Origin of the sequence: Aeromonas sp. TW 6 (genome assembly GCF_013168745.1) — a bacterium.
GTDB lineage: Bacteria > Pseudomonadota > Gammaproteobacteria > Enterobacterales > Aeromonadaceae > Aeromonas > Aeromonas caviae.
In genome coordinates this window covers 1-90,123 of record NZ_JABERS010000017.1, presented here as the reverse complement: position 1 = coordinate 90,123, position 90,123 = coordinate 1, and the positions used below count along the sequence as shown (strand labels likewise).

Genomic DNA, 90,123 nt, shown 5'->3' with positions numbered 1-90,123 from the left:
TGTGGAGGCGCGGTGCAATCAGGCCGCCCGATGAAGCAGGAACCCGGTACTGCGCGAGCAGCTATCACCCAGTAATGGGAATCCCCCTCCTGTGACGCGAAGCGCTAAGGTGGGGGAGGATGTCAATGATTGAGATGACGGGTACGAGTGGCTGGGTTCATCGACGCTTCCTCTGGATTGACGGCCGCGAAGTCTACCTAAAAGTGGGGTTATTTGCAGCAAAGGGGGAACTGAATGCTGCTAATATCGTCAATCTGGCCACCCGGGAGCGGGAAAAGAGGTCAGACACAGGGGGGAGGGGCTAGGTCCTGCTGCCGCTCTGGGGTAACATGCGCGCCTGCATGACATAAATCGGCCCCGTCCTCTCTCATCCGACGGCGGCGATGCACCTCTATATGACGGGTCTTCCATGAGATGGGCCCATCCGGATATTGAAAGAAGAGATCACCATGTTACAGATTGGCAAGATGAACACCCTGACCGTCGTCGAGATCGAGGAGCGCGGCGCCTGGCTGGCGGCGGGGGAATACGGCGAGCTGCTGCTGCCCAGGCGCCAGTTGCCGGAAGGCGTCGCCGAGGAGAGCGAGGTGTCCGTCTTCCTCTATCTGGATGCGGATTGCGAGCCGGTGATCACCACCGACAAGCCCTTCGCCATGGTGGGGGACATCGTCGGTCTCAAGGTGGTCAACGCCAACAAGATTGGTGCCTTCCTCGACTGGGGCATGAAAAAGGATCTCTTCGTACCAAGCCGCGAGCAGAACAAGCCGATGCAGGTGGGCCATGTCTATCTGGTGCACCTGATGCTGGACAACGAAGGGCGCATGGTCGGCACCAGCCGTCTGGAGCGCTTCCTGCGCATCGACCCCCCTTTCAAGAGCGGTGACGAGGTGACGGTGCTGCCGGGGGAGCACACCCCCCTTGGCATCAAGGCCGTGGTCAATGGCCAGTACGCCGGCATGCTGTTCAAGAACGAGGTGTTCGGCCGCGTGATGACGGGCCGACCGCTGACCGCCTGGGTCAAGCAGGTGCGCGAAGATGGCAAGCTGGACCTGACCCTGCAAAAGCCGGGGCTGGCCCGGATGGATGACGCCGGTGCGCGCATCCTGCTGCGCCTGCAAAAGCAGGGGGGCAGCCTTGCGGTGGGAGACAAAAGCGATCCTGACGTCATCTACAAGATGTTCAGCATGAGCAAGGGCACCTTCAAGAAAGCGATCGGCGGCCTCTACAAGCAGGGCAAGATCGTCATCGAGGAGCACAGCATCCGCCTCGTGGGCTCCGACACGCCAGCAGGGGACGAATAAGGTGCCGAGTCCCTGCATCGGTGACTGCCGGGCCAAAGAGGGGCTCTGCCTCGGTTGTGGCCGCACCCTGACCGAGATAGGCCAGTGGTCCACCATGGACAGCGAGGCCCAGCTGGCCCGCATGGCCGAGCTCGATGGCTCGAAGAGCACCCATGCCTGCCCGGGCTGCGGCGAGCCGGCGTTCTGCGCCGTGTCGGCGGGGGAACCCATCGAGCGCTGTTGGTGCAACCAGCTTCCCGCGTTGCCCATGAGCGATGCCAGCGCCTGCTGGTGTCGCCGCTGTCTGGCCAAGGCCATCGCGGCACGCCCCTGACTCGGGCAGCGCAAAAAACGAAAAAGGCGCCTGGGGCGCCTTTTCTTATGCCTGTTGCTGGCGGTGCCAGCGGATATGCACGTCGTGCTCGCTCTGATCCCGGGGGAGCAGGAAGGTGGCGTAGATCACCTCGAACTCGTCCTGATGATCCAGCAAGCCGACCCAGACCTCGGCCCAACGTGCCATGTCCACCGGCTCGCCGAGTTCGGTTGACCAGTCGGCATTGGGCAGGGTTGCCTCCACCGCGCCACGTTGCTCGAACTCGAGGGTGATGTCGACGATTTGTTCGGGGGCCAGCATGTCGGCGGCCTGCTCCAGAAACTGATCATAGGCCCACTCGACCAGCTGATCCGGGCTACGTTGTTCCATGAAATCACTCCAGATACGTCCAGGTTCGCCACTTTAACAAGTATTGGGATGGGCAGCCAGCCCGGGGGCGGTGACGCCGTGCTGTCAAATGGCGGGATCAGGGGATAAGGTTAACAGAGCCGCCAGCAGGGGCGGCGTGACGGGGCGGCCTGGCAAGATGAAGCGACGACAGTACCGAAGGCAGATCAAGCGGCGGCGCGAAACCTGGTGGTGGCACTATCTGCCCCTTCATCGGGAAACCGTCGGCGGCCATCTGGGGCCCGCCTCTGATCCGCAGGATGGCGCTACTCTGTGCCGTGAACCCGGTTCAGGGTGACTTGCCCGAGTTGACCCATCTGACGACGGATCCAGGCCGAGCGCTGCTGCACATAGGGTGAGGGGGGCTTGACCCGATAACGCCAGGGATTGGGCAGGGCGGCGGCGAGCAGGGAGGCCTCGTAGCGGGTGAGGCGTATCGCCGGTTTGCCGAAGTAGTGCCTGGCGGCCGCCTCGGCGCCATAGATGCCGGGTCCGAACTCCACGATGTTGAGATAGACCTCGAGAATGCGGGACTTGTCCCAGCCCAGCTCCATCAACAGGGTGAACCAGGCCTCTATCCCCTTGCGCAGGAAGCTGCGATCGCTCCACATGAAGAGGTTCTTGGCGGTCTGCTGGCTGAGGGTGCTGGCACCGCGCACCCGCCCGCTTTGCTGGTTGTGCCTGAGGGCCGAGCTGATGGCGTCCATGTCAAAGCCGTGATGTTCGGCAAAGCGCTGATCCTCGGCGGCGATCACCGCCAGTTGCAGCTCCCGGGAAATCTGCTCAAGCGGCACCCAGTCGTGCTTCACCTCGGCCACCTTGGCAGGGGGAAACAGGGCGCGTTCGAGGCGCCAGGTCCACATGGGAGGGTCGATGAAGCGCAGCAGCGCGACCGAGACGATGGTGCTCGCAAAGGCGGCCAGCAGCAGCTTGCCGAGCCAGCCCAGCAGTCGCCGTTTGCGCGAAGGCCTCACGGGCGCGGGCCCGCCGTCCCAGTCATAGTGGCCAGGATCATCGGGATCCGGAATTATTGGGGCAGCCATTCGATGTGGCAGAACTTCTCGTCGACGCGGCGGGAGAGCAGCATGCGGGCAAACAGGTGCTCGTACTCTTCTTGTTCGTTGCCAAGGCCGACCCAGATCTCGGCATAGTCGGCGTCGCTCACCTCGAATCCCACGTCGGCCGCCCAGTCGTCGGCGGGATCGGTCTCCGCCAGCAGGCCGCGGTCGTTGAACTCCTGATTGAAGCGGACGATCTCCTGCTCGGGCAGGTTGTCGGAGGCCAGCTCCATGAAGAGTTCGAGGGCGGTGTCGAGCAGTTCCTCGACGCTGTGCATTTCGTCATTCAAAGACATAAGAGCCGTGTTCCAGATAAGGGGGGAGGGAAAGCCCGTCGGCAGCGCCTCGGGGTGCGCGGTATTCTAGCTGGCCCTGATGCCCTTGGCGAGATGCCGGGACGCCAGGCATTAAAAAACCGGATCCTGGGAAAGGATCCGGTCTTCATTGGGGGAAGGGGTCGCGCATGGTGCGTCAGCTCATCCCTTCTTCTGGTCGTCGGCAAAGGTGATGTTGAGCTCCAGCACCGACAACTCGTCACTCTTCTGATCAAGCTGGACGGTGATCTTGTCCGGGTCGATCTGCACGTATTTGCGGATCACGTCGAGGATGTCCTGCTTGAGCTGGGGCAGGTAATCCGGCCCCCCTCTGGATGAACGCTCGTGAGCCACGATGATCTGCAACCGCTCTTTGGCCAGTTGTGCGGTGTTCTGTTTCTTGTTGGAACGAAAATAATCCAATAATGACATGCTTAACTCCCGAACAGTCGGCTAAAGAAGCCCTTCTTCTCTTCTTCCAGAAAACGGAAATCCTTGGTGTCACCCAGCAGACGGGCGACGGCGTCCTCGTAGGCCTGACCGGCATCGGATTCCTTGTCCAGAATGACCGGCTCGCCGGAGTTGGAGGCGCGCAGCACCGCCTGGGACTCCGGGATCACCCCGAGCAGTTTGATGGCCAGGATCTCCTGTACGTCCTGCACGCTCAGCATGTCGCCGCGGTTGACGCGGGTCGGGCAGTAGCGGGTCAGCAGCAGGTGCTCCTTGATGGGATCCTCACCGCGCTCGGCACGGCGGGACTTGGAGGCCAGGATACCGAGGATGCGATCCGAGTCACGCACGGAAGAGACTTCCGGGTTGGTGGTGACGATGGCCTCGTCGGCGAAATAGAGCGCCATCAGGGCGCCGGATTCGATACCGGCGGGGGAGTCGCAGACGATGTAGTCAAACTGCATCTCCGCCAGCTGATCCAGGATCTTCTCCACCCCTTCACGGGTCAGGGCATCCTTGTCCCGGGTCTGGGAGGCGGGCAGGATGAACAGGTTTTCGCAACGCTTGTCCTTGATGAGGGCCTGGTTGAGGTTGGCTTCCCCGTTGATGACGTTGACGAAGTCATAGACCACGCGCCGCTCGCAACCCATGATGAGGTCCAGGTTTCTCAGACCAATGTCAAAATCGATGACCACGGTCTTGTGGCCACGCTGGGCCAGACCGGTGCTCAGTGCCGCGCTGGTTGTCGTCTTGCCAACGCCACCCTTGCCCGATGTAACGACTATGATTCGCGCCATTCTCGCTTCCTTGTAACTCTATTTGATTCGGTCTATACGAAGTTGTTCATTGTCGAGCCGGATATGGACCGGCTCTTGTATCACGCCTGCAGGCAATGCATCGCTGAGCTGGAAGGTGCCCGCGATGGAGAGCAGCTCGGCCTGCAATTGCTGGCAATAAATGCGGGCCTTGGGATTGCCCTTGGCCCCTGCGATGGCTCGGCCACGCAGGGCACCATAAACATGGATGCTGTCATCGGCGATGACTTCGGCGCCAGGGCTCACCGAACCCAGCACCACCAACGAGGTGCCGGCTGCATAGATCTGCTGACCGGAGCGCACCGGGCCCACGTGGACCTTGCTTGCCTCCACGGGCGCTGGCACCGGGGGAACCGGTGCGGCCTCCACTGGCTTGGGCTCAGGCACTGGCGGCGTCGGCTCAGGTTCTGCCTTGCGGCTCTTGCCTGACACCATGACGGCGAGGCCTGCCGCCTTGGCGGCCGTCTTCATCGCCTCGTCCCGCGCCCCCGTGATCCCGACCAGCACGAAGTCTTCCGACTCGACCAGCTCCCTGAGCTGTTCGAAATCGGGGATCGCTTCGAGGCGTTCCACATTGAGGACGAGGGGGGCACAATTAAAAAACTGGGGGGCCTGCGCGACCTTGGCCTCCAGCAGTTGTCGGATCCGGGCCGGATTGCCATCGCTGAGATGCAACACAGAAATAGTGAAGGTGGTCCCTTTCAATTCGTTATCGCGTTCAACCATGAATCTTCCCCGAACCGAGACGGTAATACGTTATTGTTATTCAATTCCTGATGTTATAGTTTGCCACCACCAGAGGCAATAAACCCGTCGGATTATATCAATTTCCATGTTGTGTGCAGTCTATAAAAGTCGCAAAAAAGCCGAGACCTATCTCTTTATTGAACGAAGAGAGGACTTTTCCCGCGTTCCCGAGGTGCTGATGAGTACCTTCGGGCGTCCCGAACTGGTCCTGATGACCAAACTGGACCCGGCCAAGCCCCTGGGGCTGGCCTCCACGGAGCGGGTGATGGCCGCCCTGAAGAGCCAGGGCTTTTATCTGCAGGTGCCACCGCCACCGGAAAACCTGCTGGAGCAGCACAAGGCGCAATTAAAGGGCGCACGATGAGGGCGGGGCGGCTGGCACTGCTGTTGTCAGGCGCCCTGTCGGGATCGCCGGTGCAGGCTGGCCCCGATTTTGACCAGTACGTGGCGAGCCTCAAAGAGCAGGCGCTGGCGGCGGGCATGTTGCCCGAGACGGTGAGTGCGGCCTTTGCGGATGTACATCTTGTCGATGCCGCCATCAGGCACGACAAAAATCAGCCGGAATTCAAACTGACCCTGGACACATATATTCCCCGGGCGGTGCCGGAATGGAAAGTCAAGCAAGCTCAAACCTTATATCGCCAGCATTTGCCGCTGCTCACAAAAATAGGCCGGGAATATGGGGTACAGCCCCGCTTTATTGTTGCCTTGTGGGGAATTGAAACCAATTTCGGCAAAATAACCGGCCATTATCCCCTTATCTCTTCTCTCTCGACCCTGGCCTGGGACGGTCGCCGTGAAGCCTTCTTCAAAGGCGAGTTGTTCGATGCCCTGCGCATTCTGGAGCAGGGACATGTGAACCCCGCCAACTTCAAGGGATCCTGGGCGGGGGCCATGGGACAGGTGCAGTTCATGCCCTCGTCATTCCTGCGATACGCGGTGGATCAGGACGGGGACGGCAAGAAGGATCTCTGGGGCAATCTGGCGGATGTATTTGGATCGGCTGCCAATTATCTGAGCCAGAACGGCTGGCGCGAAGACCAGACCTGGGGACGGCGGGTGAGGGTGCCAGAACGCCTGGACCCCGCCTTGCTGGGGCTTGATACCCGCAAGTCCCTGGCGACCTGGCAGGCCCTCGGGGTTCGCCAGCAGGACGGCTCACCTCTGCCTGTGGTCGACATGCAGGCCTCCCTCATCCGCCCCGACGATATTCACGGGCGAAGCTACCTTGCCTATGACAATTACCGGGTACTGCGTCACTGGAATCGCTCCCCCTATTTCGTGGTGGCCGTCGGCACCCTGGCCGATCGCATCGTGAAATAGCTCTCCCCCATTCTCCTGTCACGGCGAACGGGTGGAGGTGATATGCCCGTCTCTTTTTATCCCTTGTCGGCCTCCCTTTATTCAGGAACGTCGCCCTTTAAATCGCGACCAAAAAAAAGCGGGAATATATCCCGCTTTTTTCATGTCATCGCGACTCGGCGTTAGTCGCAGGCAACCTGCATCACCTTGATGGCCAGGCCACCGCGGGAGGTCTCGCGGTACTTGGAGTCCATGTCCTTGCCGGTGATGTACATGGTCTCGATCACCTTGTCCAGCGACACGCGCGGCTTGGAGGTGCGACGCAGGGCCATGCGGGAGGCGTTGACCGCCTTCATGGCGGCGATGGCGTTGCGCTCGATGCAGGGTACCTGTACCTGGCCGGCCACCGGGTCGCAGGTCAGACCCAGGTTGTGTTCCATGCCGATCTCTGCGGCTTCACAGACGTGCTCGGGGCTGCCGCCCATCAGTTCGGTCAGGCCGGCGGCGGCCATGGAGCAGGAGACGCCCACTTCACCCTGGCAGCCCACTTCGGCGCCGGAGATGGATGCGTTCATCTTGTAGAGCATGCCGACGGCGGCAGCGGCCAGATAGAAGCGGGTGTACTCGTCGCGGCCCACCGGCTGGATGAACTTGTCGTAGTAGGCCAGCACGGCCGGGATGATGCCGGCGGCGCCGTTGGTCGGTGCGGTGACGACGCGGCCACCGGCGGCGTTCTCTTCACTCACCGCCAGGGCGAACATGTTGACCCAGTCCACGATGTTCATGGGATCGTTGGAGAGGTTCTCGTTGGTGGTCAGCTGGCGGTAGAGCGGCGCGGCGCGGCGCGGTACGCGCAGCGGGCCGGAGAGGACGCCCTCGGTGCGGCAGCCGCGCTCGATCCCTTCCCGCATGGTGGTCCAGATCTTGCCGAGCTTCTTGTAGATCTCTTCCGGGGTGTTGAAGCACTTCTCGTTTTCCATCATCAGGGCGGAGATGGAGAGACCGCTCTGGCTGCAGTGGGCGATGAGCTCGGCGGCACTCTTGAAGGGATAGCTGACGGACATGTCGCCGCTGTCACCCTTGCCAAAGTTCTCTTCGTCGACGATGAAGCCACCGCCAATGGAGTAGTAGGTCTTGCTGTAGACGGCGTCATCTTCGATGAAGGCGGTCAACCTCATGCCGTTTTCGTGCAGGGGCAAGGCCTCGTCATGGAAGATCATGGCGCCCTTGGGGAAGCTGACGGTGTGGCAGTGCAGGCCGATGGGCAGACGACCGGTCTGCTCCACGCGGGAAATGAATTCGGGGATGGCGTCGATGTCGACGTTCTCCGGCAGGTTGCCCGCCAGACCCATGATGATGGCGGTATCCGTGTGGTGGCCTTTGCCGGTCCAGGAGAGGGAGCCATAGACATCGACCTGGATCCGGGTGATGTCACGGATCTTGCCGCCAGCACGCAGTTCATCCACGAACTGTTTGGCTGCCTTCATGGGGCCGACAGTGTGGGAAGAGGAGGGGCCAACACCGATTTTGAAGATATCAAAAACGCTGATCATGTAACAATTACCTCAGGGTAGAAGGGGGCGCCATGCCCACTCGCAGAAAAGGGATCCATGGGACGGGTCTGTCGTCACAAAGGCCAGGGAACCGGATAACCACAGTGTAACGGTTCAATGCCTAAAAAAAGTTGAAACAGATCTATTTTTGTTGAATTCGTGGCGCGAGTATAAAATTTATTTTGATGGTTATCCATTTTGTTAAGCGCCAGACAAACGTTTTGCAAAAAAATACCCGGCGATGCCGGGTATTCGAGTGCCATATGCGGCTTTATCACAGCGGCTTAACACTCGGTGATGTTGACGGCAAGGCCGCCCCGGGCGGTCTCCTTGTACTTGGTCTTCATGTCGTTGCCGGTTTCCCACATGGTTCTGATCACCTTGTCCAGCGACACCTTGTGCTCGCCGGTGCCACGCAGGGCGAGGCGGGCAGCATTGATCGCCTTGACCGCGCCCATGGCGTTGCGCTCGATGCAGGGCACCTGCACCAGACCACCGACGGGATCACAGGTCAGCCCGAGATTGTGCTCCATGCCGATTTCGGCGGCGTTCTCGACGATGGCGGGGCTGGCGCCCAGCAGCTCGGCCAGGGCACCAGCGGCCATGGAGCAGGCCACGCCGACCTCGCCCTGACAGCCGACCTCGGCCCCCGAGAGGGAGGCATTCTTCTTGTAGAGGATGCCGATGGCGGCGGCGGTGAGGAAGTACTGCATCAGCAGCTCGTCATCCACCTTGCGCACGAAGCGATCGTAATAGTGCAACACCGCGGGGATGATGCCGGCGGCGCCGTTGGTCGGCGCCGTCACCACGCGGCCCCCGGCGGCGTTCTCCTCGTTGACGGCCAGCGCAAAGAGATCCACCCACTCCATCACCATCAGCGGATCCTTGTTGAAATTGGTCTCGCCACAGAGCTGGCGATAGAGGGCGGGAGCCCGGCGCTTGACCTTGAGACCGCCTGGCAGCACCCCCTCGCTCTTGCAGCCACGCTCCACACACCCCTGCATCGCCTGCCAGATCTTGCGAAGCCCGGCCTTGATCTCCGCTTCCGAGCGAAACACCTTCTCGTTGGCCAGCATCAGCCCCGAGATGGAGAGGCCGCTCTCCTGGCACTGGGCCAGCAGTTCGGCGCCGCTCTCGAAGGGATAGGGGATGGGGTGGGCGGCATCGAAGCGGGCCGCCTCTTCCCGGGCGTTGGCGAAGTGACTCTCCTCGATGATGAAACCGCCCCCGATGGAGTAGTAGGTCTGCTCGAACACAAGGGTGTCACCCTCATAGGCGCGCAGTGTCATGCCGTTGGAGTGGGCGGGAAGGGTCTTGCGTCGATTGAAGAGGATGGCGCCGATGCGGGGAAATTCGCTGGGTTGCTCGCCGCCAAGGCAGAGGGTCTGGGTCTGCTCTACCTGGGCGAGGAAGGAGGGAATGGCCTCGATGTCCACGGATTCGGGTTCAAATCCGGCCAGTCCCAGGATGATGGCCTTGCCGGTGCCGTGCCCCTTGCCGGTCTGGCCCAGTGAGCCGTAGCACTCGACAACGACGCGTCCGGTACGGGAGAGGAGTGCGTTCGCTTTGAGGGTCTGGATGAAGGCGCAGGCGGCCCGCATCGGTCCCACGGTATGGGAGGAGGAGGGGCCTATCCCGATGGAAAACATGTCGAAGACACTGATCATGACGTACTCCAATTATGGATTTCGTCTAAACATTGTAAATTTTTTGTAGTCGTTGAAAAGGGGGGAGATAGCGGGGTGTGATGGCGGTAGGGAAATGGGCGCGGGAGAGGCGCGCCATGGGGGAGCCGCTCGGCATCCCATGGCGCCCGTGATACATCAGTCGAGGAACTCGCACAGATAGGCGGAGGCGATCTTCACTTCCAGCTTGAAGGAGGAGTGACCGGCCACGTCGAAGGATTCCCCCTGCTGGTAGGTGTGCCACTCATCTTCGTCGGCCAGCTGGATGGTGAGGGCGCCCTTGATCACCGTCATGCGCTCCGGGGCGGCGGTATTGAACAGGTACTCGCCCGCTTCCATCACACCAACGGTAGCTTTCTCACCTTTTTGCTCGAAACCGATGGATTTAACATTTCCGTCAAAATACTCGTTAACTTTCAGCATCTTTTCTTCCCTGTATGCACGTTTGCAGAGCCAACGTAGCACACTGTTTTGGATGTTGTCATGGTAAAAGGAGCAAAAACAGCCGTGTCTCTTTTGAGGCTTTACTTTCTCATAAAGTTATCAATGCATTTCGTTAACGGATTCTGATGTAAAACGGGGCGCAAATATGAGATAAAGCGCACCGCCAGAGCAATGGAGAGGATTTGACGCTCTGGGTGGTCATTTACGCTGTAAAAGTGTGAGTAATTGCTAAATAAAGGAACATTCTGTGTTAACAACAGGATTAATCAAAAACATCGGCTTCCAGGTAGTGGTGGCCATGGTGCTGGGCGCGCTGGTCGGGGCGCTCATGGGAGAGCAAGCCACGGTGTTTGCGCCGCTCGGCACCCTGTTTATCCAGCTGATCAAGATGCTGGTGATCCCGCTGGTGGCGGTGGCCATCCTGTCCGGGGCCGCCAACCTGGGGGCCAGCCCCGCTGCTGGCAAGATTGGCGTCACCACGCTCGCCTTCTTCCTCGGCACCTCCGCACTGGCGGTGTTCCTGGCGCTGGTGATGGGTCAGGTGTTCAAACCTGGTGTGGGCGTTGACTTTGGCGCCACTGCGGCCATGTTCTCCGGCGACTACGCCGACAAGGGTGCACTGCCCGATGCGGTGGCCACCCTGCTTGGCATGATCCCGACCAACGTGTTCAGCGCCTTGAACGAGGCCAACATCCTGCAGATCCTGGTGTTCTGCATGTTCCTCGGCATCGCCCTGGCCAAGCAGCCCCGTGAGCGCGCCAAGCCGCTGGTAGACGGGCTCAACACCCTGGTGGACGCCTTCGTCTGGATGATCAACAAGGTGATGCTGATCGCCCCCATCGGCGTCTTCGGCCTGATGGCCGACGCCATCGGCACCTACGGCTTCGACGTGCTGACCCTGGTGCTCAAGCTGTTCGTCGTCTATGTCGCCGCCATCCTCATCTTCGGCTTCGTGGTCTATCCGCTGCTGATCGCGTTCTTCTCCAACACGCCGGTACGCAAGTACTTCTCCGCGATGAAGAAGCCGCAGATCGTGGCCTTCTCCACCGCCTCTTCCATGGCGACCCTGCCGGTCAACATGGAGACCTGCGAGCGCGATCTGAAGGTGACCAACGCCACCGCTTCCTTCGTGCTGCCGCTGGGCGCCACCATCAACATGAGCGGCAATGCCATCTATTACGGCCTGGTCGCCATCTTCTTCGCCCAGGTCTATAACATCGATCTTTCCATGGGTGCCTGGGCGGCGATCATCGTCACCTCCACCCTGGGTGCCATCGGTCAGGCCGGTGTACCGGGCCCGAGCTTCCTGGTGGTTGCCGTGCTGCTGGCGGCCGGGATTCCCATCGAGGGTCTGCCGCTGCTGTTCGCGCTGGATCGTCTGTTCGACATGATCCGCACCGCGCTGAACATCACCGGTGATGCGGCCTGTGCCATCATTGTCGATCGCTACAGCCCGGATTACGATCCGAACCGCTGGAGCAAGGAGGCCTGATATCGGTCGTCCACCATGCATGACAAGAGGGAGGCTTCAAGCCTCCCTCTTTCATTTGTGTCTATTTGCTGGCGGTGTTCCCCGCTCGCCTCGCCCGTCTGCGTGCCTCAGGGAGAGAGGTGTGCCAGGGCCTGGTGGCAGCGCTGTTCGGCCGCCTCCAGCTCCAGCAGGACCATCTGGATATCTTCCAGCTGTTGCTGCAGGGTTTCCCGCTTGTCGGCCACCAGCCCCAGCATGGTCTGCAACTGGGAGCGGCTGCTCTTGTCCGCATCGTAGAGATCGAACAGCTCCCGGATCTCTGCGAGGCTGAAGCCCAGACGCTTGCCACGCAGGGTCAGCTTGAGCCGCACCCTGTCCTGACGGCTGTAGATCCTGTGCTGTCCCTGGCGGGTCGGGTTGAGCAGGCCCTGATCCTCGTAGAAGCGGATGCTGCGGGTGGTCACATCGAACTCGCGAGCCAGTTCGCTGATACTGAAGGTGCGGGTGTCGTCCCTGGATTTGGTCATGGGGCTGTCTTGGCTGCCATCTGGTTGTCAATGCAGGCTGGCACCTTACCCAAACGTCAACTTCCCCGCAAGTCTTGTTCCTGTCGCGGTCGCGGCATATGTTATCCCGATGTAACAAGGAGAGTGCTATCGATGGATATCGTGATTGTGGCGGCCAAACGTACCCCCATGGGGGCCTTCCAGGGGGCCCTGAGCGCGCTCGGTGCCCCCGAGCTTGGCGCCTGCGCCATCCGCGCCGCGCTGGCGCAGGCCGGGATGACGGGGGAGCAGGTCAATGAGGTCTATATGGGCAACGTGCTGAGCGCAGGGGTCGGCCAGGCGCCAGCCCGCCAGGCGGCGCTCAAGGGGGGGCTGCCGGACAGCGTGCCCTGTACCACCATCAACAAGGTGTGCGGCTCCGGCATGAAGGCGGTGATGCTGGCGGCGGACAGCCTGCGCCTGGGGGAGGCCGAGGTCGTGGTGGCGGGGGGCATGGAGAGCATGAGCCGCGCCCCCTATCTGCTGGACAAGGCGCGCAGCGGTTTTCGCATGGGGCACCAGAGCGTGCTCGATCACATGTTCCTGGACGGTTTGCAGGATGCCTACGAAGGCCATCTCATGGGGCATTACGCCCAGTTGAGTGCCGATCGCAGCGGACTGACCCGGGCCGACATGGATGCCTTTGCCATCGCCTCCCTGGAGCGGGCGCTGACGGCGCAGCGCAGCGGTGCCTTTGCCGCGGAACTGGCTCCCGTCATGACCGCTGACCACACCCTGCTGCTGGCCGAGGATGAGCAACCGGGCAAGGCCAGGCCCGACAAGATCCCCGGCCTCAAGCCGGCCTTCAGCAAGCACGGTACCATCACGGCGGCCAATGCCAGCTCCATCTCGGACGGGGCGGCAGCCCTGGTGCTGATGCGGGGCGAGACCGCTGCCCGGCTCGGATTGCCGGTGCTGGCCAGGGTAGTGGGTTACCAGAGTCACGCCGCACTGCCGGCGGAGTTTACCAGTGCCCCCGTCGGCGCCATTGACAAGTTGCTGGCCCGGGTGGGCTGGTCGGTGGAGGAGGTGGACCTGTTCGAGGTGAACGAGGCATTCGCCATGGTGAGCATGCTGGCCATGGCAGGGTGCGGCATTCTCCATCACAAGTTGAACGTGAACGGCGGGGCCTGTGCGCTGGGGCACCCTCTTGGCGCCAGTGGCGCCCGCATCCTGGTGACCCTGATCCATGCCCTGCGTGCCCGCGGGCTCAGACGAGGGGTGGCGAGCCTGTGCATCGGGGGAGGGGAGGCAACGGCCATCGCCATCGAGGCAGGCTGAATGCGTGGGTGAGATTGCTGCGGCTTGATGAAATGACAACGTCCCTTCAAGAGGGACGTTGTCATGTCTGGCGGGAGTGGACCGGTTGCTCTTCCATGGCCTGAAGCTGCTGGTTGACCCAGGCGGTGGCGCTCAGATAGAGGTGGCTGACCTTCTCTTCGTTGAGGCCGAGCCGGACTGTGTTGGCGGCGACCCGCTGCCAGTCGGCTTTCTCGAAATCTTCACAGAACGCCAGGTAGAACCCGAGCTTGCCCTTGCGGGTGAGCAGGGCGGCACGAATGTCGTCGGTCAGGGGAATGGAGCCGAGCAGCTGATCCAGCGGTTCGCCCATGAGCACGTCCAGCAGGGAGAAGAGGCCGGTGACAAAGGCTTGCTGTGCCTGCTCTGCGGGCGCATGGGTCTGGGCCAGCAGTTCGCAGAACCGGGCTCTGATGAGTGACATCTGGTGGAGTTCGGCGCTCTTTTCACTTCCCGCACTGGTGGCGGCGATCAGGGCGACGAAGCGCTTGAGCTGGGCGTGCCCCAGGGAACTTGCGGCCTGGCGAAACGAGGCGATGGGCTGGGGGAAACGCTTGAGGTGGTTGATGTAGCGCAGCAGCTTGAGGGAGAGGGTGAGATCCTGGTTGAGCAGTTGCTCAATCTTGTCCAGATCCGGTTCGGTCTGATTGACCACCTCGAGCAGCTGCATCACCACCAGCTGGGCCGGTGGTATGGTGGGCTGTTGCACCATCTGGGGGCGGCTGAAGAAAAATCCCTGGAACAGGGTGACGCCGAGCTGCTTCATCCGCTCGAACTCGGCCTGATCCTCGACTTTCTCGGCCAGATAGGTGAGGGGCAGGTGGCGATGATTCGCCATGAAGTGCTCGATGCAGGGTTGCGGCGTGCTGCGCAGGTCGAACTTGATGATATGGATGTAGGGGAGGAACCTGTCCCAGTCTGAGACCATGGTGAAGTCATCCAGCGCCAACCGATAGCCCAGCCCATAGAGCTGGATCACTTTTTCCAGCAGCGCATCGTCGGGCTCGGCATCCTCCAGGATCTCGATCACCACCTTGTCACGGGGGAGGCATTCGGCCAATCCGTCCAGCAACAGGGAGTGGGGGAAATTGATGTAGCAGGGGTGATCTCCGATGAGATGATCGATGTTCTGCTGCAAGAACTGCTCGGCAACCAGCCTGGAAGTGGCCTGCTGTGCGGAGACGGAGGGAAATACATTGTCCAGGCTGTCGCGAAACAGCAGCTCATAGGCTTGGGTGTTCAACTCCCGATCCAGAATGGGCTGCCTTGCTACATAGGAATACATGCATCTCTCCACCATGGTTACAGGCTTGATTCTATGGTGAAGCGGATCACTATGCCAGTGCCGACCGGTCGGGAAGGTCAACAACTGGCATACTATTTGTCAGGAAACCCGGGGTGTCAGAACAGGTAGTTGAGCTGCAGGCCGGCGAGCCAGGCATCCCCTTCCGAGGTGCCATTGAAAGTGGAGGTGGTCTGCGGGATGCCGGGCCTGAGCTGCATGGTTTCGCTCACGTCCACCTTCTTGCCGTCGATCAGGGTCAGCCCCAGATCCAGCGAGAGGTGACGGTCAATCTGGTAGCCCACGCCAGCGCTGTACCAGACCCGATCCGAGTCGGGGATGGAGATGGTGCGGCGATCCGCCGGGACCGGGCTGCGGTCGTAGGCGATACCGGAGCGCAGTTGCCACTGGGGGGCCAGCTGGTAGGTCATCCCCAGGGCATAGCGCCAACTGTCTTCCCAGTGCTCCTCCTTGATGTGCATGGTGCCGTGGTGGTCGAGCTCGGATTCGAGCTGCACGAACTTGCTCCAGTTGGTCCAGTTGATGCTCGAATGCAGCGCCAGGGCCGGGGTGAGTTGATGGAACAGGGCCAGCTCGGCGGTGGCGGGCAGGGGCAGATCCAGGCTGCCGGTATCGGTGAAGGGCTGGCCCCTTTGATCGATGCCGATGGCGTCACCGGAGAGGGTCAGGGTCACGTCGTGGCGATAGGAGAGACCGACGCGGGTTGCCTGCGACAACTCAAGCAGGGTGCCCAGGTTCCAGCCCATGGCCCAGCCATCCCCTTTCAGGTGCTTGGCTATCTGGTTGTTGGAGGGGAAAGTGCCGCCCACTTCCCCTTCCCCCTGAATGGCGGAGAGACCGGCCCCGACGGACCAGATGCGGTTGATGCGATAGGCCAGGGAGGCCCCCAGATCCATGGTCTTGATGTCGGAGACGTTGCCGAAGTGACCGGCGTTGTAGTTGTCCGGCATCTTGACCCCGAGTCCGTAATAGGAGGTGGCGGCAAGCCCGAGGCGCCATTGCTCGTTGAGGGGCACGATGAGATAGGCGTTGGGTACCCAGGCGTCACCCGCAATGTCGTGGGCTCCGGCATACAGACTGACCGGCCCCTGAGTGGTAGGCACCCGGGTGGTGCCCTCTATGTTGACGTCGGGGTGCACATGGATAACGCCGCCGGAGAAGGCCAGGGTATCGAACCGGGTCATGGCGGCGGCATTGCGGGAGAGCACGCTGGCATTGTCGGCGATGGCGGCCTCACCCGCGAAGGCACGCCCCATGCCGGTGGCGGATTGCTCCGCGAGCTGGAAGCCGGCAGCCTGCACCTGGCTCGACAGCAGCAAGAGGGCTATGAGGGAGGGTTTGAACGTCGGATGCATGGTCTTTCCTCGGGATGAACTGGGTGTTCATTCTGTTATTCGGTTGGGGCCGGGATTTTATATGGTATGACCAGCAAGGCAACGGGGAGAGGGGAACGTGGGGCAAAACGGGATTAAATGCTGAAAGAAATACCCATAACAGCTTGATAAAAAAAGAAAAGAGTACAGTTGTTTACTACAGCTGTGCGCTCAATTGGCGAAATTGGATAAAAAAAGAGCGCCCTGGGGCGCTCTCGATGATGACGTGAAAATCAGAATTTCATGTTGAACTGGGCGGAAGCCAGCAGGGCGTTGCCGTGAGAGGTGCCCTTCCAGCGCAGCGCATCGCTGTGGTTGCGCAGGCCTTCGTTCACGTCTACTTCCTTGCCGTCCAGATAGGCCATGCCGAAGTCGAGGCTCATGTCCGGATTGATGTGGTAGGTGGCACCGGCGCTGTACCAGATACGGTCGGAGTCAGGAATGCTCAGGCTGCGGTATTCCGGCTCGATGGGGCTGTTGTCGTAGGCGAAGCCGATACGGGCTTCCCAGGACGGGTTGACGTACCAGGTACCGCCCAGGGCGTAACGGGCAGAGTCCTTGAACTTCTCGTCTTTTTGCAGGCACACACCGCCGGCGCAGTTGCTGCTGGTGGCCTTGAGCTCCTGGAAGGCGCTCCAGTCGGTCCAGTTCACGGAGTAGTGGACAGCGAATTGCTGGTTCAGGCGGTGGTAGCCTGCGAACTCGGCCTGGGCCGGCAGATCCAGCTTCAGGTTGCCATCGACGACGCGATTGCCGGAGGTGGCGCCCTGGAAGTCGCCGTCAAAGCTCAAGTCGACCTGGGAGCGGTAGGTCAGGGCGAGGCGGTTGTTTTCGTTTATCTCGTACAGGGTGCCGACGTTCCAGCCAAAGCCCCAGGTGTCGCCCTTCAGGTGAGCCAGACGGGTATCGGAGTTGGCACCCGGAATGGCAGCGGAGAGCGCACCGGCATAACGGTTCAGCTCGGCGGCGGCGTAGACGGCATTGATGCCGGCACCGACGCTGAAGCTGGAGTTGATGCGATAGGCGATGTTGGGGTTGATGTTGAAGGTCAGCAGCTCGGTGTCACCGGCGCCGGCACCGGCCGCGAAGGTCTTGGAATATTCGGTGGAGAGGCCGTAGTTGGAGAAGAGGCCGATCCCCCAGGCCCACTGATCGTTCAGGGGCTGGATGAAGTAGGTGGCCGGCACGAAGGCATCGGGGGCGATGTCGCTCTCGCTGGACGGAGCCAGCTTGGTTGGGCCGGCATAGATGTCGCCAGCCACGTCCACGTCGGGCTTGATATAGGTGCCGGATACAGACAGTGCCATCTTGTCGAAGGTGATCATGGCCGCCGGGTTGCGGGACAGCACGGCCGCGTTGTCGGCGATGGCTGCTTCACCTGCGTAGGCGCGCCCCAGACCGGAGGCCGAGTGCTCGTTCAGCTGGAACGCGGCGGCGAAGGTCTGGGTGCTGGCCAGGGTCACGGCCGCAGCGATCAGGCTTTTCTTGAAAAAGGCAGTTGTCATAGTGTTCTCTCTTTGTAAGCAGATTTTCTGTCGACATCGCGGCTCTTTGGCGGCTATTGACGACATGATCTGTTGTTATGTCAGCTTCTTCCCATTCATTGCTGGCGTGATTCTATGGATCTGGTAGGAGGTAAGAAATCAGACCAGTGACAGCAGAATACATAAAAGTTTCCATTGTGTTAATCATTTGTTTTAACTTGCCGTTTTATTAGGCTGATTTATCTATTATTGGATAAATAAAGCACAAATGGTGCCATTTGCGTCATTTAAAATAAATGGTAGAAATGTGACTTCGCGCAGGCAATAGGCGGGAACATGCGGGGATGTGGGGATGAACAGGCAGACAATGAGGATGTCTGCCTGTGATGTGGCTGAGGCGGAGGACGAGTCAGCCTGGATCAAGGTCTGTTAAATGGACCAGTGCAGACGTGACTCAAGCTGGCGGGCAACCGGGGCGAGGGGTTCCTGCATGTCTCCGATGAGCACCATGTTGGCCCCCTTGAGCGGCAGTATCTCCCCCTTGAGGGTCCCGTCTGCAAAATCGGACTGGATCGTCAATGGCAGGTGCTTGGGGACGAGGAACAGGGTGACCGGTCCCATTTTGCCCTGGAGCACCATGTGCAGGGCCGGTCCCTGGTAGAAGGCGCAGTGGTTGACATAGGTTACCTTCATGCCCGGCATCTCGCTCAGGGTGGCACCATATTTCTCCATTTTCGCGTTGATGGTGTGCAGGCTGACCCGCTCATCCACCGCATGAATGAAGGGCTCTTCCCCATAAACGTGGGACATGGCGACTTGAGCCAGCGACAGGGTGTCCGGTGCCACAGGCCAGCTGATCCAGCGGGTGCTCATGCCGAGCAGGAAGGCGACCGAGGCCGCGATGGCCAGAGCGCGCCATTGCGTGCGTGCAGGAGTGACGGGTAGCGAGACCACCTGCTCCTCTTCGGCTGCCATCGCCTGCCTGAGCAGGATCCGCTCCGCAAGACCGGCCGGTACGTCCACTTCCAGGGTGCTGCGCACCTGGCGCTCGAGCTGCTGCATCTCGTCCAGATGCTTGCGATTGGCCGGTGACGCCTCGGCGGCTTTCAGGAAGGCGGGATCCCTGTCCGAGGGGTGAGTGATGGCCCGGCGGCGAAATTCAAGCTCATCCATTGGTGTGTCCTCTCTGTTGTTTCGCAGACTCCATGGCCTCTTTTATCTGGTTGCGGGCGCGAAACAGCCTTGTCATGACGGTGTTCTTGTTCAGGCCGAGTTGCTCGGCGATCTCCTCCCCGCTGAATCCCCCCAGTACCTGCAGCAGCAGCGGCTCCTGATACTCGGCAGGCAGGCGGGCGATGTGGCGCCTGAGCCATTCGTGCTCCATCTCCTGCTCGCTTGGCAGGACACCCTGATCCCGCAGGGGGTGCTCGTCGAGGTCGACGAGATCGAACTGCTTTCGCTCAAAGCGGCGGGCATTCTCCCGCCGCAATATGGTGATGAGCCACGCCTTGGCAGCCTTGTCGTCCAGCAGGGTATCTATCGCCTTCCAGGCGCGCAGGAAAGTCTCCTGCACCAGATCCTCGGCGATTTGCGGATCCCGGCACAGCCAGTAGGCGTAGCGGTAGATGTCCCCGTGCAGGGCGTGCACCAGGGCTTCGTACTTGGTTTGTTTATCTGCCATCTCCCCATAGACCGGAGAAGCGGAGGGATCCTTTCCCGTGTCGGCCCTTTTTCTTCTGAAAAAACCTAACGCCATAAAGGGGTGTCCTGTTTCATGAGGGGCGCATCATGCACGCATCCACGCCAGTATTCGAAGACCATAGGCTATCGCAAAGCTCTCCCAGGTGCACAACTCCCTGGCGAGCGCCTGTCTGGGCAGGTGTTCGCCAGGGACTCGCTTGGGGGAAAAACAGGCCCGATCCAGGTCGTCCAGCAGCGCCCCCATGGCGGGGTCGCGGTGACAGGGCAGCCTGGCCAGATGAAGACAGGGGGTGTCCCAGCGCAGGACGGCCCAGGTCAGCAGGGTTTCCCTGGCCTCGTCAGGAGAGCCCGTGGCGAGGGCCCGTTGCAGGCGATAGAAGGCGCGCCAGCGCGGCCAGCGGCGCATGAATGCCCGCAGCAGGATGGCCAGGAGCACCCAATAGAGATACTGGGTCCCCGGTGTGGGGGAGGCGGGAGTGGCGCTCTCCCTTGCCGTGAACACCAGAGGATGTGCGGGCAGGCGCGCCTCCTCGATGCGACCGCTCTGGGTGTTGAACCAGCGCAGAGTCTGGGGGGGCAGCACATAGCGCCCCGCCTCGTCGGCGGTCAGGGCCTGGCGCCACTGGCGCTCGAAGCGTAGCGCCCCCTCGGCCACGAATCGCTCCTGTTGCTGCTCGCCGTCCGGCTTCATGGAGAGGCCGGCGGGCAGGGGCGGGGCCGGCAAGGGGGGCAGGCGGTTGCCATCCCCCCCTTCCAACACCAGGGTGAGGGTGCGGATCACCGGCTCACCCACCCTGGCCTGGGCCGGGCTGAACTGCTGGCGCAACACCAGGCTGCTCGCCACCGGCTCCAAGGGGGCCTTGTCCACCTTGATGAAGAGGGTCGCCGCCCTGGCGGACAGCAGATCCCCCGCGTTGCCCGGCGCGGTCGCACCGGCCGCATCCTGGGGCGGCAACCGCCCCTGAAAGCGGGGGGATTCGACGGGATGGAGCCCGGGTCCTTTGGCCTGCAGCAGCCATTTTCGCGTGAGACGCCCGGGCAGGCCGGGGCTGGTGGGAGAGTCCCAGCGGTCCTCGCCAAGGCGGCGAATGGTAAAGGCCGGGGTGATGGGCTCGCCGAGGTTGGGGGCCTCCAGGTTGGCAGGCAGCCAGAGGGTCAGCTCATAGATGAAGGGCTGGCCGGGGTAGAGATTCCCCTCATGGAGCACCCGGGCCTGCAGCTCGACCGGAGAGAATACCGGGTCTTGTGTCGGTATCAGGGTGCCGTCCAGAGAACGTGTCGGCACCGCCAGGGAGGGGGTGAGATCGGCGCCAAGGGGCAGGGAGGGCACCTGGCGCGGGCTGGTATCGAGCAGGTGCAGGGGGATCTGCCAGCGGGTCAGGCTGCGGCTCTGGGCACTGACCCGCTGTATGCTGACCCGCCCGACCGCAAACTGGCGCAGCAGCGGTTGCAGGTTGAGATCCTCATCGCGGTGCAGCCCGTCGGCCTCGATGACGAGCAGCCAGTCGCGCTCGCTCGCCCCCGGCAACAGCTCGGCCTCGACAGGAGCGGCCTGCACCCGCATGGCGCACAGGGCGAGCAGCAGCCAGCAGCCGATCCGGGGGGAGAGTAAGCGCAGCACGAGGATCACCAGGGCTCCTCCACCTTGAGCAGGGGGCGGCGCAGGGCCTCCTTGCGAAGGCGCTGCTCCAGCAGCAGCACGGGGGGCGCCGGGGGGCGGGGAGCCTCTGAGGCGCGGGCGGGGTCGGGAGTGTCGGCCTGCGCCGGGGCATTTGCCGAGGGCGCCGACTGTGGCGGGTTGGCCCGCAGCAGGGCCAGGTTGTGCAAGGCATCCCTGTGCCCAGGTTCAAGGCGAAGGGCGCTCAGATAGGCCTGCTCCGCAGCGGCAAGATCCCCGAGCCAGACCAGGGCATTGCCCCTGTTGTAGTGGGCGGTGGCGCTGTTTGCCCTGCCATAGGCGGCGACGGCCCTGGCGTAATCCCCGGCTCTATACCAGGCGTTGCCTTGCCAGACCGGATCCTGGAAGGCGTTGGCCGCTTCCCGATAGTGTCCCTGGCGATAAGCCTGCCAGCCTTCTTCATCTTGTCGGGAGGCCGCCTGCAGGGAAGGGGGCGCGACGCCAATGACGAGGATCACCAGCAGCCAGTGGGCGCCGATCCGCGCCAGCAGCGCCAGGGGGAGCAAGGTGATGAGCAGCCAGGGGCCGAGATCCCGGGATTGCCCCTGCGTCAGGGTCTGGCCCATGGGCAGGGGGGCAAAGCGGGGCAGGCCGGAATCAAGCCAGGCCAGCCTGCCTCCGGTACTGGCGGCAAGGGCGGTCATGGCCTCCTCGTCGGGCGCCGGCAAGGTGTGGCCGATCGGGCTGCCGAGCTGCCAGCGCTCGGCAGCCACGCCGGGCAGCCGGGTCTCCTTGCCCCCGCTGGCCAGCAGGATGTCGAGCCGCGGGGCCGAGCCTGCCTTGCAGAACAGGTCGTTGAGGCAGGGCCAGAGGGCGGCGATGCGATCGCGCGCTGTCCCGGAGAGGCCGTCGGTCACGAGCAGCAGACGGGCGGACTGGCCCGGCGGGATCAGGGTGAGGGCCAGGGCAACGGCGCGCTCGGGGGCGCTGCCTTGGACAGGCATGATGGCCGGGCGCAGGTCCGGCAGCAGCAGGGCGATGGCCTGATGATCCCGGGTGGGAGGCATGGCGAGGTAGGCATCCCCGGCAAACAGGATGAGGGCGATGGGATGGGCCGCGTCCTGCCGCGCTATGTCGGCCAGCATCTCTTGCAATCCCAGTCTCACCCGGGTTGCCCGGTCCGGCGCCAGATCCTGTGCCAGCATGGAGTCGGATAGATCCAGCAGCCAGATATCGAGGGCCGGGCTCGGCATAGGGAGACTCTGCTGGCGCAGGGCGGGGCCCGAGAGCGCCAGGATCACCGGCAGACAGGCAAGCCAGCGCCAGGGGATGGCCCGATGGCGGCTCGGCAGCAGATAGGCTTGCATGGCCGGGGAGAGCAAGCCGGGATCGCGGCGGCGCCACCCCTGCCACAGCCAGGGGAGCAGGGCCAGCAACCAGAGGGGGCGCAGCAAGGTCAGCTCCATGGTGCCACCATCATGGCCTGCCTACTCATGGGATGGCCTGTGTGACAGGGGGATGTGCCAGCGGGCTGGCCAGCAGAGCAGCAGCCAGGCCAGGGCCAGTGGCCAGGGGTAGAGCTCCTGGTGGGGCCGGGAGAGGGTCTGGGGCCGGGCGAGGGGCTCCAGGGTGTCGATGGCCTGGTTGATGGCGGCGAGATCGCCCCGGTTGCGGGCGCGAAAATAGCGGCCTCCTCCCAGCGTCGCCAACTGCTGCAACAGGGCTTCATCCAGTTCGGCACTGGGATCGGCGTCCCCTGCGGGCCCGGCGAAGGTGTCGGGGTCGGCGCCCACCCCCAGGGTATAGAGACGGATGCCGGCTTTGGCGGCGAGCCTGGCCTCGGTCAGGGGATCCGCATTGCCCGAGGTATTGCGCCCGTCCGTCACCAGCAGCAGGGCGGTGGGGCGGGTGGGGTCGGCGTGCTGGCGTGCCAGCAGGATGGCTTCCCCCAGGGCCGTGGTGCGCCCCACCAGATCGAAATCGAGCTCCCTGGCCAGGGTGAGCAGGGCCCCGGTCTCCTGGGTGAGGGGGGAGAGCAGATAGGCGTGATCGGCAAAGACGACCAGGGCGATGCGATCCCCCGGGCGGGAGGCGACAAGGTTGCTTATCTGCTGGCGCACCGCGGCAAGCCTGTCCGTTTGCTCTCCGTCATCCAGCATGTCCTGGGTGCGCATGCTGTCGGAGAGATCCACCGCCAGGATGAGGTCCCGGCTGCTCTGGTAGTGAATGATCGGGGGCTCCTGCCACTGGGGGCGGCACAGGGCCAGTACCAGGGCACACCAGCAGATCATCATGCGCCACAAGGGCTGCCCCGCCTGGGGCTGGAGCAGGGGAAAACCTCCATGAACGAGCCGGTTTCCTCCCTTGCGCCCCTTCATGGGAGGCAGGCCGAAGCGCACCAGCAGCGGCAGGGCGAGGGCGAGGGAAAACCAGGGCCAGGCGAGGATCATCGCGTACCCTCCGGGGAAGGGGCCCCTCGCTTGCTTGCCGGGAATCGCGGCGCGCTGACGCAGCGTCGCCCCCAGGCGAGATAGGCGAGGCGCAATCTTTTGCGCTGCGCCTCATCGGGCACTCTGCCCCCATAGAGCCAGAGCGGCCACTGGGCGGCAAACCGGGAAAAATCGCTCCCCCCCTTGTTGTCCAGCCAGGCGAGCCAGGCCTCCCCTTGCAGGGGGGCCGCCTCGGGCCAGCGGGCCATGGCCGCTTCTCGCAGGGCATCCTGCAGCTTGGGGACGAGATCGTCGGCCTGCCAGTCTATCCGATGCGCCCAGCGGCGCTGGCGCAACAGGGTGAGGGCCGTCGTGGCGATCAGGCAAGCGGCGATCGCCGCGATCAGCAGCCCCCCGAGGGCCATCAGGCGAGGATCCTGTGCAGGCTCGAGAGCGGGGCCTTGGTGGATGTCGCGCAGCTCGGCACGAATGGCTTGCAAGGCCTCGCTGGACGAGGGCTGGCGATATGCATCAGGTGCGGGCACGCCCTGCTCCCCCTTCAAAACAGACGGCATCCGCCCTCCTGCCACTGGCGTTGCAGGGTGGCGCCGTTGTCGAGGCGATAGAGGCGCGTCACCAGGGGCAGCAACTGCTGGCGACAGGCCTCGGCCTGCTCGTCGGCCGCCCTCTGGTAGCGGGCGCGAAAGCGGGGATCTTCTCCCGCGAGCCAACCGCTGTGTCTGCCTGCCTGCACTGCCAGCTGCCCCTGCTCGGGCAGAGCGGCTTCCAGGGGATCGCGGATCTGCCAGTAGTGGATATCGTGGCGCAGGCGAAGGCGTTGCAACTGCTGGCAGAGGGCCTGGTCCGGTGCCTGGTGATGGCTTATCAGGGTCAATCTGGCCCCGTGGGGCAGGGTGAGTCGTGCCAGGGTCTGGGCCAGCGTCCTAGGCGGGGGGGCGCGATCCAGCCCTGCCTCGTAATGGTGGCAGAGCGCTTCCAGCAGAGGCATGAGAGAGCCGCGTTGGTGCTCTGTGTGGGGGGCTGCGCCCTGGCAGATCAAGGTATTGGCCTGTTTCTCCCCCTGCCAGAGCAGGGCGGCGGCCAGCTCGCAGCCAAGGCGGGCCTTGAGCTGGGCGCGGGAGCCAAAGTACATGGCGGGTGAGAGATCCAGCAGCAACCAGTGGGCCTGATCCTGCTCTTCCCCGTAGAGGCGGGTGTGGGGGCGACCGAGGCGGGCGGTGACCCGCCAGTCGATGTGACGCACTTCGTCACCGGCCTGATAGAGGCGAAGCTCCCTGAAATGGAGCCCGGGCTGGCGCCCGATACGCCCCTGGGCCGCCTGATGAATGCGAGCACGCTCGCCCTGGCGCGTCCAGAGGCGCACCGCCAGCAGCCGCTCGAGGGTGAGGGCGATGTCGGGGTGATCCTGGGGCTCGGCGACGGGGGTCATGGCGATAGGGCTGCCTGTGGGGGTCGGCTCAGGGGCATGGAATGGCATCCAGCAGCAGGGCGATGAGCGCCTCGCTATCGAGGTTGTCCGCCAGCGCCTGATAACTCGGGATGAGGCGGTGGCGCAGCACGGCTGGCGCCAGTTGCTGGATGTCTTCGGGCAGCACGAAGTCGCGCCCGGCGAGCCAGGCCCGGGCCCGTGCGGCTCTTGCGAGGCCGATGCTGGCTCTGGGACTGGCCCCCACCGCGACCAGGGGGTCTAGCTCGGGGCACCGGCCGCTGCCGGGGCGGGTGGCGCACACCAGTTGCACCAGATAGTGCTCGAGGCGCCCCTGCATCTGTACCCCTTGAACGGCGGTGCGGGCTTCCAGCAGGTCGGACTGGCTGAGGGTGACCGGCGGCGTCGGCAGGGCGTCGCCGCGGGCGTTGAGCTGGAGGATGGCCAGCTCCATGGCGGGGCTGGGGTAATCCACCAGCAGCTTGAGCAAGAAGCGATCGAGCTGGGCCTCCGGCAGGGGATAGGTCCCTTCCTGCTCGATGGGGTTCTGGGTGGCGGCAACCATGAAGAGGGAGGGCAGGCGCCAGCTCTTCTTGCCCACGGTGATCTGGTGCTCGGCCATGGCCTCCAGCAGGGCGGATTGCACCTTGGCCGGCGCCCGGTTGATCTCGTCCGCCAGCACCAGATGGTTGAACAGAGGACCGGGTTGAAACACGAAGCTCGCATCCTGGGGATGGAAGACCTCGCTGCCGGTGAGATCGGCAGGGAGCAGATCCGGGGTGAACTGGATACGGGCAAAGCGCCCCTCCACGGCACCGGCCAGCGCCTTGACCGCCCGGGTCTTGGCAAGACCGGGGGCACCCTCGATCAGCACATGTCCTTCACATAACAGGGCGATCAGCAGCCCCTCGATGAGGGGACCCTGTCCCAGGATCTGGCTGCCCAGATAGTCTCCAAGTGCTCTGAACTCGGCCGCTGCCATGCGATAAACCCGTTGTTTTTATGGAAGTTGATCTTTTTATACCCCAGTTGGCTCACAAGGGCGAGGGAGGGTGGCAAGATGGGGACAATTTAGTTTCAATCAGCCGTATGAAAGTTGTGATTGGATTGTTAAGATGTGGCGCAATGAGGTCAGACCTCTGCCTTTTTAACCCAAGGAGCCAGGATGAAACAGCCATTGAAACTGACGACTCGCCAGGGCGAACGGATAGCCGTCGTGGCGGGTCTGCGCACCCCCTTTGCCAAGCAGGCCACCGCTTTTCACGGCGTGCCTGCGGTGGATCTGGGCAAACTGGTGGTGAGCGAGATGCTCGCCCGCACCGATCTCGACCCCAAGCTCATCGACCAGCTGGTGTTCGGCCAGGTGGTGCAGATGCCGGAAGCGCCAAACATCGCCCGGGAGATCGTGCTCGGCACCGGCATGAGCGTCAGCACCGATGCCTATAGCGTGTCGCGCGCCTGCGCCACCAGTTTCCAGGCGGTGGCCAACGTCACCGAATCCATCATGGCCGGCACGGTGGACATCGCCATTGCCGGCGGTGCCGACTCCTCTTCCGTGCTGCCCATCGGGGTCAGCAAGTCTCTGGCCCGCGCCCTGGTGGATCTCAACAAGGCGCGCAACCTCCAGCAGCGTTTCAATATTCTGCGCCGTCTGCGCCTGAAGGACCTGCTGCCGGTGCCCCCGGCCGTGGCCGAGTACTCCACCGGTCTCTCCATGGGGCAGACCGCCGAGCAGATGGCCAAGACCCACCAGATCAGCCGCGAGGCGCAAGATGCGCTGGCCCACCGCTCCCACACCCTGGCGGCCGAAGCCTGGGCCCAGGGCAAATTGAGTGGCGAGGTGTTCACCGCCCACGTGCCCCCCTACAAGTCGCCGCTGGAGCGGGACAACAACATCCGTGAAAGCTCGGATCTGGCGAGTTACGCCAAGCTCAAACCGGTCTTTGACCGGGCCCACGGTTCGGTGACGGCCGCCAACGCCACTCCGCTTACCGACGGCGCCGCCGCCGTGCTGATGATGCGCGAAGGGCGTGCCCGCGAGCTGGGTCTGGAGCCGCTGGGTTACATCCGCAGCTTCGCGTTTTCCGCCATCGACGTATGGCAGGACATGCTGATGGGCCCCTCCTATGCCACGCCGCTGGCGCTGGACCGTGCCGGCATCACCCTTGGGGATCTCACCCTCATCGACATGCACGAAGCGTTTGCTGCCCAGACGCTCGCCAACCTCAAGATGTTTGCAAGCGCCGAATTTGCCCGTGACAGGCTGGGCCGGGATCAGGCCATCGGCGAGGTGGACATGGAGAAGTTCAACGTGCTCGGCGGCTCTTTGGCCTTTGGTCACCCCTTTGCCGCCACCGGGGCGCGCATGATCACCCAGACCCTGCATGAACTGCGGCGCCGGGGTGGGGGATTGGGGCTCAACACCGCCTGTGCCGCGGGTGGGCTGGGTGTGGCCATGGTGCTGGAGGTGGAATGATGAGTGCCAAGACTTTTTCTCTGGATATTCGCAAAGACGGCATCGGCATCCTCACCATGGATGTGCCCGGTGAGACCATGAACACCCTGAAGGCCTCCTTTGCGGACGAGATCCGCACTCTGCTGGCCGAGGTAAAGGGGAACGGGGATCTGATCGGTCTGGTGATCGTCTCCGGCAAGAAGGACTCCTTCGTTGCCGGGGCCGACATCGCCATGCTGGCGGCCTGCACCAGCGCCCAGGATGCCGAAGCGCTGTCCCGGGCCGGACAGGACGTGTTCGCCGAGATCGAAGCCCTGGGGATCCCGGTGATCGCCGCCATTCACGGCCCCTGCCTTGGCGGCGGGCTGGAGCTGGCGCTCGCCTGTCATGGCCGGGTGGTGACCGATCACGGTAAAACCGTACTGGGCCTGCCGGAAGTGCAGCTCGGCCTGCTGCCGGGCTCCGGCGGTACCCAGCGCCTGCCGCGCCTCATCGGGGTGGCCAAGGCACTGGATCTGATGCTGACCGGCAAGCAGGTGCGGGCCAAACAGGCCAGGAAGCTCGGGCTGGTGGATGACATGGTGCCCCCGTCCATTTTGCTGGAGGCCGCCATCAAGCTTGCCAAGAAGGGCAAGCCGCGCCACCACCTGAAACGGGATCTGCAGGGCAAGGTGCTGGAGACCAACAAATTTGGTCGCAAGGTGCTGTTCGATCAGGCCCGCAAGGGGGTCAAGGCCAAGACCCGGGGCAACTACCCGGCACCGGAGCGCATCATCGAGGTGGTGCGCATCGGCGTGGAGGAGGGGATGCAGGCCGGCCTGCAGGCCGAGGCCCGCCACTTCGGCGAGCTGGTGATGACGCCGGAATCCGCCGCCCTGCGCTCCCTCTTCTTCGCCACCACGGAGATGAAGAAAGAGGTGAGCTATCAGGGGGCCGAGCCGCGCAAGGTGGGTCATGCCGCCGTGCTGGGGGGCGGCCTGATGGGGGGGGGTATTGCCTTCGTCACCGCCACCAAGGCGGGGGTACCGGTGCGGATCAAGGATGTGGCGAGCGCCGGCATCGGCAATGCCATGCGTTACAGCTACGACCTTCTCGCGAGGAAGCTCAAGCGTCGCCAACTGCTGCGCAGCGAGCTGGAGAAACAGATGAGCCTGCTCACCGGCACCCTGGACTATTCCGGTTTCCACCGGGTGGACATGGTGGTGGAAGCGGTATTCGAGGACATCAACCTCAAGCACCAGATGGTGCAGGACGTGGAGCGCGAGTGCGGGGAGCACACCGTGTTTGCCTCCAACACCTCCTCCCTGCCCATCCACCAGATCGCCTCGGCGGCGACGCATCCGGAGCGGGTGGTGGGGCTGCACTACTTCAGCCCGGTGGACAAGATGCCGCTCGCCGAGATCATTCCCCACGCGGGTACCAGCGCCGAGACGGTGGCCACCACCCTGGCCTTCGCCCGGGCCCAGGGCAAGACCCCGATCGTGGTGAAGGACGAGGCCGGCTTCTACGTCAACCGTATCCTGGCGCCCTACATGAACGAGGCGGCGCGCCTGGTGCTGGAAGGGGAGCCGGTGGAGGTACTGGACGGCGCTCTGCTCGACTTCGGCTTCCCGGTCGGCCCCATCACCCTGCTGGACGAGGTGGGGATCGACGTGGGGGCCAAGATCTCCCCCATCCTCGAAAAAGAGCTGGGTGGCGAGCAGTTCCAGGCGCCCAAGGCCTTTGACAAGCTGCTGGAAGACGATCGCAAGGGGCGCAAGAACGGCAAGGGCTTCTATCTCTATGGCAAGGCGGCCCCGCGCAACAAGCTCACCGGCAAGGAGGGCAAGAAGACGGTGGACGCGAGCGTCTACGACGTGCTGGGCGTCAAGCCCCAGGCCAAGCTTGCCAGGCAGGAGATCGCCGAGCGCTGCGTGCTGTTGATGCTCAACGAAGCGGCCATGGCCCTGGATGGCGGCGTGGTGGCCTCGGCCCGGGACGGCGACATCGGCGCCATTTTCGGCATCGGCTTCCCTCCCTTCCTGGGCGGTCCGTTCCGCTACATGGACAGCCTCGGCATCGACTATCTGGTGGGGCGTCTTGAGCACCATCAGAAGCGCTTTGGCGACCGCTTCGCCCCCTGTGCGCGGCTGAAAGCGATGGCGGCGGAGCAGCAGACTTTCTACTGATGGCTCTCGACGGCATGCATCGAGCGAGGCGACCCCAAGGTCGCCTCGCTTTTTGTTGGGCGTACCTTTCCGGTTTGGGGCGAGGGCGCGAAGAAAAACGGGGCGGAGAGGGGTAAAACCTTGATCTGGCGCAAACAGGTGCCCCATTTATTACTTTGGTGGCATAGGACTCAGGCGCGGGTTGAGGTCAAATAGTCTCATCAGGAACGGGGGCGACCCCGTCACGAAAGGGACACCCATTTCACTGGATGAAGGACACACTATGAGTCTGCTTGAACACACCATCTGGACTGTATTGGGGTATGGGGCCATGCCCTTTATCTTCCTGAGCGGGTTCGTGGCAGTGGCAGTGACCTGCTGCCTGCTGCTCAATGCCTTCGGGGTCAAGTCCGCCGAGAAGTGAGTCACTCTCGTTCATGCCGCCAAATGCCAGTCTCACGACTGGCATTTGTTTTTTGTGTCTTCTGAAGCACTTGTCCCGCCCCTGATGGGGTAAAGGGAGCGCAAGACGGTCGAACCCGGCGGCCATTTTGATTACACTGACGCCCGGCATGTCCGCCCCCTTCTCTTTTATCAGGTATTCACGACTTCTATGGCGCTCAAGGCAACCATCTTCAAGGCCCAGATCAGCTTGTCTGACATGGATCGCAATCTCTATCAGGACTTCTCCCTCACCCTGGCCCGTCACCCCTCCGAGACCGACGAGCGCATGATGATCCGCCTCGCGGCCTTCGCCTGGCATGCCGCCGAGCGGCTGGAGTTCACCAAGGGGCTCTCAGCCGACGACGAGCCCGAGCTCTGGTGCAAGAACTACTCCGACGAGATTGAACTCTGGATTGAGCTGGGTCAGCCGGACGAGCGCCGTCTCAAGAAGGCATGCAACCGCTCTCGCCAGGTGGTGCTCTACCTCTATGGCGGTCGTGGCACCAGCGTCTGGTGGAAGCAGAACCAGGGCAAGCTCGGTCTGCACGACAACCTGAGCGTCATCGAACTCTCCGACAGCCAGACCCTGCCCCTGGCGGCCATGGTGGAGCGCACCATGCAGCTCACCTGCACCATCTCCGACGGCCAGCTCTGGGTCAGCAACGGCAGCCAGGAGGTGACGCTGGACCCCGTGGTGCTGATGGGACGCCCGGCCCGCGAACTGTAAACGGGATACCCATGTTCAGCGCCCTGCTCAATATCGTCATTCCCGTGTTTGCGGTGGTGGGCCTTGGCGCCCTCTATGGACGGCTGCGACCGGGCGGGGCCCTGGGTTATGTCAACCGGGCCAATATCGAACTCTTTACTCCGGCGCTGGTCTTCTCGGCCCTGGTGAAATACCCCCTGGATCTCGCGGCGCACCTGCCCCTTGTGGGGGCCGGTGCCCTGGTCATCCTGCTGCCCGGCTTGCTGCTCTCCCTGCTCAAACTCAAGGAGATAGAGCGGGCCGCACTGATCCTGCCCGCCATGTTTCGCAACACCGGCAACCTCGGCATTCCGCTGATGGTGCTCGCCTTTGGCGAGCAGCAGCTCGGCGCCATCGTCATCCTCTTTGTGCTCTCCAACCTGCTCCACTTCTCGGTGGGCATGTTCATCCTCTCGGCCAGCAGCTCCCGCTGGGGCTGGCTGAGAAGCCCCGTGCTCTGGGCCGCCTTCGCCGGGCTGCTGGTGGCCAACCTGCATATCCCGCTGCCGGAATACCTGGTGACCAGCGCCGCCCTGCTCGGTCAGATAGCGGTGCCCCTGATGCTGTTTGCCTTAGGCATCCGGCTGATGGAAGGGGAGCTGGATCATCTGGGGCTGGCCATCAAGTGCAACCTGCTCTACCTGCTGGCGGGAGCCATCTCCCTGGGGCTCGCCGTCTGGCTGCTGCCCCTCGAACCTGACTGGATACCACTCCTGATGCTGTCGGTGGCGCTGCCCCCGGCGGTGCTCAATTACATCCTCAGTGAGCAGTACCAGTGCCAGCCCGACAAGGTGGCCAGCATCGTGCTCGGCGGCAATGCGCTCTCTGTGGTGGTGATCCCCTTTGCGGTCTGGTTGGCGCTGCATCTGGGGAGTTGACCCGATTTTGTTTTCAAGGACGCCTGATGGCGTCCTTTTTATTGCTATCGCGAATGTCCGATTACGCTTCGCAAATCGAACCTACGGCCTTAAACCCGATTGGTTTTGTTCCCCTTTACCTTGCTGGTGATCCCTTTCGGAAACCAGCCCCCTTTACCCACCCGTGCCCGTACCTTTTTCTGATACTGCTCAGGGGATAGCACCTTGGGGGTTTTGTGGCGGGTGCCGTTGCAGTGCCGACAGGCGGCCACGATATTGGCAGGCTGGTTCGAACCGCCGTTGCTGCGTGGCTGTAGATGTTCCCCCGTGCACTGCAACAGCCGTGCTTCGGCAGGGGTGAGGCGGTATTGATGCATCAGTGCGGCAGGGGAGGCTTCCCACATCGGCAGTCCGCAATAGAAGCAGTGAAAGGATTGACGAACTGCAGCCTGATGGCGTTGTTTGGCGATGTTACCCATGGTCGTGACCTCAATAAGTTTGATATTGAAGTCCGTGACGGTATGGATTGGATGGTGGCCGGACGGACTTCGGTTCAAGTTGAAGTCCCGTCGGTCTGTATAGACTCAGAGCGGGTACTGACCGGCTTAGGCGGATCAGCCTTACACCGCTCCTCTTATGAAACAGCGGCAATCAATTAATAGCGGGTGCGCCATTAATTGTAAAGCCAACAAAACAAGAGGATATACATGGCATCGTGGGTGCAAACAGGTCCATTCCTGGAGGCATTATGGAAGGTACAGTGTATATATCTGATTAGAGTGCGATTGATGCCAAGCATATAGCCCTGTTTCGGGTTAGATGAAAAGGCTGGGGATCGGAGAGGGATGAATGGGATAAAAAAGGGCGGCCTTGGCCGCCCTGTTTATTGATGGGGAGCAGGTTGCACCTGGCCATCCTTGCGCAGTTGGGTATAGAGACCAAACCCCGCCAGCAGGCCGGCGAGTGCCAGCAGCCACCAGATGGCGGTGGCGGGGCGGCTGCCCGCATCCCCCAGCATAAAGCCGATGAGCAGGTTGCCAATGAGCGCCATGCCGCCCCCGGCGCTGGCATAGAAGCCGTAGTAGCTGCCGAGCTGCTCAGGGGGGGCGTAGCGGGGCAGTTGGGCGGCGAAGAGCGGGAAGCAGAGGATGGAGCCCAGGGAAAGCAGGGCCACCTGCGTCAACACGCCTGCCGTCGGCCAGGGTGCCAGCAGGGGCAGGGCGAGATAGCTCAGGCCCATCATGCCTATCCCCAGCCCCATGGCGAGCGGCACCCCCAGGCGGCGTTCCACCAGGCGGGAGGCCGGGAGCTGGAGCACGACACCGATCACCGCCGAGAGGGTGAAGACGCCGCCGAGCAGGTGGGTGGCGTCCGGCAGGCTCTGGATATGGGCGGGGAGGGCGAGATAGAGCTGGTGGAACAGGATCTGGTAGCTGCCTGCCAGCAGGGTGAACCCCATGAAGGGGCGCTGGCGCACTATCTCCCCCCATTGGCGCAAGATGGCGCCACGGGGGCTCTGGTTGCTCACCGGGCGTTTGGGCAGCACCCGGTATTGCAGCACTCCGAGCAGAGCGAAGAGGCTCGCCGCCAGGATCCCCGTCAGGGTATAGCTCTGTTGGGTCAAGGTGAGGCCGACCAAGGGGCCAAGCAGCATGCCCGCCTCGCTGGCCAGATTGTGCAGGGCGAAGGCGCGCTGACGCTGGCTCGGGTTGTGGCATTCGCTGGCAAGGTAGGCCTGGGCGCAGGGGGTGAACAGGGCCCCCGCAAAGCCGGTGAGGGCGGCGGCCAGCAGCAGGATGGGCAGGGACTCGGCCCAGCCCAGCAGCACGAAGCCCAAGGATCGTACCAGGCAGCCCCAGACGATGGCGGGATGGTAGCCGATGCGATCTCCAAGGGTACCGCCCAACAGGAAGAGCCCCTGCTGGCTGAAGACCCGCATCCCCATGACGAGGCCGCAGGCCCAGCCGGCCAGGCCCAGCCCGCTGCCCATGTGCTGGGCGAGGAAGGGCATCATCATGTAAAAGCCGAGGTTGAAGGCGAGCCCGTTGGTGATGAGCAGGCGGGCGGCCGGGCTCATGCCCTGCCAGTCCCGCCAGTAGGAGGCGCCGTTCATGATCGCCTCCCGCCAGCGCGTGGGGCGGTGGTCGCCGGGGTGGCGCAGCACTGTGTCATGATGTCTTTCGCAGGGTTCTGAGGAAGGGGATGCCGTGCTGATCGTGGCTTATCTCCACCGGCACCTGGTAGAGGCGCTCGATGAGGGCCGCGTCGAGCACCCGGGCGGGGGGGCCGAAGGCCTGCAGATTTCCCCCTGCCAGCACGATCAGCTGATCGGCAAACTGGGCGGCCAGGTTGAGGTCGTGCAGCACCACCAGGGTGATCCACTGCTGCTCCCGGGTCTGCTGGCACAGGTGCTCCATCAGTTGCATCTGGTGGTGTAGGTCCAGGGCGCTGACCGGCTCGTCCAGCATCATGATGCGGGGGTCGCGCAGCAGCACCTGGGCAAAGAGCACCATCTGCCGCTGGCCGCCGCTCAGGGAGTAGAGGGGGCGATCCGCCAGATGGGCGATGCCGAGCGCCTGCAGGGCGCGGCCGGCAGCCAGGATGTCCTCGTCCGCGAGGCGCATGGAGAGGCTGTCGAGGCGCCCCAGCACCACCACTTCGATGACGCTCAAGTCCAGCTCCAGCTGGATGTTCTGGGGCATGTAGCCAAACTGCTGGCGCCACCTGGCCTGCGTCATCTGGCGGGCACTCTGGTCCCCGAGGCGAATGTCGCCACTGTCCGGGGTCAGTTCACCAAAGAGGGTGCGCATCAAGGAGGTCTTGCCGGTCCCGTTCGGGCCGATGATCACATGGACCTGACCCGGCTGCAGGGTAAGGTCGAGTTCCCGCAGCAGGGTCTGCTGGCCGAGGGAGAGGGAGAGTCGGGTTATCTCAAGCACGTTTACGCCCCCTGCCGAGGATCAACCAGATGAAGAAGGGCACGCCAATGAGCGCGGTGACGATGCCGATGGGGAACAGGGCCCCCGGAATGATGGACTTGGAGAGCACCGAGGCCGCCGAGAGCATGCAGGCGCCGCACAGGGCGGAGAGGGGGATCAAAAAGCGCTGATCTTCCCCCACCAGCATGCGGGCGATATGGGGGGCCACCAGGCCGACGAAGCCGATCACGCCGACGAAACTGGTGGCGGTAGCGGTGAGCAGGGCGACCAGCACCAGGGTTTTCATGCGCAGTCTGTCGACGTTAACCCCGAGGCTGCGGGCGCGGGCTTCCCCGAGGCGCAGGCTGGTGAGGGCCCAGGCGTCACGGTAGATGAGCAGGGTGCAGATCAGGGTGACGACGGCGGTGATGATCAGGGAGTCCCAGGTGGTGCGCATCAGGCTGCCAAACAGCCAGAACAGGATCTGCTGGTTGAGCTCGGGGGAGGAGAGGAACTGCAGCAGGGAGAGCAGGGACTGGAACAGGAACAGCAGGGCGATGCCCGCCAGGATCAGGGTCTGGCTGCTGACATGGCGCATCATGGCCAGACCAAACAGCAGGCAGGCGGCAAACATGCACACAATGAAGGCACCGGCCGGGATGGCCACCAGGGGAGGAAGCCCGAGGCCGCCGGTGTAGAGGGCCAGCGCCGCGCCAAGGCCCGCCGCCGCCGCGAGCCCGAGGGTGTAGGGGCTGGCGAGGGGGTTGTCCAGCAGGGTCTGCATCTGCACGCCGCCAAGACCGAGGGAGGCACCGACCACCAGGGCCATGAGGGCTATGGGCAGGCGCATGTCGTGGACGATGGTGCGGGTCATGGGATCGGCCTGGGCGGGGGCGATCAAGGCATCGATCACGTCGTGCAGGGCCAGCAGGGAGGGGCCGGTGGCGATGTCGAGCACCAGGGTAATGCACAGGATCAGGGCGAGCAGCAGGAGCCAGTGCCAGCGACGGCGCTCCCGCTGCCGCTGCCGGGCGAGGGTCTGCTGCAGGGCAGCCAAATCATTCATGGTGACAATCCTGAAACGGGCGCCACAAGAGGCGCCCACGAAGGTTGAAGGTTAAAGAGCGATAGCGAAGGTGCCGTCTGCCTTGACCGGCAGATAGCGCCGATAGAAGTCGAGGTAGTTGGCAAGCGGATCCATCTCCTTGAACAGGCTCGGATAGAGCGCCTTGGCCATGAACTGGACCATGGTGTAATCGAGCAGCGTGCGGGAGGCGCCCTGGTAAATCCCATAGATGCGCTTTTCCTTCACCGCTGGCAGGTTCGCCCAACCTTTACGCTCGGTAAAGGCCTGGAGCCGTGCCCGAGCGAGCGCGGGATTGACACCCTGGCCCAGCAGCACGGCGGTGGGGTTCTGGGTGGATTCAGTGCCGGTGAGGAAGATGACCTCGGGTTTGGAGACCAGAACCTGCTCGGGGTTCATGGGGCCGTACCATTCCACAAAGGGGGCGGCGATGTTGTCGCCGCCAGCCAGGTGGCCGAGCGGACCCCACATGCCCTTGCCATAGCTGAAGCCATATTCGTCAGGCCCCTTGTTGCCAAACTCCACGTAGAAACGGGGCTTGGGCAGATTGGCTGCGGCGATCCGGCCATGTACTTCGTCGATGGCATGCTGGTACTCGTCTGCGAGCTGGCGAGCGCGAGGCTCGGTGCCCGCAATCTTGCCGAGCAGCAAGGTACTGGCCTTGTGATTGGCGGGGAGTTCCATGTTGTAGTCCACGACCACCAAGGGCAGACCGGCCTGTTCGAGACGGGCCACGTCCTGGCCAAGACCTTTATATTGCCAGTCGGCCAGGACGACGACGTCGGGTTTGAGGGCGAGCACTTTTTCCACCGAGAAGGTCTGCACTTCTACCTCGCCTACGTCGGCTATCTCCTTGAGAGAGGGGCGATGGGCGGTAAAGAGGGACCAGTTGGCAGGACGCCAGCCTTCCCAGGCCTCGCGAGAGATGCCGACGACCCGATCGAAGGCCTGTTCGCCACCGACGGCCATGTAGTCTTCAAAGTAAAATGCGAGCACTACCCGCTTGGCGGGGAGATCGACCTGGACTTCCCGTCCCAGCACATCTGTCAGGGTTTCAACTTTCGCCTGTGCGGTGCCAAACAAGCAGCAAAGGCTTGCCAGCACCAGGCTGGCATAGCGGGAGAAAAGTGTCATCTGCGTGTGAACTCCATCTTGTCTTGTGGTTTTTTGTCGTTTTTGTCACCGGCAACCTGAGGTCGCCGGTGGGTTCTCCACCGGGTGGAGGAGGGAATGAGCCGGAGAGACCCCGGCTGACACTCAGTGCGCGTTGTGCTGATGAATGCCCAGCATGAAGGTGCCCTGGGGACGGATGGGCAGGTAGTGCTGATAGAACGCCTGATAGGTGGCCAGGGGATCGAGATCCTGGAAGAGGTCCGGATAGAGGGCCTTGGCCATGAACTCGATGAGGGCGGCATCCATGATGCTGCGGGTGGCGCCGTGATAGACCGCGTAGAGGCGACCCTCCTTCACCGCAGGCAGCTCGCTCCAGCCCGGACGGGCGGCAAAGCCTTGCAGACGCTGGCGCACGGTCTCTGCCGACACATCCTGGCCGACCTGCATGGCGACGGCACTGCTCACGCTCTCGTAGCCCGCCATCAGGATCACCTCGGGCTTGCTCGCCAGCAGTTGCTCCGGGTGGATGGGACCCCAGCGATCGACGAAGGGGGCGGCCACGTTGTTGCCACCGGCCAGCAGGGCCATGGCGCCCCACATGTCCTTGCCATAGGTGTAGCTGTACTCGGCCGGGCCCTTGTCACCCAGCTCGATGTAGACCCGGGGCGGCGTGCGCTTCGCGGCGGCGATGCGGGAGGTGATGGTGTCAATCTTGGCCTTGTACTCGTCGGCCATCTTCCGGGCACGGGCCTCCTGGCCGGTCAGCTTGCCAAGCAGCAGGGTGCTCGCCATGTGCTGTGCCAGGGTCTGGGCGTTGTAGTCGATGACCACCACCGGGATCCCCGCCTGCTCAAGACGTGGCAGGTCGGCGCTCAGGGCCTCATATTGCCACTTCGCCAGGATCACCAGGTCGGGCTTGACCGCCAGGGTCTTCTCGATGGAGAAGCTCTGATCCTGCACGTTGCCAAGGTCCGGCACGTTGGCCAGTTGTGGCTGGCTGGCCACGTAGAGAGACCAGATGGCGGGACGGGACTTCATGAACCAGCCCAGGGACATGCCCACCAGGCGTTCGGCGCCGCCTTCACCGGCCACCGCCAGGTAATCTTCGGGATAGAAACCGAGCACGATGCGGCTTGCCGGAAGGCTGAGGGAGACCTTGCGGCCCATCACATCTTCCACTTCAACGGGGGGGGCGGCCTGCGCCATCCAGCTCACCAGGACGAGCTGGCCGAGCAGCAGCAACTTTGCCAGGGGGTGACGAAACATCTTGTAGCACCTCGAGAATAGAGACGGTCAAAAAAGAAAGTGAGAACTATTGCCATTCGCGAGCGCAAAAGCAACAAACGTTTGTGTCATCCCCTCTCTTGTTATTTCTGTCATTACTGGAACCGGTTCCACAAGAGCACCAGGAGAGAGTCTCATCCCGCGGTTTTCTGCCTTCTCGGGCCACGAAGGGGGTGGCGCCCGGTATGGCACCCATGGATTTGCCCATGATTCGGAGTCTGTGAGTGGCGCTGTTCACGAAATGGTACCGGGCAGAGGCCGCCGTAGTGTTCCCCCCGTCTGCCCCGGAGCCGATGTCGCTCCCTGACGGAGGCAGCCAGCAGGGGCTGGGGGGCGACAACTTACTGCGCAGCGATGGCAGACACTGCCCATTCGGGTATTGCCCGTCACCTTGGCGCAACATTTTGTTGTCATTGTTAGCCAGCTCGCAGCAGCCCCGGCGTCGACGGGGCAGAGTGGGCGCGCAGTTTCGGCCGGGGGCTGACATGCCTCCCGCTGATGGCTGCATCCAAGGTGCTGCGGCCCGCCTTGTGCGGGGCGCCAATAACATGATCTGCAAATAAAAAAGGAAACTGACCATGTCAGGAAGACACTCTCTGGTGGCGCTGGCCGTCGGGCTGGCGCTCGCTGGACAGGCACAGGCACAACTGCTCATCACCGAATACCTGGAAGGGTCCGGCAACAACAAGGCGGTGGAGCTGAGCAACCTCGGCAGCGACGCCGTCGATCTCTCACAATACCGGCTGGCCCTCTACGCCAACGGCAAACCCATCAGCGAATCCCCCACCAACAGCCTGGCGCTGCAAGGCACCCTGGCCCCGGGCGCCAGTCTGGTGCTGGCCAACCCCTCCGCAAATGCCGAGATCCTGGCCAAGGCCAATCAGACCAGCGGCAACCTGGTGTTCAACGGCGACGATGCCCTGGTGCTCTATCGCGGCAGCGAGATAGTGGACAGCTTCGGCCAGGTAGGGGTGGATCCGGGCACGTCCTGGGTCTCCGGCAACGTTTCGACCCTGGACATGACCCTGCGCCGCAAGGCCACCGTCACCATGGGCCGCACTGATGCGACGTCCCCTTTTGATCCGGCGCAGGAATACGTGGCCGCCCCGAAAGATGACGCCAGTGGCCTGGGTTGCAGTGGCGATGGTCCCTGCGATGGCACCCAGCCGCCCGCCTTCGTCTGCCCGGTGGATCAGTTGGTGCCGGTGCCCGCCATTCAGGGCCCCGGCACCAGCAGCCCCCTGGTGCCAGCCGGCAAGTTCGAATCGGAACAGGCTTACGCCACCCGCGGCGTGGTGACCCAGGTAGTGAGCGGCCTCTACAAGGGCTTCTTCATTCAGGACGAGCAGGGGGACGGGAATGCGGCTACCTCCGACGGCCTCTTCGTCTACACCACCAAGGCCAACGCTGCCGTCGTGCCGGGGGCCGAGGTGTGTGTGTCTGGCAAGGTGAAGGAGTATTTCAACCAGACCCAGATCAACGCAGACGAGCTGGTGGTGACCCGGCCGCAAGGGGCCATCCCGGCTGCGGTGGATCTGCTGCCGGTGGCGGGCGAGAGCCTGAGCCAGCTGCTGGAGCGTCACGAGGGGATGCAGGTACGGCTGGTGCCCGGTTCCAGCCTGGTGGTGACCCGCAACTTCAGCTTCGATTACGACGGCAAGCGCAACAACCTGGTGCTCTCTTATGGCGCGCCGCTCATCAAGTCGACCCAGAAATTTGCCGCCATGAGCCAGGAGGCGAGCGACTGGGCCCTTCGCAACCAGCAGAACCAGCTGGTGGTGGAGACCGACGCCAAGGCGCCGGACGGTGTGCTGCCCTGGTTCCCCGGCTTCAACGCCGAGGACGGTTACCTGCGCATCGGCGACAAGCTCAACGGGCTGGAGGGGGCGCTTGGTTACTCCTACAACCTGTTCAGGCTGGTGGCCAGCAATCGCATCGACGCGAGCCAGATAGATCACAGTGGCTGGGATCGGGTGGAAACGCCGGAACTTGCCGAGGCGGGGGATCTGCGGGTCGCGAGCTTCAACGTGCTCAACTTCTTCACCACGGTCGTGGGCGGGGATGCCAACCCCACCGGCAGCAACCGGGGCGCCCTGACGGTGGCGGAGTTCGAGTTGCAGCGCACCAAGATAGTCAGCGCCATCACCCGCCTCAATGCCGACGTGGTGGGGCTGATGGAGATCGAGAACAACGGCTATGGCGACAACTCCGCCATCGCCAATCTGGTTACGGCCCTCAACGCCGCCCAGCCGGACGAGGCGGATCACTACCGCTGGATTGCCTCGCCGGATGGCAAGCCCATTGGCACCGACGCCATCACGGTGGGGCTCATCTACCGACCCGCCAAAGTGACCCCGGAGGGGGCCGCCAGCCTTATCGCGCTGCCGGTGCAGCAGGCCGAGGCGGTGGACGCCAGCGGCAAACCGGTGACCATCAATCAGGGGATGCGCGAGTCGCTGGTGCAGCGTTTCAGCTCGCCCAAGGGGGATGCGCCCCTGACCCTGGTGGTCAACCACCTCAAGTCCAAGGGCTCCGCCTGCTTCGAGGATTACCCCGACTACGCCAGCGCCGATCCGCTGGATGGCCAGGGCCACTGCAACGCGCTGCGGGTCTCCGCCGCCAAGGTGCTGGGGGAGCACCTCAAGGATCTGGCCGGGGATCTGCTGCTTATCGGCGACATGAACGCCTATGGCATGGAGGATCCCATCCGGGTGCTGACCGACTATGATCCGGCCGCCCAGGCGCGCCAGATCATGAGCGCCTCCTTCACCACCCTGGCGGGTCAGCCCTTTGAGGAGAGCGGCAGCGCCCTGGGCAAGGGGTATGGGTTTGTGAACCTCAACACCCGCTTCCACGGCACCGACACCTACTCCTACAGCTACGAAGGGGAGCTCGGCAACCTGGATCACGCCCTGGCAAACCCGAGCCTCGCGGCCAAGGTGATCGGCATCGAGGATTGGCACATCAACTCCGCCGAGAGCAACTTCTTCGAGTACGGCAGCAAGTACAGCGGCCAGCTGGCGAAATCCGAAGGGCCCTTCAGCGCCTCGGATCACGATCCCGTGCTGGTGGCCATCCAGTATCCGCTGCCGCCCGCCGGGGTATTGAGCCTCGAGAGCGCCGCTGCAAACGTGGAGGAGGGCAACACTCTGGTCTTGAGCGTGGCGCGCCGCGATGGCAGCCATGGGGAGGCTAGCGTGAGTTATCGCATCGTCCATGGCAGCGCGGACGCAAGCGACGTGGCGCCCCTCACCGGCACCCTGCACTGGGCTGCCGGGCAGAGCGAGCCCCAGACCATCAGCATCCCGGTGAAGAGCGACACCCTGCACGAGGGGGACGAGACCTTTACTCTGGAGCTGTTTGACCCGAGCGGCGCGGCCCTGGGGGATCAGCACCAGACCCTGGTGACCATCAAGGACAAGCTGGCACCGTCCACCATCTCGCTGGCTCAGGCCAGTATCACGGTGAACGAGGGGCAGTGGTTTGCCGAGATCCCCCTGGTGCGCAGCGGCGATCTGAGCAAGCCGGCCCGGGCCCGGGTGGCCCTTGACGGGGTCACGGCGCGCTGGGGGCTGGATTTCCTGCCCTGGTTCGGTCAGTCGGTGAGCTGGGCCGCGGGCGAGGGGGGCAGCAAGTCGGTCAAGGTGCTGATCATCGATGACTGGTTTGTGGAACCCACCGAGCAGTTCAAGGTGAGCCTGGCCGCGCTGCAGGGTGGCCAGCCGGGCAACCTGCAGGAGACCCGGGTCGACATTCTGGACAACGACAAGTCCTGGTGGCCCTTCGGTCGCCACTGAGGATGACGTCTCAATATGAAAAGGGGCCTGCGGGCCCCTTTCTTAGTTGGGAAGACGTTTGTTGGGAAGACCTGTTGCAGACAGGTTGGGTTGCGAAGATGAAAAAGGCCCACCGTCGTGGTGGGCCTTCCTCATGGCAGGGCGCTCCTAACGGAGTATCAACCCTGCGCGTTGCTCAGTACCAGCTTGCCATCCTTGACCGGAATGGTGGGGCCGGGTTGCTTCTCCATGCGTACCACCCCTTCCTGGCCGGCGAGGCGGTAGGTGACGTCATAGCCGATGGTGCGGGTGCTGCTCTCCTGCACCGTTTTGCAGCGCTGCTCCGTGGTGGTGTAGGTATCACCCGCCTGCATGTTGCCCTGCACCTGATTCCCGGCATAACCCCCTGCCACGGCACCGGCGGCGGTGGCCACCTTCTTGCCGCTGCCACCGCCAAACTGGTGGCCGACCACGCCGCCCAAGGCTGCGCCAACCACGGTACCCAGGATCTTGTGCTCGTCCTGCACCGGCTTGCGGTGGGTCAGGGTGACGTTGCGGCACTCCTGACGTGGCGTCTTGATGGTCTCGGTCACCGGCTTGCTGGCCAGCACCTCGGCAAACTGGGGCTCTGATGAAAACAGGGATCCGCTGGCGACCGCCGACAATGCCAGCGCAGAGGCCACACCGATCCCGACACCTGCCAACATGGATTTGTTCATCACTCTTCTCCTCGTACTCATACCCGTTGAGGGCTTGGGATCATTCTTGGCATTTTGCACCGCAGGCTCAAGGCAAGGGCCACGGGATCGCGACAGGGGCTGACTGCGCAAAAAGTGACCGCACAAAAATAGCGTCGGCGATTGGCGACAAAGAAGAGACCTATGTGGAGGGATTGAGGTTGACGGGTTGCGGCAACATGGGTTGATAACTGCCCAGTGCGCCCATGTCCAGGATGGTGTAGTCCGCCAGATCCGGCGTGGCAGGGTCACGCTTGAGGCTCAATTTGAGGGTGTCCAGCATGAGCGTCTCCAGTGCAAGGCGGTACTCCATGAACTCGGCTTCGGTCAGCCGAAGCCGGGCGGTGATGAGATAGGCCTGACGATCGCGGGGCGTCAGGTGCTGGACGCGTGCCTGCAACCCTTCGATGACTTGATTCTTGAAGCGCAGGGGGAAGCGTGCCGAGTCCCGAAATGCCACGTGCCGGGGCACCAGCAGACGAAAGCTGAGTCCGCTCTGCAGCGCCACGAGTCCGAGCTGCTCGAGCTCGCGCAGATACAGATAAAGCGAGGGGGCATTGAGCCCGAAGTGCTGGCACAGCGCATCGGGATCCGTGCCCTGTTGCAGGATCTGCAGCAACAGGCTGTAGAGCTCGGGGCGCTGGCAGAAGGCGGCATCCTGCTGCGGCGTGAAGTGGACGACGCTTGCGGCCAACTGCTCTGCCTCCGTCAGGATCTGGGAGAGGGGAACGCCGAGGAGCGTGGCAATCGCCAGCATGCGGTCCAGAGTGAAGGGTTGAGTCTGATTGAGCAGTCGTTTGACACTGGCTTCCGACATGCTCAACTCTCCCGCCAGCGCCTTGTACGAGATGCCGGCGCGCTTGAGGTGGCGCTTGAACAACTGGCACATGGCGTGATCGATGCTTTCTCTGTCCCGAGGGAGGGTCCTCTCTCTATCCATTTGGTATCTCCTGGTGACCATTCATTTGTATTTATGGCCTTGATGTGGTCTTGGCGTGATGCTTTGCTCTCTTTTAGCACATGGAGAGGTAGTCATGTATCGCGATCAGATGAGGGGCGGTGTTCAGTGGATAGACAGGAGTGAGCACAGCCTGTGGGTGAGTGGGGGGCTCAGGGGACTGGCGCTGCCCCCCGTAGTCAACGTACTGGCGTGCCTTCTGGTTTGTCTGATGTTTGTGCTGGCGGCATTGATTTGAGGCTCGTTCATGCTCCTTGGCAAGGTGGTCGGTGGGGGCATGTGTCATCTCCTCACCACCCTAAGACGTTTCGCTAATACCTGGGCTCGGCCCCCCTTGATACCCTTTCATCCGGTTCCCGCCGGCGTCCTGGCTCCGTATAAGGGCGCAATGCCGGTCGTGGTGAACCGCGAGAGCCACCCCGTTTTGTGCCCCTGTGAGGAAGGATCCGATGACAGAGCAGAACATGTACGACGCCGGCCTTGGCAAGACGCCCGCCAATTTCGAGGCGCTGACCCCCTTGAGCTTTCTGGGGCGGGCCGCCCGTGTCTATCCCGACTATCCGGCGCTGATCCACGGCCCCCTGCGCCAGAGCTGGGCCCAGACCGAGCGGCGCTGCCGCCAGCTCGCCTCGGCCCTGCGCCGTCACGGCATTGGCGAGGGGGACACCGTCTCCATCGTCGCCCCCAATGTGCCGGCCATGTTCGAGGCGCACTTCGGGGTGCCCATGAGCGGCGCCGTGCTCAACACCATCAACACCCGGCTCGATGCGGACGCCATGGCCTTCATCTTCCAGCACGCCCAGAGCAAGGTGGTGCTGGTGGATCGGGAGTTCGGCGCCCTGGTGCGAAAGGCGCTCTCTCTCATTGACAGCCAGCCCCTGGTGATCGCCATCGACGATCCCCTCTACCGGGAAGGGGAGCTGGTCGGCGAGCTCGACTACGAGGGGTTCATCGCCCTGGGGGACGGGGACGAACCCGGCTGGCTGCCGGCGGACGAGTGGCAGGCCATTTCCCTCAACTACACCTCCGGCACCACGGGGAACCCCAAGGGGGTGGTCTATCACCATCGCGGCGCCCACCTCAATGCGGTCAACAATGCCCTCTCCTGGGAGCTGCCCAAGCACCCGGTCTACCTCTGGACCCTGCCGATGTTTCACTGCAATGGCTGGTGCTTCCCCTGGACCCTGGCGGCCACCGCCGGGGTGAGCGTCTGTCTGCGCCACGTGCAGGCGGCGGCCATCTACGGGGCGCTGCGCGAACACAAGGTGAGCCATTTCTGCGCCGCCCCCATCGTGCTCAATATGCTCAACAATGCCGATCCGGCCCTCAAGCAGGGACTCGACCACCCCGTCAAGGCGATGACGGCGGGGGCAGCGCCGCCCGCCACCGTGATCGCCGGCATGGAGGCCATGGGGATCGCCGTGACCCATGTCTATGGCCTCACCGAAACCTATGGCCCCTGCGTGGTGTGCGAGCCGCAAAGACGCTGGCAGGGGCAGGATGCCACCACGCTCTCCCGTCTCAAGGCGCGCCAAGGGGTGGCCTCCCCCCTGCAAGGGGAGATGCGGGTCATCAACCCCGTCAGCGGCGAGCCGGTCCCCATGGATGGCAAAACCCTGGGAGAGATAGTGCTGCGGGGCAACATCGTCATGAAGGGCTACCTCAAGAACTCGGCGGCGAGCGAAGAGGCGATGGCACAGGGATGGTTTCGAAGCGGGGATCTCGCGGTCTGGCACCCGGACGGCTATGTGGAGATCAAGGACAGATCCAAGGACATCATCATTTCCGGCGGGGAGAACATCTCCAGCCTGGAGGTGGAGGACGTGCTCTATCGCCACCCCGATGTGGAAGAAGCCGCGGTGATCGCCATGCCGGACGAGACCTGGGGGGAGGTGCCCTGCGCCTTCGTCAAGCTCAAGGAGGGGCGCGAGCTCACCCAGGCCGAGCTCATTGCGTTCTGCCGCGAGCAGATGGCCCACTTCAAGGCCCCCAAGCGCATCATCTTCACCCCGCTGCCCAAGACCTCCACCGGCAAGGTGCAAAAATTCATGCTGCGCAAGCAGTTGGTGTGACGACAAAGGCGCCGCGCCATCAACGGGCCTGCGGGCCCGTTTTGTGTTGCGTGATGCAAAGAAGCAGGGCCTCGCCGGTAGCGGTCGCCAGCCAACAAGACGTGCCTTTCGAGCCCGTCCCGGCTTACCATGGCCGCCATGTCCCGCCAGCCTGAGGATGCCTGTGAGAAAATCGGACCGACTGTTTCAACTGACCAACCTGCTGCGGGCGCATCAACCCCTGACCGCCCGGGATCTGGCGACGCGCCTGTGCGTGTCGGAGCGCACCATCTACCGCTATATCGACGATCTCTCTTTGGCGGGCATTCCGGTTTACGGGGAAGCCGGGCTGGGCTATCGGCTGAGCGAGGGGTTCGAAATGGCCCCGTTGCAACTGAGTGCGGCCGAGCTGGAGGCCCTCATCACCGGGGTGAACCTGGTGGCGGTGCTGACGGGCAAGGGGATGGCCGATCCGGCCCGCGCCCTGCTCGCCAAGATTGAGGCGGCCCTGCCCGCCAAGGAGGCCCGGGCACCTCGCGTCCCCGTGGTGCGGGTGCCGGACTATTCCACGGCGCAGCCTGCATACGCTCGCTGGGACAGGTTGCACGACGCCATCACGGCCGGTCACTGGCTGCACATTGGCTACCGGGATGCCAGCGCCAGCAGGACGGAACGTCAGCTCTTTCCCCTCGGGCTCTTCTACTGGGGCGGATGCTGGACGCTCGGCGCCTGGTGTGCGCTGCGCCGGGCCTACCGGGATTTCAGGGTGGATCGCATCGACACCCTGGCGTCGTGCCGACCGGGAGAAGGGGCACCACCTGGCGCGACCCTGGCCGATTACCTTGCCCTGCGCCAGTCGGACGCGTTCCCCCCTGGGCGCAGTGGCGCCGAAAAGGTCATTCAGGACTGACACAAGGCTGTCAGTAGCCCTTCGTTATGCTGGGTTCTCCAGACCATCCACAACGGAGAAAAAAGATGATCATCAAGGGTGACATGCAACAGGCAGGGGGCGTCGAATTTGCCACCTTCAGGCTCAGGGAAGGGGTGACGGAGGCTGATTTGCTCGCCCTGTCACGGCGGGTCGAGTCCGAGTTTCTTGTCCAGCAATCCGGGCTCATCATGCACTGCCTGCTGCGCGGCGCCGACGGCCTCTATGCCGACGTGGTGATGGCCCCCAGCCAGTCGCTGGTGGAAGCCTACTGCCAGCAGTGGCTGCACAACGACGTGGCAGGGGAGTACCTGACCCTGCTTGACCATGACTCGGTCAACATGAGCTTCTGGACCCGTATCGGCTGAGGGCGGCGCGGGGCCTGCCATCCCCGGCGAGGGGGCAATCATGAAATGAAACGGGCCCATAGGGCCCGTTTTGTTGAACAGAATTCAATAATTACTTGGTGTGGCGCTCATGCAGGCGCTGCACCACATCCTTCAAACCCAAGCCTTCGTTTTGCAGCAAGACGGTCAGGTGGTAGAGCAGGTCAGCGGATTCGTTGATTAGCTCTTCTCTGTCTTTCGCCATGGCGGCCAGGGCCACTTCCACCCCCTCTTCACCCACCTTCTGGGCGATGCGCTTGGTGCCTTTGCCATAGAGGCTGGCGGTGTAGCTGGTGGCGGGGTCTGCCCCTTTGCGTGATGCCAGAATCTGTTCGAGCTCGGCCAGGAAGCCGAGCGGCGGCACGGGGTGGCCGTCGAAGCAGGAGGGGTTGCCCAGATGGCAGGTGGGGCCGACCGGGTCGGCGGCAATGAGCAGGGAGTCCTGATCACAGTCGGTGGTGATGGCGACGAGCTTGAGCACATGGCCCGAGCTCTCGCCCTTGGTCCACAGGCGCTGCTTGCTGCGGCTGAAGAAGGTGACCTGGCCGGTGGTCTGGGTCTTTTCCAGCGCCTCGCGGGTCATGAAGCCCTGCATCAGCACTTCGCCGCTGAGGGAATGCTGGACGATGGCGGGGATCATGCCCTCACACTTGGCCCAGTCCAGGCGCTCGGCCAGCGGCAATGCATTGTCTACTGCTTGATTATTCACGGATGGCGACTCCTTCGTTTTTCAGCCAGCGTTTCAATTCGGGAATGGGAATGAGGCCCTTGTGGAACACGGAGGCGGCCAGCGCCCCGTCCACGTCGGCCAGGGTAAAGGCATCGCGAAAGTGCTCCATGGCCCCGGCGCCGCCGGAGGCGATGAGGGGCACCTTGCACACGGCGCGCACCAGCTTGAGCTGCTCAAGGTCGTACCCCTGACGCATGCCGTCCTGGTTCATCACGTTGAGCACTATCTCCCCCGCGCCCCGGCGCTGCACTTCCTGTACCCACTCCAGGGTGGTCCAGGTGGTGGTGCGGGTGCGGCTCTCGTCGCCGGTAAACTGTTTGACCTGATATTGACCGAGGGCGGCATCGAAGTAGGAGTCGATACCCACCACCACGCACTGCACGCCGAAGCGCTCGGCGAGCCGGGTGATCAGGGTGGGATCGGCCAGGGCGGGGGAGTTGATGGAGACCTTGTCGGCACCGAATTCCAGGATCTGGCGGGCATCCTCCACGCTTTTGATGCCGCCGGCGACGCAGAAGGGGATGTCGATGACTTCCGCCACCCGGCTTACCCAGCTCTTGTCCACTACCCGTTCGTCGCTCGAGGCGGTGATGTCATAGAAGACCAGCTCATCGGCGCCCTCGGCGGCGTAGCGGCGGGCGAGGTCGACAATGCCGCCCATCACCTCGTGGTTGCGAAACTGCACGCCCTTGACCACCACGCCATCTTTGACGTCGAGACAGGGGATAATACGCTTTGACAACATGCTCATTGCTCCATGTAAAGCACGGTTAAAGAAACGTCGTTCTGCCGCCGGCGTTGGCCCGGGCGGCGGACGGGAACAGGGTTGGCATGCCTTGAACGGGGGCCCCTGACGGGGGAAACGACAGGCCCGGCAGGCCGTCTCGTCGCCTCTGGGCACCCCACTATATGCATGACTTCATTCAGTGATTCAACCCTTTGTCGCCCTTCACCTGCCCCGGATGGCAGGCTGGCGCCTCGGGGAGGGGAGCCCGATCGTCCGGGTGGGTCTCGTCCGTTGCCATATGCTGGCGCAGGGTGAGCAGGGCGGCATCAAAATCAAACGCCTTCAGTTGCCTGGTCAGGGTGTCGCTGCGAGACCCCAGCATGAGGCGAAGGGGACCGGCATACTGCTCGTAGAGGGGGATCACGGCGGTGTCGCTTTGCACCAGCAGGGCTTCCATCTGACCCAGCAGTTGCTGGCGCCACTGATCCCCCAGGGGCACCAGATCGGTGATCGGGGCGGCGAGATCGTCCCCGAACAGAGCGCAAAGGGCGGCGATCTCTTCATCGATGGATGACATGAGTCCGGTGGGCTCAGTGTCGCCGTCCGCGATGGCCTGCTCCAGGGCGAGGCAGTGGCGCGACAGCTCATGTGCCCCCAGGGTGCTCGCCACGCCGCGCAGGCTGTGGACCATGCGGGTTGCATCGCTGTGCTCCCCGGCCTGCAAGTGGCGGTGCAGCCGGGTCATGTCCTGGCCATGCTCATGGATGAAGTAGCGAAGCAGGGCCAGGTATTTCTCCTGATTGCCGTTGAGGGCCGCCAGCCCCTGGTCGAGATCCAGACCCGGGTGTGCCTGCAGGCGGGCAAGGGGGCCTGTCACGGGATGGCGAGTGCTGTCATCCGGGGCAAGCTCGGGGACCTTGCCCTGGGGCAACCAGCGCTGCAGGGCTTCAAACAGCTTGGCGGGGGTGACGGGCTTGGCAATGAAATCGTTCATGCCGGCCGATGCGCTCGCCTTTCTGTCCTCCTCGAAGGCGCTGGCGGTGAGCGCCAGGATGGGCAGCCTGTCCATGCCGGGCAGGGCCCGGATGGAGCGGGCGGCGCTGTAGCCATCCATCACCGGCATCTGTATGTCCATCAGGATGAGGTCGAAGGGGTGCTGGTTGACGAGGGCCAGGGCCTCCTGGCCGTTGACGGCCGTCTCGATGACGAGGCCGCTGTGGCACAGGAGCTCGAGCACCACTTCCCGGTTGATGGCGTTGTCTTCCACCAGCAGGACTCGGGCGTGGCGAGGGAAGCTGAAGGCCTGTTGGTTCCCCTGCTCGGACGGGGTCCGGGAAGGAGCGTCCTCCTTTGCCTTGAACAGCCTGGCGGTAAACCAGAAGCAGCTTCCCTGGCCTGGCTCGCTGGTGACTCCGACCTCACCCCCCATCAGGGCGGCGATCCGGCTGGTGATTGCAAGGCCAAGGCCAGTGCCGCCATATCTGCGAGTGGTGGAGACATCCGCCTGTTCGAACGCCTGGAACAGCTTCTCGCGCTGCGCAGCGGTGATGCCGATGCCGGTGTCTTCCACCTCGAAGCGCAGCAGGTAGCCGGTGGTGAGGGGGCGGGCCAGCCTGACGCGCAGGGTGACGGTTCCCTGCTCGGTGAACTTGATGGCGTTGGTCGCATAGTTGAGCAGGGCCTGACGCAGGCGGGTGATGTCGCCGTGCACCCAGGCGGGGGTATCGCCGATGTCCGTCACTATGGTGAGCCCCTTGGCCCTGGCCTGGTCGTTCATCAGGGCGCGGACGTTGTCCAGCATGGCGGTGAGGGAGAAATCGGTCAGATCCAGCGTCATCTTGCCCGCATCGATCTTGGAGAGATCCAGGATGTCGTTGAGGATGCTGAGCAGGTGCTGGGCGGCAGTGTCTATCTTGGTCAGCCGTTCGAGGTCGGTGGGATCCCGGGTGTCGCGCTTGAGCAGATAGGTGAGCCCCAGGATGGCATTCATGGGGGTGCGGATCTCGTGGCTCATGTTGGCAAGGAAGGCGCTCTTGGCGTGGTTGGCACTTTCGGCCCGCTGGTGGGCCTGGGCCAGCTGCCGGGTGCGCTCGTTGACCATCTCCTCCAGGTGGTAGCGATACTGGTCCAGCTCCTCGCCGAGCTGCTTCTTCTCGGTGATGTCGGCCTGGACCGTGACGTAGTGGGTGATTTCGCCGCTCTCCTGGCGGATCGGCGACACCGTGGCCAGTACCTGGTAGTGGGAGCCATCTTTGCGCTGGTTGATGAATTCGCCATGCCAGCGCTGGCCGTGGTTGATGGCATCCCACAGGGCGACATAGCTGGCATCCGGGGTGAGGCCAGAGCGCAGCAGGGACGGGGTCCGGCCTATCACTTCGTGCTGCTGGTAACCGCTGGCGGCGAGGAAGGCGGGGTTGACGTACTCGATGCGCGCCCGGGTGTCGGTGATGAAGACGCCGTCAGGGCTCTGTTCGAGGGCCAGGGACAACTGGCGCAACTGCTGCTCGGCCAGCTTGCTCTGGGTGATGTCCAGATGGATGCCAAGGAGGCGCACGGGCCGCTGCTGGGCGTCCCGATAGACGCTCCCTTTGCTCACCAGCCAGCGGATGCCGCCATCTGGCAGCAGGATCCTGAACTCCAGCTCGACGGGGGCGCCGCTGACCGCCCGCTCCGCCAGCAACTGCTCGATGCGGGGCCTGTCATCCGGATGCAGGCAGGCTTGCCAGGCGGCCAGCTCGCCGAGCGCCTCGGCACTGCGGCCATAGAGGCGGGCGCATTCCGGCGAGAAGAAGAGACGGTTGCTGACCATGTCCCATTCCCAGATGCCGACATGGGCCCCTTCCTGGGCCATCAGCAGGCGCTGTTCGCTCTCGCGCAGGGCGCTGCTGACGGTTTCGGCGCGCACCCGTGCACTGATGGCGTCGTCCATCAGGTTCAGGGCTGCAAGGCGAGCACGACGCTGGGTATCGAGCGCCATCTGCTGATTGTGTTGCAGGCGCTGCTCTGCGAGCTTGCGCTCCGTGATGTCCTGCACGGTGCCGTAGAGCTCGAGTATGGTGCCATCCCTGTCCCTGAGCGCCGCCCCGCGGGCAATGACCCAGGCGGTCTCCCCCTGCTCCGTGATCACTTCGGCATCGCACTCGTAGGGCTGTCCGTCCATCCTGCAGCGCTCGACGGCCTGGGCCACCGTGTGCCACCCCTCCTGGGTGAAGTATTTTCTGACCTCGGGATAGACGGCGGGGGGGAGGGCCGGATCCCGGCCATAGATGCGATAGATCTCCGGTGACCAGAAGTGGCTGTCATCGGCCACGCGCCAGCGCCAGTTCCCTATCTTGGCGAGACGCTGGGACTCGCGCAGTATGGCTTCGTTGCGGCGCAGCGCCTCCTCGGTCTCCTTGTTCTGCCGGTTGTCCTCGATGATGGAGATGAAGTAGTCGGGATTGCCTTCGGCGTCGCGCACCAGGGCCACCGTCAGAGTGGTCCAGATGATCTCGCCCCCCTTGTGCAGGTAGCGCTTCTCCAGGGTGTAGTGGGGGATAGTCCCCGCCAGCACCCGGGCGATGTGGACCTCATCGAGGTAGAGATCGTCCGGGTGGGTCAACTGCTGGAACGTCATCCCGGTGAGCTCGTCGGCCCGGTAGCCCAGGATGTGGCACAGCCGCTGATTGACACGCAGCCAGTGTCCATCGGGGGAGACCAGGGCGATGCCGACCGCTGCCTGTTCGAAGGTGACCTGGAAGCGGTTCTCGCTCTGCTGCAACTGGTTCTGGGTGTTCATCAGCTCCTGCCAGCGCAGGACCTCTCTGGCCCGGGCGCGATGAAAGGCGGCACTGAGCACGCTGATGAGCAGACCGTTGGCGATGAGCAGGCACCATTGCACCAGATCCTGGCCAGCCTCGACACTCAGTGAATAAATGGGGGGGAGCATGAAATAGCTGGTGACCAGGGCGGTGATCAGGGTGCAGAGCAGACCTGGCAACAAGCCCCCCAACAGGGCGCAGACGATGATGGGCAGCATGAAGAGAACCAGCAGCGGTCGCTCACCAAAGGCGATGGGCAGCTGGACCCGGATTTGCAACATCAGAACGGGCAGCAGCACGGCCAGCAGGGAGATCCCCCAGCGCTGGGTGGAGGGGCGCACATGCCACAGGGGTGACCAGCTCATCATGGGAGATCCTCCGGTGGCATGGGGGCCTGGGGATAGGGGGGCGGCACTCCGAGCTGACGGGAGAGCCCGTTGATCTGGTGCTTGAGGGCCAGCATGGCGAGCTCCCTGTCTACCATCACCTTGTTGAACCGCTCCAGCTCATGGTTCTGCTGGCGCAGCTCGCTGGCCTGGCGGGTCAGGGCCTGTTCAACCTGCTCCCGTTCGGTGACATCGAGCAGAATGCCGATGATGGCGGGCTGGCCGAGGTAGTCGACGCGCCGCCCGTACAGCTCGACCTCCAGGGATTCCCCGTGCTGATGCAGGGCACTGAAGCGGGTGTGGATATCGCGCGCGTCCTGCTCGCACGCGTGCACCAGCTCGGCGACCCTGGTGCTGTCCTTGGGAGCGGCAAGGGCGTGCAACTGGCCAACGGCGATCAGCGCCCCCGGGGTGTCATAGCCAAACAGTCGGGCAAAACAGGGGTTGATGTAGCAGAGCCGACCCTGCTGGATGATGTAGATCCCGGCAAGGGATTGCTCCACCAGTGCACGGAACAGCCCCTCCCGCTCTCGCAAGTCGGCCTCGGCCCGTTTGAAGTCCGTGATGTCCCGAGAGATGCCGAAGATCCCGATCACCTGCCCCTCGCTGTCTTGCAAGGGGCCTTTGGTTGCGAGAAACACATGCTCGCCATCGGGCAGGGTCAGGTACTCCTCCTCGGTCTGCACCCGGTTGCGCTCTATGACCTGGCGCCCGGATGCCATCAGCATCTGCGCCTGCTGCGGCGGGAAGAGCGTCAGATCATCCTGGCCCAGCACCTCGTCAACCGGCTTGCCGACAAACTGGCTGGCGGCCCGGTTGAAGAGGATGTATCTGCCCTCCTTGTTCTTGGCGAAGATGGCGTCTTCCGAGCTGTCGGCGATGGCGGAGAGCAGTTGCAACGCCTCCAGCCGCTGGGACTGGGAGTGCTGGAGCTGTTCGGCCATCTGCAGCCGGGTGTGCTGGCGCAGCAGGATGATGCCGGCGTTGGTGACAAAGAGCACCAGCAGGCCGATGAGACCGATCCAGACGCTCTCCTTGAAGGTGGCCTGGTAGAGTTCCGCCTTGTCGATCTTGGCCAGCAGGTACCAGTCCGTGTTCATGACCGGATAGACAACCCCGAAGACCTCGCTGCCCCGGTAATCCTGGCCATAAAGCACTTGGGGCGTGCCGCGTTCGGCGAGCCGCAAATACTGGGCTGCCAGCAGGGTGGGGTGGGTGACGGGATAGTGCAGGGTGAGAGCCGGTTCCGGGCGATAGCGCAGGCTACTCAGATAGTGGACCTGATCCCCCTGCTGGCGAAACAGAATGGCTTCTCCGCTGCTGTCTGGGACGGGCCAGGACCCCAGGATCTGATCGAGCCAGCGATTTGCGCTTATCTGCATCACCAGCACGGGGGCAGGTCCTGCAGCGACCTCCAGATTGACCAGAAAGTCCAGCCTGGCGTGACCGCGATCATCGAGATAGGGACCAAGACGCATGACGTTGCCCTGCTCGAGCCGAGGCAGGGCGTCACGCAACGTGGCATTCATGGTGTCGCCACCCGGGGTATGCCACAGGGGCTGTCCGGCAGGATTGAACACGGCCGCACCGTGAAATCCGCGTACCGAGATGAATTCGAGCAGCCTTGCCAGTGGTGGCGTGATCGCTTCGGGTGAGGATGGTGCGTGTCTGGGACGATAGAAATCAGTACTGCCCAGACCCTTTATGAGCTGGTGAATATCCTGCTCGTGGGTACCGAGCCACTCGGTGACGCGCTGGCTCTTGAGATCGGCGATGGCTTCGAGACGAGCCACCTCTTTGTTGCGTGCCAGTTCGATGTTGCGGGCGATGGCCATGACGGTCAGGGCCAGAATGAGCCCGTTGAGCAACAGGAAGGGGATCCATTGACGCCTCGTAAAGACAGGTGTGCTGCCGGTGGTGTCAATGCGACGACGCAGCATGGCATAAAGCATGAGGGCCGTGATGAGGATGAAGAGCCAGCCCTTGATGGTGCTTGCCATGGCGAACTGGGCAGGGGTGCTGAACAGCCACTCCACCGCCTTGTCGGAGAGCAGGATCCACAGGCTTGCCACGGCGGCATAGGTGAGCACGACGTTGAGCACATGTGCCCGGGTCAGGGGAGCCTCAGCCATCCACGGCCTCGCTGCCATCCTGGTAGCGTTCGGCAATGGTGACGAACGCGTCGAAATGACGATCGAAGGCGGTCACGACATCGGGATCGAAATGGTGGCCACTGCCGGAGAGGATGAGGGCGCGAGCCTCGTCGTAGCTCATGGCCGGCTTGTAGACCCTGGCGCAGATGAGGGCGTCAAACACGTCTGCCAGCGCCATCAGGCGGGCCGAGAGGGGTATGGCGTCCCCTTGCAAGCCGTCCGGGTAGCCGCTGCCATCCCACTTCTCGTGGTGCCAGTGGGCGATCTCCTTGGCCAGGGTGAGGAAGGCCAGGGGCTGCTCCATGTCCTGTTCGGCCTCCTCGATGGCATCGCTGCCGAGCTTGGCGTGGGTGCGCATGATCTGCCACTCCTCCGGGGTCAGCTTGCCCGGCTTGAGCAGGATGTGGTCGGGAATGCCCACCTTGCCGATATCATGAAGCGGTGCGGAGCGGCTCAGCAGGTCGATGTAACCCGGGGTCAGGGTATCGGCGAAACGGGGGTGATCAGCCAGGGCGCTCGCCAGCAGACGCACATAGCCCTGGGTGCGCAGGATATGGTTGCCGGTTTCGGGGTCGCGGATCTCCGCCAGATGGGCGAGAGCGCGGATGGAGACCTGCTGGATCAGGTCGTTTTCCGCCATTCGCCGCGCGACCTCGGCTTCCAGCGCCGCATTCTGGTTTTGCAGACCGTCACGGGCCTGCTTGGCCTCCAGCTGGGTACGCACCCGGGCCTGAACGACCACTGGTTTGATGGGCTTGGTGATGTAATCAGCGGCGCCGAGGGAGAGGCCGAACTCCTCGCTCTGGGGGTCGGCGAGGGCGGTGAGCAGAACGACGGGAATACGGCTGCTGATCGGGGACTGACGCAATTGCCTTAGCACTTCATAACCGTCCATGCCGGGCATCATCACATCCAGCAGGATGAGGTCAGGCTTTGGATCCGCGCTGACGATGCGCAGGCATTTTTCCCCGCTCTGCGCAGCCAGCACACGGTAATGAGGCGAAAGCAATTCGGTCAGTACCATCAGATTTTCGGGTGAGTCGTCGACGATCAGGATGGTGGCGTTGTGAGGTGTCAACATATGTCTTCCATGACGCTATCCCTGTGAGGTCGAGTATAGAGCCAATTGCTGCCAAATCATAAGGTTCGCCCCCATCGGGGAGAAAGAGGCCTGCCCGGATGGGCAGGCTGTCTGATGCCGGAAAGGGGCGCGTCACGCAGCGCGGCCGTCACCCCAGCAGCGAATGGCTTCTGCCACGTCAAACTTGCCCTCCAGCAGGGCACGGCCGAGGATGATCCCCTTGACGCCGGTTCCCTTGAGCGCCTCGATATCCGCCAGACCGCCGATACCGCCGGACGCCTGGAAGCCGACGCTCGGGTAGCGGGCACAGAGATCCCGGTAGAGTTCGACGTTGGTGCCCGCCAGGGTACCGTCCCGGCTGATGTCGGTGCAGAGCACGTGTCTGAGTCCGGCGGGGAGGAAGCGCTCGATCAGCGCCTCGATGGAGATGCCGCTGTTCTCCTGCCAGCCAGCCACTGCGATGTGGCGGTTGCCCTGTTCATCGATGTTGACATCCAGCGCCAGCACGATGCGCTCGGGGCCATATTTCTCCATCCAGCTGGCCACCAGATCCGGGGATTTGACGGCGGTGGAACCGATCACCACCCGGCTGGCGCCGGCCGCCAGCAAGTCGGCCACATCCTGTTCGCTGCGCACGCCGCCGCCGACCTGCACCGGTGCCTCGGTGGCGGACAGCAACTGGGCGATGAGGACCAACTGGCGGGCCTTGGCATCCTTGGCGCCGTCCAGATCCACCAGGTGCAGCTGCGCCGCCCCCTGGCTGACATAGTCATCGAAGCGGGCCTGCGGGTTGTCGCTGTAGGCGGTTTTCTGGCCGTAGTCGCCCTGGTAGAGGCGCACGACCTGACCGTTGATAAGGTCGATTGCGGGAATAATCATGCCTGTCATAGCTCCAGAAAGTTTTGCAGTAGGCGGGCACCGGCCGGGCCGGATCGCTCCGGGTGGAATTGGGCGCCAAAGAAGTTGTCCCGCCCGGCGATGGCGGTAAAGGGCAGGCCGTAGTCGCAGGTCGCCAGGGTCGCGTCGGTCACCTCCAGCGCATAGGAGTGGACAAAGTAGAAGTAGCTGCCGCTGGGGATGCCTTTGAGTAGCGGGTGGGTCTCGTCGTGTTCAATCTGGTTCCAGCCCATGTGGGGCAGGCGCAGGTTGCCCACCTCCATCAGGCGGATCCTGCCAGGCACGATGCCGAGGCAGTCGATGAGCGCTCCTTCGCTGCCATCGGCGCTCATGTTCTCTTCCGAGGCCTGTGCCAGCATCTGCATGCCGAGGCAAAAACCGAGCAGCGGCTGCTTGGCGGCGCGAATGAGGGGCACCAGTTCCCGCTCATTGAGGTTCTTCATGGCGGCGATGGCAGTGCCGACGCCGGGCAGGATCAGCTTGTCGGCCTGCTCGATGTCGGCGGCCTTGCAGCTCACCCTGGGCTGCACGCCGAGGCGCTCGAACGCCATGCGCACCGAGGCGAGATTGGCGCAGCCGGTGTCGATGATGACCAGGTTCTGTTTCCCCATCACAGCACCCCCTTGCTGGAGGGAAGCTCGCTCCCTTCCACGCGAATGGCCTGGCGCAGGGCGCGGCCAAAGCCTTTGAACAGCGCTTCCACCTGGTGGTGGGTGTTGCCGCTGCCCACCTTCATCTGCAAGGTGATGGCCATGGCGTCAGAGAGGGAGCGGAAGAAGTGGGGCACCATCTCGGTGGCCATCTCTCCCACGCTGTCGCGACCAAAGCCGCTCGGGCAGTCGAACACGAAGTAGGGACGGCCGCTCAGATCCAGCGCCGTGGCCACGTCCAGCTCGGTCAGCGAGGTGTTGTCAGCCTCCTGGCGGGGACGCCCGTCGATCACCGCCTGCACCTCGTCCATCGCCAGCACGAAGCCGAAGCGGCCGATGCCGCGCTTGTTGCCAAGGGCCTGGCGCAGGGCTTGACCCAGCGCCAATCCCACATCTTCCACCGTGTGGTGATCGTCGATGTGCAGATCGCCGCTCACTTTGAGCTTGAGGCGAAAGCCCGCGTGGGTCGCTATCTGATCCAGCATGTGATCGAAGAAGCCGATGCCGGTGGCGATCTGGTTGCCACCGCTCTTGTCGAGATCCACCGCCACCTGGATGCGGGTCTCCTTGGTGTAGCGCTCCACCTCGGCCACGCGCCCCTTGGAGAGCAGCTGATCACGAATGGCAGTCCAGCCGTGATCTTGCGGGTGGTAACGTATGCCGCGGATGCCCATGTTCTCGGCAAGCTGGATGTCGGTCTGTCTGTCGCCAATCACGAAGGAGTTGGCAAAGTCGATGCGGCCCGAGGCGAGATACTCCTTCACCAGCCCAAGGTGAGGCTTGCGGCAGCTGCAACCGTCGGTGGGGAAGTGGGGACAGATCAGCACTTGCTCCCAGGTAACACCCTGGGATTCGAAGAGGTGCATCATCAGGTCGTGGGGCGGCTGGAAGTTTTCAAGGGGCAGGCTGGCGGTGCCGAGCCCATCCTGGTTGGTCACCATCACCAGCACGTAGCCGGCGGCCTGGAGCTCACGCAGCACAGGTATCACCATGGGCTCGAAGCGCAGCTTCGCAAGGCTGTCCACCTGCTTGTCGGTGACCGGCTCCTCGATCAGGGTGCCGTCACGGTCGATAAACAAAAACGGGGTTTTCATCGCTACATCCTTGCTTGTCTTACAGAGAGGGTGGGGGCAGGTCACGCAGCACGGCCAGCACGGCGTCCATTTCGCCCTGATAGCCGATGGTGATGCGGATGCTGTTGTCAAGGCCAGGCTTGCTGGAGAAATCACGCAAGATGATGCCGGCGGCCTTCATGGCGGCGAACACGGCGGCGCCATCCACGAAGCGCACCAGCACGAAGTTGCCCTTGTCCTCGAACACTTCCTTGACGCAGGACAGACGAAGCAGCTCCGCCTTGATGAGCGCCTTTTGCTTGTTGAGCTCCTGCACCCGCTCCTGCATCAGTTCCAGCCCCATGGGAGAGAGCGCCTGAGCGGCAATCTGGGCGATGGGGTCGGGAATGGGGTAGGGCGCGATCACCTTGGCCAGCATGGCAATCACCTCGGGATCCCCCAGGGTAAAGCCGCAGCGGATCCCTGCCAGGGCGAAGGCCTTGGAGAGGGTGCGGGTCACCACCAGGTTCGGGTATTGGGCGAGCAGGTCCACCACGGAGGCCTCCGGGCAGAACTCGATGTAGGCCTCGTCCACGACGATGATGGCGCGGTCCCGGGCCTTCTCCAGCAGGGCGACGAGTCCCTTGCGGCCCACCAGATCCCCGGTGGGATTGTTGGGGGAGCAGAGGAACACCAGCTTCACGTCAGAGAGGCGATCGGCGATGGCGGGCCAGTCCGGCTGACGGCTGGCGGTCAATGGCTGCTCGACAATCCCCACGCCACAGGTCTCGGCGCTGATGGCGTACATGCCGTAGGTGGGGGGGCAGATGAGGATCTGATCTTCCCCAGCCTCGCAGAAGGTGCGGATCAAGAGCTCGATGGCCTCGTCGGCGCCGCGGCTCACCAGCACCTGATCCGGATTGACCCCGGCGTAGGCGGCATAGCCATTCACCACCTCGGCCGGCTGGCACTCGGGATAGCGGTTGAGACGGCTCCCCTCGACGGTGAAGGGGTAGGCCAGGGGGGCCTCGTTGGCATTGAGCCAGACGTGGCCCTGGCCGCCGATGCGGCGCGCGGACTGGTAGGGAGTGAGAGCCCGCACGACGCGACGGGCCAGATTGACGATGCTCATGACAAATCCTTCTGCTGTGCTGTTTGTTGGGGCTCGGCGGCCAGGGCGTTCAACCTGAGGGTGACGGCATGCTTGTGGGCATCGAGCCCCTCGGCCTGGGCGATGCGCTGGACGATGGGGCCAAGGCCGCGAATGCCGTCTGCAGTGAGCTCTTGAACCGTGTAGCGGCGCTGATAGTCGGCAAGTCCCAGGCTCGAGCAGGTGCGGGCATAGCCGTAGGTGGGCAGGGTGTGGTTGGTGCCGCTGGCGTAATCACCGACCGACTCCGGTGTCCATGCCCCGAGGAAGATGGAGCCCGCGTTCTCGAGCTTGTCCAGCAGATCCCGGGGGGCCCGGGTCTGCACGATGAGGTGTTCCGGGGCATAGGCGTTGGAGATGGCGCAGGCCTCCTCCAGGTTGTCGCAGAGGATCACCAGGCTTGCCTTCAGGGCTTGCTCGGCGATGTCGCGGCGGCTGAGGTCGGCGAGCTGCACCTGGAGCTCGCTGCCGATGGCATCGGCCAGGGAAGCGGAGGTGGTGACTAGCACCACCTGGCTGTCGGGGCCGTGCTCGGCCTGGGAGAGCAGATCCGATGCCACGAAGGCCGGGTTGGCGCTCTCGTCTGCGATCACCAGCACCTCGGAGGGGCCGGCTGGCATGTCGATGGCGGCGCCCCGCCAGTCACGGGAAACCTGGCCCTTGGCTTCGGTCACATAGGCGTTGCCCGGGCCGAAGATCTTGTCCACCTTGGGGATGGTCTGCGTGCCATAGGCCATGGCCGCGATGGCCTGGGCGCCGCCGATGGCGAACACCTGGCGAACGCCACAGGCGCGGGCGGCAAACAGGATCTCGTCGCTCGCCGGAGACGGGGTGCAGAGCACCACCTCACGGCAACCGGCCAGGCTTGCCGGAATGGCCAGCATCATCACGGTGGAGGGGAGCGGCGCGCTGCCTCCCGGGACATAGAGACCGACCCGGCTGATGGGTTGGGTGCGCAGCTCGCACAGCACCCCGGGCTGGGTCTCGACGCGCACGACGGGCTGCACCTGGGCGGCGTGGAAGGTACGGATATTGGCGATGGCGGCCTCGATGGCGCCCTTGATGTCATCACCGAGTCGAGTGCAGGCGGCATCCACCTCCGCGTCGCTCACCCGAAGCTGTTCGCGGGGCGCGCGTTCGAAACGCTGGCTCAGCTCGCGCAGGGCCTCATCGCCCCGGCTGCGTACCGCGGCAATGATGTCTCGCACCACGGTACCGATGTCGGCTTCGTCGCCAAGGGCGGGCCGGGTCAGGACCTCGGCTTGCCGGGCGGGGGAGAGGGTCTTCCAGATCAGGGTCTGCATGATGTGTCTTCCTTATTCCATCTCTCTCGGCTTATTCCATCATCTTTTCAATGGGCAGCACCAGGATGGAGCTGGCACCCAGGGCCTTGAGCTGTTCCATGGTCTCCCAGAACAGGGTTTCGCTGGAGACGACGTGCAGGGCCACCTGGTTGGTGTCACCGGCGAGCTGCATGATGGTGGGACGCTCCGCCCCCGGCAGCAGATCGGTGATGGCATCGAGCTTGTCTTTGGGGGCGTGCAGCATGATGTATTTGCTTTCGCGCGCCTGTTGCATCCCCTGGATGCGGGGCAGCAGCTTGTCAATGAGCTTCTGCTTGGCATCGTTCAGGGGGTTGGGGGCCTGCACCAGCACGGCCTTGGAGCGGTAGATCACCTCGACCTCTTTCAGGCCGTTGGCTTCCAGGGTTGCGCCGGTGGAGACCAGATCGCAGATGGCATCGGCCAGACCCGCGCGGGGGGCCACTTCCACCGAGCCGCCCAGCATCACGCTCTTGAAGCCCAGGCCCTTCTCGTCGAAGAAGCGCTTGAGCAGACCGGGGTAGGAGGTGGCGATGCGCTTGCCGGCCAGGCTCTCGGGTCCTGTGTAGTTGACATCGTCCGGCACCGCCAGAGAGAGGCGGCAGCCGCCGAAGTCGAGCTGTTTGAGGGTCTTCACCGCAAAGGGCTGCCCCTGGGCTGCGCGGATGAGCTGCACCTCTTCGAGAACGTTCTCGCCGATGATGCCAAGATCGACCACCCCTTCCATCACCAGACCCGGGATGTCGTCATCACGCACTCGCAGAATGTCGATGGGCATGTTCTCGACATGGGCGATGAGGCGCTGTTCCCGCAGGTTGATCTTGAGGCCGCAGCTCTTGAAGAGGGCCTGGGAATCCTGGCTCAGACGACCGGATTTTTGCATGGCGATGCGCAGACGTTGTGTTTCCATTGCTCGATTTCCTTCTAGTCAAAAACGAAAAAACCCTCGGAAGTATGTGCTTCCGAGGGTTTATGAATCTTGCGGTCCTTTTGGAAGTCACCAGTTAAGTGTCTTCCAGCAGTCAACCTCCTGAAAGACTATTCGGGATGATGATGGTGATGATGAGTCTTCAGGGTGGTGAACTTCATGATGTAATCAATCCTTTACAAATCAGATGCCGTTGTTGACGCCCGGTTTAAACTACCTGCCTTGACAGAAAATGCAACCGAAAAATGTGATCCGGACGATTAAAGTTGAGAAAACGGTTTTCCGGTCGATAACTAGACAATGAGATGCCAAAGGAGGCGACATCATGCCCAGCCAGGACCTGCTATTTCCCATCCTGCCCCGAGCACCCTCGACACCGAGCCCGGATGACATCAAGCGGGAGGTGACCCAGATCAGCCAGAAACATCAGCTGCGCAAGATAGGCACCGACAATGGCGGCGGTGGCCAGCATCACCAGCAGAGAGAGCAGCCGCCAAAGCCTGATCAACCAGCGGTGCAGGATGATGATCACAAACCGGATCCGGACCACCGGATTGATCTCTTCGTCTGAACGCATTATCAGTCCCGCTTTTTCCGCGCTTTTGGCATAATGCCCGCTTTTGCAGCGGGACATGCCTTTGACCATCATCCAGACCCTGTTCAAGCCAGACGGCCCCCTGGCCCGCCACATCGAGGGCTTCAAGGCCCGCGCGCCGCAACTGGAGATGGCCGAGGCGGTGGCGCGCGCCATCCGGCACGGCGATCGCCTGCTGGTGGAGGCGGGCACGGGCACCGGCAAGACCTACGCCTACCTGGTGCCGGCGCTGGAGTCCGGCAAGCGGATCGTCATCAGCACGGGCTCCAAGAACCTGCAGGAGCAGCTCTTCTACCGGGATCTCCCCACCATCACGGGGGCGCTCGACTACACGCGGCCTGTGGCCCTGCTCAAGGGGCGCAGCAACTACCTGTGCATCGAGCGAATGAACCGCCTGCTCGCCGAATCCCACCTGCAAAAGCCCGACGTGCTCAATGATCTGGTCAAGGTGAAGTCCTGGTCCACCACCACGGACAATGGCGATGTGGGGGACATTCCGGGGCTGCAGGAGAATGCCGAGATCCTCCCCCATGTCACCAGCACCAACGAGAACTGCCTGGGCCGCGACTGTCCCTACTATGACGACTGCCACCTGGTGGTGGCCCGCCGCCGCGCCATGGAGGCCCAGGTGGTGGTGATCAACCATCACCTCTTTTTCGCCGACATGGCGGTGAAAGACACCGGCTTTGGCGAGCTGGTGCCCGAGGCGCAGGTCTATGTGTTCGACGAGGCGCACCAACTGCCCGAGATCGCCAGCCACTACTTCGGCAAGTCGGTGGGCAGCCGCACCATCCAGGATCTGGCCCAGGACATCCAGTTGGCTTATCGGGCCGAGGCTCACGACATGGCCCAGCTCGGCAAGGCGGCGGACCGGCTCGCCATCGCCAGCCAGGATCTGCGTCTGGCCTTCGGCGTGGAGGGGGGGCGCGGCAACACCCGAGACCTGCTGCGCCAGCCGCTCTGGGCCCAGGCGCTGGCTCGCCTCAACGACGCGCTCGGGCTCTGCTACGAGGTGCTGAAACTGGCGCTCGGGCGTGGCGAGCAGCTGGATCACTGTTTCGAGCGCATCAGCGAGCTGCGTACTCGCCTTGGGGAGGTGCTGGCGGTCAACCAGACCGGTTTCTCCTACTGGTATGACTGTTCGCGTCTGCACTTTACCCTCAATCTGACGCCGCTGTCGGTCGCCGAGCGCTTCGGTGCCGAGGTGCAGCGCCCCGAGGTGGCCTGGGTCTTCACCTCGGCCACCTTGACGGTGGACAATCGCTTCGCCCACTTCGTCGCCGAGATGGGGCTGGCCGGCAGCGCCGAACTCATTCTCGACAGTCCGTTCGATTACGCCGAGCAGGCGCGCCTGTGCGTACCCCGTTTCTTGCCAGAGCCCAATGCCTTCGGGCGCGGGGAGCAGCTGGCGACCCTGATGATCCCCCTCATCAACAAGACGCCGGGGGGATGTTTTTTCCTCTGCACCAGCCATCAGGTGATGCGCCAGGTGGCTGAGGTGCTGCGCCGGGAAATCGGCCGCACCGTCCTGCTGCAAGGGGAAGACAACAAGCAGCGGCTGCTCAAGAGCTTCGTGGAGAACGGTCGGGCCGTGCTGGTGGCCACCAGCAGTTTCTGGGAAGGGATAGACGTGCGGGGGGCGGCATTGTCCTGTGTTATCATCGACAAGCTGCCCTTTGCGAGCCCGGACGATCCCCAGCTCAAGGCTCGGGTGGAGGATTGCAAGCTCAAGGGGGGAGATCCCTTTGCCGAGCTGCAGTTGCCCAAGGCGGTGATTGCCCTCAAGCAGGGGGTGGGGCGGCTCATCCGTGATCGCAGTGATCACGGCGTACTGGTTATTTGTGATCCCCGGGTGGTCAACAAGCCCTATGGCGCCACCTTCATCAAGAGTCTGCCTGCCATCCCACGGACCCGGGAGCTGGCGACCCTGGGAGAATTTTTCGGACCACGGGAGTGAGTCCGCCGCGCCGGGGCTGATTGCACCCGGCCATGCATGACGGCAGGCCTTGGCCATGCTGACGATTTAACTGACTGATGTGAAGAGAATAAAAAGAATGGATGAGTTGAAGATCCTGGCCGTGGATACCGCCACCGAAGCCTGCTCCGCAGCCCTCATGGTGGGCGATACCCTCTACTCCCGCTGGGAAGAGGCGCCCCGTGACCATACCCGCAAGATCCTGCCCATGGTTCAGGCTCTGTTGGATGAAGCAGGTCTATCGTTGGATGAGCTCGACGCCATCGCCTTCGGCCGTGGGCCTGGCTCCTTCACCGGGGTACGGATCGGGATCAGCGTGGCCCAGGGGCTCGCCTTTGGTGCCGGCGTGCCGATGATCGGTGTCTCCACCCTGGCAGCCATGGCCCAGGGGGCCCATAAGCTGGAAGGGGCCGAGCAGGTGCTTGCCGCCATCGATGCGCGCATGGACGAGGTCTATTTCGGCCACTACGCCTTGGTGGACGGAGTGATGACGCTGGTGGGCGAGGAGGTGGTGAGCGAACCAGCCGCACTGGTGCAGTCCCGTGACAAGCTTACTGGCGCGGTGAGCTGCGTTGGCACCGGTTTTGAAACCTATGGCGAGACCCTGTGCGGCCTGGCAGATGTGCTGATGCCAAGCCAGGTGCGTTTCCCGGCGGCCGCCGACATGCTGCCTCTGGCACGCCAGGCCTGGTTTGCGGGTGAGGCGGTGCCGGTTGAGCAAGCCACCCCTGTCTATCTGCGTGACAAGGTGACCTGGAAGAAACTGCCGGGTCGCGAATAGGCGGCAACGGCTGCCCCGGGCTGCTTTGTCGGATGATGAAGGAGAGACGAATGAGAAAATCCGTGTTCATGCTGGGATTGGTGGGGCTGCTGCTGGGCGGTTGCAGCACGGTGCCCAAAGAGCTTGCCTATGAGCCTGCGGATCAGCTGGTGGCCTATCAACCCGCTCTGCAGGGGATGGAAGGCAAGCCGGCCCGCTGGAGCGGTGTCATCTCGGCGGTCCACAACAAGGCGGATCAGAGTGTCATCGAGGTGGTCTATCTGCCCCTCAAGTCCAACGGGGTGCCGGAGCAGACCGAGCAGAGCCCCGGTCGTTTTCTCGCCATCATGCAGGGGTTTGTCGACCCGACCCTCTATGCCAAGGGTCGCAGCCTGACGGTGCTCGGCACCCTCGACAAGCCGGTGGACAGCCAGATTGGCGAGCACAAGTATCGCTTCTCGGTACTCAAGGTGACGGGGAGCAAGCTGTGGCCACCGGTGAAGGAGGTGGAGATCCGCTACATGGATCCCTACTTTTACGATCCTTTCTATGATCCCTTCTGGCCCAGACGGCCCCTGCGCCGCTGAGGAGCCCGGATGACGGCGACATTGCAGGAGCGCAGGCTGCGCCTGGCGGACGGGCGGCACATCGCCCTGCTGGACAATGGTCAGGAGGGCAGACCGCTGCTGGTGGCCCTCCATGGCTGGCTCGACAACGGTGCCAGCTTTTTGCCTCTGGCCCCCTGGCTGGGAGCGTTTCATCTGGTCTGCGTCGATCTGCCGGGCCATGGTCACTCCGATCACAAGTCGACTCCCTATGTCTTCGTGGACTGGCTGGATGATCTCTACCAGATCACCCAGGCCGCGGGCTGGCAGCGTTTCATCCTGCTTGGTCACTCCCTAGGGGCGCTGATTGCCTCTGCCTATGCCGGCGTTTTTCCCGAACAAATCGAGCGGCTCATTCTGCTGGAGGGGCTCGGCCCCTTGAGCCAGCCCGACGAGGAGGTACCGGGGCAGCTGCGCCGCGCCATCCTCAACCGCACTCGTACCCGTGAGCGTGCAACCAGTGGATTTGCCACCCTCGAGGAGGCGGTGGCTGCCCGCTGCAAGGTGGCAGACATCCCCCCGAGTGCGGCACGCCTTATCTGCGAGCGACAACTGGAGGCGCGGACAGGGCGCTGGTATTGGCGCAGTGATCCCCGTCTTCGCGATCTCTCGCCCCTGCGCATGAGCGAGGGGCAGGCCCAGGCCCTGATCCGGGCCATCGTCTGTCCGGTGCTCTTTATCCGGGGAGAGCAGGGCTTCCCCGGGCTCCTGGCACAGTGGCAGTTGCGGGAGGCGGTCTTTGGCCACATTGAACGGGTGACAGTGGCAGGAGGCCATCATTTTCATATGGAAAATTCATCAGAAACCGCCGTTTATATCGAAAACTTCGCTGAAATCCGGTAGGATCGGCGGCTTTGAATCATGTCAGGTTTGCTTTCTCCCTCACACTTCCCGTTGTTAATTCACTGTTAATTGATGTTGCCTTATGTAAATATGTGCGGCATTAGAGCATGAACTTAAAACAATTGATTGAAATGGATGTGACAGGGACGGAGGCAACACAGTGAGCGCACAGGTGCGAGTTATGCAGGAGAAGTTCGTGGAAAGAGTCTGGCTGAAGCGTTATCCAGAAGGGGTGCCCGCCGAGATCAATCCAGACCAATACGGCTCTCTGGTCGAGATGTTTGAAGAGTCGGTGAACCAGTTCGCCGATCAACCCGCCTTCGTCAACATGGGGCAGACCATTACCTACCGCCGGCTGGAGGAGCAGTCCCGAGCCTTCGCCGCCTACCTGCAAAACGAGCTGAAGCTCGGCAAGGGGGACAGGGTGGCCGTGATGATGCCGAACCTGCTGCAATACCCCATCGCGGTATTCGGCATCCTGCGGGCCGGCATGACGGTGGTGAACGTCAACCCCCTCTATACCCCGCGCGAGCTGGAGCATCAGTTGAAAGACTCCGGCGCCAAGGCCATCGTCATCGTCTCCAACTTTGCCCACACCCTGGAAAAAGTGGTGTATGACACCCCGGTCAAGCATGTGATCCTGACCCGGATGGGGGACAACCTGGGGCTGGCCAAGGGGACCCTGGTCAACTTCGTGGTCAAATACGTCAAGAAGCTGGTGCCCAAGTACAACTTGCCCCATGCCAGCACCATGCGCCAGGCCCTCGCCAAGGGGCGCTACCTGCAGTACATCAAACCCGAGATCAGCAACCAGGACATCGCCTTCCTGCAATACACCGGCGGGACCACCGGCCTCTCCAAGGGGGCCATGCTGACTCATCGCAACATGATCGCCAACGTTGAGCAGTGCCTCGGTGTCTATGGCCCTGTGCTGGAGCGCGGCAAGGAGTTCGTGGTCACGGCGCTGCCGCTCTATCACGTCTTCGCCCTGACAGTGAACTGCCTGCTGTTCATGCGTCTGGGGGGCTACAACCTGCTCATCAGCAACCCCCGCGACATCCCGGGCTTTGTCAAAGAGATCAAGAAGTATCCTTTCACCTGCATCACCGGGGTCAATACCCTGTTCAACGCCCTGGTCAACAACGACGAGTTCAAGGGCATGGATTTTGCCAAGCTCAAGCTCACCATCGGTGGCGGCATGGCGGTGCAACGGGCGGTGGCCGAGCAGTGGAAGGGGCTGACCGGCACCCCGCTGCTGGAGGGCTATGGCCTGACCGAGTGCTCGCCCCTGGTGAGCGTCTGCCCCTATGATCTGGTGGATTACAACGGCTCCATCGGTCTGCCGGTCTGTTCCACCGAGATCCGTCTGGTGGATGACGAGGGGAACCAGGTCACCGAACGGGGTGCCCCCGGCGAGATGCAGGTGCGCGGTCCTCAGGTGATGACCGGCTACTGGCAGCGCCCGGAGGCGACCGCCGAGGTGATGCAGGATGGCTGGCTCTGCACCGGCGACATTGCGGTATGCGACGAGCAGGGTTTCTTCAAGATCGTCGATCGCAAGAAGGACATGATCCTGGTCTCCGGCTTCAACGTCTACCCGAACGAGATAGAAGACGTGGTGGCCCTGCATCCCAAGGTGCTGGAGGTGGCCGCCGTCGGCGTACCCAACCCGGTGTCCGGCGAGCAGGTGAAGATCTTCGTGGTCAAGAAAGATGCAAAGCTGGCGGAAGAGGAGATAATTGCCCACTGCCGCAAACATCTGACTGCCTATAAGGTGCCGAAACTGGTAGAATTTCGCGACGAACTTCCCAAGACCAACGTGGGCAAGATCCTGCGCCGCGTGTTGCGCGACGAGGAGATTGCCAAGCAGTAACCGGCATGCACTGCTTTGCAGTCCAGCGCTGTCGTTATGCAAAACCGTGGGACATCCACGGTTTTTTCTTTCTGGATCCGACCAACGTGCAGGCAACGATGCAATATCAACTCATTTCACAGCAAGCCGAACTGGATCAGTATCTCGCTTCTCTGGCCGACGTTCCCCTGGCCATCGATACCGAATTCGTTCGCACCCGTACCTACTATCCCCAGCTCGGTCTGTTCCAGATCTACGATGGCAAGCAGCTTGCCCTGCTCGATCCCCTGACCCTGGATCTCTCCGGTTTGTGGCAGCGCCTCGGTCGGGCCGGACAGATTGCCATCCTGCACGCCTCCGGTGAGGATCTGGAACTTATCCAGCATCAGGCGGGTCACCTGCCCAACCAGATGCACGATACCCAGCTGGCGGCAGCCTTCCTGGGCCATGGCGTGTCGGTGGGGTTTGGCGCCCTGGTCAACGAATTCCTCGGGGTCGAGCTTGAGAAGGATCAGGCCCGTACCGACTGGCTGGCGCGCCCCCTTACCCCTCGTCAGCTGGAATATGCCGCGGCGGATGTCTTCTACCTCATGCCCCTCTACGAGAAGGTGATGGCCAGACTGCGCGAGAGCGGCAAGTTCCCCTGGTTCGAGCAGGAGTGCCAGAACCACTCTGCCCGCAAGACCCAGGGCAGCGATCCCCGTCAGGCCTACCTCGAGATCGTCAACGCCTGGCAACTGGGTCGCCGTGAGCTGGCCATCCTGCGCGAGCTGGCCGCCTGGCGCCAGCAGGAAGCTGTACGCCGGGATCTCGCCCTCAACTTCGTGGTCAAAGAGCTGCACCTGTTCAAGGTGGCGGAGCGTCGTCCCGCTTCCCTTCGGGATCTCAACGAACTGGGCCTCTCGCCCATCGAGATCAAGATCCACGGCAAGCGGATGCTGGACATCGTCGCCGCCGCCCAGCAGAGCGACCCTGCGAGCTGGCCCGATCCCATCCGCCGTCTGGTGGACTTCCCCCAGTACAAGGCCGAGCTCAAGCGCATCAAGGCCATGGTGGAGGAGAAGGCCAAGGCCAGCAACATTCCACCGGAACTGGTGGCGAGCAAGAAGATCATCCACCAGTACTTCACCTGGAGCTGGCGCATGAGCGCCGAGGAGCGGGCCAGGGCGGACAAGCCCATGCTGCTGCAAGGGTGGCGTCATGAGCTGGTAGGCCACCTGCTGGCACAGTGACGAGTACGCAGTACGAGAAGGGGAGTCCATGACTCCCCTTTTTCATGCCTGTGCGGCTGCCCCCGGGGTTGCCGGGATCGTCGCGCCAGGGGGTTCGTCATGATGGGAAGCGAGAAGGGGTGGAGGAGGAAAATGGCGGGCACAAAGGGTGCCCCCATCAGAGTTCGTGAGCGTGGAATCCCTTGCGGTAGCGGGCCTCGCAGCGCGGGCAGCGTTGCAGGGTCGGATCCTGTTCCAGCTGTTCAGGGAGCAGCGGCTCCTCACAATCGGAGCAGAAGCCATAGAGCCCCAGATCCATCTGGCAGAGCGCCGCGTCGAGCCGCTTGAGACGTGCCACGCTGTGTTCCACCCCGGGCAGATCGAGACGGCTGGTCAGATCAACCAGTTGATCTCGCTCGCAGCGCTCCACCTTCTGTGCCCAGTCATCTTGTCGACAGGCCTTGAGCTGACGGATCAGCTCCTCTCTTGTTTGCGCCCAGTCGGTCAGAAGGCGCTGATGCCATTCGGCCAACCGGGCTTGCGTCACTTCACACACAGCAGCCCCCAAAAACGAGTGATAAAACTCGGCCAGTATAGGGAAACCCGCGGTTTATCAAGATGACATGAGTCAAGTTAACCGTGCTTTGACGGGTTTTTCCGGCAGGTGCTGCGGCTTACCGGTGATGACGTAGAGCACCCCCGCCACCAGACAGACGACACCTACCAGGGTACTCATGGGGGGCATGATCCCGCGCAGCATGAAGGCGTACAAGAGTCCCGCAAGAGTCTCGAACACGATGAGCGGCCCGACCAGCACGGTCGGCAGGCGCTGGCTCGCTTCGTTCCAGCACAGGGTGCCGAGCCAGGAGCAGAAGAGCCCCACTGCTCCCATCAGCAGCACGAAGCGCAGGGGCGTCGGCCCGAAGGGCAGGGGAAAGTCTGGTGCGCTCAGGGCAAGATGGCCGAGGCTGCCGAGATAGGCAATGAGCGCCACCGGCAGGGTCACCAGCCCCTGGGCGGTGGCCCAGACGGCCGGGCTGCGGCCCGGGTGCTCGCGCAGCCAGCGGGCGTTGCGCAGGGGATACCAGGTCCAGCACAGCACGGCGCCCACCGCCAGGGCGAGCCCAAGCAGTTGTTCGGTGCGCGCCTCGGTGTGCCAGGTGAGCTCGGCGCTGTTGACCAGATAGAGGCCGGCCCCCATCAGCACCAGGGACGGGTAGAGCCGGGTGCGGGAGAGGCGACCGTCCCGTGCGCCATAGAGGCGGTTGGCGGCCAGGGCCGTCACCACCGGCAGGGTGCCGATAAACATGGCCGCCAGGGGCGAGCCGATGCGCAAGATGGCCCCCGACAGGCAGAAGTAGTAGAGGAGGTTCCCCACCAGAGTAAGGGCGAGGGCCTCTCGCCAGTCGCTGGCCGAGAGGGCCGCCAGGTGTTTGCGGGCCTGCCAGGCGAGCGGCAGTACGATGAGGCCGAAGGCGAGGTAGCGGCCGCTCGCGAGCAGGGCGGGGGGGTAGCCGTCCACCAAGAGGGGGGCGACGAAGATGAGCCCCCACATCAGGCCGGCCAGCAGGGCAAACAGCACTCCGATCAACATGTTTCATATCCGGTAAAGAAGAAGGAGGCCAGCCTAGCAGGGGGGAAGGGGGGCGTATTGAACCAGATTGCGCTTTAGCGGCCAGCCTGCACCTGTTTCTGGTAGCGGACCGGGGTGGTGCCATAGCGGCGCAGGAAGGCACGGTTGAGGTGGGACTGATCGGCCAGACCACAGGCGGCGGCCACCTCGGCCGCGGGCAGGCCGGCAGCCAGCCACCCCTTGGCGCGCTGCAGGCGGATGGCCATCAACATCTGCTGGGGGGTGACGTGAAAGCGGGCCTTGAAGCTGCGCTGGAAGTGGTAGGGGCTGAGGTTCACCGAACCGGCCAGCTCGGCCAGGGTAATGGGGCGGGCGAAACAGGCCTGCATATAGTCGATAGCGCGGCCCAGAGGGTGGGCCGCTTCGCGCGGGGCAGCCAGGGCCCGGGCATGGGGGCGCAGGGTCTCGCACACCCTTAGCAGCAGGCCGTCGGCGGCGAGCTTGCTGTCACAGTGCCAGAGGGCATCCAGGGCCGCCTGCAGGACGGGGGCAGTGCGCGGATCGCTTCGTACGGCATCGGTGAAATACCAGTCGCGCTCGCCGCTGATGGCCTCGAGCCGGTCGGCGGGCAGGTAGAGCATGCGATAGCGCCATCCCTGCTCGCAGGCTGACTCGCCCGTGTGCAGCTCATCGGGGTTCATCAGCACCAGGCTGCCGGGACCGGCAAGGAGCTGGCTGCCGCGATAGCGAAAGCGCTCGGCACCGCACTCGATGACACCGAGGCCAAACCCCTCGTGACTATGGGGATCGAAGATGTGGTGCTGGATGTGGGCGCGATAGAGCTCGGTCGCAGGCTGCCCCGGCAGGGCGCGGAAATCGGCCCTGTCGTGCTGATGGGTAAAGTTGACCGGCACTCCCTGCATCCTGACCTCCTGTCAATGAGCCTTCATCATAGGGCGCCGCGGGGCGGCGGCCAAGTCTAGGCCTGTGAGGCGCACTCGCGCTCGAGGGCGGCGCGGATCTCGTCCGCGGTCTTGATGGTGCGGATGCGGCGAAACAGCTCGTCGGCCTGGGGATATTCCCTCACTATGTAGGAGAACCACTGCTTGATGCGACTCGGATAGTAGTCGGCCTTGTCGCTCGCCAGATCCTGCTCTGTATAGGTCACCATCAGCTGCAAGACCTCGTCCCAGCTCATGTGAGCACACCCCGTTTTCATTACGTTGGCGAGGTTGGGCAGGGAGATGGCGCCCCGGCCCACCATGAGGGCATCGCAACCGGACACCCGGGCACAGGTCAGGGCATCGGCATGGTTCCAGATCTCGCCGTTGGCGGTGACGGGGATGGGCAGGGCGCGGCGGATGGCGTCCACGTACTCCCAGTGTGCCGGCGCCTTGTAGCCTTCGCGCTTGGTGCGGGCATGCACCGCCAGCTCGTTGGCCCCCCCCTGATAGACGGCCTGGGCGTTGTCCAGATAGAGATCCTTGTCATCGTATCCCAGACGGATCTTGGCGCTCACCGGCAGGTGGGCAGGCACGGCCTCCCGCACCGCCTTGACGATGCGATAGATGGTCTCGGGCTCCTTGAGCAGCACGGCGCCCCCCTTGCTCTTGTTGACCGTGGGGGCAGGGCAGCCGAAGTTGAGATCGACCCCGGGAGAGCCGAGCTCGATGGCCCGGATGGCATTTTCTGCCAGCCACTCCGGATGTTGTCCCAGCAGTTGCACCCGTACCGGGGTCCCTGCACGGGTCTTGCCATCCTGTTTCAGCTCGGGGCAGAGGCGATGGAAGACCTTGGCGGGCAGCAGTTGATCGACCACCCGGATGAATTCACTGACGCAGAGGTCGTAATCATTGACGGAGGTGAGGACCTCCCGCATCAGGTGATCCAGCACCCCCTGCATGGGGGCCAAAATAACGCGCATAGCTGCTTCCGAAGACAAGGGGAGAAAAAAGAGCGCAGATTGTAGTGGCAATGGCCGGGATTGTCAGCCGTCTGCCCACTCGATGGCCCCAATCGACGGCCGCCGACTGGGCCAGGCTGTCAGCTTCCAGGCCAACTCTGTTAGGCTAAAGGCAGAGATACATGCAGAGGAGTACCCATGAAACGCTGGTGTCTGATGGCCCTGGGCTGGCTTGCCTTCGCCACCGGGATAGTCGGGATAGTCCTGCCCCTGCTGCCGACTACTCCTTTCATGTTGCTGGCGGCGGCGCTGTTTGCGCGCTCCTCCCCCCGCTTTCATGGCTGGTTGCTGGCGCATCCCTGGTTTGGCCCCCCCATCCTCGACTGGCAGCAGTATCGCGGCATTCGCCGCCACGCCAGACGCCGCGCCATCATCTTCATCCTGATCTCGTTCTCGGTATCGCTGCTGGTGGTGCCGTTGCCCTGGGTGAGGTGGCTGCTGGTTGTCATAATGGTGATCCTGCTCACCTGGTTGATGCGTCTGCCGGTGCTGGAGCCGGTTGCAATGAAGAAGTGAAATCCCTAAGCTATCGCGGCAATAATGCTATGGAGTTGGCTCGTCATTTTTGCGTGACGGGCCTTTTTATTGCCCCCAGGCGGAGACCCCGTGCGCCGCCATGGCAGGGCTCAAAAAATAAGCGGTCAAATAATGAATCCGGAAACCCTGAAGTTTATCGAAGCGAGCATCAAGACCATTCCCGACTATCCGAAGCCGGGCATTCTGTTTCGCGACATCACCAGCCTGATCGAGAATGACGAGGCCTTCAAGGCCACCATCGATCTGCTGGCCGATCATTACCGTGATCAAGGCATCACCAAGATTGTCGGCACCGAGGCCCGTGGCTTCATCTTCGGCGCCCCGGTTGCCTACGCCATGGGGCTGGGGTTCGTGCCGGTGCGCAAGCCGGGCAAGCTGCCCCGCGCCGTCATCGAGGAGTCCTACGCCCTGGAGTACGGCACCGACACCCTGCAACTGCACACCGATGCCATCGTGCCCGGTGACAAGGTGCTGGTGGTGGACGATCTGCTGGCCACCGGCGGCACCGTCGATGCCACCGTCAAGCTCATCCGCCGCGCCGGCGGTGAGGTAGCGGATGCCGCCTTCATCATCTCCCTGCCGTCCCTGGGCGGTGATGCCCGCCTGACCGCCGCCGGCGTCAAGGTGGTCTCTCTGGTGGAACTCGCGGGGGCGTAAACCGCCCCTTCGCGCGGCAGGCCTCGTCACCCTGCTTTCTGCCGCAAACCGGTGCCTGAACGGGCACCGGTTTGAAATTCAAGCGATCCCTCCCAAGGCGGCGCATCCCCCATACAGCCAGCCCTCCATTTGTGTTAGCATCCAGCCTCAATGCCTCGTTTCCCAGCATCGAGATCTATGAGCTATCAGGTTTTGGCGCGCAAATGGCGCCCCCATACGTTTGAACAAGTGGTCGGCCAGCAACATGTGCTGACGGCCCTGACCAATGCCCTGGATCAGGGACGGCTTCACCATGCCTACCTGCTGAGCGGTACCCGCGGGGTAGGCAAGACCACCATCGCCCGCATTCTGGCCAAGAGTCTCAACTGCGAGCAGGGGATCAGCAGCCATCCGTGCGGTGTGTGCGATACCTGCCGCGAGATCGATCAGGGCAATTTCGTCGATCTGCTGGAAATCGATGCGGCGTCCCGCACCAAGGTGGAAGACACCCGCGAACTACTCGACAACGTGCAGTACCGTCCGGCCCGTGGTCGTTTCAAGGTGTACCTCATCGATGAAGTGCACATGCTGTCGCGCCACAGCTTCAATGCGCTGCTCAAAACCCTGGAAGAGCCGCCCCCCTATGTGAAATTCCTGCTGGCCACCACGGATCCGCAGAAGCTCCCCATCACCATCCTCTCGCGCTGCCTGCAGTTTCATCTGAAGAGTCTGGATCAGACCCAGATTGCCAGGCAGCTCGAATGGGTGCTGGATCAGGAGGGACAACCCTTCGAGCCTCGCGCCCTGCTGGCCCTGGCCAAGGCGGCCGATGGCAGCATGCGCGATGCCCTGAGCCTCACCGATCAGGCATTGGCCCACGGCAACGGCAGCGTGCGCCTGGAGAGCGTGCTCGCCATGCTGGGGACCCTCGATCATCACCACCTGCACCAGTTGCTGGAGGCAGTGCTGCGCCAGGATGCACCCGCTACCATGGCCAAGATCACCGAGATTGCTACCCTGGGCCCCGACTTTGATCAGCTCCATGCCGAACTGGAAGGGCTGCTCCATCGCATCGCCATGGCGCAACTGCTGCCTGCGAGCGTGCAGGAGCAGGGGGCGGATGCCGATGCCTTGCTGCAGCTCGCCGGAGCCATGAGCCCGGAAGAGGTGCAGCTCTGCTATCAAATCGTGCTGGGGGGGCGCAAGGATCTACCCTGGGCCCCTGACGGGCGCACCGCACTGGAGATGACCTGTCTGCGGATGCTGGCCTTCTCTCCCCGGCGCGAGGTGGTCCATCCCGCCAATCTGGCAGCCCAGCCTCTCATGACAGGGCACTCCGGCGTGATGGTGGCAGCGAGGGAAAGCGCGCCGCTCCTGCCGGGAAAGCCCCAGGGGGCTGAGCCGGCCCCGGCTGCCAGCGCAGCACCACAGGCTCCCGCCGCGCCAGCATCGGCCCTTGAGGCCGAGCACGTCGCCCCCGCACACAAGGCGGAGGAGGGCGCAGTGCTGGATCCGCTCTTTGCCGAGCAGGATGAGCTGCTGCGTGAGGCAGAACGGATGGGCTACGAGGCCGTGGTGCCCGCCAGTCCACCTGCAGCAGAGCCAGCCTCTGCGCCGTTGGCGGCGGATGACGCCGGGCAGACGCAGCAGGTTGAGGTCCAAGGGGAAGACGTCGCCATCTCTTCGACCTCCAGCATGCAGAGCCTGCTTGGCAAGCGCAATCTGCTGCGAAGCCGCCTGCGTGGCGAGCAGAGTGCAAACGCTGCGCCCGCCCGGATCACTCCCGTCAAACCGGTGGCCGCGACCAAACCGGCCCCTGCGATGCCTGCCGTCGCGACTTCACCCCAGGCCGAGGTGCAACCAGCGGCGCGGCCCGAGATGCCGGGGCAGGGATCTGCCATGCAAACGGGGTATGACGACCTGCCCCCTCTGGATGCCTATGAAGAGGGGGCCAGTGACTACGAAGAGTATCTGAGTCAGGGGTTTGACGAGGGGTTTGCCAGTGCCCCGTTGCCCACGCGGGCAGTGACTTCCGCCCAGCCAGCTCCCGCCACCATGGCTCCTCCTTCGCAGGAGGATCTGCCGCCCTGGGATCTGGGCGCTGACGTCGGCAGCGCGGATGCGGCGGCACCTGCGGTTGTCGCTATGGTGTCTGCCGCGCCTCCAGTGGCCGCGAGCGAGCCTCAGCCCGCCATTGCGTTGATGGAGACCATCGACTGGGATGCGCTGGAGAGCGACGCCGAGCCCGAGGAGGAGGGGGAGGTCGCCCGTCTGATCCCCTCGTCCTTGCTGGTCAATTGCGGGGACGCCTGGGCCGAGCTCATCGCCCGCACCGGGGTGGGTGGTCGGCTGCGCCAACTGGCCATCAACGCGGTGATGACCCGGGAAGGCAATCGGGTCTCCCTGCTGCTCAAACCCGAGCAGCGCCATCTGGTGAGCGACAAGGCCCGCGCCGATCTGGCCGAGATCATCGGTCCCGAGCTGGGCGGCCCGGTTCACATCGATGTGACCCTGGGCTCGGATCCCGCGCGGGAGACGCCGCTTGAGATAGAGCATCGTCTCTATCTCAGGGTGCGTGAACAGGTGAGCCGGGATCTGGCGGCGGATCCCAACGTACAATTCTTGCAGCAGCGTTTCGGCGCCGTGCTCCATCCCGAGAGCATCGAACCACTGAGTCGCTGAATTGCGGTGAAAAAACCGTGCCGGGGTTTGTCCCCGGTTGAAAAGACCTTTGGCTGCCCCCACTTAGGGCAGATGAACCCACAGCCCGGCGCTGGATGCCGGATTTCAAGACGAGAGACGATCTATGTTTGGTAAAGGTGGAATGGGTAACCTGATGAAACAGGCCCAACAGATGCAAGAGCGCATGCAGAAGATGCAAGAGCAGCTGGCTCAGATGGAAGTCGTCGGCGAAGCCGGCGCCGGCATGGTCAAGGTGACCATGGCCGGCAGCCATAGCGTGCGTCGTATCGAGATCGATCCCAGCCTGATGGAAGATGACAAGGAGATGCTGGAAGATCTGGTCGCCGCCGCCGTCAATGACGCCGTGCGCCGTGTGGAAGAGCAGAACAAGGCCAAGATGGGCGAGCTGACCGGCGGCATGCAACTGCCCCCGGGCTTCAAAATGCCCTTCTGAGAATACTGCCCGTATCCGTTTCCCCTCCTCTGGGAAGGGGAAAAATGAAAAGGCCAGAGCCAAGCTCTGGCCTTTTGCATGTCGGCAACCCCGGGAACGGCCATGCGCAGATCATGGCGGGGGCGGCGCACTTGCCTGCGCCAGGGGGGAGAAGCCCTCGACCAGATGATCGATGAGGGCGCGGATGGCAGGCAGCAGACCGCGGCGTGAGGGGAAGACCGCGTGGATCACCTCCTGGCGCGGGGCCCAGTCGGGGAGCAGACGCACCAGCCGGCCATCGGCCAGGGGCTCATTCATCATCATGGTGGGCAGTTGCACGACCCCGAGCCCGTCGATCGCCCCCTGACGCAATGTCTGCATGTCGGTGGTAGCAAAGCGGGGGCTGTGGTGCTGTTTGACTCGGGCCCCATCGGGGCCCAGCAGGGTCCAGTGATGGCCTTCCAGGCTGGCGCCATGACCGAGGCTCGGCCATGACAGCAGATCTGCGGGGGCCCGGGGCATGCCGAGTGACGCGACAAGGGCCGGGCTTGCCACCAGACACTGGGTCGCATAACCCAGCACCCGCATGGCGAGATCGCTGTCCTCCAGGGGCAGTGGTCGCACCCTGAGCGCCATGTCCAACCCCTCCGCGACCAGATCCACCGCCCGGTTGACCCCGACGAGCTGCACCTTGACGCTGGGATGGGCCAGGGCGAACGAGACCAGCATCCTCCCTACGTGGGCGTGCAGCAGATCGATGGGGCAGGCGATGCGCACCAGACCGCAAGGCTCGCTCTGGGTCGCGGCGATGAGATCCTGCGCCGCATCGGCTTCCACCAGCATGGCCCGGCAACGGGTGTAATAAGCCTGCCCGAGTTCGGTGACGGTGAAGCTGCGGGTGGAACGCTGGATAAGACGCACCCCGAGTCGCTCCTCCAGCATGGCGATGCGGCGGCTGAGCCTGGATTTGGGCATGCCGAGGGCCCTGCCGGCCTGGGCAAAGCCCCCGTGATCCACCACCTGGACATAGAAATAGAGGTCGTTGAGATCCTGTTGCATGGGGTTATCGTTCACAAAATAGGACGCTGATGGCCAATTTTACGTCTACCGGACGCAGCGTTCCAGACTCACAATGCGAGCAACGACACATCCCGTGACGATCACCCAGGAGAGCATCATGAAAAGAGTCATCGGTATTTACAGCGCCCCTCGACAACACTGGGTCGGCGACGGATTCCCGGTTCGCTCGCTGTTCTCGTATCAGACCCATGGCCGCGCCTTGAGCCCCTTCCTGCTGCTGGACAGGGCTGGCCCGGCACATTTCGAGCCCGCCGATCATGCCAGGGGAGTGGGGGAGCACCCGCACCGTGGCTTCGAGACGGTCACCATCGTCTATGAAGGGGAGGTCGCCCATCGCGACTCGACCGGTCAGGGGGGGATCATCGGTCCGGGAGACGTGCAGTGGATGACGGCCGCCGCCGGCATCATGCACGACGAATTCCACTCCCAGGGGTTCACCCGTCGTGGTGGCACCCTCGACATGGTGCAGCTCTGGGTCAACCTGCCCGCCAAACACAAGATGTCGACGCCCGGTTATCAGGGCATCACCAGCGACACCATCCCGCAACTGAGCCTCAAGGAGGGCGACGTGCGGGTGCGCATCATCGCCGGGAACGATGCCGGGTTGCAACAAGGCGAGGTAGAGGGGCCAGCCCGCACCTTCTCGCCCATGAACATCTGGGATTTGCGGCTCAAGGGCGGGGCCAGCGTGGTGCTGCCGGCGGTAGCGGGATGGAACAGTGCCTTGGTGGTACTCAAGGGCTCTCTCATTATCAACGGTCAGGAGCGCGCGGGCGAAGCACAACTGGTGCTGCTCGATCCCAACGGGGAGGAGTTCATGCTGGAGGCGGAGGGCGAGGCCAGCTTGTTGCTGTTGAGTGGCGAGCCCATCGATGAACCCATCGTGGGTTATGGGCCCTTTGTCATGAACAGCGAGGCAGAGATCCATCAGGCGATAGATGATTTCAACAGCGGCCGGTTCGCCGTCATCGCCCCCTGAGACAATCCCGATAAAAACAAAGCGCCTGATGGCGCTTTGTTTTTTTATGGGCCCTGGTCAACCGAGCCAGCCGAGGGCCAGCGCCAGCCTGCCGCACAAGGCGGCCAGCAGGATGCCAAGCAGGGTGCGCAGCAGCCAGATCACCACCAGCTGTCCCACGCTCACCGGGATCCGGGTGGCCAGGATGCAGGGGATGGAGGCAGAGAAGAAGAGCACCGAGCTGACCGAAACCACGGCCGCGACATAGCGCACCAGCAGGTCGGCATCCTTGAGCAGGATGGCGGGCAGGAACATCTCGGCCAGACCGGCCGAGAGGGCCTTGGCGGTGGCGAGCGGCTCGCCGAGATCCAGCAGCCAGGTCAGTGGCCAGAGCAGCCAGCCCAGCAGATCGAACAGGGGGGTGTGCTTTGCCAGCAGCAGGCCCAGCAGACCGACGGACAGTATGGTGGGCACCACGGCAGCGGCCATGTGAAGACCGTCCCTGAGGTTGTCCTTCAATTGCCGCAGCAGGGGATCTGCCTGGTGGGACTGGGTGAGCCCGGAGGTGAGGGCCGCCTGCCAGCGGCTCATGCCAGCCGGTAGCGGCTCGTCGGTCTCGCCCTGGTGAGCCAGGCGACTGATGGGAGGAACACGCGCCAGGATGGCGGTGATGACGAAAGTGATCACCAGGGTGGACCAGAAGTAGAAGTTCCAGTGTCCCATCAGGTTGAGGGTCTTGGCCACGATGATCATGAAGGCGGCCGAGACGGTGGAGAAGCCGGTGGCGATGATGACGGCTTCTCGCACCGTGTACTTGCCCGCGAGGAAGACCCGGTTGGTGATGAGCAGGCCCACCGAGTAGCTGCCGACGAAAGAGGCGACCGCATCGATGGCGGAGTGACCCGGCGTGCGCCACAGGGGGCGCATCACGGGTTGCATCAGCACCCCGATGAATTCCAGCAGGCCGAAACCGAGCAGGAAGGTCAGGGCCATGGCGCCGATAGGCACGATGAGACCCACAGACATGGCCAGTTTATCGAACAGGAAGGGGAGGCGATCCGGGGTCATCAACCAGGCAGGGCCCCAGTCTGTGACATACAAAATGGCCAGGGCCAGCCCGAGCAGCTTGAACAGGCTCAATACCCTGTCGATGGGACGGGCGCGCCAGCGGCCATCCAGCAAGGGGGTGATGGCGCCATAGGCGATGAGCAAGAAAATGAGGGTCAGGGCAAGGGGGCGCTGGGCAATCAGAAAGCCGGCCAGGTGATCCACCACTATGGTGCTGCGCCCGCCAAGCTCGAAGGGAACAAAAAAGATGGCGATGCCAAGCAGGCTGGCCAGCAGCAGCTTGATGCCGGCCCCTGATCCTGCCGGTGCAGTGAGCGTGTGTTCAGGTTCCATTTTCTCTCCTTGTGATCCGCATGGTTCAATTCCATTGAGGGGATGATTTGTATATACAACATCGTCCGGCGCTCAAAATGGAAACACCAAAGTCACCAAAATGCAACATGTGAATCGGTGTGGATGCAGATGACCCCAATGTTGAAAAGCGTGATCTTGGGGGGAAGAGGGGCCGGGATGGCGAGTGGGTGGTGAGACATCAAGAGGTAAAACAGGGAGGTCAGCGACCAGCGCCAGGAAAAACATGAGCGGCTATTTACCCTTTTTGGCCATATTCATTCATGAGCCTATATTCATGACTATTTATGAATAAATCATAAACCCTTTGTTCATTTGACTACTTTTCGACTATCCCATTGCAGAGTAAGATGCCTCTTCAATAAAAATAAGAATTAGGAGTTCGGGTGTGAAGGCATTAGAGAAAGAAAGGATATCGCCCTATATCAGCCAGTTATACGAGTGCGGTATTAATGATTCTGACATTAAGCTCGTCGTGGACCAATTTCGCGCCGACGTTTCCTGTAGTTCATCCCTGTTTTTATTGCGGGATGATGACAAGAGCGACGGAATAAAGCTTTTTTCCAGCGGTCTGACCGAGGCCCAGCAGCAGTTTTACCTGCAACATCATCGCCAGGATGTGTGGTTCAACCATTACCTGGATAAAGGGTGCAAGGGGATCGTCAGCGCCAACAGTATTTCAAGCTCGGTGGGCCTGCTGGCAAGTTTCGGCGCCCAATTCGCCGCCGGCGGCGTCTGCCAGGTCAAAGGGCGTGGGCTGAGCAGCCTGTGCAGTTACCGTGGTGCAGCGCAAGATGATTTCAGCAGTCGCGACCTCACCTCGCTCTCCGAAATCTATTCCGGACTGGCGGCTTGGAGTCACCATTATTGGAACTTGCTGGCCCTGGAAACCCAGAACTATCAGTTGCAACAGCTGGTGAAAAACCATAATAAGCCCAGCGCCATCATAGACGACAAGGGGCATATTCATTATTCCAATGTGGCCTTCAACCGTATCGCCGATGAAAATGTGGAATTGCGGGCCATCAATGGCATTTTCTCTTTGCAGAATAAGGAGCAGCAACGCCAGCTCAAGGAGATCCTCAATGGCTTTGCCTATTTGCTGCCCGGCGCCAGCGCCTATATGTCCATTCCCCGTCAGCCTAACCTGCGCCCGCTGCTGGTCCAATGCACCCTGATGAGCGGACTCAGCCGCTTTGAACGCTATGTGGAAGTGGTGCTGCGTGACCCCGAGCACGCCTTCAACCCCGACATCGAAGCGCTGGCCAGCCTCTATCCCCTCACCATCGGCGAGAAGGAGCTGCTGGTGCTGATGAGCAAGGGTTACAGCAGCAACGACATCGCGGAGCTGCGCGGTGTCAAGGTGGAAACCGTGCGCTCCACCCTGAAAGGGGTGTTCAAGAAAACCGACTGCCACAGCCAGAACGAGCTCTTGCTCTTGCTGCAATCCATCTCCTGATCCATGCGGACTATGCTTGGAGTGAGCCGGACATAGTGCCCGGCTCTTGCCTCCCCTCGGGAGGCTCGTTGGGGGAAAGCGTCATGGAATCACTCAAGGCAAAGGACTACATGCAGACCAAGCCCATCACCTTCAGCGCAGAGATGATGGTACAGGCGGCGGTGGAAAAATTTCTCAACAGTCATCAGTTGGGCGGCCCCGTAGTGGACAGCCAGGGACATCTGATTGGCTGGGTCTCCGAGCAGGATTGCATCGCCGTCATGTTGAAAGAGGCTTACCACTGTGAACAGGTGGCCCAGGTCAGGGATGTGATGCGCAAGGAGGTGCTGGCAGTCGGCCCCGACACCAGCATCCTGGATCTGGCGGAGATGATGATGGGTCAAAAGCCCAAGATCTATCCTGTGGTGGAGGAGGGGCGCCTGCTCGGGGTCATCAACCGCCACAATGTGATGCAGGCCATCCACGCCCAGCTTGGCACCTGTTTCGTGCATCAGGCCAGAGTCTGAGCGGTGTTGTCTGGTTGTTTTCAAAGAGCAGGCTCCGGCCTGCTCTTTTCATCCGTGACGGTCATGATGCCTCCGGCTTGATGTGCTGGCGCGGCGCTTTAAGGCTTGCACCGCCCAGCCTCGCTCTTTAGGATCTCCCCCAGCTATCGATATGGCCCTTGATGGGCACTCTTTTAAGGAATTCGTACCTTGTCTCTCTCTATCGAGGCGCTGCGCCGCCGTCTTACCGCCTGCATGAATCTCGACGCCCGCCGTCTTTCCAGTCGACTGCACGGGGTCAAGAAGCTGCCGGAAGCCAAGCAGGCTGCCGTGCTCGAGACCATCGCCGCTGACCTGGATGTGGCACAGGCGCGCTATCAGTCCCGTCTGGCGGGCGTGCCCAAGGTCACCTATCCGGACAATCTGCCAGTCAGCCAGAAGCAGGGGGAGATCGCCAAAGCCATTGAAGAGCATCAAGTGGTGATCATCGCCGGCGAAACCGGCTCGGGCAAAACCACCCAGATCCCCAAGATCTGTCTGGCGCTCGGGCGTGGGGTCAAGGGCTTCATCGGCCACACCCAGCCACGCCGTCTGGCGGCCCGTACCGTCGCAGCCCGTATTGCCGAGGAGATGGAGTCCGAGCTTGGCCACTACGTGGGTTACAAGGTGCGCTTTACCGATCAGGTGAGTGAGCAGACCCACATCAAGCTGATGACCGACGGTATCCTGCTGGCCGAGATCCAGAACGACCGGATGCTGACCCAGTACGACACCATCATCATCGATGAGGCCCACGAGCGCAGCCTCAACATCGACTTCATTCTGGGTTATCTCAAACAGCTGCTGCCAAAGCGCCCCGATCTCAAGGTGATCATCACCTCGGCTACCATTGACCCCCAGCGTTTCTCCCGGCATTTCAACAAGGCGCCGGTGATCGAGGTCTCTGGCCGCACCTACCCGGTGGAGGTGCGCTACCGCCCGCTCGTCAGTGATAAAAGCGAAGGGCTGGAGGAGCGCGACGAGCTGCAGGGGATCTTCGATGCGGTGGAAGAGCTGGCACGCGAGGGGCTCGGGGACATCCTCATCTTCATGAACGGCGAGCGGGAGATCCGCGATACCGCCGATGCCCTGCGCAAGCTCAACCTGCGCGATACCGAGGTACTGCCGCTCTACGCCCGCCTCTCCAACGCCGAGCAGAACAAGGTGTTTCAGCAACATGCCGGGCGGCGCATCGTGCTGGCCACCAACGTGGCGGAGACCTCGCTGACGGTGCCGGGCATTCGCTACGTCATCGATCCGGGCACCGCCCGCATCAGCCGCTACTCCTGGCGCACCAAGGTGCAGCGCCTGCCCATCGAGCCGGTCTCCCAGGCCAGCGCCAACCAGCGTAAAGGGCGTTGCGGTCGGGTGGCGGATGGTATCTGTATCCGCCTCTACTCAGAGGAGGATTTCAATAGCCGTCCGGCCTTTACCGACCCCGAGATCCTGCGCACCAACCTGGCCTCCGTCATCCTGCAGATGCTGGCGCTCGGCCTTGGCAATATGGAGGCTTTCCCGTTCGTCGAGCCGCCGGAGTCGCGCCATATCAAGGACGGTCTGACCCTCTTGAAAGAGCTGGAGGCGGTGCGCGAGCTGCCCGCCACCGGCGATCGCGAAGCCAAGCTGCAGCTGACCGAGACCGGTCGCCAGCTCTCGCGTATCCCCCTTGATCCGCGTCTGGCGAAGATGGTGATCAGTGCGGCGCAGACCGGCTGCTTGAGCGAGGTGATGGTGATCACCGCCGCCCTCAGCATTCAGGATCCCCGCGAGCGGCCCATGGAGAAAAAGCAGGCCGCCGACGAGCAGCACAGACGTTTTGAAGACAAGGATTCCGACTTCCTCGCTTTTGTTAACCTCTGGAACTATCTGAAAGAGCAGCAGGATCTCCTTGGCAGCAACCCGTTTCGCCGCATGTGTCAGAAGGAGTTTCTCTCCTACCTGCGGGTGCGCGAGTGGCAGGATATTCACTTCCAGCTGCGTCAGACGGTCAAGGAGCTGGGTTTTAAAGCCAACCAGGAACCGGCAGATTTCAAGACGGTGCACTGCGCCCTGCTGACCGGCCTCTTGAGCCATATCGGCAACAAGGATCTGGAAAAGCCCGAGTTCCTCGGCGCCCGCAATGGCCGTTTCCACCTCTTCCCGGCCTCTGGTCTGTTCAAGAAACCGCCCAAGTGGGTGATGGCCGCAGAATTGGTGGAGACCTCGCGCCTCTACGCCCGCATCAACGCCAAGATTGAACCGGAGTGGGTGGAGCCGCTGGCAGGTCACCTCATCAAGCTGCACCACAGCGACCCTCACTGGTCGAAGAAAAACGGCGCAGTGATGGCCAAGGAGAAGGTGACCCTCTATGGTCTGACTTTGGTCAACGAGCGCACCATCAACTTCAGCCGCATCGATCCGGCCCTGTGCCGCGAGCTCTTCATCCGCCGCGCGCTGGTGGAGGGGGATTTCGAGACCCGTCACCGTTTCTTCAGCGATAACCGCAAGCTCCTGGCCGAGGTAGAGGCGCTGGAGCACAAGTCGCGGCGTCGCGACATCCTAGTGGATGACGAGGACTTGTTCCGCTTCTACGATGCCCGTTTGCCGGAGGAGGTGATATCAAGCCGCCATTTCGACAAGTGGTGGAAGGAAGCGCAAAAGCAGGACGCCGAGCTGCTCAACTTCGAAAAAGAGATGCTGATGAAGGGAGATGCGGCCCACATCAGCGATCTCGACTACCCCAACTTCTGGCAGCAGGGGCGTCTCAAGCTCAAGTTGACCTATCAGTTCGAGCCGGGGGAGGCGGCGGATGGCGTGACCCTGCATATTCCGCTGCCGCTCCTGAATCAGGTGGAGGTGAAGGGGTTCGAGTGGTTGATCCCGGGGCTGCGTCACGATCTGTTGGTCGCCCTCATCAAGTCGATGCCAAAGCCGATGCGCAAGAACTTCGTGCCGGCCCCCAACTATGCCGATGCGCTGCTTGCCAGCATCAATCCCGAACAGGGGCCGCTTTTGGACGAGATGGAGCGCCAGCTGCGCCGCATGACCGGCGTGACCGTGCCCCGTGAATCCTGGGATTGGGCTGCGGTGCCCGATCACCTGAAACTCACCTTCCGGGTGGTGGACGACAAGCACAAGAAGGTGGCGGAAGGCAAGGATCTGGAGGCATTGAAAGAGTCCCTGCGCGGCAAGGTGCAGGAGACTCTGTCGCAAGTGGCGGACGATGATATCGAGCAGTCTGGCCTCACCCTGTGGAGCTTTGGCGAACTGCCGCAAGAGTACAGTCAGAAGCGCGGTGGGTTCGAGGTGAAGGCCTATCCGGCGTTGGTGGACGAGAAGGATTCGGTCGCCATCCAGCTGGTGGAGAGTCCAGTGGTGCAGCAGCAGCTGATGTGGGCAGGCCAACGCCGGCTGGTGCTGCTCAACGTGCCATCTCCCATCAAGTATCTGCAGGAGAAGTTGCCCAACAAGGCCAAGCTCGGGCTCTATTTCAACCCGTTTGGCAAGGTGGCCGAGCTTATCGATGACTGCATCGCCTGCGGCTGTGACAAGCTGATTGAGCAGCACGGCGGCATGGCCTGGGACGAGGCCGGTTTCGAGGCGCTCAAGGAGTTTGTCCGCGCCGAGCTCAACGATGCGGTGGTGGAGGTGGCCAAGCAGGTGGAAGGCGTGCTGACGCTATCCCACGAGATCAAGAAGCGGCTCAAGGGCAAGATGCAGCTCGACACCGCCTTTGCCATGTCCGACATCCAGCAGCAGCTCGGCAACCTAATCCACAAGGGCTTTGTCACCGAGACCGGCTGGCAGCGGCTGCCTGACTTGCTGCGCTACCTGCGGGCCATCGAGCGTCGTCTCGAGAAGCTCGCCATCGATCCCAACCGGGATCGGGTCTACATGCTCAAGGTGCACAGCGTGGAGTCGGAGTACAAGGCACTGCTCGCCAAGATCCCCAAATCCCAGCTGATCCCGGCCGAGGTAGCCAATATCCGCTGGATGATCGAGGAGCTGCGAGTTTCCTTCTTCGCCCAGCAACTGGGGACGCCATACCCTATCTCGGATAAACGGGTGCAGAGCGCCATTGCCCAGTGCTAAGCTGCCATCTATCTGTTTTCTGAGCCATAGTGTGAAAGCAACGAGACGCCAAAGGGAAGGGAGGCCGTCATATGCTGGGGATCTGGTTGGGGGTGGCACTGGTCAACATCAGCGGGTATCAACCCATTGCGGAACAAACCTGGGTGCAGCTCAACCCGGAGTTCTATCCGGTGCAGCGCCCCGTGCCGCCCATTTTTGCGGCCTGGCGGGGCAATCAGTTTCCCCCACTTGAACAGAGAAAGAAGAATGGCCGCTGGCAGATCCTCTTTCCTGCCCGGCTGGTGCCCCCCTTCGATCTGTTCGAAGGGGAGGCCCAGCTCTCCAAGGCTTACCTGGCCAGGCTGAAGCGCATCGATGAGATGGCCTATGGAATGGCTCCCCACCAATCAGTACTGCAAGCCGCCTCCTCGGCCCCCTCGTTCGAAGTCCCGGGCGCTGTCGCCTTTGTCGCCGAGTTCTCCCTGCCCCGGGAGAGGAAGATGCGGATGCCTCTGGGGGAGCCCTTGCTCGCACGGCTTGGGGGGCTGGTCCCCACACAGGCCTTGGCAAGACAGGGAGATGCACAGCCCATGGCCACCGCAGATTCTGCCCCTGAGCAGGCGACCCTGATTCTTTCCGCCACGGCGGCAGGGGAGGCATCGCGGGTTTGTCATCAGGTGGCGCCGGGAGAAACCCTGTGGCGCATTGCAAGCCAGCTTCAGTCAAAGGAGGCCGGCGGCTCGGATACTTACAGTTATCTGCTGGCGCTGGTGCAGGAAAATCGTGACAGGATGGCCAAAGGGATCCAGGTACAGGCCGGGCAGCGCCTCTATTGCCCGAAAGCGCAGACTCTGGCGCAATTCGATTCCCTGAGCCCGGCCCAGCGACAGCAGCAGTTTGCCCGTCTGGAGCAGGGGCGCTAGGGGATGGCGAGAGGCGTGGTGGAGTGCCTCTTGGCCAAAGAGGAGTGACGCGGGTTCTTTCCTTGTATCCCCTCCGGGCCCGTGCTAGTATTCGCGCTCGTTTTGCGAGGTGCTGACCGGTCGCAGTCAACACCATACATTCATCTTAAAAGAGATAATCACTATGTCTTTCGTATTCCAAGCTGAAGTCCGTTCTGACCTGGGGAAAGGTGCGAGCCGCCGCCTGCGTCATGCTGACCTGGTTCCTGCCATCGTTTACGGTGCAGGCAAAGAAGCCGTGTCCGTTACCCTGGACCACAAGAAGCTGATCCTGGCCCAAGAGAAGCCGGAGTTCTACTCCTCCGAGCTGACCCTGGTCATCAACGGTGAAGAAGTCAAAGTGAACGTGAAGGCTATCCAGCGTCACCCGGTTCGCTACAAGCTGGTTCACCTGGATTTCGTTCGCGTCTAATCGACAACGAACTTTCCTGTGAAGAGGCCACCCAATCGGGTGGCCTCTTTGTTTTTACAGCAATATCCTGCTGTTTTCACCTATTCTGCTGCTTGTCCTGGCAGGTAGCTATCTGCTGGGCAATGCACTGATCGAGCGCGAGCTCTATCGCGTTCGCAGTGATGAGAGCACCTTCCTGGCGCTTGCCAGCGGCCGCCTTGACGGCGAGCTGGCGGTGCCGCTGCGCCATGTGCGCAGCATGTCGGAAGAACCCATCCTGCTCGAAGCGGCGGCTCGCAATGACCGTGACACCCTGGCCGTCCAGTTCACCATCCTGCTGAACCGCAATCCCGACTATGCCCAGGTGCGTTGGCTTGCCCCGGATGGCATGGAGCGGGTGCGCATCGATCGCCAGGGCCAGCATCTGTGGCGTGTGACGGACGACCAGTTGCAGAACAAGGGGGAGCGTTACTACTTTCGCGATGCCATGGCGCTGCCCTGGGAGCGGGTCTACGTCTCGCCGCTCGATCTCAACGTTGAACACGGGGTGATCGATCGCCCCTTCAACCCCATCTTAAATGCGAAAGGGGACTCCCTCCGACGTAGGTGGGAGGGGAATTTCGCCGGGGCGTCAGCCCCGCTGGTTTTGAATGTATTGCTTGATCACCTCTAACGGCGCACCGCCGCAAGAGCCCACAAAGTAAGAGCGTGACCAGAGTACGGGTTTGCTGTAAGCACCCCTCAAGTCCAGAAATTCATTACGCAGTCGCCTTGATGTGACCGCCTTTAACGAGTTCACCAGCACCGATAGCTGCACTGTTGGGCCGTACTCTATCAGCATGTGAACATGATCAGCCTCTCCGTCACACTCTTTCAGTTCCGCACCAAAATCTCTGCAAACCTCTGCCGCACACTGACCGAAGGAAGCGTGATGCAGATCCCCCAGTATCGGCTTTCGATACTTGGTGATAAACACCAAATGTACGTGCAAAACGTAGGTCGCATGGCGTGATTTATTAATTTTAGTGAATTGCATTCTGTCACTCAATCGGGCTTAATAGATATGGCAATAATGCTACACACTGAGCGCTAAATGCAAATTCTGAAAGCCTACAAATTCCGACTCGAACCGACCGCCCAACAAGCGCAACGCCTGCGCCAGTTGGGCGGTTGTGCTCGTTATGTCTGGAATCACGGGCTGGCAGAAACCAAACGCATTCTGGATGCTGGCGAAAAACTGCCTTCTGCCTTTGAGCTGAACCGGATGCTCACCAGTTGGAAGAAAGACCCAGAAATGGCCTTTCTGACCGAGGCATATACCGACAACCTCCAGCAGAAACTCAAAGACTTGCACGGCGCGTGGATGCGCTGCTTTGATAAAAAACTCGCCGCCAAGGCTCCCGTTTTCAAGAAGAAAAGCGACAACCGCGACTCAATCCGCTTCGTCAACTTTGACAAGTATTGCCGCCTTGAAAAAGGTCGCGTGAAGCTTCCTGCCGGGCTGGCGTGGGTCAAGTTTCGCCAGTCCCAGCCAGTTGAAGGAAAAATTAAAAACGCGACCGTCAGCCAAGCAGCCGGGCACTGGTATATCTCCTTTCAGGTCGAGCAGGAGACGCTTGAGCCAATTCACCCCTCCGGCTCAATGGTCGGGCTAGATGCGGGGATCGCCAAGCTCGCAACCCTGTCAGATGGCACGGTGTTTGAGCCCGTCAACAGCTTCAAAACCAATCAGACCAAGCTGGCAAGGCTCCAACGCCAGTTGAGCAAAAAGGTAAAGTTCAGCAGCAACTGGAAGAAACAAAAAGCCAAGATCCAGC

The 90,123-nt window shown here is 62.8% G+C and carries 81 protein-coding genes, 1 pseudogene and 1 other annotated feature; of the genes and pseudogenes, 35 read left to right on the top strand and 47 right to left on the bottom strand.

The window, feature by feature from the left end; translation table 11 throughout:
* Positions 1-431: 431 nt before the first annotated feature.
* Both HKD46_RS10610 and HKD46_RS10605 read left to right on the top strand, forming a co-directional pair.
* Entirely contained in the window at positions 432-1,301 is an 870-nt protein-coding gene (locus tag HKD46_RS10610; protein WP_042014378.1) for a S1 RNA-binding domain-containing protein, read from the top strand.
* A gap of 1 nt (position 1,302) precedes the next feature.
* On the top strand, positions 1,303-1,614 hold the full coding sequence (locus HKD46_RS10605; protein ID WP_039039099.1) for a DUF1289 domain-containing protein: 312 nt from the start codon (positions 1,303-1,305) through the stop codon (positions 1,612-1,614).
* A gap of 45 nt (positions 1,615-1,659) precedes the next feature.
* On the opposite strand, the gene HKD46_RS10600 is transcribed toward HKD46_RS10605, so the two are convergent.
* The 6 genes from HKD46_RS10600 to minC all read right to left on the bottom strand — a co-directional run bounded on the left by HKD46_RS10600 (position 1,660) and on the right by minC (position 5,364).
* Positions 1,660-1,983 carry an HI1450 family dsDNA-mimic protein gene (locus HKD46_RS10600; protein ID WP_010674643.1) on the bottom strand — a complete coding sequence of 108 codons (324 nt, stop codon included), beginning with the start codon at positions 1,981-1,983 and terminating at the stop codon, positions 1,660-1,662.
* A gap of 284 nt (positions 1,984-2,267) precedes the next feature.
* Positions 2,268-2,975, bottom strand: coding sequence for a monofunctional biosynthetic peptidoglycan transglycosylase (mtgA, locus tag HKD46_RS10595; protein WP_113979241.1), 708 nt, complete (start codon positions 2,973-2,975; stop codon positions 2,268-2,270).
* A 53-nt stretch (positions 2,976-3,028) separates the two neighbouring features.
* A complete protein-coding gene (locus HKD46_RS10590) occupies positions 3,029-3,355 on the bottom strand; it encodes an HI1450 family dsDNA-mimic protein (protein ID WP_029314491.1) in 327 nt (108 codons plus the stop codon).
* Between the two features lie 180 nt (positions 3,356-3,535).
* Positions 3,536-3,805: a cell division topological specificity factor MinE gene (minE, locus tag HKD46_RS10585; RefSeq protein ID WP_010674646.1), complete on the bottom strand. Its 270-nt coding sequence runs from the start codon at positions 3,803-3,805 to the stop codon at positions 3,536-3,538.
* A 2-nt stretch (positions 3,806-3,807) separates the two neighbouring features.
* A complete protein-coding gene (minD, locus tag HKD46_RS10580) occupies positions 3,808-4,620 on the bottom strand; it encodes a septum site-determining protein MinD (protein ID WP_010674647.1) in 813 nt (270 codons plus the stop codon).
* An 18-nt stretch (positions 4,621-4,638) separates the two neighbouring features.
* Entirely contained in the window at positions 4,639-5,364 is a 726-nt protein-coding gene (gene minC / locus HKD46_RS10575; RefSeq protein ID WP_039039101.1) for a septum site-determining protein MinC, read from the bottom strand.
* A gap of 106 nt (positions 5,365-5,470) precedes the next feature.
* On the opposite strand from minC, the gene HKD46_RS10570 reads away from it, so the two are divergent.
* Both HKD46_RS10570 and HKD46_RS10565 read left to right on the top strand, forming a co-directional pair.
* Positions 5,471-5,749 (top strand): YcgL domain-containing protein, encoded by a 279-nt coding sequence (locus HKD46_RS10570; RefSeq protein WP_029314494.1) that lies wholly within the window; start codon positions 5,471-5,473, stop codon positions 5,747-5,749.
* Positions 5,746-6,708 carry a lytic transglycosylase domain-containing protein gene (locus HKD46_RS10565; RefSeq protein ID WP_052816494.1) on the top strand — a complete coding sequence of 321 codons (963 nt, stop codon included), beginning with the start codon at positions 5,746-5,748 and terminating at the stop codon, positions 6,706-6,708. Before HKD46_RS10570 ends, HKD46_RS10565 begins: the two co-directional genes overlap by 4 nt.
* Before the next feature lie 161 nt (positions 6,709-6,869).
* Here the strand turns inward: HKD46_RS10565 and HKD46_RS10560 are convergent, their stop codons facing one another.
* The 3 genes from HKD46_RS10560 to HKD46_RS10550 all read right to left on the bottom strand — a co-directional run bounded on the left by HKD46_RS10560 (position 6,870) and on the right by HKD46_RS10550 (position 10,348).
* The gene (locus HKD46_RS10560) at positions 6,870-8,240 is read right to left on the bottom strand and encodes an L-serine ammonia-lyase (protein ID WP_039039104.1); all 1,371 of its coding nucleotides are present in this window, start codon (positions 8,238-8,240) and stop codon (positions 6,870-6,872) included.
* A 284-nt stretch (positions 8,241-8,524) separates the two neighbouring features.
* Entirely contained in the window at positions 8,525-9,907 is a 1,383-nt protein-coding gene (locus HKD46_RS10555; protein ID WP_171865406.1) for an L-serine ammonia-lyase, read from the bottom strand.
* A 156-nt stretch (positions 9,908-10,063) separates the two neighbouring features.
* On the bottom strand, positions 10,064-10,348 hold the full coding sequence (locus HKD46_RS10550; protein WP_010674653.1) for a pyrimidine/purine nucleoside phosphorylase: 285 nt from the start codon (positions 10,346-10,348) through the stop codon (positions 10,064-10,066).
* A 268-nt stretch (positions 10,349-10,616) separates the two neighbouring features.
* Between HKD46_RS10550 and HKD46_RS10545 the strand changes: the two genes are divergently transcribed.
* Positions 10,617-11,861 carry a dicarboxylate/amino acid:cation symporter gene (locus HKD46_RS10545; protein WP_128296766.1) on the top strand — a complete coding sequence of 415 codons (1,245 nt, stop codon included), beginning with the start codon at positions 10,617-10,619 and terminating at the stop codon, positions 11,859-11,861.
* Positions 11,862-11,968: 107 nt separating this feature from the next.
* On the opposite strand, the gene HKD46_RS10540 is transcribed toward HKD46_RS10545, so the two are convergent.
* Positions 11,969-12,367 (bottom strand): MerR family DNA-binding transcriptional regulator, encoded by a 399-nt coding sequence (locus HKD46_RS10540; RefSeq protein WP_128296767.1) that lies wholly within the window; start codon positions 12,365-12,367, stop codon positions 11,969-11,971.
* A 132-nt stretch (positions 12,368-12,499) separates the two neighbouring features.
* Between HKD46_RS10540 and HKD46_RS10535 the strand changes: the two genes are divergently transcribed.
* On the top strand, positions 12,500-13,666 hold the full coding sequence (locus tag HKD46_RS10535; protein WP_124244745.1) for a thiolase family protein: 1,167 nt from the start codon (positions 12,500-12,502) through the stop codon (positions 13,664-13,666).
* 61 nt (positions 13,667-13,727) lie between these two features.
* Here the strand turns inward: HKD46_RS10535 and HKD46_RS10530 are convergent, their stop codons facing one another.
* Together HKD46_RS10530 and HKD46_RS10525 are read right to left on the bottom strand one after the other, a co-directional pair.
* Positions 13,728-14,969: an EAL and HDOD domain-containing protein gene (locus tag HKD46_RS10530; protein WP_113070305.1), complete on the bottom strand. Its 1,242-nt coding sequence runs from the start codon at positions 14,967-14,969 to the stop codon at positions 13,728-13,730.
* 116 nt (positions 14,970-15,085) lie between these two features.
* Positions 15,086-16,342, bottom strand: a complete 1,257-nt coding sequence (locus HKD46_RS10525; RefSeq protein WP_128296768.1) for an outer membrane protein transport protein — start codon at positions 16,340-16,342, stop codon at positions 15,086-15,088.
* Between the two features lie 23 nt (positions 16,343-16,365).
* Between HKD46_RS10525 and HKD46_RS21190 the strand changes: the two genes are divergently transcribed.
* Positions 16,366-16,590, top strand: coding sequence for a hypothetical protein (locus HKD46_RS21190; RefSeq protein WP_173418143.1), 225 nt, complete (start codon positions 16,366-16,368; stop codon positions 16,588-16,590).
* Positions 16,591-16,593: 3 nt separating this feature from the next.
* On the opposite strand, the gene HKD46_RS10520 is transcribed toward HKD46_RS21190, so the two are convergent.
* The 9 genes from HKD46_RS10520 to HKD46_RS10480 form a co-directional block, all read right to left on the bottom strand.
* Entirely contained in the window at positions 16,594-17,865 is a 1,272-nt protein-coding gene (locus tag HKD46_RS10520; protein WP_171865405.1) for an outer membrane protein transport protein, read from the bottom strand.
* Positions 17,866-18,273: 408 nt separating this feature from the next.
* A complete protein-coding gene (locus HKD46_RS10515; protein WP_045524819.1) occupies positions 18,274-19,017 on the bottom strand; it encodes a DUF3379 domain-containing protein in 744 nt (247 codons plus the stop codon).
* Positions 19,010-19,600: a sigma-70 family RNA polymerase sigma factor gene (locus tag HKD46_RS10510; protein ID WP_109112700.1), complete on the bottom strand. Its 591-nt coding sequence runs from the start codon at positions 19,598-19,600 to the stop codon at positions 19,010-19,012. The genes HKD46_RS10515 and HKD46_RS10510 overlap by 8 nt, the downstream gene beginning before the upstream one ends.
* A gap of 30 nt (positions 19,601-19,630) precedes the next feature.
* Positions 19,631-21,166 carry a hypothetical protein gene (locus tag HKD46_RS10505; RefSeq protein ID WP_409240927.1) on the bottom strand — a complete coding sequence of 512 codons (1,536 nt, stop codon included), beginning with the start codon at positions 21,164-21,166 and terminating at the stop codon, positions 19,631-19,633.
* A 5-nt stretch (positions 21,167-21,171) separates the two neighbouring features.
* Positions 21,172-22,629 carry a tetratricopeptide repeat protein gene (locus HKD46_RS10500; protein WP_171865404.1) on the bottom strand — a complete coding sequence of 486 codons (1,458 nt, stop codon included), beginning with the start codon at positions 22,627-22,629 and terminating at the stop codon, positions 21,172-21,174.
* A 21-nt stretch (positions 22,630-22,650) separates the two neighbouring features.
* A complete protein-coding gene (locus tag HKD46_RS10495) occupies positions 22,651-23,613 on the bottom strand; it encodes a VWA domain-containing protein (RefSeq protein ID WP_151027838.1) in 963 nt (320 codons plus the stop codon).
* On the bottom strand, positions 23,610-24,167 hold the full coding sequence (locus tag HKD46_RS10490; RefSeq protein ID WP_235673820.1) for a DUF4381 family protein: 558 nt from the start codon (positions 24,165-24,167) through the stop codon (positions 23,610-23,612). The genes HKD46_RS10495 and HKD46_RS10490 overlap by 4 nt, the downstream gene beginning before the upstream one ends.
* Entirely contained in the window at positions 24,152-25,042 is an 891-nt protein-coding gene (locus HKD46_RS10485; protein ID WP_171865403.1) for a DUF58 domain-containing protein, read from the bottom strand. Before HKD46_RS10485 ends, HKD46_RS10490 begins: the two co-directional genes overlap by 16 nt.
* 28 nt (positions 25,043-25,070) lie before the next feature.
* On the bottom strand, positions 25,071-26,021 hold the full coding sequence (locus HKD46_RS10480; RefSeq protein ID WP_171865402.1) for a MoxR family ATPase: 951 nt from the start codon (positions 26,019-26,021) through the stop codon (positions 25,071-25,073).
* Between the two features lie 183 nt (positions 26,022-26,204).
* On the opposite strand from HKD46_RS10480, the gene fadI reads away from it, so the two are divergent.
* The 5 genes from fadI to HKD46_RS10455 all read left to right on the top strand — a co-directional run bounded on the left by fadI (position 26,205) and on the right by HKD46_RS10455 (position 31,708).
* The gene (gene fadI / locus HKD46_RS10475; protein WP_171865401.1) at positions 26,205-27,515 is read left to right on the top strand and encodes an acetyl-CoA C-acyltransferase FadI; all 1,311 of its coding nucleotides are present in this window, start codon (positions 26,205-26,207) and stop codon (positions 27,513-27,515) included.
* Positions 27,515-29,662: a fatty acid oxidation complex subunit alpha FadJ gene (gene fadJ / locus HKD46_RS10470; RefSeq protein WP_171865400.1), complete on the top strand. Its 2,148-nt coding sequence runs from the start codon at positions 27,515-27,517 to the stop codon at positions 29,660-29,662. Before fadI ends, fadJ begins: the two co-directional genes overlap by 1 nt.
* A gap of 262 nt (positions 29,663-29,924) precedes the next feature.
* Entirely contained in the window at positions 29,925-30,065 is a 141-nt protein-coding gene (locus HKD46_RS10465) for a TIGR02808 family protein (protein ID WP_010674670.1), read from the top strand.
* A 189-nt stretch (positions 30,066-30,254) separates the two neighbouring features.
* A complete protein-coding gene (locus HKD46_RS10460; protein WP_010674671.1) occupies positions 30,255-30,812 on the top strand; it encodes a YaeQ family protein in 558 nt (185 codons plus the stop codon).
* A gap of 11 nt (positions 30,813-30,823) precedes the next feature.
* Positions 30,824-31,708 (top strand): AEC family transporter, encoded by an 885-nt coding sequence (locus tag HKD46_RS10455; protein WP_171865399.1) that lies wholly within the window; start codon positions 30,824-30,826, stop codon positions 31,706-31,708.
* Positions 31,709-31,797: 89 nt separating this feature from the next.
* On the opposite strand, the gene HKD46_RS10450 is transcribed toward HKD46_RS10455, so the two are convergent.
* The 6 genes from HKD46_RS10450 to HKD46_RS10425 form a co-directional block, all read right to left on the bottom strand.
* Positions 31,798-32,166 carry an HNH endonuclease gene (locus tag HKD46_RS10450; RefSeq protein ID WP_171865398.1) on the bottom strand — a complete coding sequence of 123 codons (369 nt, stop codon included), beginning with the start codon at positions 32,164-32,166 and terminating at the stop codon, positions 31,798-31,800.
* 404 nt (positions 32,167-32,570) lie between these two features.
* The gene (locus tag HKD46_RS10445; protein WP_171865397.1) at positions 32,571-33,800 is read right to left on the bottom strand and encodes an MFS transporter; all 1,230 of its coding nucleotides are present in this window, start codon (positions 33,798-33,800) and stop codon (positions 32,571-32,573) included.
* A gap of 55 nt (positions 33,801-33,855) precedes the next feature.
* Positions 33,856-34,626, bottom strand: coding sequence for an ABC transporter ATP-binding protein (locus tag HKD46_RS10440; protein WP_171865396.1), 771 nt, complete (start codon positions 34,624-34,626; stop codon positions 33,856-33,858).
* The gene (locus HKD46_RS10435; RefSeq protein WP_171865395.1) at positions 34,619-35,671 is read right to left on the bottom strand and encodes an iron ABC transporter permease; all 1,053 of its coding nucleotides are present in this window, start codon (positions 35,669-35,671) and stop codon (positions 34,619-34,621) included. The genes HKD46_RS10440 and HKD46_RS10435 overlap by 8 nt, the downstream gene beginning before the upstream one ends.
* 51 nt (positions 35,672-35,722) lie before the next feature.
* Positions 35,723-36,823, bottom strand: coding sequence for an ABC transporter substrate-binding protein (locus tag HKD46_RS10430; protein WP_171865394.1), 1,101 nt, complete (start codon positions 36,821-36,823; stop codon positions 35,723-35,725).
* 123 nt (positions 36,824-36,946) lie between these two features.
* Positions 36,947-38,068 (bottom strand): ABC transporter substrate-binding protein, encoded by a 1,122-nt coding sequence (locus HKD46_RS10425; RefSeq protein WP_171865393.1) that lies wholly within the window; start codon positions 38,066-38,068, stop codon positions 36,947-36,949.
* A 596-nt stretch (positions 38,069-38,664) separates the two neighbouring features.
* On the opposite strand from HKD46_RS10425, the gene HKD46_RS10420 reads away from it, so the two are divergent.
* Positions 38,665-41,883, top strand: coding sequence for an ExeM/NucH family extracellular endonuclease (locus tag HKD46_RS10420; RefSeq protein WP_235673819.1), 3,219 nt, complete (start codon positions 38,665-38,667; stop codon positions 41,881-41,883).
* Between the two features lie 158 nt (positions 41,884-42,041).
* Here the strand turns inward: HKD46_RS10420 and HKD46_RS10415 are convergent, their stop codons facing one another.
* Positions 42,042-42,581, bottom strand: a complete 540-nt coding sequence (locus HKD46_RS10415; RefSeq protein ID WP_010674678.1) for a glycine zipper 2TM domain-containing protein — start codon at positions 42,579-42,581, stop codon at positions 42,042-42,044.
* A gap of 160 nt (positions 42,582-42,741) precedes the next feature.
* Entirely contained in the window at positions 42,742-43,539 is a 798-nt protein-coding gene (locus HKD46_RS10410) for a helix-turn-helix transcriptional regulator (RefSeq protein ID WP_171865392.1), read from the bottom strand.
* A gap of 467 nt (positions 43,540-44,006) precedes the next feature.
* Here HKD46_RS10410 and HKD46_RS10405 point away from each other — a divergent pair, with 467 nt between their 5' ends.
* The 3 genes from HKD46_RS10405 (at position 44,007) to HKD46_RS10395 (ending at position 46,904) form a co-directional block, all read left to right on the top strand.
* On the top strand, positions 44,007-45,629 hold the full coding sequence (locus HKD46_RS10405) for an acyl-CoA synthetase (RefSeq protein WP_171865391.1): 1,623 nt from the start codon (positions 44,007-44,009) through the stop codon (positions 45,627-45,629).
* Between the two features lie 190 nt (positions 45,630-45,819).
* The gene (locus HKD46_RS10400; RefSeq protein WP_171865407.1) at positions 45,820-46,518 is read left to right on the top strand and encodes a YafY family protein; all 699 of its coding nucleotides are present in this window, start codon (positions 45,820-45,822) and stop codon (positions 46,516-46,518) included.
* Positions 46,519-46,583: 65 nt separating this feature from the next.
* Positions 46,584-46,904, top strand: coding sequence for a hypothetical protein (locus HKD46_RS10395; protein WP_039039125.1), 321 nt, complete (start codon positions 46,584-46,586; stop codon positions 46,902-46,904).
* A 91-nt stretch (positions 46,905-46,995) separates the two neighbouring features.
* Here HKD46_RS10395 and hisIE read toward each other — a convergent pair whose 3' ends face one another.
* From hisIE to hisG, 11 genes are all read right to left on the bottom strand, one after another.
* Positions 46,996-47,631 (bottom strand): bifunctional phosphoribosyl-AMP cyclohydrolase/phosphoribosyl-ATP diphosphatase HisIE, encoded by a 636-nt coding sequence (hisIE, locus tag HKD46_RS10390; RefSeq protein ID WP_029314506.1) that lies wholly within the window; start codon positions 47,629-47,631, stop codon positions 46,996-46,998.
* Positions 47,624-48,397, bottom strand: a complete 774-nt coding sequence (gene hisF, locus HKD46_RS10385) for an imidazole glycerol phosphate synthase subunit HisF (RefSeq protein WP_042881382.1) — start codon at positions 48,395-48,397, stop codon at positions 47,624-47,626. The genes hisIE and hisF overlap by 8 nt, the downstream gene beginning before the upstream one ends.
* A gap of 178 nt (positions 48,398-48,575) precedes the next feature.
* Complete coding sequence (locus HKD46_RS10380; RefSeq protein WP_171865390.1) at positions 48,576-52,547, bottom strand: PAS domain S-box protein; 3,972 nt, start codon at positions 52,545-52,547, stop codon at positions 48,576-48,578.
* Positions 52,544-54,697 carry a PAS domain S-box protein gene (locus HKD46_RS10375; protein WP_171865389.1) on the bottom strand — a complete coding sequence of 718 codons (2,154 nt, stop codon included), beginning with the start codon at positions 54,695-54,697 and terminating at the stop codon, positions 52,544-52,546. The genes HKD46_RS10380 and HKD46_RS10375 overlap by 4 nt, the downstream gene beginning before the upstream one ends.
* Entirely contained in the window at positions 54,690-55,799 is a 1,110-nt protein-coding gene (locus tag HKD46_RS10370) for a two-component system response regulator (protein ID WP_010674688.1), read from the bottom strand. Before HKD46_RS10370 ends, HKD46_RS10375 begins: the two co-directional genes overlap by 8 nt.
* Before the next feature lie 132 nt (positions 55,800-55,931).
* Entirely contained in the window at positions 55,932-56,678 is a 747-nt protein-coding gene (gene hisA, locus HKD46_RS10365; RefSeq protein WP_171865388.1) for a 1-(5-phosphoribosyl)-5-[(5-phosphoribosylamino)methylideneamino]imidazole-4-carboxamide isomerase, read from the bottom strand.
* A gap of 5 nt (positions 56,679-56,683) precedes the next feature.
* Complete coding sequence (gene hisH / locus HKD46_RS10360; RefSeq protein WP_171865387.1) at positions 56,684-57,307, bottom strand: imidazole glycerol phosphate synthase subunit HisH; 624 nt, start codon at positions 57,305-57,307, stop codon at positions 56,684-56,686.
* Positions 57,307-58,440, bottom strand: a complete 1,134-nt coding sequence (hisB, locus tag HKD46_RS10355; RefSeq protein ID WP_042017604.1) for a bifunctional histidinol-phosphatase/imidazoleglycerol-phosphate dehydratase HisB — start codon at positions 58,438-58,440, stop codon at positions 57,307-57,309. Before hisB ends, hisH begins: the two co-directional genes overlap by 1 nt.
* A 19-nt stretch (positions 58,441-58,459) precedes the next feature.
* Complete coding sequence (hisC, locus tag HKD46_RS10350) at positions 58,460-59,530, bottom strand: histidinol-phosphate transaminase (RefSeq protein ID WP_171865386.1); 1,071 nt, start codon at positions 59,528-59,530, stop codon at positions 58,460-58,462.
* Positions 59,527-60,852: a histidinol dehydrogenase gene (hisD, locus tag HKD46_RS10345; RefSeq protein WP_171865385.1), complete on the bottom strand. Its 1,326-nt coding sequence runs from the start codon at positions 60,850-60,852 to the stop codon at positions 59,527-59,529. Before hisD ends, hisC begins: the two co-directional genes overlap by 4 nt.
* 31 nt (positions 60,853-60,883) lie before the next feature.
* Positions 60,884-61,780 carry an ATP phosphoribosyltransferase gene (hisG, locus tag HKD46_RS10340; RefSeq protein WP_010674694.1) on the bottom strand — a complete coding sequence of 299 codons (897 nt, stop codon included), beginning with the start codon at positions 61,778-61,780 and terminating at the stop codon, positions 60,884-60,886.
* Positions 61,781-61,808: 28 nt separating this feature from the next.
* Positions 61,809-61,933, bottom strand: a sequence feature (His leader region).
* 190 nt (positions 61,934-62,123) lie between these two features.
* Here hisG and HKD46_RS10335 point away from each other — a divergent pair.
* The 7 genes from HKD46_RS10335 (at position 62,124) to rnd (ending at position 69,660) form a co-directional block, all read left to right on the top strand.
* A complete protein-coding gene (locus tag HKD46_RS10335) occupies positions 62,124-62,369 on the top strand; it encodes a hypothetical protein (RefSeq protein WP_010674695.1) in 246 nt (81 codons plus the stop codon).
* 61 nt (positions 62,370-62,430) lie between these two features.
* Positions 62,431-64,350: an ATP-dependent DNA helicase gene (locus HKD46_RS10330; RefSeq protein WP_171865384.1), complete on the top strand. Its 1,920-nt coding sequence runs from the start codon at positions 62,431-62,433 to the stop codon at positions 64,348-64,350.
* Between the two features lie 97 nt (positions 64,351-64,447).
* Entirely contained in the window at positions 64,448-65,149 is a 702-nt protein-coding gene (gene tsaB, locus HKD46_RS10325) for a tRNA (adenosine(37)-N6)-threonylcarbamoyltransferase complex dimerization subunit type 1 TsaB (RefSeq protein WP_171865383.1), read from the top strand.
* Between the two features lie 50 nt (positions 65,150-65,199).
* Positions 65,200-65,715, top strand: a complete 516-nt coding sequence (locus HKD46_RS10320; protein WP_171865382.1) for a Slp family lipoprotein — start codon at positions 65,200-65,202, stop codon at positions 65,713-65,715.
* Positions 65,716-65,724: 9 nt separating this feature from the next.
* Positions 65,725-66,576 carry an alpha/beta fold hydrolase gene (locus tag HKD46_RS10315; protein WP_171865381.1) on the top strand — a complete coding sequence of 284 codons (852 nt, stop codon included), beginning with the start codon at positions 65,725-65,727 and terminating at the stop codon, positions 66,574-66,576.
* Between the two features lie 196 nt (positions 66,577-66,772).
* Positions 66,773-68,449 (top strand): long-chain-fatty-acid--CoA ligase FadD, encoded by a 1,677-nt coding sequence (fadD, locus tag HKD46_RS10310; protein ID WP_010674700.1) that lies wholly within the window; start codon positions 66,773-66,775, stop codon positions 68,447-68,449.
* A gap of 98 nt (positions 68,450-68,547) precedes the next feature.
* The gene (gene rnd / locus HKD46_RS10305) at positions 68,548-69,660 is read left to right on the top strand and encodes a ribonuclease D (RefSeq protein ID WP_039039174.1); all 1,113 of its coding nucleotides are present in this window, start codon (positions 68,548-68,550) and stop codon (positions 69,658-69,660) included.
* Between the two features lie 157 nt (positions 69,661-69,817).
* Here the strand turns inward: rnd and HKD46_RS10300 are convergent, their stop codons facing one another.
* The 4 genes from HKD46_RS10300 to dusC form a co-directional block, all read right to left on the bottom strand.
* A complete protein-coding gene (locus tag HKD46_RS10300) occupies positions 69,818-70,186 on the bottom strand; it encodes a TraR/DksA C4-type zinc finger protein (RefSeq protein ID WP_039039175.1) in 369 nt (122 codons plus the stop codon).
* A gap of 81 nt (positions 70,187-70,267) precedes the next feature.
* Positions 70,268-71,233, bottom strand: coding sequence for a DMT family transporter (locus HKD46_RS10295; RefSeq protein WP_171865380.1), 966 nt, complete (start codon positions 71,231-71,233; stop codon positions 70,268-70,270).
* 74 nt (positions 71,234-71,307) lie between these two features.
* The gene (locus HKD46_RS10290) at positions 71,308-72,135 is read right to left on the bottom strand and encodes an AraC family transcriptional regulator (RefSeq protein ID WP_171865379.1); all 828 of its coding nucleotides are present in this window, start codon (positions 72,133-72,135) and stop codon (positions 71,308-71,310) included.
* Between the two features lie 56 nt (positions 72,136-72,191).
* On the bottom strand, positions 72,192-73,136 hold the full coding sequence (dusC, locus tag HKD46_RS10285) for a tRNA dihydrouridine(16) synthase DusC (protein WP_171865378.1): 945 nt from the start codon (positions 73,134-73,136) through the stop codon (positions 72,192-72,194).
* 177 nt (positions 73,137-73,313) lie between these two features.
* Here dusC and HKD46_RS10280 point away from each other — a divergent pair, with 177 nt between their 5' ends.
* The 4 genes from HKD46_RS10280 (at position 73,314) to HKD46_RS10265 (ending at position 77,484) form a co-directional block, all read left to right on the top strand.
* The gene (locus tag HKD46_RS10280) at positions 73,314-73,691 is read left to right on the top strand and encodes a YbaN family protein (protein ID WP_039039141.1); all 378 of its coding nucleotides are present in this window, start codon (positions 73,314-73,316) and stop codon (positions 73,689-73,691) included.
* A 132-nt stretch (positions 73,692-73,823) separates the two neighbouring features.
* Positions 73,824-74,369: an adenine phosphoribosyltransferase gene (gene apt / locus HKD46_RS10275; RefSeq protein WP_171865377.1), complete on the top strand. Its 546-nt coding sequence runs from the start codon at positions 73,824-73,826 to the stop codon at positions 74,367-74,369.
* 177 nt (positions 74,370-74,546) lie between these two features.
* Complete coding sequence (dnaX, locus tag HKD46_RS10270) at positions 74,547-77,030, top strand: DNA polymerase III subunit gamma/tau (RefSeq protein ID WP_171865376.1); 2,484 nt, start codon at positions 74,547-74,549, stop codon at positions 77,028-77,030.
* Positions 77,031-77,154: 124 nt separating this feature from the next.
* Positions 77,155-77,484, top strand: coding sequence for a YbaB/EbfC family nucleoid-associated protein (locus tag HKD46_RS10265; protein ID WP_005301028.1), 330 nt, complete (start codon positions 77,155-77,157; stop codon positions 77,482-77,484).
* Positions 77,485-77,595: 111 nt separating this feature from the next.
* Here the strand turns inward: HKD46_RS10265 and HKD46_RS10260 are convergent, their stop codons facing one another.
* Positions 77,596-78,522, bottom strand: a complete 927-nt coding sequence (locus HKD46_RS10260) for a LysR family transcriptional regulator (protein WP_114522870.1) — start codon at positions 78,520-78,522, stop codon at positions 77,596-77,598.
* A gap of 118 nt (positions 78,523-78,640) precedes the next feature.
* On the opposite strand from HKD46_RS10260, the gene HKD46_RS10255 reads away from it, so the two are divergent.
* Complete coding sequence (locus HKD46_RS10255; RefSeq protein ID WP_043152681.1) at positions 78,641-79,522, top strand: pirin family protein; 882 nt, start codon at positions 78,641-78,643, stop codon at positions 79,520-79,522.
* Between the two features lie 57 nt (positions 79,523-79,579).
* Here HKD46_RS10255 and HKD46_RS10250 read toward each other — a convergent pair whose 3' ends face one another.
* Positions 79,580-80,902, bottom strand: a complete 1,323-nt coding sequence (locus HKD46_RS10250) for a YjiH family protein (RefSeq protein WP_171865375.1) — start codon at positions 80,900-80,902, stop codon at positions 79,580-79,582.
* 406 nt (positions 80,903-81,308) lie between these two features.
* Here HKD46_RS10250 and HKD46_RS10245 point away from each other — a divergent pair, with 406 nt between their 5' ends.
* From HKD46_RS10245 to HKD46_RS21570, 6 genes and pseudogenes are all read left to right on the top strand, one after another.
* Positions 81,309-82,379 (top strand): transcriptional regulator, encoded by a 1,071-nt coding sequence (locus HKD46_RS10245; protein ID WP_041215183.1) that lies wholly within the window; start codon positions 81,309-81,311, stop codon positions 82,377-82,379.
* An 83-nt stretch (positions 82,380-82,462) separates the two neighbouring features.
* A complete protein-coding gene (locus HKD46_RS10240; protein ID WP_010674714.1) occupies positions 82,463-82,885 on the top strand; it encodes a CBS domain-containing protein in 423 nt (140 codons plus the stop codon).
* A 189-nt stretch (positions 82,886-83,074) separates the two neighbouring features.
* Positions 83,075-86,974 carry an ATP-dependent RNA helicase HrpA gene (gene hrpA / locus HKD46_RS10235; RefSeq protein WP_171865374.1) on the top strand — a complete coding sequence of 1,300 codons (3,900 nt, stop codon included), beginning with the start codon at positions 83,075-83,077 and terminating at the stop codon, positions 86,972-86,974.
* 71 nt (positions 86,975-87,045) lie between these two features.
* Positions 87,046-87,876: a LysM peptidoglycan-binding domain-containing protein gene (locus HKD46_RS10230; protein ID WP_052815105.1), complete on the top strand. Its 831-nt coding sequence runs from the start codon at positions 87,046-87,048 to the stop codon at positions 87,874-87,876.
* A 163-nt stretch (positions 87,877-88,039) separates the two neighbouring features.
* On the top strand, positions 88,040-88,327 hold the full coding sequence (gene rplY / locus HKD46_RS10225; protein WP_010674717.1) for a 50S ribosomal protein L25: 288 nt from the start codon (positions 88,040-88,042) through the stop codon (positions 88,325-88,327).
* A 64-nt stretch (positions 88,328-88,391) separates the two neighbouring features.
* A pseudogene (locus HKD46_RS21570) lies at positions 88,392-88,883 on the top strand (sensor histidine kinase); the annotation flags it as partial.
* Positions 88,884-88,937: 54 nt separating this feature from the next.
* On the opposite strand, the gene tnpA reads toward HKD46_RS21570, so the two are convergent.
* Positions 88,938-89,342: an IS200/IS605 family transposase gene (gene tnpA / locus HKD46_RS10215; RefSeq protein WP_119197662.1), complete on the bottom strand. Its 405-nt coding sequence runs from the start codon at positions 89,340-89,342 to the stop codon at positions 88,938-88,940.
* Between the two features lie 57 nt (positions 89,343-89,399).
* Between tnpA and HKD46_RS10210 the strand changes: the two genes are divergently transcribed.
* Positions 89,400-90,123 (top strand): RNA-guided endonuclease TnpB family protein (locus tag HKD46_RS10210; RefSeq protein WP_171865373.1); only part of this gene is annotated, 724 nt, incomplete at its 3' end.

Coding starts and splice junctions, on each gene's coding strand:
- HKD46_RS10600 (WP_010674643.1), bottom strand. CDS start 1,983: ATGGAACAACGTAGCCCGGATCAGCTGGTCGAGTGGGCCTATGATCAG.
- HKD46_RS10590 (WP_029314491.1), bottom strand. CDS start 3,355: ATGTCTTTGAATGACGAAATGCACAGCGTCGAGGAACTGCTCGACACC.
- minE (WP_010674646.1), bottom strand. CDS start 3,805: ATGTCATTATTGGATTATTTTCGTTCCAACAAGAAACAGAACACCGCA.
- minD (WP_010674647.1), bottom strand. CDS start 4,620: ATGGCGCGAATCATAGTCGTTACATCGGGCAAGGGTGGCGTTGGCAAG.
- minC (WP_039039101.1), bottom strand. CDS start 5,364: ATGGTTGAACGCGATAACGAATTGAAAGGGACCACCTTCACTATTTCT.
- HKD46_RS10570 (WP_029314494.1), top strand. CDS start 5,471: ATGTTGTGTGCAGTCTATAAAAGTCGCAAAAAAGCCGAGACCTATCTC.
- HKD46_RS10565 (WP_052816494.1), top strand. CDS start 5,746: ATGAGGGCGGGGCGGCTGGCACTGCTGTTGTCAGGCGCCCTGTCGGGA.
- HKD46_RS10560 (WP_039039104.1), bottom strand. CDS start 8,240: ATGATCAGCGTTTTTGATATCTTCAAAATCGGTGTTGGCCCCTCCTCT.
- HKD46_RS10555 (WP_171865406.1), bottom strand. CDS start 9,907: ATGATCAGTGTCTTCGACATGTTTTCCATCGGGATAGGCCCCTCCTCC.
- HKD46_RS10550 (WP_010674653.1), bottom strand. CDS start 10,348: ATGCTGAAAGTTAACGAGTATTTTGACGGAAATGTTAAATCCATCGGT.
- HKD46_RS10540 (WP_128296767.1), bottom strand. CDS start 12,367: ATGACCAAATCCAGGGACGACACCCGCACCTTCAGTATCAGCGAACTG.
- HKD46_RS10535 (WP_124244745.1), top strand. CDS start 12,500: ATGGATATCGTGATTGTGGCGGCCAAACGTACCCCCATGGGGGCCTTC.
- HKD46_RS10530 (WP_113070305.1), bottom strand. CDS start 14,969: ATGTATTCCTATGTAGCAAGGCAGCCCATTCTGGATCGGGAGTTGAAC.
- HKD46_RS10525 (WP_128296768.1), bottom strand. CDS start 16,342: ATGCATCCGACGTTCAAACCCTCCCTCATAGCCCTCTTGCTGCTGTCG.
- HKD46_RS10520 (WP_171865405.1), bottom strand. CDS start 17,865: ATGACAACTGCCTTTTTCAAGAAAAGCCTGATCGCTGCGGCCGTGACC.
- HKD46_RS10515 (WP_045524819.1), bottom strand. CDS start 19,017: ATGGATGAGCTTGAATTTCGCCGCCGGGCCATCACTCACCCCTCGGAC.
- HKD46_RS10510 (WP_109112700.1), bottom strand. CDS start 19,600: ATGGCGTTAGGTTTTTTCAGAAGAAAAAGGGCCGACACGGGAAAGGAT.
- HKD46_RS10500 (WP_171865404.1), bottom strand. CDS start 22,629: ATGGAGCTGACCTTGCTGCGCCCCCTCTGGTTGCTGGCCCTGCTCCCC.
- HKD46_RS10495 (WP_151027838.1), bottom strand. CDS start 23,613: ATGATCCTCGCCTGGCCCTGGTTTTCCCTCGCCCTCGCCCTGCCGCTG.
- HKD46_RS10490 (WP_235673820.1), bottom strand. CDS start 24,167: ATGCCGTCTGTTTTGAAGGGGGAGCAGGGCGTGCCCGCACCTGATGCA.
- HKD46_RS10485 (WP_171865403.1), bottom strand. CDS start 25,042: ATGACCCCCGTCGCCGAGCCCCAGGATCACCCCGACATCGCCCTCACC.
- HKD46_RS10480 (WP_171865402.1), bottom strand. CDS start 26,021: ATGGCAGCGGCCGAGTTCAGAGCACTTGGAGACTATCTGGGCAGCCAG.
- fadI (WP_171865401.1), top strand. CDS start 26,205: ATGAAACAGCCATTGAAACTGACGACTCGCCAGGGCGAACGGATAGCC.
- fadJ (WP_171865400.1), top strand. CDS start 27,515: ATGAGTGCCAAGACTTTTTCTCTGGATATTCGCAAAGACGGCATCGGC.
- HKD46_RS10465 (WP_010674670.1), top strand. CDS start 29,925: ATGAGTCTGCTTGAACACACCATCTGGACTGTATTGGGGTATGGGGCC.
- HKD46_RS10460 (WP_010674671.1), top strand. CDS start 30,255: ATGGCGCTCAAGGCAACCATCTTCAAGGCCCAGATCAGCTTGTCTGAC.
- HKD46_RS10455 (WP_171865399.1), top strand. CDS start 30,824: ATGTTCAGCGCCCTGCTCAATATCGTCATTCCCGTGTTTGCGGTGGTG.
- HKD46_RS10450 (WP_171865398.1), bottom strand. CDS start 32,166: ATGGGTAACATCGCCAAACAACGCCATCAGGCTGCAGTTCGTCAATCC.
- HKD46_RS10445 (WP_171865397.1), bottom strand. CDS start 33,800: ATGAACGGCGCCTCCTACTGGCGGGACTGGCAGGGCATGAGCCCGGCC.
- HKD46_RS10435 (WP_171865395.1), bottom strand. CDS start 35,671: ATGAATGATTTGGCTGCCCTGCAGCAGACCCTCGCCCGGCAGCGGCAG.
- HKD46_RS10430 (WP_171865394.1), bottom strand. CDS start 36,823: ATGACACTTTTCTCCCGCTATGCCAGCCTGGTGCTGGCAAGCCTTTGC.
- HKD46_RS10425 (WP_171865393.1), bottom strand. CDS start 38,068: ATGTTTCGTCACCCCCTGGCAAAGTTGCTGCTGCTCGGCCAGCTCGTC.
- HKD46_RS10420 (WP_235673819.1), top strand. CDS start 38,665: ATGTCAGGAAGACACTCTCTGGTGGCGCTGGCCGTCGGGCTGGCGCTC.
- HKD46_RS10415 (WP_010674678.1), bottom strand. CDS start 42,581: ATGAACAAATCCATGTTGGCAGGTGTCGGGATCGGTGTGGCCTCTGCG.
- HKD46_RS10410 (WP_171865392.1), bottom strand. CDS start 43,539: ATGGATAGAGAGAGGACCCTCCCTCGGGACAGAGAAAGCATCGATCAC.
- HKD46_RS10405 (WP_171865391.1), top strand. CDS start 44,007: ATGACAGAGCAGAACATGTACGACGCCGGCCTTGGCAAGACGCCCGCC.
- HKD46_RS10395 (WP_039039125.1), top strand. CDS start 46,584: ATGATCATCAAGGGTGACATGCAACAGGCAGGGGGCGTCGAATTTGCC.
- hisF (WP_042881382.1), bottom strand. CDS start 48,397: ATGTTGTCAAAGCGTATTATCCCCTGTCTCGACGTCAAAGATGGCGTG.
- HKD46_RS10380 (WP_171865390.1), bottom strand. CDS start 52,547: ATGATGAGCTGGTCACCCCTGTGGCATGTGCGCCCCTCCACCCAGCGC.
- HKD46_RS10375 (WP_171865389.1), bottom strand. CDS start 54,697: ATGGCTGAGGCTCCCCTGACCCGGGCACATGTGCTCAACGTCGTGCTC.
- HKD46_RS10370 (WP_010674688.1), bottom strand. CDS start 55,799: ATGTTGACACCTCACAACGCCACCATCCTGATCGTCGACGACTCACCC.
- hisA (WP_171865388.1), bottom strand. CDS start 56,678: ATGATTATTCCCGCAATCGACCTTATCAACGGTCAGGTCGTGCGCCTC.
- hisH (WP_171865387.1), bottom strand. CDS start 57,307: ATGGGGAAACAGAACCTGGTCATCATCGACACCGGCTGCGCCAATCTC.
- hisB (WP_042017604.1), bottom strand. CDS start 58,440: ATGAAAACCCCGTTTTTGTTTATCGACCGTGACGGCACCCTGATCGAG.
- hisC (WP_171865386.1), bottom strand. CDS start 59,530: ATGAGCATCGTCAATCTGGCCCGTCGCGTCGTGCGGGCTCTCACTCCC.
- hisD (WP_171865385.1), bottom strand. CDS start 60,852: ATGCAGACCCTGATCTGGAAGACCCTCTCCCCCGCCCGGCAAGCCGAG.
- hisG (WP_010674694.1), bottom strand. CDS start 61,780: ATGGAAACACAACGTCTGCGCATCGCCATGCAAAAATCCGGTCGTCTG.
- HKD46_RS10335 (WP_010674695.1), top strand. CDS start 62,124: ATGCCCAGCCAGGACCTGCTATTTCCCATCCTGCCCCGAGCACCCTCG.
- HKD46_RS10330 (WP_171865384.1), top strand. CDS start 62,431: ATGCCTTTGACCATCATCCAGACCCTGTTCAAGCCAGACGGCCCCCTG.
- tsaB (WP_171865383.1), top strand. CDS start 64,448: ATGGATGAGTTGAAGATCCTGGCCGTGGATACCGCCACCGAAGCCTGC.
- HKD46_RS10320 (WP_171865382.1), top strand. CDS start 65,200: ATGAGAAAATCCGTGTTCATGCTGGGATTGGTGGGGCTGCTGCTGGGC.
- HKD46_RS10315 (WP_171865381.1), top strand. CDS start 65,725: ATGACGGCGACATTGCAGGAGCGCAGGCTGCGCCTGGCGGACGGGCGG.
- rnd (WP_039039174.1), top strand. CDS start 68,548: ATGCAATATCAACTCATTTCACAGCAAGCCGAACTGGATCAGTATCTC.
- HKD46_RS10295 (WP_171865380.1), bottom strand. CDS start 71,233: ATGTTGATCGGAGTGCTGTTTGCCCTGCTGGCCGGCCTGATGTGGGGG.
- HKD46_RS10290 (WP_171865379.1), bottom strand. CDS start 72,135: ATGCAGGGAGTGCCGGTCAACTTTACCCATCAGCACGACAGGGCCGAT.
- dusC (WP_171865378.1), bottom strand. CDS start 73,136: ATGCGCGTTATTTTGGCCCCCATGCAGGGGGTGCTGGATCACCTGATG.
- HKD46_RS10280 (WP_039039141.1), top strand. CDS start 73,314: ATGAAACGCTGGTGTCTGATGGCCCTGGGCTGGCTTGCCTTCGCCACC.
- apt (WP_171865377.1), top strand. CDS start 73,824: ATGAATCCGGAAACCCTGAAGTTTATCGAAGCGAGCATCAAGACCATT.
- dnaX (WP_171865376.1), top strand. CDS start 74,547: ATGAGCTATCAGGTTTTGGCGCGCAAATGGCGCCCCCATACGTTTGAA.
- HKD46_RS10265 (WP_005301028.1), top strand. CDS start 77,155: ATGTTTGGTAAAGGTGGAATGGGTAACCTGATGAAACAGGCCCAACAG.
- HKD46_RS10260 (WP_114522870.1), bottom strand. CDS start 78,522: ATGCAACAGGATCTCAACGACCTCTATTTCTATGTCCAGGTGGTGGAT.
- HKD46_RS10255 (WP_043152681.1), top strand. CDS start 78,641: ATGAAAAGAGTCATCGGTATTTACAGCGCCCCTCGACAACACTGGGTC.
- HKD46_RS10250 (WP_171865375.1), bottom strand. CDS start 80,902: ATGGAACCTGAACACACGCTCACTGCACCGGCAGGATCAGGGGCCGGC.
- HKD46_RS10240 (WP_010674714.1), top strand. CDS start 82,463: ATGGAATCACTCAAGGCAAAGGACTACATGCAGACCAAGCCCATCACC.
- HKD46_RS10230 (WP_052815105.1), top strand. CDS start 87,046: ATGCTGGGGATCTGGTTGGGGGTGGCACTGGTCAACATCAGCGGGTAT.
- rplY (WP_010674717.1), top strand. CDS start 88,040: ATGTCTTTCGTATTCCAAGCTGAAGTCCGTTCTGACCTGGGGAAAGGT.
- tnpA (WP_119197662.1), bottom strand. CDS start 89,342: ATGCAATTCACTAAAATTAATAAATCACGCCATGCGACCTACGTTTTG.